The organism is Peribacillus simplex (assembly GCF_030123325.1).
Lineage (GTDB): Bacteria > Bacillota > Bacilli > Bacillales > DSM-1321 > Peribacillus > Peribacillus simplex_D.
Genome location: NZ_CP126106.1, coordinates 257,501 through 372,843 on the forward strand (window position 1 = coordinate 257,501; position 115,343 = coordinate 372,843).

The 115,343-nt window shown below is 40.3% G+C and carries 86 protein-coding genes, 12 tRNA genes, 5 rRNA genes, 3 pseudogenes and 1 riboswitch (2 of these 107 running past the window's edge); of the genes and pseudogenes, 89 read left to right on the forward strand and 17 right to left on the reverse strand.

What is annotated here, in order from left to right:
• The 3 genes from QNH43_RS01360 to QNH43_RS01370 all read left to right on the forward strand — a co-directional run.
• Positions 1 to 502: ribosomal RNA gene (locus tag QNH43_RS01360) — 23S ribosomal RNA — on the forward strand (it extends 2,430 nt beyond the left edge of the window).
• A 64-nt stretch (positions 503 to 566) separates the two neighbouring features.
• A 5S ribosomal RNA gene (gene rrf / locus QNH43_RS01365) occupies positions 567 to 682 on the forward strand.
• 281 nt (positions 683 to 963) lie between these two features.
• Positions 964 to 1,803: a tyrosine-type recombinase/integrase gene (locus tag QNH43_RS01370; protein ID WP_283916548.1), complete on the forward strand. Its 840-nt coding sequence runs from the start codon at positions 964 to 966 to the stop codon at positions 1,801 to 1,803.
• Between the two features lie 259 nt (positions 1,804 to 2,062).
• Here QNH43_RS01370 and QNH43_RS01375 read toward each other — a convergent pair whose 3' ends face one another.
• A complete protein-coding gene (locus tag QNH43_RS01375) occupies positions 2,063 to 5,191 on the reverse strand; it encodes an efflux RND transporter permease subunit (protein WP_283916549.1) in 3,129 nt (1,042 codons plus the stop codon).
• Positions 5,192 to 5,379: 188 nt separating this feature from the next.
• On the opposite strand from QNH43_RS01375, the gene QNH43_RS01380 reads away from it, so the two are divergent.
• The 7 genes from QNH43_RS01380 to QNH43_RS01410 all read left to right on the forward strand — a co-directional run bounded on the left by QNH43_RS01380 (position 5,380) and on the right by QNH43_RS01410 (position 14,668).
• A complete protein-coding gene (locus tag QNH43_RS01380; protein ID WP_283916550.1) occupies positions 5,380 to 6,258 on the forward strand; it encodes a TetR/AcrR family transcriptional regulator in 879 nt (292 codons plus the stop codon).
• Positions 6,259 to 6,497: 239 nt separating this feature from the next.
• Positions 6,498 to 7,160 (forward strand): hypothetical protein, encoded by a 663-nt coding sequence (locus QNH43_RS01385; protein WP_283916551.1) that lies wholly within the window; start codon positions 6,498 to 6,500, stop codon positions 7,158 to 7,160.
• A gap of 14 nt (positions 7,161 to 7,174) precedes the next feature.
• Complete coding sequence (locus QNH43_RS01390) at positions 7,175 to 8,437, forward strand: efflux RND transporter periplasmic adaptor subunit (protein WP_283916552.1); 1,263 nt, start codon at positions 7,175 to 7,177, stop codon at positions 8,435 to 8,437.
• Between the two features lie 197 nt (positions 8,438 to 8,634).
• A riboswitch (cyclic di-AMP (ydaO/yuaA leader) is annotated at positions 8,635 to 8,781 on the forward strand.
• Positions 8,782 to 8,953: 172 nt separating this feature from the next.
• Entirely contained in the window at positions 8,954 to 10,213 is a 1,260-nt protein-coding gene (locus tag QNH43_RS01395; RefSeq protein ID WP_283916553.1) for a cation:dicarboxylate symporter family transporter, read from the forward strand.
• Between the two features lie 458 nt (positions 10,214 to 10,671).
• Entirely contained in the window at positions 10,672 to 11,454 is a 783-nt protein-coding gene (locus QNH43_RS01400) for a hypothetical protein (RefSeq protein WP_283916554.1), read from the forward strand.
• A 590-nt stretch (positions 11,455 to 12,044) separates the two neighbouring features.
• On the forward strand, positions 12,045 to 13,127 hold the full coding sequence (locus QNH43_RS01405) for a D-alanine--D-alanine ligase (RefSeq protein WP_283916555.1): 1,083 nt from the start codon (positions 12,045 to 12,047) through the stop codon (positions 13,125 to 13,127).
• Between the two features lie 158 nt (positions 13,128 to 13,285).
• Positions 13,286 to 14,668: a UDP-N-acetylmuramoyl-tripeptide--D-alanyl-D-alanine ligase gene (locus QNH43_RS01410; RefSeq protein ID WP_283916556.1), complete on the forward strand. Its 1,383-nt coding sequence runs from the start codon at positions 13,286 to 13,288 to the stop codon at positions 14,666 to 14,668.
• A 50-nt stretch (positions 14,669 to 14,718) separates the two neighbouring features.
• Here the strand turns inward: QNH43_RS01410 and QNH43_RS01415 are convergent, their stop codons facing one another.
• Positions 14,719 to 15,870, reverse strand: coding sequence for a PP2C family protein-serine/threonine phosphatase (locus QNH43_RS01415; RefSeq protein WP_283916557.1), 1,152 nt, complete (start codon positions 15,868 to 15,870; stop codon positions 14,719 to 14,721).
• A 1,236-nt stretch (positions 15,871 to 17,106) separates the two neighbouring features.
• Between QNH43_RS01415 and QNH43_RS01420 the strand changes: the two genes are divergently transcribed.
• The 3 genes from QNH43_RS01420 to QNH43_RS01430 all read left to right on the forward strand — a co-directional run bounded on the left by QNH43_RS01420 (position 17,107) and on the right by QNH43_RS01430 (position 20,745).
• A complete protein-coding gene (locus QNH43_RS01420) occupies positions 17,107 to 18,606 on the forward strand; it encodes a degradosome RNA helicase CshA (RefSeq protein WP_076373130.1) in 1,500 nt (499 codons plus the stop codon).
• A gap of 209 nt (positions 18,607 to 18,815) precedes the next feature.
• Entirely contained in the window at positions 18,816 to 19,289 is a 474-nt protein-coding gene (locus tag QNH43_RS01425; protein ID WP_076373132.1) for a PH domain-containing protein, read from the forward strand.
• Positions 19,282 to 20,745: a PH domain-containing protein gene (locus QNH43_RS01430; protein ID WP_283916558.1), complete on the forward strand. Its 1,464-nt coding sequence runs from the start codon at positions 19,282 to 19,284 to the stop codon at positions 20,743 to 20,745. Before QNH43_RS01425 ends, QNH43_RS01430 begins: the two co-directional genes overlap by 8 nt.
• 26 nt (positions 20,746 to 20,771) lie before the next feature.
• Here the strand turns inward: QNH43_RS01430 and QNH43_RS01435 are convergent, their stop codons facing one another.
• The gene (locus QNH43_RS01435) at positions 20,772 to 21,362 is read right to left on the reverse strand and encodes a rhomboid family intramembrane serine protease (RefSeq protein WP_076373136.1); all 591 of its coding nucleotides are present in this window, start codon (positions 21,360 to 21,362) and stop codon (positions 20,772 to 20,774) included.
• Between the two features lie 108 nt (positions 21,363 to 21,470).
• Here QNH43_RS01435 and acpS point away from each other — a divergent pair, with 108 nt between their 5' ends.
• The 14 genes from acpS to QNH43_RS01505 all read left to right on the forward strand — a co-directional run bounded on the left by acpS (position 21,471) and on the right by QNH43_RS01505 (position 32,813).
• Positions 21,471 to 21,821 (forward strand): holo-ACP synthase, encoded by a 351-nt coding sequence (gene acpS, locus QNH43_RS01440; protein WP_053537119.1) that lies wholly within the window; start codon positions 21,471 to 21,473, stop codon positions 21,819 to 21,821.
• 244 nt (positions 21,822 to 22,065) lie between these two features.
• Positions 22,066 to 23,070 carry a LolA family protein gene (locus QNH43_RS01445; RefSeq protein WP_076373138.1) on the forward strand — a complete coding sequence of 335 codons (1,005 nt, stop codon included), beginning with the start codon at positions 22,066 to 22,068 and terminating at the stop codon, positions 23,068 to 23,070.
• Positions 23,071 to 23,291: 221 nt separating this feature from the next.
• Entirely contained in the window at positions 23,292 to 24,476 is a 1,185-nt protein-coding gene (alr, locus tag QNH43_RS01450) for an alanine racemase (RefSeq protein WP_283916559.1), read from the forward strand.
• Between the two features lie 160 nt (positions 24,477 to 24,636).
• Positions 24,637 to 24,918, forward strand: a complete 282-nt coding sequence (locus QNH43_RS01455) for a CopG family ribbon-helix-helix protein (RefSeq protein WP_034306380.1) — start codon at positions 24,637 to 24,639, stop codon at positions 24,916 to 24,918.
• Positions 24,919 to 24,925: 7 nt separating this feature from the next.
• Entirely contained in the window at positions 24,926 to 25,276 is a 351-nt protein-coding gene (locus tag QNH43_RS01460; RefSeq protein WP_034306610.1) for a type II toxin-antitoxin system PemK/MazF family toxin, read from the forward strand.
• A 413-nt stretch (positions 25,277 to 25,689) separates the two neighbouring features.
• Positions 25,690 to 26,517 carry an RsbT co-antagonist protein RsbRA gene (locus QNH43_RS01465; RefSeq protein ID WP_283916560.1) on the forward strand — a complete coding sequence of 276 codons (828 nt, stop codon included), beginning with the start codon at positions 25,690 to 25,692 and terminating at the stop codon, positions 26,515 to 26,517.
• Positions 26,518 to 26,519: 2 nt separating this feature from the next.
• Positions 26,520 to 26,876 (forward strand): STAS domain-containing protein, encoded by a 357-nt coding sequence (locus QNH43_RS01470; RefSeq protein WP_283916561.1) that lies wholly within the window; start codon positions 26,520 to 26,522, stop codon positions 26,874 to 26,876.
• Positions 26,877 to 26,879: 3 nt separating this feature from the next.
• Complete coding sequence (locus QNH43_RS01475) at positions 26,880 to 27,281, forward strand: anti-sigma regulatory factor (protein ID WP_048682056.1); 402 nt, start codon at positions 26,880 to 26,882, stop codon at positions 27,279 to 27,281.
• 9 nt (positions 27,282 to 27,290) lie between these two features.
• Positions 27,291 to 28,301: a PP2C family protein-serine/threonine phosphatase gene (locus QNH43_RS01480; RefSeq protein ID WP_283916562.1), complete on the forward strand. Its 1,011-nt coding sequence runs from the start codon at positions 27,291 to 27,293 to the stop codon at positions 28,299 to 28,301.
• 59 nt (positions 28,302 to 28,360) lie between these two features.
• Positions 28,361 to 28,693 carry an anti-sigma factor antagonist gene (locus QNH43_RS01485; protein ID WP_098372176.1) on the forward strand — a complete coding sequence of 111 codons (333 nt, stop codon included), beginning with the start codon at positions 28,361 to 28,363 and terminating at the stop codon, positions 28,691 to 28,693.
• The gene (gene rsbW / locus QNH43_RS01490) at positions 28,690 to 29,163 is read left to right on the forward strand and encodes an anti-sigma B factor RsbW (RefSeq protein ID WP_076373148.1); all 474 of its coding nucleotides are present in this window, start codon (positions 28,690 to 28,692) and stop codon (positions 29,161 to 29,163) included. The genes QNH43_RS01485 and rsbW overlap by 4 nt, the downstream gene beginning before the upstream one ends.
• A complete protein-coding gene (gene sigB, locus QNH43_RS01495) occupies positions 29,141 to 29,929 on the forward strand; it encodes an RNA polymerase sigma factor SigB (protein ID WP_034306363.1) in 789 nt (262 codons plus the stop codon). The genes rsbW and sigB overlap by 23 nt, the downstream gene beginning before the upstream one ends.
• Complete coding sequence (locus QNH43_RS01500) at positions 29,926 to 30,537, forward strand: PP2C family serine/threonine-protein phosphatase (protein WP_283916563.1); 612 nt, start codon at positions 29,926 to 29,928, stop codon at positions 30,535 to 30,537. Before sigB ends, QNH43_RS01500 begins: the two co-directional genes overlap by 4 nt.
• 92 nt (positions 30,538 to 30,629) lie before the next feature.
• Positions 30,630 to 32,813, forward strand: a complete 2,184-nt coding sequence (locus QNH43_RS01505; RefSeq protein ID WP_283916564.1) for a Tex family protein — start codon at positions 30,630 to 30,632, stop codon at positions 32,811 to 32,813.
• A 73-nt stretch (positions 32,814 to 32,886) separates the two neighbouring features.
• On the opposite strand, the gene cmpA is transcribed toward QNH43_RS01505, so the two are convergent.
• Positions 32,887 to 33,006 (reverse strand): cortex morphogenetic protein CmpA, encoded by a 120-nt coding sequence (cmpA, locus tag QNH43_RS01510; protein ID WP_098372179.1) that lies wholly within the window; start codon positions 33,004 to 33,006, stop codon positions 32,887 to 32,889.
• Between the two features lie 83 nt (positions 33,007 to 33,089).
• Between cmpA and QNH43_RS01515 the strand changes: the two genes are divergently transcribed.
• From QNH43_RS01515 to QNH43_RS01615, 21 genes are all read left to right on the forward strand, one after another.
• Positions 33,090 to 33,554: a SprT family protein gene (locus tag QNH43_RS01515; protein WP_283916565.1), complete on the forward strand. Its 465-nt coding sequence runs from the start codon at positions 33,090 to 33,092 to the stop codon at positions 33,552 to 33,554.
• A 147-nt stretch (positions 33,555 to 33,701) separates the two neighbouring features.
• Positions 33,702 to 33,776 (forward strand) — tRNA-Asn (locus QNH43_RS01520).
• 6 nt (positions 33,777 to 33,782) lie between these two features.
• Positions 33,783 to 33,873 (forward strand) — tRNA-Ser (locus tag QNH43_RS01525).
• A 17-nt stretch (positions 33,874 to 33,890) separates the two neighbouring features.
• Positions 33,891 to 33,962: transfer RNA gene (locus QNH43_RS01530), tRNA-Glu, on the forward strand.
• A gap of 25 nt (positions 33,963 to 33,987) precedes the next feature.
• Positions 33,988 to 34,063, forward strand: a tRNA-Asp gene (locus QNH43_RS01535).
• Positions 34,064 to 34,161: 98 nt separating this feature from the next.
• Positions 34,162 to 34,236: transfer RNA gene (locus QNH43_RS01540), tRNA-Gln, on the forward strand.
• A gap of 9 nt (positions 34,237 to 34,245) precedes the next feature.
• Positions 34,246 to 34,321 (forward strand) — tRNA-Lys (locus tag QNH43_RS01545).
• A gap of 9 nt (positions 34,322 to 34,330) precedes the next feature.
• Positions 34,331 to 34,412 (forward strand) — tRNA-Leu (locus QNH43_RS01550).
• Positions 34,413 to 34,471: 59 nt separating this feature from the next.
• Positions 34,472 to 34,557: transfer RNA gene (locus QNH43_RS01555), tRNA-Leu, on the forward strand.
• 18 nt (positions 34,558 to 34,575) lie between these two features.
• A tRNA-Arg gene (locus QNH43_RS01560) sits at positions 34,576 to 34,652 on the forward strand.
• 7 nt (positions 34,653 to 34,659) lie between these two features.
• A tRNA-Pro gene (locus QNH43_RS01565) sits at positions 34,660 to 34,736 on the forward strand.
• 31 nt (positions 34,737 to 34,767) lie between these two features.
• Positions 34,768 to 34,841 (forward strand) — tRNA-Gly (locus QNH43_RS01570).
• A gap of 95 nt (positions 34,842 to 34,936) precedes the next feature.
• Positions 34,937 to 36,487: ribosomal RNA gene (locus QNH43_RS01575) — 16S ribosomal RNA — on the forward strand.
• A gap of 178 nt (positions 36,488 to 36,665) precedes the next feature.
• A 23S ribosomal RNA gene (locus QNH43_RS01580) occupies positions 36,666 to 39,597 on the forward strand.
• Between the two features lie 119 nt (positions 39,598 to 39,716).
• Positions 39,717 to 39,832: ribosomal RNA gene (gene rrf / locus QNH43_RS01585) — 5S ribosomal RNA — on the forward strand.
• Together the 16S, 23S and 5S rRNA genes with 12 tRNA genes alongside form the textbook arrangement of a ribosomal RNA operon.
• Positions 39,833 to 39,898: 66 nt before the next feature.
• Positions 39,899 to 39,972, forward strand: a tRNA-Met gene (locus QNH43_RS01590).
• A 197-nt stretch (positions 39,973 to 40,169) separates the two neighbouring features.
• Complete coding sequence (tsaE, locus tag QNH43_RS01595; RefSeq protein WP_283916566.1) at positions 40,170 to 40,622, forward strand: tRNA (adenosine(37)-N6)-threonylcarbamoyltransferase complex ATPase subunit type 1 TsaE; 453 nt, start codon at positions 40,170 to 40,172, stop codon at positions 40,620 to 40,622.
• Positions 40,622 to 41,314, forward strand: coding sequence for a tRNA (adenosine(37)-N6)-threonylcarbamoyltransferase complex dimerization subunit type 1 TsaB (tsaB, locus tag QNH43_RS01600; protein ID WP_283916567.1), 693 nt, complete (start codon positions 40,622 to 40,624; stop codon positions 41,312 to 41,314). The genes tsaE and tsaB overlap by 1 nt, the downstream gene beginning before the upstream one ends.
• 22 nt (positions 41,315 to 41,336) lie before the next feature.
• Positions 41,337 to 41,789: a ribosomal protein S18-alanine N-acetyltransferase gene (gene rimI, locus QNH43_RS01605; protein WP_076372379.1), complete on the forward strand. Its 453-nt coding sequence runs from the start codon at positions 41,337 to 41,339 to the stop codon at positions 41,787 to 41,789.
• The gene (gene tsaD, locus QNH43_RS01610) at positions 41,786 to 42,799 is read left to right on the forward strand and encodes a tRNA (adenosine(37)-N6)-threonylcarbamoyltransferase complex transferase subunit TsaD (protein WP_076372381.1); all 1,014 of its coding nucleotides are present in this window, start codon (positions 41,786 to 41,788) and stop codon (positions 42,797 to 42,799) included. The genes rimI and tsaD overlap by 4 nt, the downstream gene beginning before the upstream one ends.
• 318 nt (positions 42,800 to 43,117) lie before the next feature.
• A protein-coding gene (locus QNH43_RS01615; protein WP_283916568.1) for an IS3 family transposase occupies positions 43,118 to 44,460 on the forward strand; the annotation gives its coding sequence in 2 pieces (ribosomal slippage) (positions 43,118 to 43,559 and positions 43,559 to 44,460; 1,344 coding nt in all).
• A gap of 53 nt (positions 44,461 to 44,513) precedes the next feature.
• Here QNH43_RS01615 and QNH43_RS01620 read toward each other — a convergent pair.
• Positions 44,514 to 46,433 (reverse strand): ABC transporter ATP-binding protein, encoded by a 1,920-nt coding sequence (locus tag QNH43_RS01620; RefSeq protein ID WP_283916569.1) that lies wholly within the window; start codon positions 46,431 to 46,433, stop codon positions 44,514 to 44,516.
• A 133-nt stretch (positions 46,434 to 46,566) separates the two neighbouring features.
• On the opposite strand from QNH43_RS01620, the gene moaC reads away from it, so the two are divergent.
• Both moaC and QNH43_RS01630 read left to right on the forward strand, forming a co-directional pair.
• A complete protein-coding gene (moaC, locus tag QNH43_RS01625; protein ID WP_283916570.1) occupies positions 46,567 to 47,073 on the forward strand; it encodes a cyclic pyranopterin monophosphate synthase MoaC in 507 nt (168 codons plus the stop codon).
• 33 nt (positions 47,074 to 47,106) lie between these two features.
• Complete coding sequence (locus QNH43_RS01630) at positions 47,107 to 47,766, forward strand: redox-sensing transcriptional repressor Rex (protein ID WP_034306345.1); 660 nt, start codon at positions 47,107 to 47,109, stop codon at positions 47,764 to 47,766.
• Positions 47,767 to 47,805: 39 nt separating this feature from the next.
• On the opposite strand, the gene QNH43_RS01635 is transcribed toward QNH43_RS01630, so the two are convergent.
• Together QNH43_RS01635 and QNH43_RS01640 are read right to left on the reverse strand one after the other, a co-directional pair.
• The gene (locus QNH43_RS01635; RefSeq protein WP_034306342.1) at positions 47,806 to 48,018 is read right to left on the reverse strand and encodes a YdiK family protein; all 213 of its coding nucleotides are present in this window, start codon (positions 48,016 to 48,018) and stop codon (positions 47,806 to 47,808) included.
• Complete coding sequence (locus tag QNH43_RS01640) at positions 48,015 to 48,740, reverse strand: CPBP family intramembrane glutamic endopeptidase (protein WP_283916571.1); 726 nt, start codon at positions 48,738 to 48,740, stop codon at positions 48,015 to 48,017. Before QNH43_RS01640 ends, QNH43_RS01635 begins: the two co-directional genes overlap by 4 nt.
• Before the next feature lie 334 nt (positions 48,741 to 49,074).
• Between QNH43_RS01640 and groES the strand changes: the two genes are divergently transcribed.
• The 3 genes from groES to QNH43_RS01655 all read left to right on the forward strand — a co-directional run bounded on the left by groES (position 49,075) and on the right by QNH43_RS01655 (position 52,392).
• Positions 49,075 to 49,359 (forward strand): co-chaperone GroES, encoded by a 285-nt coding sequence (groES, locus tag QNH43_RS01645; protein WP_034306337.1) that lies wholly within the window; start codon positions 49,075 to 49,077, stop codon positions 49,357 to 49,359.
• Between the two features lie 59 nt (positions 49,360 to 49,418).
• Positions 49,419 to 51,056, forward strand: a complete 1,638-nt coding sequence (groL, locus tag QNH43_RS01650; RefSeq protein WP_283916572.1) for a chaperonin GroEL — start codon at positions 49,419 to 49,421, stop codon at positions 51,054 to 51,056.
• Between the two features lie 772 nt (positions 51,057 to 51,828).
• Entirely contained in the window at positions 51,829 to 52,392 is a 564-nt protein-coding gene (locus tag QNH43_RS01655; RefSeq protein WP_434060180.1) for an RraA family protein, read from the forward strand.
• Between the two features lie 73 nt (positions 52,393 to 52,465).
• Here the strand turns inward: QNH43_RS01655 and QNH43_RS01660 are convergent, their stop codons facing one another.
• Entirely contained in the window at positions 52,466 to 53,335 is an 870-nt protein-coding gene (locus QNH43_RS01660) for a LysR family transcriptional regulator (RefSeq protein WP_283916574.1), read from the reverse strand.
• Positions 53,336 to 53,553: 218 nt separating this feature from the next.
• On the opposite strand from QNH43_RS01660, the gene acnA reads away from it, so the two are divergent.
• Together acnA and QNH43_RS01670 are read left to right on the forward strand one after the other, a co-directional pair.
• Positions 53,554 to 56,307 (forward strand): aconitate hydratase AcnA, encoded by a 2,754-nt coding sequence (acnA, locus tag QNH43_RS01665; RefSeq protein ID WP_283916575.1) that lies wholly within the window; start codon positions 53,554 to 53,556, stop codon positions 56,305 to 56,307.
• A 134-nt stretch (positions 56,308 to 56,441) separates the two neighbouring features.
• A complete protein-coding gene (locus tag QNH43_RS01670) occupies positions 56,442 to 57,743 on the forward strand; it encodes a CitMHS family transporter (protein ID WP_283916576.1) in 1,302 nt (433 codons plus the stop codon).
• A 668-nt stretch (positions 57,744 to 58,411) separates the two neighbouring features.
• On the opposite strand, the gene QNH43_RS01675 is transcribed toward QNH43_RS01670, so the two are convergent.
• On the reverse strand, positions 58,412 to 58,825 hold the full coding sequence (locus tag QNH43_RS01675) for a hypothetical protein (RefSeq protein WP_283916577.1): 414 nt from the start codon (positions 58,823 to 58,825) through the stop codon (positions 58,412 to 58,414).
• A 181-nt stretch (positions 58,826 to 59,006) separates the two neighbouring features.
• Positions 59,007 to 59,968: pseudogene (locus QNH43_RS01680) on the reverse strand (IS3 family transposase); the annotation flags it as partial.
• Here QNH43_RS01680 and QNH43_RS01685 point away from each other — a divergent pair.
• Both QNH43_RS01685 and QNH43_RS01690 read left to right on the forward strand, forming a co-directional pair.
• Positions 59,960 to 60,676, forward strand: coding sequence for a MurR/RpiR family transcriptional regulator (locus QNH43_RS01685; protein WP_283916578.1), 717 nt, complete (start codon positions 59,960 to 59,962; stop codon positions 60,674 to 60,676). The pseudogene QNH43_RS01680 and the gene QNH43_RS01685 overlap by 9 nt on opposite strands.
• A 996-nt stretch (positions 60,677 to 61,672) precedes the next feature.
• The gene (locus tag QNH43_RS01690) at positions 61,673 to 62,392 is read left to right on the forward strand and encodes an SH3 domain-containing protein (protein ID WP_283916579.1); all 720 of its coding nucleotides are present in this window, start codon (positions 61,673 to 61,675) and stop codon (positions 62,390 to 62,392) included.
• Positions 62,393 to 64,424: 2,032 nt separating this feature from the next.
• On the opposite strand, the pseudogene QNH43_RS27685 reads toward QNH43_RS01690, so the two are convergent.
• Positions 64,425 to 64,515, reverse strand: a pseudogene (locus QNH43_RS27685) (IS6 family transposase); the annotation flags it as partial.
• Between the two features lie 160 nt (positions 64,516 to 64,675).
• Between QNH43_RS27685 and QNH43_RS01695 the strand changes: the two are divergent.
• From QNH43_RS01695 to gnd, 8 genes are all read left to right on the forward strand, one after another.
• On the forward strand, positions 64,676 to 66,016 hold the full coding sequence (locus QNH43_RS01695) for a sensor histidine kinase (RefSeq protein ID WP_283916580.1): 1,341 nt from the start codon (positions 64,676 to 64,678) through the stop codon (positions 66,014 to 66,016).
• A complete protein-coding gene (locus tag QNH43_RS01700; RefSeq protein WP_283916581.1) occupies positions 66,013 to 66,648 on the forward strand; it encodes a response regulator in 636 nt (211 codons plus the stop codon). The genes QNH43_RS01695 and QNH43_RS01700 overlap by 4 nt, the downstream gene beginning before the upstream one ends.
• 516 nt (positions 66,649 to 67,164) lie before the next feature.
• The gene (locus QNH43_RS01705) at positions 67,165 to 68,496 is read left to right on the forward strand and encodes a peptide MFS transporter (RefSeq protein WP_076372437.1); all 1,332 of its coding nucleotides are present in this window, start codon (positions 67,165 to 67,167) and stop codon (positions 68,494 to 68,496) included.
• A gap of 303 nt (positions 68,497 to 68,799) precedes the next feature.
• Positions 68,800 to 69,333, forward strand: coding sequence for a DinB family protein (locus tag QNH43_RS01710; protein WP_283916582.1), 534 nt, complete (start codon positions 68,800 to 68,802; stop codon positions 69,331 to 69,333).
• An 806-nt stretch (positions 69,334 to 70,139) separates the two neighbouring features.
• The gene (locus QNH43_RS01715) at positions 70,140 to 70,871 is read left to right on the forward strand and encodes a GntR family transcriptional regulator (RefSeq protein WP_283916583.1); all 732 of its coding nucleotides are present in this window, start codon (positions 70,140 to 70,142) and stop codon (positions 70,869 to 70,871) included.
• A complete protein-coding gene (gene gntK / locus QNH43_RS01720; protein WP_283916584.1) occupies positions 70,864 to 72,408 on the forward strand; it encodes a gluconokinase in 1,545 nt (514 codons plus the stop codon). The genes QNH43_RS01715 and gntK overlap by 8 nt, the downstream gene beginning before the upstream one ends.
• Positions 72,409 to 72,426: 18 nt before the next feature.
• Entirely contained in the window at positions 72,427 to 73,773 is a 1,347-nt protein-coding gene (locus QNH43_RS01725) for a GntP family permease (RefSeq protein ID WP_076372451.1), read from the forward strand.
• Between the two features lie 79 nt (positions 73,774 to 73,852).
• Entirely contained in the window at positions 73,853 to 75,256 is a 1,404-nt protein-coding gene (gene gnd, locus QNH43_RS01730; protein ID WP_283916585.1) for a decarboxylating NADP(+)-dependent phosphogluconate dehydrogenase, read from the forward strand.
• Between the two features lie 210 nt (positions 75,257 to 75,466).
• Here the strand turns inward: gnd and QNH43_RS01735 are convergent, their stop codons facing one another.
• Positions 75,467 to 75,814: a hypothetical protein gene (locus tag QNH43_RS01735; RefSeq protein WP_283916586.1), complete on the reverse strand. Its 348-nt coding sequence runs from the start codon at positions 75,812 to 75,814 to the stop codon at positions 75,467 to 75,469.
• Positions 75,815 to 76,146: 332 nt separating this feature from the next.
• Here QNH43_RS01735 and QNH43_RS01740 point away from each other — a divergent pair, with 332 nt between their 5' ends.
• The 3 genes from QNH43_RS01740 to QNH43_RS01750 all read left to right on the forward strand — a co-directional run bounded on the left by QNH43_RS01740 (position 76,147) and on the right by QNH43_RS01750 (position 81,452).
• Positions 76,147 to 76,341: a hypothetical protein gene (locus tag QNH43_RS01740; RefSeq protein ID WP_283916587.1), complete on the forward strand. Its 195-nt coding sequence runs from the start codon at positions 76,147 to 76,149 to the stop codon at positions 76,339 to 76,341.
• 1,194 nt (positions 76,342 to 77,535) lie between these two features.
• Positions 77,536 to 78,228, forward strand: a complete 693-nt coding sequence (locus tag QNH43_RS01745; RefSeq protein ID WP_283916588.1) for a coiled-coil domain-containing protein — start codon at positions 77,536 to 77,538, stop codon at positions 78,226 to 78,228.
• Between the two features lie 38 nt (positions 78,229 to 78,266).
• Complete coding sequence (locus tag QNH43_RS01750) at positions 78,267 to 81,452, forward strand: biotin/lipoyl-containing protein (RefSeq protein WP_283916589.1); 3,186 nt, start codon at positions 78,267 to 78,269, stop codon at positions 81,450 to 81,452.
• Positions 81,453 to 81,740: 288 nt separating this feature from the next.
• On the opposite strand, the gene QNH43_RS01755 is transcribed toward QNH43_RS01750, so the two are convergent.
• Genes QNH43_RS01755 through QNH43_RS01770 form a run of 4 tightly spaced genes read right to left on the reverse strand, consistent with a single transcriptional unit; the run spans position 81,741 to position 85,768 of the window.
• Positions 81,741 to 82,955: a Ger(x)C family spore germination protein gene (locus tag QNH43_RS01755; RefSeq protein ID WP_283916590.1), complete on the reverse strand. Its 1,215-nt coding sequence runs from the start codon at positions 82,953 to 82,955 to the stop codon at positions 81,741 to 81,743.
• Positions 82,939 to 84,042: a spore germination protein gene (locus tag QNH43_RS01760; RefSeq protein WP_283916591.1), complete on the reverse strand. Its 1,104-nt coding sequence runs from the start codon at positions 84,040 to 84,042 to the stop codon at positions 82,939 to 82,941. The genes QNH43_RS01755 and QNH43_RS01760 overlap by 17 nt, the downstream gene beginning before the upstream one ends.
• A 26-nt stretch (positions 84,043 to 84,068) precedes the next feature.
• A complete protein-coding gene (locus QNH43_RS01765; RefSeq protein ID WP_434060181.1) occupies positions 84,069 to 85,637 on the reverse strand; it encodes a spore germination protein in 1,569 nt (522 codons plus the stop codon).
• Between the two features lie 5 nt (positions 85,638 to 85,642).
• Complete coding sequence (locus QNH43_RS01770) at positions 85,643 to 85,768, reverse strand: hypothetical protein (RefSeq protein ID WP_283916593.1); 126 nt, start codon at positions 85,766 to 85,768, stop codon at positions 85,643 to 85,645.
• A gap of 793 nt (positions 85,769 to 86,561) precedes the next feature.
• Between QNH43_RS01770 and pbp4b the strand changes: the two genes are divergently transcribed.
• The 16 genes and pseudogenes from pbp4b to QNH43_RS01850 all read left to right on the forward strand — a co-directional run bounded on the left by pbp4b (position 86,562) and on the right by QNH43_RS01850 (position 106,987).
• On the forward strand, positions 86,562 to 87,935 hold the full coding sequence (gene pbp4b, locus QNH43_RS01775; protein WP_434060182.1) for a penicillin binding protein PBP4B: 1,374 nt from the start codon (positions 86,562 to 86,564) through the stop codon (positions 87,933 to 87,935).
• Between the two features lie 190 nt (positions 87,936 to 88,125).
• Positions 88,126 to 88,488, forward strand: a complete 363-nt coding sequence (locus QNH43_RS27690; RefSeq protein WP_434060219.1) for a hypothetical protein — start codon at positions 88,126 to 88,128, stop codon at positions 88,486 to 88,488.
• 115 nt (positions 88,489 to 88,603) lie between these two features.
• Positions 88,604 to 89,053: a histidine utilization transcription antiterminator HutP gene (gene hutP, locus QNH43_RS01785; RefSeq protein ID WP_076372477.1), complete on the forward strand. Its 450-nt coding sequence runs from the start codon at positions 88,604 to 88,606 to the stop codon at positions 89,051 to 89,053.
• Positions 89,054 to 89,167: 114 nt separating this feature from the next.
• A complete protein-coding gene (gene hutH, locus QNH43_RS01790; RefSeq protein WP_283916595.1) occupies positions 89,168 to 90,685 on the forward strand; it encodes a histidine ammonia-lyase in 1,518 nt (505 codons plus the stop codon).
• Between the two features lie 326 nt (positions 90,686 to 91,011).
• Positions 91,012 to 92,409 carry an amino acid permease gene (locus tag QNH43_RS01795; protein WP_283918266.1) on the forward strand — a complete coding sequence of 466 codons (1,398 nt, stop codon included), beginning with the start codon at positions 91,012 to 91,014 and terminating at the stop codon, positions 92,407 to 92,409.
• A gap of 1,023 nt (positions 92,410 to 93,432) precedes the next feature.
• Entirely contained in the window at positions 93,433 to 94,638 is a 1,206-nt protein-coding gene (locus tag QNH43_RS01800) for a quaternary amine ABC transporter ATP-binding protein (RefSeq protein WP_283916596.1), read from the forward strand.
• 4 nt (positions 94,639 to 94,642) lie between these two features.
• Complete coding sequence (locus tag QNH43_RS01805; RefSeq protein ID WP_283916597.1) at positions 94,643 to 96,370, forward strand: glycine betaine ABC transporter substrate-binding protein; 1,728 nt, start codon at positions 94,643 to 94,645, stop codon at positions 96,368 to 96,370.
• An 835-nt stretch (positions 96,371 to 97,205) separates the two neighbouring features.
• Positions 97,206 to 97,360: pseudogene (locus QNH43_RS01810) on the forward strand (thioredoxin-disulfide reductase); the annotation flags it as partial.
• 58 nt (positions 97,361 to 97,418) lie between these two features.
• Positions 97,419 to 97,763 carry a thioredoxin family protein gene (locus QNH43_RS01815; protein WP_283916598.1) on the forward strand — a complete coding sequence of 115 codons (345 nt, stop codon included), beginning with the start codon at positions 97,419 to 97,421 and terminating at the stop codon, positions 97,761 to 97,763.
• A gap of 377 nt (positions 97,764 to 98,140) precedes the next feature.
• Positions 98,141 to 99,340 (forward strand): FAD/NAD(P)-binding oxidoreductase, encoded by a 1,200-nt coding sequence (locus tag QNH43_RS01820; protein ID WP_283918267.1) that lies wholly within the window; start codon positions 98,141 to 98,143, stop codon positions 99,338 to 99,340.
• Between the two features lie 59 nt (positions 99,341 to 99,399).
• Positions 99,400 to 100,833 carry an MBL fold metallo-hydrolase gene (locus tag QNH43_RS01825; protein WP_283916599.1) on the forward strand — a complete coding sequence of 478 codons (1,434 nt, stop codon included), beginning with the start codon at positions 99,400 to 99,402 and terminating at the stop codon, positions 100,831 to 100,833.
• A gap of 220 nt (positions 100,834 to 101,053) precedes the next feature.
• Complete coding sequence (locus QNH43_RS01830) at positions 101,054 to 102,229, forward strand: MalY/PatB family protein (RefSeq protein WP_076372491.1); 1,176 nt, start codon at positions 101,054 to 101,056, stop codon at positions 102,227 to 102,229.
• A 62-nt stretch (positions 102,230 to 102,291) separates the two neighbouring features.
• Entirely contained in the window at positions 102,292 to 103,737 is a 1,446-nt protein-coding gene (locus QNH43_RS01835) for a sigma-54 interaction domain-containing protein (RefSeq protein WP_283916600.1), read from the forward strand.
• Between the two features lie 203 nt (positions 103,738 to 103,940).
• Entirely contained in the window at positions 103,941 to 105,419 is a 1,479-nt protein-coding gene (locus QNH43_RS01840; protein WP_283916601.1) for an amino acid permease, read from the forward strand.
• Positions 105,420 to 105,518: 99 nt separating this feature from the next.
• Positions 105,519 to 105,896, forward strand: a complete 378-nt coding sequence (locus QNH43_RS01845; RefSeq protein WP_076372497.1) for a RidA family protein — start codon at positions 105,519 to 105,521, stop codon at positions 105,894 to 105,896.
• A gap of 98 nt (positions 105,897 to 105,994) precedes the next feature.
• Positions 105,995 to 106,987, forward strand: a complete 993-nt coding sequence (locus QNH43_RS01850; protein WP_283916602.1) for a D-cysteate sulfo-lyase — start codon at positions 105,995 to 105,997, stop codon at positions 106,985 to 106,987.
• A gap of 446 nt (positions 106,988 to 107,433) precedes the next feature.
• On the opposite strand, the gene QNH43_RS01855 is transcribed toward QNH43_RS01850, so the two are convergent.
• On the reverse strand, positions 107,434 to 107,616 hold the full coding sequence (locus QNH43_RS01855) for a hypothetical protein (protein ID WP_076372505.1): 183 nt from the start codon (positions 107,614 to 107,616) through the stop codon (positions 107,434 to 107,436).
• A 357-nt stretch (positions 107,617 to 107,973) separates the two neighbouring features.
• Between QNH43_RS01855 and QNH43_RS01860 the strand changes: the two genes are divergently transcribed.
• The 5 genes from QNH43_RS01860 to essC all read left to right on the forward strand — a co-directional run.
• A complete protein-coding gene (locus QNH43_RS01860; RefSeq protein ID WP_283916603.1) occupies positions 107,974 to 108,888 on the forward strand; it encodes a nucleoside hydrolase in 915 nt (304 codons plus the stop codon).
• 612 nt (positions 108,889 to 109,500) lie between these two features.
• Entirely contained in the window at positions 109,501 to 109,791 is a 291-nt protein-coding gene (locus tag QNH43_RS01865; protein WP_034306171.1) for a WXG100 family type VII secretion target, read from the forward strand.
• Positions 109,792 to 109,887: 96 nt separating this feature from the next.
• Positions 109,888 to 110,127 (forward strand): ESX secretion system protein YukD, encoded by a 240-nt coding sequence (locus QNH43_RS01870; protein WP_076372547.1) that lies wholly within the window; start codon positions 109,888 to 109,890, stop codon positions 110,125 to 110,127.
• Between the two features lie 71 nt (positions 110,128 to 110,198).
• Positions 110,199 to 111,530 (forward strand): type VII secretion protein EssB, encoded by a 1,332-nt coding sequence (gene essB / locus QNH43_RS01875; protein ID WP_283916604.1) that lies wholly within the window; start codon positions 110,199 to 110,201, stop codon positions 111,528 to 111,530.
• A 30-nt stretch (positions 111,531 to 111,560) separates the two neighbouring features.
• A protein-coding gene (gene essC, locus QNH43_RS01880) for a type VII secretion protein EssC (RefSeq protein ID WP_283916605.1) crosses the window boundary here: on the forward strand, positions 111,561 to 115,343 show its 5' portion. 699 nt of this gene lie beyond the right edge of the window; the window shows 3,783 of its 4,482 coding nt (coding positions 1–3,783); the start codon lies at positions 111,561 to 111,563; its stop codon lies beyond the right edge, outside the window.

The following is a 115,343-nucleotide window of genomic DNA, read 5'->3' on the forward strand; positions in this document are numbered from 1 at the left end:
TGGTTCCGCATGGAAGGGCCATCGCTCAACGGATAAAAGCTACCCCGGGGATAACAGGCTTATCTCCCCCAAGAGTCCACATCGACGGGGAGGTTTGGCACCTCGATGTCGGCTCATCGCATCCTGGGGCTGTAGTCGGTCCCAAGGGTTGGGCTGTTCGCCCATTAAAGCGGTACGCGAGCTGGGTTCAGAACGTCGTGAGACAGTTCGGTCCCTATCCGTCGCGGGCGCAGGAAATTTGAGAGGAGCTGTCCTTAGTACGAGAGGACCGGGATGGACGCACCGCTGGTGTACCAGTTGTCTTGCCAAAGGCATAGCTGGGTAGCTACGTGCGGACGGGATAAGTGCTGAAAGCATCTAAGCATGAAGCCCCCCTCAAGATGAGATTTCCCATGGCGCAAGCTAGTAAGATCCCTGAAAGATGATCAGGTTGATAGGTCAGAGGTGGAAGCATGGTGACATGTGGAGCTGACTGATACTAATAGATCGAGGACTTAACCAACGCTTTTTAAAAAATGAAATACCTTCTTATTATCTAGTTTTGAAGGAACAACGTTCCTTACATGTTTGGTGGCGATAGCGAAGAGGTCACACCCGTTCCCATTCCGAACACGGCAGTTAAGCTCTTCAGCGCCGATGGTAGTTGGGGGTTTCCCCCTGTGAGAGTAGGACGCCGCCAAGCCATTTAGAAAGATCAGCCATCCTGGCTGGTCTTTTTTTGAGGTTGATATTCCTTCCATATCTTTTTATTTAAACCGGTTAAAAAAAGTAGTGACTTAAAAAGGACCATAAAGAAAGTTATATGCTGTATAAATGGTAGGACATACTATAAATGTATCTGAATTTCTACAGCTATCTGTATTATCCGTATCTGTTTAAGACAAAGGGACAGAATTCTTCGTTTCTGTAGGGATATATGTTAAACTTAACGTAGTTCTGAAACTGTCATTGGGGGAATGGCCGATGGATACCTCTGCTAAAGATGAAATGATTTTTTCGTTTGCTGAATGGTTGAGAGACCAAGGTAAATCAGCTAATACGATTAAAACGTATACTGGTGTCCTTTCACAGTTTTGTGACCAGACACAAAAGATATTGATGGAGATTCATTCTGAAGATGTTCAGGGTTATCTTGATTATTTAGAAAATTGCAAGAAAAGCCCAGGAACAATCGAAAAACACTACATCGCCCTAAATGTCTTCTTTAAATTTTTAGGCAAACCGCAAGTAATGCTTTCTGTGGAACGTAAGGTTAAGGAGCACAAGCTTGAGGTACCTGAAACTTTAAGCATCAATGAGCAGCAGATCCTGTTAAGGGATATAGAAGCAGAAGGAAATCTAAGGAACATCGCCATCGTCTACCTTTTGTTACATACTGGAATTCGTGTTTCAGAATTATGTGACTTAAATGGCCGTGACGTCATTATGGAAACAGAGCGAAATTATATACTTGTCAGGAACGCAAAAGGTGAAATCGATAGATCCGTTCCCCTTACACTATCGGCTATACAACATGTAAAAAATTATCTTTATTCTTTAAAAGAAAAAGCGGATCCATTATTCATCTCAAGTTACAATCAAAGGATCACTCCAAGGTCAGTTCAATATATATTAAAAAGATACAACGTGCATCCACATAAACTGCGACATACCTTTTGCCAAAGGTTAGTGGATAATGGAATAGATATACAAACGATTTCAAAGCTTGCCGGTCATAAAGATTTAAACGTAACGAAGCGTTATCTAAAAGAAGAATCGCTGGATCTGGCAAATGCGATAGATCAAACTTTCACCAAACACTAATCTATAGAAATTAAAAGGGAAAGGGGTTCTTTCCCTTTTTTTGTTTAAATAAGGTTTTTAAAAACAAACAAATTCCCTTGGAAATGACGAATGGGACGTTTTGTCTTATGAGACGGGGAAGGTTAAAAGTAGAGAGAATATAGTTTGGTCAAAATTGGCTGGAAGTACGAAGGGCTAATATATTAAGAGGATATTGATCAATCATTGAATCAAGAAAGAGGGGATTCCTAATATAAGGAATCCCCTCTTTCTTGATTTTTTACTTAACTGTTTTTTTCTTCTTTTTACCTATTTTCATTATAACTTCATATACTACCGGCACTATTACAAGTGTTAGCATTGTAGAACTCACAAGTCCGCCGATAACGGTAATTCCCAAACCTTGTGATATTAATCCACTGCCTTCCGCACCGATTGCCAAAGGTATTAAAGCGCCAATTGTGGCAAGGGCAGTCATCAGGATCGGGCGTAGTCGGGTCGATCCTGCTTCGAGTAAAGCTTCCCTGGTAGATAGCCCGGATTCTTCATTCTTGATAACACGGTCCACTAATACGATGGCATTGGTTACGACGATACCAATAAGCATCAGGACACCCATCATTGCTGAAACGCTGATGGTCTCACCTGCAATGAATAGCCCTGCCAATGCCCCGATTACCGTAAATGGTAAGGAGAAGAGAATGGCTATTGGCGCTAAACCACCATGGAAAGTAACGACTAGCACAAAGTATACGATAGCAACGGCCGCTAGCATAGCGATACCAAGTTGTGTGAATGATTCCTGGATATCTTCCGTCACTCCGCCATAGTCTATAGAGACGCTTGCGGGAAGGTCTAATTTATCAACTTCCTTTTGTACCTCAGCTGTTACTGCTGCCACATCATCCGTTTTGATTGTTGCAGACACGTCGGCATAAATTTTTCCATCGCGGCGGCTGATTGTATCGGAAGCTTTGCCTTCTTCGATTTTCACAAGCTCTTTCAATGGGATTTCCATTCCCATTGGAGAAGGAATTTTCGTATTCTCAAGATCTTTTTTGTCTTCGAAAGTCGTTTCTTCTGTCTCGACATATACTTTGACTTCTTCTCCATCTTTCTTAATCGTAGTTATAGCATCATCTTTATTTGTATTGGCAATGGACATACCAATTTGTGCAGCTGTCAGTCCAAGATCGCTTAGCTTTTCCTGGTCTGCAACTAGTGTATATTGCTCATAAGCATCGGAAAGGCTTGTATCAACATCTTTTAAATCTTTATTTTTCTTCATGATATTTTGAATATCGTCAATTACCGGTTCAATGTCTTTTTGTGTATTTCCGTAAACAAATAGAGTGGTTTCGTTGCTAGATGTTGACGTGAATTCTTGTTGTTTCCAAGTTCCAGGTGAATCAAGTTCAGTTAAATCCTTTATGACCGTTTCTTTTTTGTCCCCGAAATTTTCGGTGTCTTTATCATAGAGTACATAGAAGAGAGCCGAGTTACTCGAGCCGCCCATCATGCCGCCCATCATGCTTTCACCAAGTGTGTATTGAACGGTCTCCACGTCGTCTTTATCCATGAAGTATTTTTCTACTTTTTCTGTTTGTTTAACAATATCCTCTTTTAACTCTCCAGGTGCGGGAGTGTAAGTGACGATAATCGTTTTTTCTTCATCTGCAGGCATGAAGCTGACACCGATGCTTGGGATTAGGAATAAGCTGCCTACCAATAATACAATGGCTGTACCGAAAGTGATCAACTTATGGTTTAACGACCAATCCAATGCTTTTCTATAGAATGCAGATAGTTTACTTGGTTTTTCTTCATGTGATTTTAATTCTTTTTTAGATAGTCCCTTTTTAAATAAAGAGTCTGCCATTGCCGGAACAAGAGTGATGGCAATTATTAATGAAGCGACTAATGCAAACACCATTGTTAAGGCGAATGGCATGAACAGTTCTCCGACAGGTCCTGTAACGCTTGCTAAGGGCAGGTATACGGCCACAGTAACGATTGTTGATGAAAGGATAGGGATGAACATTTCCTTAGTGGCTGATCGTATTAATTCGCCGCCTTTTAATTGTTCGCCTTTTAAAGCCATTCTCCTATAAATATTTTCAATGACGACAATGGAGTCATCGACGACTCGGCCAATGGCAACTGTCATGGCCCCCAGTGTCATGACATTCAACGAAATATCCATTTGTTTGAGCACCAAAAGGGCTGCTAACAGGGATAATGGAATCGAAATGACGGAAATGAGAGTCGTTTTAAAGTTCCTTAGGAATAGCATGATAACAATGACGGCAAACAGACAGCCGAAAAGTGCCTTGCTGATCATGGTTTCAACAGAATCTTTAATCGGTTGGGCTTGATCAAGCGTAGTGTGTACACTAACGCCTTTAAAATCTTCTTTGAAATTCGTTACTTCTTCGTTTACTTCGTCCACGATTGCAACTGTATCGGCATCGGGAGATCTTGTAACCTGAATCCCAATCGATTCGCTGCCGTTTGTTCTTGAAATCGATTCAGCTTTACCAGTAATTTTAACATCGGCAATGTCTGATAATTTGACGTTTTGCAGTTGGGCAGGACCTGTTGCCATTTCAGGAGATAATTGATTGTTTTCCTGTCCGGTTTGTGCTGGCGTACCTGTTTGAGAGCCGCCGGTTAAAGGTATCTTTATATTTTTCAGGTCTTTTAAAGTGGAGATGTTTCCATCCACAACGATCGTTTTTTCTTTATCATCAAAGTTATATATCCCAAGGGGCATGTTGACGTTTGCGGCCTGGATAACCTTCTTTACGGTATCTTCATCAAGCCCGTATTGAGCCATTTTTTCCTCGTCGAATACAAGGCTGCCTTCATTTACTTGCTGTCCGGAAATTGATACGGATGTCACGCCATCGATTCCTTCAAGTTTAGGCACTAACACCTCTTCAACATTTTTTGTAAGAGCTGGTAAATCAGAACCCTTATCTGTTACACTGAGTGCGACGACCGGAAAAGCGTTTAATTCTAATTTTGATACGCTCGGGGCATCCACTCCCTCGGGAAGTTCTAATTTCTCTAAAGCCTCTTTCACTTCTTTTACAGCGTCGTCCATATCCGTATCATAATCATATTGTAATTGAACGGAAGAGGCATTAGCCATGGACGAAGAACTGACTAATTCGACTCCTGGCAAATTTGTTACTTTCTGCTCTATCTGGTCTGTGAGTTTATCTGCTACTTCTTCAGGTGCAGCTCCAGGATATACAGTGGAGATGCTTATTAAAGGAGTCGAGATGCTAGGAATGGTTTCTTGCTTCATGTTTAAACCGGAGTATAAACCAGCTGCGACGATGATGATCGTAAGCAACCAGATTGCCAATTTATTCTTTAATGAAAATTTAATTATTGAATTCAAGCTTGTACCCTCCATACATAAATTGTGACTAGTCGGTCACAAACTCAAATATATAGTATATGGATTATGATTGCAACAGATAATATCTTGTAGTGTTAATGTTGTGATTCCAAGGGTTTTGGGATACAATTTGAAAGAATTGACCCAGTGGTCACTGACGGAGAATTTTAAGAGATAGGATGAATTTGATGAAAGAAAAAAATAAGATGATCATAGATAAATCTGTAGAGCTTTTCGCGGAGAAGGGCTATCATGCGACTTCCGTTCAGGAAATAGCTGAAAAATGTGGGATAGCAAAGGGGTCTTTTTATAATCATTTTAAATCGAAGGAAGAATTACTGGTCTCCATTTTCAAATTTTATTATGAAGCCTTGACGGACTCATTGCTTGATCTTGAACTGGATGCTTCATTGTCCAGTAAAGACAAATTCATGAGGCAGATCACTGTTCACATTGAGCATATGACGGGAAATACCAACTTGATTCAAATGATGATGCAGGAACAAATGGTTCATATCAGCAAAGAATTGGATAGATTTTTACATTATATCCATGAAGAGGGCTTGATTTGGTTCAAGCGAAAAATCATTGAGTTATACCCGGGGCTTCCTGCTGATCTTTTGCCGGATTGCACCATAATTTTGGATTCTCTTTTCAAAGGATATATCGGAATATTGATCAGGAAACAAAATGCATTCGATGTGGAATTGTTACCTAGCTTCATATTGAACCGGATGGATTCCATCATCGCAAGCCTGCAGAGCAAGGAAGATCCATTATTGAAACAATTTCCCCTGCCAGGATGCTCGATGCAGGATATGAGCCCAAAAGAGGAAATCCATTCGATCATCGTCAGGATGCTGGAAGTGGAAACACGTAAGGAAGAGGGAATGGAAACAAATAAGAACACGGAGGCCTTAAAGGCGATCCAGGAAGAGTTTTCAAAAGTTAGGCCAAGCCCCATCATCTTGGAAAGTCTTTTGTTATTTTTGGAAAAAAATGAAAAAAGAAGTCCGTTGAGTTCAAAGCTTATCTTAATGATGAAGGATTATTTGTTGAATATATGAAGGCTTTACCGAAAGGGGCGTATAGCCTCCTTTTTCATTTTTAAATGAATTTCAAAAGCGGGTGTTAGGGAAGACAATTCTTTCTATTGTCAGCATAAACACCAAATTGGTGTGGGGGATTATATTGGATGGGAAAGGCTAATGTGTTTTTTTTGTATATTCATCCCTTATTTCTGCAATTGTTTCCAAAATAAGATAAAATATATGATGAAATATCATTTTTTGCAGGAGGACCACATATGGTGTACCAGGTCGGATTGTTAAAAGGCATTTTAGAGCCTTATCGGAGTCGTTATCAGCTGCAAAATGCAGAGGCAGTCACAAAGCTTGGATTGAAATTATTATTTTTATATTTTCTTAGTCTTATAGTATTCGCCATTGGGGGATATTTTGGCATTGGTTCAGAATCATTTTCCAAAGAAATCACGACGATGAGTGCCAATGAATTCGAAGCAGCAAAATTGCTGATTTTGAGCGGCAATATAATAACAGGCATACTCGACCCTTCCATATACATATTTTTAGCAGCTCTATACTTTTGGATCGTTACTGATATCCCATATATAAAATTAGTCATCGTTCAAATGATTGTTTTTGGTTTGCAATTAGTGGAAAAAACATTGCTGATTCCTCTATTCGTTTTAATGGATATAGGCAGCGATGCCAATCCTTTTTCATTGGGGATCATCAGTCAGTATTTTCTCAGAAGTGATTATTTCATTCACTTTTTCAGCGAAATCACCATTTTTCAATTTCTTATCATTGCCCTGCAATATTTTTATTTAAAGGAGTTTTCAGAACGAAATAATTATTTGGTCCTTTTAATGATTGTTCTATTCTATCTGGCCACATGGTTTGTTAAAGCCTTTTTAGCATACATCCAAGTAGGCGTATTTGTATAAGGCGGGTGAAAAGAATGAGCGGAAAATGGAAAATAACAGCGGTCTCGATTGCGTCGATAGTCTTAATAACCGTTAACATTTACCTTCTTGAAAAAAAAGAAAGCAAAGTGGAACGAACTGTTTTAGTTGAAAACTGGATAAAGGTGAAAAAGGATACAATTACGGATACTATTCAAACAAATGGGGTAATAAAACCTGTAGAAGAGTATGATATCTATTTCGATACCAAGAAAAATGATTTTAAGAAATTCCTTGTAAAAGAAGGCGATGCGATTACGGCTGGCTCCTCGCTGTTTGAGTATACGACGACCGAACTTGATGCGCAAAAAGTGGATTTAGAAGCGGAGAAAACGGCAGCTGGGGGAGAAATTGCAGGGATTGAAGAATACATAGACAAGTTGAGGTCATATCAAGCGACCCTGACCAGTGATTCTGGAATAGCGGCTATTGATGAATCGGTGGAAAAAAACTTGAGTATTGATTTAACAACAAGCTCGACGGATCTTATTAAAAGTAGCATTGAGCAAGAAATATACAAGCAGGAACTGGAAAAAAACAGTTTGAATGAAAAAGTGAAAATGCTTGACGCTAAATTAAGTTCAATTGAGGAGCAGTCCAATTCGATCGTGACGACGAGCGAGGCTGATGGTGTAGTTAAAAATATCAATAAAAACCTGAATAACCCCATTATATCCATTGTTTCTATAAATATGGGAATTGCAGGCGAATTCTCCGAAGAGGAAATGAAAAAAGCCAAAGTGGGCATGACTATAAAAGCAAGTTCCTCTGATTCAATAAAGGCATTGAAAGGAACGATAGGCCGTATCCATTCCTATCCAGCTGAAGAGCCGTCGTTAAAAAAAGATAACAAATTTCCATTTCAGGCTTTAATCGAACCGGAAGGCGAAGAAACGGAACCTTTGTTGGTGGGGTCCAAAGTGGATCTTACCGTAATAACCAATGAGAAAGCCGGTGTACCCTCCGTTCCTATTGAGGCGGTACATTACCAAAAACAGCCTTACATTTACAAATTGACTAAAAAAGGATATGTGGATAAACATTACATTAAGAAAGGGCTTAAAGCAGAAGGAAAGCAAGAAATCATAGAAGGACCGTCGGTAGGTGACGTCATCCTGCTGAAGCCGAATGTGGCAGTGAAGAACCATTCCAATTTTATAACTCCAATTCAATTTGAAAAATTGAAAGTTGCAACTTATAAAAAATTCACCTCTAGGGAAAAAGTAAGGTATCTGTTACTTGGCATTTTGGAAAAATAACCGTTTCTTCAACAAGAGAGGTGATGTCAAAATATTCATTAATTATATCAATATAACTTTTGTGGTTAAAAATTGGGAAGAGTAATTATAGATACAATAGCTATTAATACAGAATATTCAGACATATTTAAAGATTTTTTCTAGAACGATGCGAATAAATATTTACAGATTATCATTTTTAGTATAATATTTTATTATAAGTTAACTCGCTTAATCTTATTCCAAGAACGGGGGACCCATTTTTGTGGATTTTATCCGCTAGGGGTGAATTCAGAAATGAAAGGGCTTTGTGTTTCCAATTCCTAACCCGACAGCTAACCTCGTCAGCGTCTTTAAGGGAACATGTGTGAATATTCACGCCAATAAGAAATCGACACATGAAGTGTCTTTTTTTTCGGCGTAAAGACAGAGTTTTTCAAAAAAAGAAAAATTACTTTCTTTTATTAGTATCTTGTTTCCCTTACCGAGACAAAAATGTTTTTGCATCAAAGACTTTATGGAAGGTGAGGAAAGTAAATGAAGAAATTCAAACTAAGTTTAGCTAGCCAAATTTTCATTGGTTTAATTCTAGGGATTATCGTTGGTGCCATTTTTTATGGTAGTGAGACGGCCCAAAACTTTTTACAGCCATTCGGAGATATTTTCCTACGAATGATTAAAATGATTGTAGTGCCAATCATCGTTTCAAGCCTTATCGTTGCAGTTGCTGGTGTAGGTGATTTGAAAGCGGTAGGTAAACTTGGAGCTAAATCAATATCATACTTTGTTGTGGTAACTATGGTAGCGATTGCTGTTGGTTTAATTTCAGCGAATATCATCCAGCCTGGTGCTGGTGTGAATATGGACAAGCTAGAACAAACTGATATTTCTACCTATGTTGATACTGCCGAAACTAAGCAGCATGAATCGTTCGTAGATACAATTGTTCACATTGTGCCATCCAATCCAGTTAAAGCCATGGTAGAAGGCGATATGCTAGCGATCATTTTCTTCTCCGTGTTGTTTGGACTTAGTATTGCGGCCATCGGAGAAAAGGGTAAACCAGTATTCCGTTTCTTCCAAGGTGTAGCTGAAGGAATGTTCTACCTAACTAACATGGTCATGAAGTTCGCTCCTATCGGTGTATTTGCACTAATCGGTGTGACTATTTCCAAATTCGGTTTGGAATCTTTAATTCCGTTAGGAAAGTTAGCGCTTTCTGTTTACGGAACAATGATTTTCTTTGTAATAGTCATTCTTGGTCTTATTGCGAAATTTGTCGGATTCAATATCTTTACGTTGATTAAACTTCTAAAAGAAGAATTGATCCTTGCTTTCTCTACTGCAAGTTCAGAAGCGGTTCTTCCGAAAATCATGGAAAAAATGGAGAAAGCGGGATGTCCGAAACATATTGCTACATTTGTTATTCCGACTGGATACTCCTTTAACCTTGATGGTTCTACATTATACCAAGCGTTAGCAGCTATCTTCATCGCTCAAATGTACGGAATCGATTTAAGCATGTATGAGCAAATTACGCTAATGCTAGTGTTAATGATCACGTCCAAGGGGATTGCGGGTGTACCGGGTGTATCTTTCGTAGTTCTTTTAGCGACTTTGGGAACTGTCGGTATTCCTATTGAAGGTCTAGCATTTATTGCCGGTATCGACCGTATTCTTGATATGGGACGTACAGTAGTAAACGTTATCGGTAATTCACTTGCAGCAATCGTCATCTCTAAATGGGAAGGTCAATTCAACCCTCCTTCCAAAAAAGAATTAGAGCAAGTTTCTTAATGAAAAAATCCAGAGTGAAATGTCACTCTGGATTTTTTTTGAATTAAAATGCACTTCCTGATTTTTTGACGATCCAGAAGCGGCATTCGGAAGAGAAGGCGTGGACATCAACGTTTTCATGGAATAATTCACTTAGGCAGAAGCTCCCGATGACTGTAAACCCTGTTTCCTTCAGGCAATCAAGTACTTCAAGTTGAGTTGGGATATGGGGTAAGCAGTTTCTTGGAGCGTCTTTCCAGTTATTAATATATCCCCAAACTCATAAAGCCTTTCATCTTGTTTACCTCCACACCAAATCACTTCCTCCAATGTATTTATTACTATAATGTGGATTTCACGTTTCGCACTATTTACACGTTGCTGATGATGATTAATATTGGGAGCTATATAACTTATGTGAAAACCCAAAAGTTTGATAAAATAACATTATTGATTGAGAGCTCGGAGGGGATCAGGTTATGAAGAATGATAGCAATGATATCTTATATATGCATATGCAGGCTTCCGAACGGTTTGTCCTTTTTAATGGACTCAATTTTCGAGAATTCGTCTATTCGCTGCCAAATTCCTTGGATTCCATCTTATTATTGAAGCATCAATTCGATGGTGGGGAATACAATTTGAATGTTCTGCTTGAGAGCGCTTCATCTGAAGATATTGCGAAGCTCGTTAAAGAAAATGTTCGGGCATATGGAGATTTCTGTTGGGTCGATTTTGAAGAGGCGGAAGGGCTGGATGAATTGAATGGAAGGGAAATAGCGGAACTCTTATATTTAGGACACGCTAAAACCCATCTGAGTCCCCCGTTTTTCCGTAAATTGAATAATCAATTAGTGTACCTTGCGCAGGATGATGGCTGGTTCAATAAAATTTATTTTCGTTCTCTTTCGACGTATTATATGATGTTAGGAAGCCTGATTCCGCTAAAGCTGGAGCCGTTAAAAGTAGAGAGGACATGGCTTGGAATCAGAAAGAAAAAAGAGCTGACGGCGATTCCGGCAGAAATCATTTCTTCCTTGGCTCATATTCTGGCAGAGGGGCTCGCTTTTTCCTTTCGGGATGTTAAGTATACAAGAACGAAAATTGAGATACCTGCATGGGTCGTAGGGGATTATTTAAACATGGATGAGATGCATGATGACTTTTCGGATAGAGATATCAATGAGCCCGATGCTTTCATTATCTTCAATCGAAAAGAAAAGGTATGGGAAAGCGTTATTAAAAATACATCATCCTCCTGATGATCTCAATTTCGTGGAATGGGTTATTTGAAATCCTCGAATTTTTCAGGTGTAAGACTTACCATCTCATGCATAAAAGATAAGAGAGGGCGATGCACAGGATGTGGCGGTTTTATCCTGCGTTAACAGGCTGTAAGGGAAGCGATGGCAAATGTAATGAAAAAGAAATGTGGTGGGCCAACTGCCTGTAAATGCCCGATTGGCTCAACTAACCATCATTGGAAAAGCCCCAATGATGGAAGTTTCGCTTTCCCCCGCATTAACAGGCTGTAGATCAAGTGGATAGAAGATGTAACAAAAAAGAAATGTAGTGGGCCAACTGCCTGTAAATGCCCGATTGGCTCAACTAACCATCATTGGAAAAGCCCCAATGATGGAAGTTTCGCTTTCCCCCGCATTAACAGGCTGTAGATCAAGTGGGTAGAAGATGTAACAAAAAAGAAATGTAGTGGGCCGACAGCCTGTAAATGCCCGATTGGCTCAACTAACCATCATTGGAAAAGCCCCAATGATGGAAGTTTCGCTTTATCCGTTTTAGTGTAAAGTGATACAATGAACATGGTTAAAAGAATATTGGAGGGTAATAACTCATGAAAACTAAACTTGGTTTGCTTTATGGTGGAAAATCTGCGGAGCATGAGGTTTCTATGCAGACGGCTTTAGCGGTCATTAAAGCTCTCGATTTAGCAAAGTTTGATATATATCCGATTTACATAACAAAAGAGGGTTCATGGATTAATGGACCAAAGTTAACAGGACCTGCTGAGAATGTGGAGGCATTGACATTTTCACCGGAAAAATCGGGCTCGCCGCTTGCCTTGCAGGCACATTCAACTGATGAAAATAGTGAATCAACAGGCTATGACGTGATTTTCCCATTGCTTCACGGACCAAATGGAGAAGATGGGACCGTACAAGGGATGCTGGAACTATTGAACCTTCCTTATGTAGGAAATGGCGTTTTAGCTTCATCAGCAGGAATGGATAAGGTCATCATGAAAAACATTTTTGCCCAGGCGGGACTTCCGCAAGTGAAATACACTTGGTTCATTCGTTCCGAATGGGAGAAGAATAAAGAAAGTGCCATTAAAAAGGTAGCGGATGAATTGGGGTACCCTTGTTTTGTCAAACCTGCCAATTTAGGCTCGAGTGTCGGTATCAGCAAATGTAACGATGCTGATGAACTGGAAAAAGCGGTAGCGGAAGCTTTTCAATTCGATCGGAAGATCATCATTGAAGAAGGGGTCGTTGCTCGTGAACTCGAGTTTGGTATTCTCGGTAATGATGAACCGTCTTGTTCAGTGGCAGGCGAAATCATCCCTAAGAAGGACTTTGCCTTCTATGATTATTCAGCAAAATATGTAGATGGTAATTCAGCGATGGTCATTCCAGCGGAGATTTCGGAAAACGAGTATGCAACTTTATCCGAAATGGCCATTACTGCCTTTAAGTCATTGGATTGCTCTGGATTGGTTCGCGCTGATTTCTTCTTAACTAATGAAGGGCAAATCTATATTAATGAAGTGAATACAATGCCTGGGTTTACTCCTTTCAGCATGTTTCCGTTATTGTGGAAGCACACAGGTGTCGATTATCCAGCGCTAATTGAAGAGCTCGTGAAACTTGCCTTGGAACGTCATAAGGAAAAACAACAAATCAAATACACAGTTTGATCATGCAAGTAATGTAGCAGTAAACTTCACAATCCATCCAACGTTGATTTGATGGATTCCAATCAGCAGGAACCGGTGCGATTTAAACTGGTTTCTGCTTCGTTTGGTTATTGGAAGTAGAGAGCGATTAACGGTTCGATGAATGTAGGAGGAGCAAAATGATAAAGAGAACGTTAAAACAAGTACATGAAATGGCAGAGGGATTGAATGATATCAGCGCATTCCAGTCCAAAGGAATTAATGGGGTTACCATCGATTCAAGAACGGTTAAGGAAGGATGTTTGTTCATTCCGCTTAAGGGTGGGCAGGTTGACGGCCATCAGTATGTCAAGCAAGCTTTAGTGCAAGGAGCTGCTGCTTCTTTTTGGCAAAGGGATGTTCCGAATCCTCCTAATGATTTACCGATAATCATTGTCGAAAATACCGAGAAAGCACTTCAGCAATTGGCTCGTGCTTACCGTCGGCAGTTGAATATAAAAGTCATTGGGATAACAGGCAGCAACGGAAAGACGACTACGAAAGATATGACGGCTGCGTTGCTGGCCACTACTTATAAAGTTCATAAAACCAATGGAAACTTCAATAATCATTTAGGTTTACCACTAACGGTGCTTTCTATGGAAGAGGATACTGAGGCGGCCGTTTTGGAAATGGGAATGAGCAGCCGCGGTGAAATTGAGTTCTTATCCAAAATGGCAAAGCCTGATGTAGCGATCATTACCAATATCGGTGAATCACACTTATTGGATTTAGGATCACGCGAGGAAATCGCGAATGCAAAGTTGGAAATTATCGAAGGTTTGGCGAAGGATGGAACGCTGATATATCATGGTGATGAACCATTGCTTCGCAATCGGATCAAAAAGGATTTTCCTGATTTACACGTAATATCTTTTGGACGTACGGAACAAAATGATTTATATCCACAGACCATAAGCCAAGGGGCGGACAGTACAACGTTCACAATCTCAAGTGGTGAAAAGGAAGTCAATTATGAGATACCAGTATTAGGCAATCATAATGTTCTTAATGCACTGGCTGCCATCTTGGTTGCTAAAGAATTCAATGTGGATGATTCAGCGATCCGTAAAGGTCTGTCAACCATTCAATTAACTAATATGAGGATGGAATTGGTCGAAGGCGCAAAAGGGCAGAAGATCATCAATGATGCGTATAATGCCAGTCCAACTTCAGTTAAGGCAGCAGTGGAGTTGGTTGAGGGATTATCTGGATTCGAGAAAAAGATCCTTGTATTGGGAGATATGTTGGAGTTAGGGCCACAGGAAAAAGACTTTCATTTGAAAATTGGTGAATTGATTTCCAATGAGCGAATTGATAAGATCTTCACGTTTGGTCCTTTAGCCGAGTTTATTGCCAAGGGAGCGAGCAAGTCTTTTTCATCGGAGCGGGTTCGTCCTTTTCAAGATAAGCAGGAGCTTATAGAGGAACTTAAGTCTTCTACACAGGGAAATGACATCATTCTCGTTAAAGCATCCAGGGGCATGAAGCTGGAGGAAGTCGTTCAAGCTCTACAAAAATAAAAAAGAGTAGAAAGGGCCGTTTCTTTTTGAAACGGCCTTTTTTATCGTACCTAAAAAAGTGTCCCTGCAATAATGCAGATGTCATCGTTAATCACTGAATGCCTCATCCTTGAGACCAAAAGCTCCTGAAGAAGCTCATTTGTATCAAGATGGATATTTTCAATGAATTCCTTCTTGATATTGTCAGACCGGTTAAAGGCTGAAGGGGTGGGCGTTTTAGAGAGTCCATCTGTATAGATGATGAAACGGCTTCCTGGTTCATAATGAAAGACTATTTTTTTTATGGGCAATTCGGGAATCAGTCCGCTTGGGGTGGCCCCTTCGTTTAAATTGAGAATTTTGTTGGTGCTTGGGGAATACAAGAAGGCTGAAGGAAATCCGTAGTTCACATATTCGATGTGTCGATCCTTTGTATTCACGTATGCTATGAATGCTGTAAAGCGAGCAAGGCTTTTGTTTTCCAGATTAACTCCTTGAAATAGATCCCGCATATGTTTGTCCAGTTCCTCTGTTATGAAAATGGGGTCTTTTACACGTTTGAATAGGCCGGGCATCAAAGTCCGTATGGACATGTTTATAAGTGCTGTATGGATGCCCTTTCCGCATACATCGATCATTATGAAGCCGTATATCCTGTCATCAACCTCCGTCCAGTAAAATAAATCCCCTGAAAGTTCACTCGAAGGCAGGGAAAGACCTTTGACCTCTATATCTTCATTATTGATCGACAAAGGTAAATTTGAAAGCTGTATGCCCTTTGCAATTCGTAGGCTCCTTGCTGATTTTTGGTGTATCTTTTCAAGTTCTTGCCCTTTCATTTTTGCCGAAAACAGTTGCATGCTGATGTTTTTGAGTGAATTTAATTTAATCCTGACTTCTGCTGAATCGGCAGGGACCGCCATGGTTTCATAAAAGGTCTTTTCTGGTAATGCCGGAGGTGTCTCCATTCCTAAAGCGCGTTTGTAAATGAATAAGATAGGGATTTCGTGAGATTCAGCTAAGGCAAACAAAGAAGTTTCCTGCCAAGAATCTTTTGATATGTGTAAAGGTAAAATAAATAATGACTTCATTAATTCTGTTGAATCCTTGAATAGATGACTTTGATTGAGTGGATCCTCCAAAAAGGTGACATTCTTGTTCATTTTCTTTAAGATTCGACCAAAATCCTTACATAAAGGAACATCTATTGTGAATATATTCATATAACCCCCCCAGTTGTTTTGTTGATAGGTCAATCATACTGCATTTAGACTTATTTACTATCATTTTTGGGTAAAAAGATGGGATTTCAAAAAAATAAATGATTCCATATACCTGGAAATTCAAATTGGATTCACAATAAGTCCTTTCTTTTTCCAATGGGGTGAATAATCCTTCCTGAAAAAGGTTTATTGAAACTATTTGATTTAAACACATATCATATAAATAAATAGATGTTCGTTTTTGCAAAACATTTAAATGGATACAATAAGTGGTTTGGAATGGTCTCATTATAGAAAAGGACAAAGTCACTGGAACAGATTCTCCCTTAGAAAACGTTCCAGTCGGTTTCAGAAATCTCGCTTTCTTCCGAATGTCTGCAGTCTGAATTCACTTAGGCATGAATGGATATCGTAACTAAGGTAATCCTAGTATGAGTAAATCAGGCTGCACTATTATCAGGCGGGACTATCCAATTTCCTCGTTTTTGAAACGATCTAAAGTTTTTAGAACTCTGAATGAGGCGATATCCTTTATTGCATTAACAGTTTGAAAATGGTAATATGAGTATGAGTTTAAATGTCTTATCATTGATGATTATTTAAAATTAATCAGGTTGAGGCAACAAAATTGTATGTTCTTACATGTTTCATGAGTTCATTCTTGAGATTATTTTAGATTAAATAGGCCGCGCGTCTGGTCATATATAAAAGCTGCATCTCTTGGCGGCTTTAGTAGCTATTGGGAATCAAGCCGCATTTTAGCGCTTTTCCACTTCTGCAAATCCTCAACGCACCGGGCCTGTTTTGTATAAGAATCTTGGCGCTCGTCAAGTTTTGTTCATACAGCCTTTTTAAGTCTGATGAATAATAGGTGCAGCAGCCCTCACCTGAATAAAACGGTGAAACACCCGTTTATGCTACTTTTAATTTTCCATATTGAATTTAATTTTGGTTACATGTACTTTTAAAAAGATGAGCGTATGTGAATGATAAGTCTACACGTGCGCGAAGTTAAAAATGCCAGTGAATGTCCGTACTGGTATATTTCCTTTTTAAAAAATCATATTGAGTTCATTTGAACTAAAAGGCAGACATACTTTTAGGTGATAATGATAAACTTTTTTATAAGAGATTAAGTAGAACATCCGTCATGATGATGAGGATTTGAACTAAACATCTGTGCATGATCCATGAATGCACGTGTAAATTTACGATATAAAAAGGAGTACGAAAACATTGACATTGTTTAGCGAATTAGGATTAGATAGAACGTCCATGAAATCTATAGAAAAAATGGGATTTGAAGAAGCGAGCCCGATTCAATCCCAAACGATACCTCTAGCGCTTGAAGGTAAAGATATCATTGGTCAAGCACAAACAGGTACAGGTAAAACGGCGGCCTTCGGTATTCCATTGATGGAAAACATCGATATCAATAACGAAAACGTGCAAGGAATCGTCATCGCACCTACACGTGAGCTTGCCATTCAAGTTTCCGAGGAACTTTTCAAGCTTGGTTACGGAAAACGCGCTCGTGTGCTTGCGGTTTATGGTGGACAAGATATCGACCGTCAAATCCGTGCTTTAAAGAAAAAACCACATATTATCGTTGGTACGCCTGGTCGTCTTTTAGACCATATCAAACGTAAAAACATTAAATTAGGCGGAGTTCACACAGTAGTTCTTGATGAAGCGGATGAAATGCTTAACATGGGATTCATTGAGGATATCGAATCGATCCTTTCAACAGTCCCTGATGAAAGGCAAACATTGCTATTCTCAGCTACAATGCCTGAACCAATCCGTAAAATTGCTGAAACGTTCATGCAGGATCCCGTTCTTGTACGTGTAAAAGCAAAAGAAATGACAGTGGATCGTATCGAACAATATTACTTGGAGTTAAAAGAAAGTGAAAAATTCGATACACTTGCACGTCTTTTCGATATTCAAACACCGGATCTTGCCATCGTCTTCGGACGTACGAAACGCCGTGTGGATGAATTGGCATCAGCATTGAATATCCGCGGTTATATGGCTGAGGGCATTCATGGTGACCTTAGTCAGGCAAAACGCCTTTCTGTATTGAAAAAGTTTAAAGACCGCAGCATCGATGTTCTCGTTGCTACTGATGTGGCTGCACGTGGACTTGATATCTCCGGCGTTACTCACGTATACAACTTTGATATCCCACAAGATCCGGAAAGCTACGTTCACCGTATTGGGCGTACAGGACGTGCAGGTAAACATGGTATTGCCATTACTTTTGTAACACCAAGAGAAAGAGGACAACTGCATGCGGTTGAGCATACAACGAAAAAACGTATGGTGAAACTTAAGACTCCTACGTTAACTGAAGCGTTGGAAGGTCAACAAAAAGCAGTAACGGAAAAAATCCTTAATACAATCGAGAATGATGATTTAACATTATACCTTGGTCAAGCGGAAGAATTATTACAAAAACATAGCGCAGCGGACTTAGTTGCAGCGATGCTTAAGTCAATGACAAAAGAACCGGATCAAACTCCTATCAAGTTAACGGAAGAATCTCCATCTCCAATGCGTCGCAATCGCGGTGGCAGCAGTTCTTCAGGTAACAGACAGCGCAATGGCCGCAGTTCTTCAGGCAGAAAAGATTACGGTAGCGGATCAAGTAAACGCCCTGGCGCGAACCGTAAGTCGAATGGTTACGGAAACCGCAGCACGAGCCAAAAAAGGGAAAAAACAAATAAAATTTAATTGAATTGGAAATGCCGCTCATTTGAGCGGCATTTTTTGTGTGCATCTCCATTATGGTATCCGAAAGGCAGGCGGTTTTGGGATGGACTGCTCAAAGTCTTTGTTTAAAAGGGGTTAATTCCCAGCTTTTAATTATAGTATAATGGATGAAAGCGAAGGATGGATGATGAAGGTTCATTAAAATTACCTGTCCGGAAGAGGAGAAGCACATGGAACCTGAAAATCGTATATCGAATAAGGCCTTGACCGTATGGAAAATCAGTGGTCTCATAAGCTGTTCAATAACTTGGATTATAAGCATCGCCGTACTCGTGCTTACAATCATATTTGATTGGACATATTGGGTATTTGGAGCGTTGATCATGATTTCGATAATCCAATCCTATCTGGCCATTATTCTGATTCCATCGGTGAAATGGAAGAGATGGCGTTACGAAGTGAGAAATACCGAAATTGATATCCAAAGTGGTATTTTCGTCATTAAAAGAACACTCATACCCATGATTAGGGTTCAACATGTTGAAACGAAGCAAGGGCCATTATTAAGGAAATACGATTTAGCCTCCGTTGAAATTTCGACTGCAGCGACCCTGCATGTTATCCCTGCCCTGGATCTAACAGAGGCAGATGAATTGCGGCACTATATTTCCAGGATGGCAAGTGTGGAGGAAGAAGATGTCTGAACCTAAAAGGCTGCACCCCATAGCTGTATTGCTTAACATCATTAAATCGATTAAGGAGTTAGTCATCCCTTTTTTATTAGTGGTCGTCATTCCTGGGAAGAATGAAGGAATTCCTGGATGGATACAACCGCTGGTCATAGCCATTATTATACTTTTAATCATAGGTAATGCATTCCTTCAATGGTTACGCTTTACATATCGCATGGAAGAGGGAGAATTCAGAATTGAGTCGGGGGTTTTCGTAAGGAAGAAAAGGTATATAAAGTTTGATCGGATTCATAGCATAGATATTTCAGAGGGCATCATCCAGCGGATATTCAGCCTGGTGAAGTTGAATATTGAAACGGCAGGCGGGTCTCAGGCCGATGCCGTATTATCAGCCATAAGCAAAAGTGATGCAGATCGAATCAATGCTTTTATTAGTGAGGAAAAAAATGCGAATAATCCTTTTGATAAAGATAAAGATGAAGTAGCGGATAATGAACATGAAGCAAAATCGTCTTCCGTTTTTAAGCAGACGCTGCCGCAACTATTCGTTATGGCTGCCACTTCGGGAGCGGTGGGTGTCTTCCTATCTGGAGCAATCGCATTTATTTCACAGTTCGATGAAATGATACCTTTTGAGAGGATATTTAAGGATTATGAAGATTTTATTGAAATGGGAACCATCATTCTGACCTTGTTTGCCCTAGTGGCTTTATTGGTGGTATATGTACTGGCCACATTAAGCATGGTAATTAAATATGCTTCCTTTACCGTGATAAAAACGGATGAGGAAATCATCATTTCCAGAGGGCTTCTCGAGAAAAGACAGCTGACAATCCCTACCCATAAAATACAGGGTATCCGGATCATGGAGAATTTGATTCGAAAGCCATTGGGATTGGCGACGGTTTATATTGAGTATGCGGGAGGCAGTATGGAAGATAAAGAAAGTCTATCGATCATGCTGTTCCCTTTAATCAGGAAGAAGCATTTACATGAAAAATTGCTGGAAATTTTACCGGTTTATGAAACAACCACTGAGATGACACCGATACCTAAGCGTGCACTTTCCCGCTATGTGTTTCGTAAGTTTCTATACCTCATCCCGATCATATGTGCCTTGGTATGGTTTTTCAGACCTTGGGGTTATCTTTCCCTTTTGCTTGTACCGTTGGCGATTTTTTGGGCTTACATGCAATATAGGGATGCAGGATGGAGCATAGAAGGGAATTTGTTGCTACTGAGCAGCCGTTTTTTCTCAAAGCAAACATTAATCATGCAGAGAAGCAGAATTCAATCAATCACATATAAAAAAAGTTGGTTTCAGAATCGAAAGGAATTAGCTACGATTTCAGCATCGATTAAATCAGGAATCACCTCCCGGGTCGGCGTGGTTGCTGATGTGGAAGAAAAGGATTGCCTAATAATTAAATCATGGTATTTACCTCAAAAAACAGTCGACTCCCAATGATTTAAAGGAAGAGTCGGCTGTTTGTCCTACCATTTTTTTCTTAAGTATAATGGAGCTGTTAAAAAGCCGGTTGCCAGTCCAGCCAAATGACCGACAACGTTGATCTGCGGTTGAATGAAAGTCATGATAACGGCAATTCCGGTCAGTGTATATACTGTATTTCTTTCGTTGTTCGTAAAATTGGTTTTATTGAACAGGACAAGATATAGAAAGAATCCGAGTAAACCAAAAATTGCTCCGCTAGCACCTACGTGGTTATATGTCAGTGGGTTAATTAAGAAGGTTGCGATATTGGCAAGGAGCCCTGTCGATAAAAAGAAGATTGAAAACTTGACGGTGCCAAGTAATTTCTCTAGGAATGGACCAAAGATGGCAAGGGAGAATCCATTAAACAGTAAATGTGTAAACGTGCTATGTAGAAAGATGGGGGTGATTAAACGCCACCATTGTCCATCAGCAATGTATAAGTTAACACCTGTGCCGTAATAGAAGAGTACATTGCCGGGAAAAATGGGGAAAAGGACGAGAACGAATACAATCATCATAATGAGTATTAGCCCTGTTACAGCTCGATATGAATTTGCGTATTCGCGGAAGCCTTCTGTTCTTGTAAACATAAATTCCTCCTTAATATCGTTTTTAATTAGATACAATATTATCATTTTCAGGTAAAAGAGTCCTCCTAATAATATGCAACTTATTAAATTAATAGAAGAGGTGTAAAAGTGATTAAAGGTATAGGCGTGGACATTACTGAGTTGGATAGAATGGAAACATTGATTAATCGGCAGCCCCGTTTAAAGGAGCGTATATTAACAGAAAGTGAAATCTTGATTTTCGAAAAGTTAAATGGAAGAAGGAAGGTCGAGTATTTTGCTGGGCGTTTTGCAGCAAAGGAGGCTTTTTCAAAAGCAAACGGTACAGGGATCGGTAAGCACTTATCCTTTTTGGATATTGAAATCATCTCGGATGATAAAGGGAAGCCGGTGATTTCGAAGCCGTTTTCTGAAGGGGTCCATCTTTCGATTAGCCACAGCAGGGATTATGCGGTTGCGCAAGTCGTAATTGAAGGGTGAGTGGAGTTTTGTCCAATCGGGTCATAAACCTTAAGGTTGTCTCATATACATTTAGTGCTATAGGGAGACAAGGCCCGGTAAAAGGTACATGGCAGAGTAGGTGCTCTCGAAAAGTTTTTAGCCGGATCTTAGAATTGGTCCGTGTCTAAAATACCGAGGAATCTAAGACATCAGTCGAGCCAATGTCCGGATCCTGCCTTTTCCTCTCCCTTTTACGTTCAAATGACAAAAAGGGGTTGAAAAGATGAAGAAGATGGTAATGCTTTTTGCAGGGATCATGCTCTTGCTTGCTCTTTCTGCTTGCGGCCAAAAATCACAGAGTGACGTAGTGAGTGAATTGAATGAGAAGCTTGGCGAAATGAAAGGATATAAAGCTAACGCGAAGATGACATTAAAGATGGGGACGGAACCTCAAGTGTATAATGTGGAGATTTGGCATAAGGACCCTTCTTTTTACCGCGTGAATCTGAAAAATGAAGAGAAGGATCAAAGCCAGATGATATTGAAAAATGATGATGGTGTATATGTTTTGACGCCAGCTTTGAATAAAAGTTTTAAATTTCAAAGCGAGTGGCCGGAGAACAGCAGTCAGGCCTATTTGTTCGAGTCGTTGGTGAAAGACATTACGGAAGATAAAAGTGCGACATATAAAGAAACGGATAAACATTATGTCTTTGAAACGAAAACGCGCTACCAAAACAATAAAATGTTGCCATATCAAGAGATTACTATAAACAAAAAGGATTTATCCCCAGTCAGTGTAAAAGTCATGGACCCCGATAAGACTGCATTGGTTCTCGTTGAATTCTCAAAAGTTAAATTCGATACGACTTTTGATAAAGATTCGTTTGATATGAAGAAAAACATGACAAGTGCACAACTTGAAGCGCCTGTTATGGCAGAAGTCCAAAATGAGGGGTTTGCGGTGAAATACCCTGAAAATATTGGTGATATGAATTTAACGGAAGAAAAAGAAATTACGACGGAAAAAGGAGAACGTGTCGTTTTGACCTATGAGGGTACAAAAAGTTTTACATTGGTCCAGGAAAAAGCTGAGGTAGTTCAAACATCCGTTTCGACGAATGTGAATGGAGAACCGGTTGATTTGGGTTATACTGTCGGAGCCATGACAGGGAATACGATTGCATGGACTTTTGAAGGTGTCGATTATATGCTTGCATCAAAGGATTTGACACAGGAAGAAATGATAGAAGTCGCCCGTTCGGTTGGGGAAGATCCAGTCAAATAGGATTACATAACAAGCTGATGTTTCCCGTCTCCTTATGAAGGTTTCTTCTAGGTAGGATAGGCGGGAAGTCAGCTTGTTGACATTTTTAATCCTTCATTTGATTTAGGCTGGCAGCTGGGTAAATTGGAATCAAGGTGAAAAAGCACTTTATATTTCTAGCGGTTGGTTATAGAATGGTCCTATAATGAAACGTAAACTTCGCTACTGGGAAGAATCTTATTGTGAGTGTAGGAAAGAAGGAAAAGGTCTTGGAAACGAAAACATATCATCGAGATACATGGGCAGAAGTAAATTTGGATAATATTTTTGAAAATATTTCTTCAATGAAAAAAAGTTTAAGAAAAGGTGTTAGCCTTTTCGCTGTCGTTAAAGCGAATGCTTATGGACACGGGGACTACGAAGTGGCTAAAACGGCGCTTGAAGCGGGGGCGGATTTTTTAAGTGTCGCTTTTTTGGATGAGGCTCTCGCCTTGCGGAAAAAGGGGATATTGGCTCCGATTCTTGTACTTGGGGCATCAAGGCCTGAAAGTGCAGCGCTTGCTGCCGAGCATGGGATTTCCTTGACGGTTTTCGATGTAGCATGGTTGGAGAAGGCGAAGGATTTGTTGAAACCGGGACAAGTCTTGCAAATCCATGTAAAAGTGGATAGCGGCATGGGGAGAATCGGCATTCGAGATAAAGGCCAACTCATGAAATTGGAAAATTTGCTTGAGAGGGAAGCTTGTTTCAATTTCCAAGGGATATTCACTCATTTCGCGACGGCGGATGAAATAAATACCGACTTTTATGAAACCCAGCTTGCTTTCTTTAAAGGGATGCTTTCCGAATTGACCAGAAAGCCGGAATATGTTCATGCAGCCAATAGTGCAGCTTCTTTAAGGTTCACCGATCCTGAATGGAATGCAATAAGAATGGGGATTTCCATGTATGGTTTGAGTCCTTCCATGGAAATGAAGCCGATATTGCCATTTCCATTAAAACAGTCTATATCGTTGAGAACGAAGATGGTTGCGGTTAAAAAGCTTGCCAAGGGTGAAAGCGTTAGTTATGGGGCGACTTATACGGCTGAAGGTGATGAATGGATTGGGACTTTGCCAATCGGTTATGCTGACGGCTGGATCCGTAAGCTGCAAGGTCAGGAAGTTCTTGTTGATGGAAAAAGAGTGCCCATAGTCGGGAGGATTTGCATGGATCAATGCATGATCAAGCTTCCTGGACCATACCCTGTAGGAACAGAGGTTACATTAATGGGGAATGATGGGGATGAATCGGTTACTGTCGATGAGATAGCGGCAAAACTGGAGACGATCAACTATGAGGTAACATGTATGATAGGAGCAAGAGTGCCCCGCATATATATTAAAGACAATCAGTTGAATCATGTACGCAACTTCATTTTGGAATGACGGGATTGTAAAAAAATCCTAAGATTGTGAATAAGATTTCCTTTATTATGCTGATAATAAGATTTAGAATAGAATATACTCTTTGCAGATAGGCAATTTAATGGTAATATTGAAAAGGATATATAATAAAGGTGTGTAGTGATGGTGGAGGTGTATGTTTGTGTCTGAATCCAGCGCAACGAGAGAGATATTAATTCGATTACCTCAAAATTTTTTAACAGAGTTAGATGGGTATGCGAGTGAGGAAAATGTGAATCGCAGTGAATTTATTTATCGTGCCACAAAAATGTATCTTCGCGAACGTAAAAAGAAAGAGTTTCGTGAATCGATGAAACGCGGTTATATTGAAATGGCGGCCATTAATTTAACGATTGCTTCTGAAGCCTTCCAGGCTGAATTCGAGGCTGGTCATTGCGTTGAACGATTAGTTAGCGGAGGCTGAGCCATTGATTGTTGTTAAGCGTGGTGACGTATACTTCGCAGACCTTTCCCCGGTGGTTGGTTCAGAGCAGGGTGGGACCCGTCCGGTACTAATTTTACAAAACGATATTGGTAATCGCTTTAGTCCGACTGTGATCGTGGCAGCCATTACAGCTCAAATTCAAAAAGCGAAATTGCCTACACATGTTGAGATTAATGCAAAAAAATACGGATTCGAGCGAGATTCCGTCATTTTATTAGAACAGATCCGGACAATTGATAAGCAGCGTTTAACTGATAAAATTACGCATCTTGACGAACCGATGATGCAAAAAGTCAATGAAGCTTTGCAAATTAGTTTAGGCCTCATTGAGTTTTAAAGAAAATTTTTCCCGTTAAACCGGGCGTTATTATAATACAAATCATTCTTGATGCTATTTAGATGTCACGATTCCTGCAAATGCGGGAATCGTGTTTTTTTTTGTGGAATAATGTGGACATATGTCCAAAAAGTATCAGCAGGAAATATGAAAAAATTGACGAATAAAAACATTATACAGTTAGATATTGAATAGAACGTTCATTGTTTTTATGGTATCTCCCTAACTTTTCTTTCATTGATGTTTTTCTTACCTGATTTTTGGGTATGTAGTTATGTTGTAAATACCTAAAAAAGCAAAAGTGTAGTGGGGAAACCCGAAGAAAATCCAGATGGGAATAAGATTACAGTTAGTTAACATCCTTGTGACGAGGACGGGGAAACATAGCGATTGTGTTAGAATGGGAGGATATTATGAATCAATTGGTTTACGATTTTATTAAGCAAAATCAAGATTACATCCTTGCTGAGTGGATGGGCATCATGAAGGAAAGTACGGACGAAAGATTAATTAAAGTCGTCTCAGATCGAATGTTCACGCAAACGAGCAGTGAATTTATAGATATGATCATCACGAACGTTGATAGTAAAAACAAGGAGTTCACATTGAAGCTTTCTGATTTTGCCGAGAAAGTCGTCCAATTGGGATGGCCTCTTACTTTCGTCAATGAAGGACTTCATAAATTCACTTTAATTGTCATTAATGGAATGGTGGAAAAGGGTCTGGTTACTCCTGATAATCAAGTCAATCTTGTTAACCATTTGGATAAATGGGCCACACCGATAAATAATGAAATAGTCAATATATATACTCAAACTTGGGAAAGAACGGTTTCCATGCAAAAAATAGCGTTGCAGGAACTTTCCGCTCCGCTCATTCCTGTATTGGAAGGCATTACGGTAATGCCGCTGATTGGTACGATTGATACGGAACGTGCCAAACAAATAATGGAAAACTTGTTGACTGGCGTGGTTAAGCATAGATCTGAAGTTGTTCTTATTGATATAACGGGCGTGCCGGTCGTGGATACCATGGTTGCCCATCATATCATTCAAGCATCGGAAGCGGTCCGGTTGGTGGGCGCCAAATGTATACTCTGCGGCATCCGCCCTGAAATAGCCCAAACCATAGTTAATCTTGGGATTAATTTAAATGAAGTGATTACAAAAAATACGTTGAAAAAAGGGATAGAAGTTGCGTTGGAATTAACGAGCCGGAAGATCGTAAAGGTGGAGGGATAAGTATGAGGATTCCGATATTAAAGCTTTATGACTGCTTGTTAGTCTCTATACAGTGGGAATTGGATGATGGGACAGCCCTTCAATTTCAAGAGGATTTACTGCATAAGATTCATGAAACAAGCGCGAATGGCGTTGTTATAGATATTACCTCAATAGATTTTATTGATTCTTTTATCGCAAAGGTATTAGGCGATGTCTTTAGCATGTCTAAGCTTATGGGGGCCAAAGTTGTAATTACGGGGATCCAGCCTGCTGTTGCAATAACATTAATTGAACTGGGAATTAGTCTCGAAGATGTTCTGACAGCATTAGACTTAGAGAAAGGCCTGGAGAAATTACAACAGGAATTGGGGGATTAAAGAATGGAGTTCCAATCCTGCGTAAAAATCATAAATGAATGGGACATCGTAGCTGCAAGGCAGCTCGGAAGAAATGTCGCTAAAGAGTTGGGTTTCGGTACTGTAGACCAGGCCAGGATCACAACGGCCATTAGCGAATTGGCCCGAAACATATACCTATATGCTGGACAAGGCAGTGTTAGCATAGAAAAGTTAAATATAAATGGAAAGTCAGGATTGAAAATCATTGCAGAGGACCAAGGGCCAGGAATTGAGGATATCCGCAGAGTCATGGAAGATGGATATACCACCTCAGGGGGACTGGGCGCTGGCCTTCCAGGAGCCAAACGTTTAATGGATGACTTTGATATCGAATCGATACCAGGTGAAGGGACTAAGATTATCGCTACGAAATGGCTCCGTTAGGGGGGGACTATGGACATTAGGGAGAACATGGAGAAAAAGTATCATGAGGCGCTTTCTACGTATCTTAAAGACCAAAATGAGCAGGCACTCTACCAAGGGCAAAAGATTAGCCGCCTACATATCAAATACAATATATCTCCAGAAGAAATCATCAGTATGCATAAAAATAACTTGATGGAACTTTACCCGGAATTACCGGGAAAAGTATTGGATTCTTTCGATTTTCTGCTAGAAGTCATGATGGGCTACGGCATTGCATACCGTGAACATCAAAGCCTTAGACATCAGCAGCAGGAACTGAAAACGGAAATCGAGATAGCGGCAAACGTTCAACATACTCTTTTGGAGACGGAAATTCCTGATATCAAAGCTCTTGAAATTGGAGCGATCAGTGTTCCGGCGAGGCAGATGAACGGGGATTACTATCACTTCGTCCAAGATGAAAATGAGCGGATAGGGGTAGGGATAGCCGATGTCATTGGAAAAGGTATCCCCGCTGCATTGTGCATGTCGATGATCAAATATGCGATGGACAGTCTTCCGGAGCATCGTCATGAACCGAAAAGTGTGCTTGAGAGTTTGAACCGTGTTGTGGAGCATAATGTGGATCCGAGCATGTTCATAACCATGTTCTATGGCTTATATGATCCGCATGACAGGCAATTTTCCTATGCTTCAGCCGGACATGAACCTGGTTTTTACTATGACGCCGCAACGGACACTTTTAGCGATTTGGATGCAAAGGGCTTGTTGCTTGGAGTTGATAAAAAAACAAGGTATCGGCAATATGAAAAAACGGTGAATCGTGGAGACATGATCATTTTATTATCTGACGGAGTAACGGAGTGCCGGACGAATGATGGGTTCATAGAAAGGGAAACACTTATTGGTTTCATTAAAAAGAATATGCATTTGCAAGCCCAGGAAATGGTGAATAATATATATAAACAATTGGAGAAAATGCAGAACTTCCAACTGAGGGACGATTTTACGTTAATAATTTTAAAATCAAATGTTTAGTATTTTTTCTGCTGGGTATATATAGAGGAATGAAGAGGATTTGAAGAGGTGGGTCATTGATGAATATAACTGTAGATGTTAATGAATTAAATTCTGAATTTATTGTAAAACTGAAAGGTGAAATCGATGCATATACTGCACCGAAATTAAGAGAATCACTATTTCCGATTTCGGAGCAGGATAATGTTTCGATCACTATTGATTTAACTGAAGTTTCTTATATGGATAGTACGGGGCTTGGGGTTTTTGTCGGTGCTTTCAAAAGCGTAAGGGCACATAATGGCGAATTCACTTTAGTTGGCTTATCAGAAAGGTTACGACGTTTATTTGATATAACAGGTCTTGCAGATATCATTGATATAAAAAGTGGTACAGAGGGTGGGTTAGAATGAGTCAAGTATATGATTACATCGAAATGAAAATACCTGCAAAACCAGAATTCATCGGTGTCATTCGTTTAACGCTTTCTGGGATAGGAAGCCGGATGGGATTTGCGTATGATGAAATTGAGGATTTGAAAATCGCTACCAGTGAGGCTTGTACAAATGCGGTACAGCATGCATATAAAGATTCTGAAAAAGGTGAAGTGAAAGTAAGTTTCGGCCTTTATCCTGACCGCTTGGAGGTCATGGTTTCTGATAGTGGTAAGAGCTGTAATTTCGAAGAGGTTCGTCAAGGAATCGGTCCATACGAAAATGGACAAAAAGTCGAACTTATGAGAGAAGGAGGCTTGGGTCTTTACCTTATTGAAACTCTGATGGATGATGTGAAAATTCATCAGCATGATGGGGTTACAGTATTTATGACTAAGTTTTTAGAAGGAGAGCAGGTGGAGATGGATGCAAAAACAGTCTCAACCTAACCAGGCACAAAGAGAACAGGTAAATGAATGGATTAGAGCTTACCAGCAGAATCAAGATGAGGAAGCACAGAGCAATCTAGTCATCCATTATAAAAGTTTGGTTGAAACAATCTCCCGTAAGTATGCGAAAGGGAAATCATTTCAGGAGGATATCTCCCAAGTCGGCATGATTGGTTTGTTAGGTGCCATTCGACGATATGATGAATCTTTCGGTAAGAGCTTTGAGGCATTTGCTGTCCCTACTATAATCGGCGAAATCAAAAGGTTCCTGCGTGACAAAACATGGAGTGTCCATGTGCCAAGGAGAATTAAGGAACTTGGTCCGAAAATCAGGGTGACTGTCGAGGAATTAACTACAACCCTACATCGTTCACCAAGAATAGATGAAATAGCCGATAGTATAGGTGTGACTGAAGAAGAAGTTTTAGAGGCGATGGAAATGGGAAAAAGCTATCAAGCTTTATCCGTGGATCATTCTATTGAGGCGGATTCTGATGGCGGTACTGTCACATTGCTTGATATATTCGGGAATGTCGATGAAGGTTTTGAAAAGGTCAATCAGAGACTTGTCCTTGAAAAGGTGCTGCATGTGCTGAGTGACCGTGAAAAGATGATCATTCAACATACTTATTTAGAGAATTTAAGTCAGAAAGAAGCGGGCGATAAACTTGGGATTTCCCAAATGCATGTGTCTAGGCTCCAACGCCGCGCGATCAAGAAACTTCAAGAAGCCATTAATGCTGAAAACTCGGAGTTAATTCAGTGATCAAAGATATTCTTAGGGGAGAAAAAATAGAAGTCCTTGTCTCTCAATCGTCTAAAAACGGGATGGTTTATTGTGGTGATGATTACTTCTTCCTTCATACGAAAGAATACTTTGTCTGTGTACTGGCAGATGGTCTGGGTAGCGGGAAACATGCTTACGATTCCTCCCACGCAGTCATCGAGGAAGTTAAACGTAATCATGAGTTGGATGTCGAATCACTAATGGCAGTGTGCAATCAAGTTTTAATCGATAAGCGGGGAGCAGCCGTTTCCGTTTTGAAGATTTTTTATGACAAGAATGAATTTGTATACAGTTCGGTTGGTAACATCCGCTTTTTCCTGTATAATCCAAGTGATGATAAACTCGTTTACCCTTTACCTGTTACAGGGTATTTATCAGGAAGGAAACAAAAATACAGGACGCAGAGATTCAAATATGAACCAAATGCAAAATTCATTCTTCATTCCGATGGACTAGAACTTAAGGGAGCTAAATCTTTTTTGAAAAGGCTGGTCCCCATCGATAAGAACGCCCAATGCATATTAAAAAGCAGTCCATTAACTGCAGATGATACAACTTTCATTTTAGGAAGCTTACTTTCGCCGTAATTCGGAAGTGAGCTTTTTTGTATTGGATTCGCAACTTCATCTCTCATTTGCTAGACTATACATATTAGATCAAAACGTTGGAGGTAAACATAATGATCGTTGTAGAAGATACATTAAAAGATTTGATTAAACAAATATCCAATGAGCTAACTTTGAAAAATCATCAAGTCCAAAACGTCATCCAGATGCTTCAAGAGGGTAATACTGTCCCCTTCATTGCGCGGTATAGGAAAGAAATGACGGGTTCACTTGATGAAGTGCAGATTCGTTCCATTATGGAAAGATGGAACTATCTAGAAAATCTTGGCCAGAGGAAAGCGGAAGTTACCCGTTCGATTGGTGAACAGGGGAAATTGACGGAAGAATTAACAAGACAAATCGCGAAAGCGACAAAACTGCAGGAAGTCGAGGATTTATACAGGCCATTCAAACAAAAAAGGAGAACGAAAGCAACAGTCGCTAAAGAAAAGGGTCTTGAACCATTGGCTAATTGGCTTTTGGATTGTCAAATGGATGCCCGGGTTAGCGAAAAAGCTGCAGAATTCATATCGGAAGAAAAAGAGGTTTATTCTATTGAAGAGGCTATTACGGGAGCGCAGGATATCATAGCTGAACATATTTCCGATGATGCAGAATTAAGGAAGTGGATAAGGGCTGAAATTTTCAAAGCTGGAAAAGTGGTTTCAACTGTAAAAAATGAAGAGAAGGACGAGAAAAAAATCTTCGAGATGTACTATGAATATGAGGAGCCGGTTCAAAGAATCGTACCACATCGGGTGTTGGCACTGAATAGAGGCGAAAAGGAAGAGGTTTTACGAATCTCCATTCATCCTCGGACTGAAATCATCATTGGTCATCTGGAACGGAAAATCATTAAAAATAACAAATCCGAGGCCCAAGTTGTTCTTAAATCTGCGATTGAGGATGGACTCAAACGTTTGATCATGCCTTCTGTAGAACGGGAAATCAGAAAAGAGCTGACTGAAAAAGCTGAGGATCAAGCTATCCATATTTTCTCTGAAAACCTCCGGAACCTGCTCTTGCAGCCCCCGCTTAAAGGGAAAGTGGTCCTAGCCTTGGATCCGGCATATCGGACTGGCTGTAAGTTGGCTGTCATTGATGAAACAGGAAAGGTACTTGATATAAGTGTAATCTATCCGCATCCTCCTGCTGCGAAGCTTAATGCTGCCCGTGAAAAAACGATTGAAATACTTCAGCGGTTCTCGGTTGAGATCGTGGCAATCGGCAATGGTACGGCATCGCGTGAATCAGAGCAATTCATCGCAGATATTATAAAAGAAGTGCAAGGGAATATTTCTTATATAATTGTTAATGAAGCGGGAGCCAGCGTGTATTCAGCCTCGGATATAGCCCGTGAAGAGTTTCCAGATCTTCAAGTAGAACAGAGAAGCGCAGTTTCGATAGGCAGAAGACTTCAAGATCCCCTTGCCGAACTTGTTAAAATTGACCCCCAATCCGTGGGGGTAGGGCAGTATCAACATGATGTGTCCCAGAAAAAGTTAACGGAATCCCTCACCTTTGTAGTGGAAACAGCTGTTAACCAAGTGGGAGTGAATGTCAATACCGCTTCATCGTCTCTATTACAATATGTAGCTGGTTTATCAAAATCAGTCGCTCAAAATATTGTGAAGAAAAGGGAAGAGGAAGGGAAGTTTTCAAGCAGGAAGGAATTAAAGAAAATTCCCCGGCTTGGTGCCAAAACATATGAACAATGTATAGGGTTCTTACGTATCATTAATGGAGATGAACCTTTGGATCAAACCGCGATACACCCTGAGAACTATAGTGCCGTGAATAAATTATTAAAGAAAATGGGATTTACATCTGAAGATCTAGGCAGTGATGCATTGAATGAAGAGTTAGGTAAACTAAATCCGGCTGATTTGGTCGATGAATTGGAAATTGGGGAAATTACGATTAAAGATATCATAGATGATTTGATGAAACCGGGAAGAGATCCTCGCGATGAATTATCAAAACCACTGCTTAAGCAGGATGTGCTAAAAATGGAGGATCTGCAAACTGGGATGGAATTACAAGGTACAGTGAGGAATGTTGTGGATTTTGGTGCGTTTGTGGACATCGGTGTCAAACAGGATGGACTGGTGCATATTTCTAAACTGAGCAACCGGTTTGTAAAACACCCATTGGATGTAGTTGCCGTTGGGGATGTTGTGACGGTTTGGGTCGAACTGGTTGACCCTAAAAAGCAAAGGGTATCTTTAACGATGCTCGAGCCAAAGAATCAAAACTAGCCTATGGTAAGCTCCTTCTATATTAGAAGGGGTTTTTTGAAGCGATGTATTTAGACTTGGAGCAAAGTTGAATCTATACCCTGAGACTTTCTTTCTTTTGATAAAAAAACCAACATTGATTCAACATCTTCACTTGATAATAATCCTTTTCATAAAAGGCTTTGCGGATTTGATTTTGGAACCAATTAGGCATAGCTTTTCCTCCCTTAGTTTCCTATTGTATTATTAGTCTATGTTATAATGGGTTGTCATGTTACCAAAGAAAGGGAGGGGGAAATGGATAATCGGCAATTGCAAAAACTAGTAGAAGAAATTTCGATGAAAGACTTTAAAAAGGCCTTTAAACACCAAGCCAGTTTTAATCCGCGTCTCCGAACAACGGGAGGACGATACTTGCTCCGTTCACACAATATAGAAATCAATAAGAAATATCTTGATGAACGCGGTATGGAAGAAATGATTGGGATCATTAAGCATGAATTGTGTCATTATCATTTGCATATCGAGAAGAAAGGGTACCAGCATCGTGATGCGGACTTTAGGCATTTACTGAAAAAAGTGGGGGCGCCAAGATTTTGCGAGCCGCTGCCATCTAACCAATTAAAGAAAAAGATGAATACTATTCAATATAAATGTGAAGACTGTCAGCAGGTATATATAAGAAAAAAACGAATCGACACTACCCGTTCCGTGTGTGGTAAATGTCGAGGATCATTGAGTTACCAAGGGTTTAAGGAATGAATAACAAAAATATAAAAAAACATAAAAGAACTCTTGACTTTAAGTTGTAACCTCTTTATAATCATAAGAGTCGACAAGATAACAACTTGTCTTAACGACAAACACTAAGGTCCTTGAGCTTGAAAAAAGGAACCCAATTTTCATTATTCCGCAGTAGCTCAGTGGTAGAGCATTCGGCTGTTAACCGAACGGTCGTAGGTTCGAGTCCTACCTGCGGAGCCATTTTTTGGGGAAGTACTCAAGAGGCTGAAGAGGCGCCCCTGCTAAGGGTGTAGGTCGCGTAAGCGGCGCGAGGGTTCAAATCCCTCCTTCTCCGCCAGCTGCATATTTTATCAAGGCCCATTGGTCAAGCGGTTAAGACACCGCCCTTTCACGGCGGTAACACGGGTTCGAATCCCGTATGGGTCACTTTCTTATACATGATCATAATGTTGGTCCCGTGGTGTAGCGGTTAACATGCCTGCCTGTCACGCAGGAGATCGCGGGTTCGATTCCCGTCGGGACCGCCATTTTTTAAAAAAACACTTGCTAAAATAATATTATCGTGATATAATATTATCCTGGCTGTTAATTAGTAATTAGTAATTAGTAATTAGTAATTGTTTATTGGGCTATAGCCAAGCGGTAAGGCAACGGATTTTGATTCCGTCATGCGAAGGTTCGATCCCTTCTAGCCCAGCCATTTTATTTAGAGCCATTAGCTCAGTTGGTAGAGCATCTGACTTTTAATCAGAGGGTCGAAGGTTCGAATCCTTCATGGCTCACCATTTATTTTCGCGGGTGTGGCGGAATTGGCAGACGCACCAGACTTAGGATCTGGCGCCGCAAGGCGTGGGGGTTCAAGTCCCTTCACCCGCACTGATATTTTTCTTCTTGACATCAAGTTGAAAAGGTGTTAAACTTACAAAGTCGCTTTCGCGGTCGTGGCGGAATGGCAGACGCGCTAGGTTGAGGGCCTAGTGGGGGAAACCCCGTGGAGGTTCGACTCCTCTCGGCCGCACCAATAACATCATAGAAATTAGCGCCCGTAGCTCAATTGGATAGAGCATCTGACTACGAATCAGAAGGTTGTAGGTTCGACTCCCGCCGGGCGCACCATATTTTACGGGAAGTAGCTCAGCTTGGTAGAGCACTTGGTTTGGGACCAAGGGGTCGCAGGTTCGAATCCTGTCTTCCCGACCATTCTTTCTGAAAATATCTCATACAATTAAATGCGGGTGTAGTTTAGTGGTAAAACCTCAGCCTTCCAAGCTGATGATGAGAGTTCGATTCTCTTCACCCGCTCCATTATTGCTCTTTGAAAACTGAACAAAACAAAGCGCCAACGTTAAATTTTAAGTGAGCACACACTATTAAAAAAGCAAATGAGCAAGTCAAACATTTCTTCGGAGAGTTTGATCCTGGCTCAGGACGAACGCTGGCGGCGTGCCTAATACATGCAAGTCGAGCGAATCGATGGGAGCTTGCTCCCTGAGATTAGCGGCGGACGGGTGAGTAACACGTGGGCAACCTGCCTATAAGACTGGGATAACTTCGGGAAACCGGAGCTAATACCGGATACGTTCTTTTCTCGCATGAGAGAAGATGGAAAGACGGTTTACGCTGTCACTTATAGATGGGCCCGCGGCGCATTAGCTAGTTGGTGAGGTAATGGCTCACCAAGGCGACGATGCGTAGCCGACCTGAGAGGGTGATCGGCCACACTGGGACTGAGACACGGCCCAGACTCCTACGGGAGGCAGCAGTAGGGAATCTTCCGCAATGGACGAAAGTCTGACGGAGCAACGCCGCGTGAACGAAGAAGGCCTTCGGGTCGTAAAGTTCTGTTGTTAGGGAAGAACAAGTACCAGAGTAACTGCTGGTACCTTGACGGTACCTAACCAGAAAGCCACGGCTAACTACGTGCCAGCAGCCGCGGTAATACGTAGGTGGCAAGCGTTGTCCGGAATTATTGGGCGTAAAGCGCGCGCAGGTGGTTCCTTAAGTCTGATGTGAAAGCCCACGGCTCAACCGTGGAGGGTCATTGGAAACTGGGGAACTTGAGTGCAGAAGAGGAAAGTGGAATTCCAAGTGTAGCGGTGAAATGCGTAGAGATTTGGAGGAACACCAGTGGCGAAGGCGACTTTCTGGTCTGTAACTGACACTGAGGCGCGAAAGCGTGGGGAGCAAACAGGATTAGATACCCTGGTAGTCCACGCCGTAAACGATGAGTGCTAAGTGTTAGAGGGTTTCCGCCCTTTAGTGCTGCAGCTAACGCATTAAGCACTCCGCCTGGGGAGTACGGCCGCAAGGCTGAAACTCAAAGGAATTGACGGGGGCCCGCACAAGCGGTGGAGCATGTGGTTTAATTCGAAGCAACGCGAAGAACCTTACCAGGTCTTGACATCCTCTGACAACCCTAGAGATAGGGCTTTCCCCTTCGGGGGACAGAGTGACAGGTGGTGCATGGTTGTCGTCAGCTCGTGTCGTGAGATGTTGGGTTAAGTCCCGCAACGAGCGCAACCCTTGATCTTAGTTGCCAGCATTCAGTTGGGCACTCTAAGGTGACTGCCGGTGACAAACCGGAGGAAGGTGGGGATGACGTCAAATCATCATGCCCCTTATGACCTGGGCTACACACGTGCTACAATGGATGGTACAAAGGGCTGCAAACCTGCGAAGGTAAGCGAATCCCATAAAGCCATTCTCAGTTCGGATTGCAGGCTGCAACTCGCCTGCATGAAGCCGGAATCGCTAGTAATCGCGGATCAGCATGCCGCGGTGAATACGTTCCCGGGCCTTGTACACACCGCCCGTCACACCACGAGAGTTTGTAACACCCGAAGTCGGTGAGGTAACCTTCATGGAGCCAGCCGCCTAAGGTGGGACAGATGATTGGGGTGAAGTCGTAACAAGGTAGCCGTATCGGAAGGTGCGGCTGGATCACCTCCTTTCTAAGGATAATTACGAGAGCGCTTTTGTTTTGTTCAGTTTTGAATGAGTAATTCATTCAAATAGGAAAGAGATGCATCACGATGTGATGAAAATCCTTTCTGCTTTGTTCCTTGAAAACTAGATAATAGATAGAAGGCAATTAATTTTTTTCAAAGCATCTGTAAGATCTTTTTTAACGGTTAAGTTAGAAAGGGCGCACGGTGGATGCCTTGGCACTAGGAGCCGATGAAGGACGGGACTAACACCGATATGCTTCGGGGAGCTGTAAGTAAGCTTTGATCCGGAGATTTCCGAATGGGGAAACCCACTGTTCGTAATGGAACAGTATCTTTACCTGAATACATAGGGTACTGAAGGCAGACCCGGGGAACTGAAACATCTAAGTACCCGGAGGAAGAGAAAGCAAACGCGATTTCCTGAGTAGCGGCGAGCGAAACGGAATTAGCCCAAACCAAGAGGCTTGCCTCTTGGGGTTGTAGGACACTCAACATGGAGTTACAAAGGAACGGGGTAAATGAAGCGATCTGGAAAGGTCCGTCGAAGAAGGTAAAAACCCTGTAGTTGAAACTTCGTTCCCTCCTGAGTGGATCCTGAGTACGGCGGGACACGAGAAATCCCGTCGGAAGCAGGGAGGACCATCTCCCAAGGCTAAATACTCCCTAGTGACCGATAGTGAACCAGTACCGTGAGGGAAAGGTGAAAAGCACCCCGGAAGGGGAGTGAAATAGATCCTGAAACCGTGTGCCTACAAGTAGTCAAAGCCCGTTAATGGGTAATGGCGTGCCTTTTGTAGAATGAACCGGCGAGTTACGATTTCATGCGAGGTTAAGTTGATGAGACGGAGCCGCAGCGAAAGCGAGTCTGAATAGGGCGAATGAGTATGAGGTCGTAGACCCGAAACCAGGTGATCTACCCATGTCCAGGGTGAAGTTCAGGTAACACTGAATGGAGGCCCGAACCCACGCACGTTGAAAAGTGCGGGGATGAGGTGTGGGTAGCGGAGAAATTCCAATCGAACCTGGAGATAGCTGGTTCTCTCCGAAATAGCTTTAGGGCTAGCCTCAAGATGAGAGTATTGGAGGTAGAGCACTGATTGGACTAGGGGCCCCCAACGGGTTACCGAATTCAGTCAAACTCCGAATGCCAAATACTTATTCTTGGGAGTCAGACTGCGAGTGATAAGATCCGTAGTCGAAAGGGAAACAGCCCAGACCACCAGCTAAGGTCCCAAAGTATACGTTAAGTGGAAAAGGATGTGGAGTTGCTTAGACAACCAGGATGTTGGCTTAGAAGCAGCCACCATTTAAAGAGTGCGTAATAGCTCACTGGTCGAGTGACTCCGCGCCGAAAATGTACCGGGGCTAAACGTATCACCGAAGCTGTGGATTGACACCATTGGTGTCGATGGTAGGAGAGCGTTCTAAGGGCGTTGAAGTCAGACCGGAAGGACTGGTGGAGCGCTTAGAAGTGAGAATGCCGGTATGAGTAGCGAAAGAAGGGTGAGAATCCCTTCCACCGAATGCCTAAGGTTTCCTGAGGAAGGCTCGTCCGCTCAGGGTTAGTCGGGACCTAAGCCGAGGCCGAAAGGCGTAGGCGATGGACAACAGGTTGATATTCCTGTACCACCTATACATCGTTTGAACGATGGGGGGACGCAGAAGGATAGGGTAAGCGCGCTGTTGGATATGCGCGTCCAAGCAGTTAGGCCGGAAACGAGGCAAATCCCGTTTCCATTAAGGCGGAGCTGTGATGGCGAGGGAAATATAGTACCGAAGTTCCTGATTCCACGCTGCCAAGAAAAGCCTCTAGTGAGATGTAAGGTGCCCGTACCGCAAACCGACACAGGTAGGCGAGGAGAGAATCCTAAGGTGTGCGAGAGAACTCTCGTTAAGGAACTCGGCAAAATGACCCCGTAACTTCGGGAGAAGGGGTGCTTTTTAGGGTGAATAGCCCAGAAAAGCCGCAGTGAATAGGCCCAGGCGACTGTTTAGCAAAAACACAGGTCTCTGCGAAGCCGCAAGGCGAAGTATAGGGGCTGACACCTGCCCGGTGCTGGAAGGTTAAGGGGAGAGGTTAGCGCAAGCGAAGCTTTGAACCGAAGCCCCAGTAAACGGCGGCCGTAACTATAACGGTCCTAAGGTAGCGAAATTCCTTGTCGGGTAAGTTCCGACCCGCACGAAAGGTGTAACGATCTGGGCACTGTCTCAACGAGAGACTCGGTGAAATTATAGTACCTGTGAAGATGCAGGTTACCCGCGACAGGACGGAAAGACCCCGTGGAGCTTTACTGCAGCCTGATATTGAATTTTGGTACAGCTTGTACAGGATAGGTAGGAGCCTGAGAAGCCGGAGCGCCAGCTTCGGTGGAGGCGTTGGTGGGATACTACCCTGGCTGTATTGAAATTCTAACCCGCGCCCCTCATCGGGGTGGGAGACAGTGTCAGGTGGGCAGTTTGACTGGGGCGGTCGCCTCCTAAAGAGTAACGGAGGCGCCCAAAGGTTCCCTCAGAATGGTTGGAAATCATTCGTAGAGTGTAAAGGCACAAGGGAGCTTGACTGCGAGACCTACAAGTCGAGCAGGGACGAAAGTCGGGCTTAGTGATCCGGTGGTTCCGCATGGAAGGGCCATCGCTCAACGGATAAAAGCTACCCCGGGGATAACAGGCTTATCTCCCCCAAGAGTCCACATCGACGGGGAGGTTTGGCACCTCGATGTCGGCTCATCGCATCCTGGGGCTGTAGTCGGTCCCAAGGGTTGGGCTGTTCGCCCATTAAAGCGGTACGCGAGCTGGGTTCAGAACGTCGTGAGACAGTTCGGTCCCTATCCGTCGCGGGCGCAGGAAATTTGAGAGGAGCTGTCCTTAGTACGAGAGGACCGGGATGGACGCACCGCTGGTGTACCAGTTGTCTTGCCAAAGGCATAGCTGGGTAGCTACGTGCGGACGGGATAAGTGCTGAAAGCATCTAAGCATGAAGCCCCCCTCAAGATGAGATTTCCCATGGCGCAAGCTAGTAAGATCCCTGAAAGATGATCAGGTTGATAGGTCAGAGGTGGAAGCATGGTGACATGTGGAGCTGACTGATACTAATAGATCGAGGACTTAACCAACGCTTTTTAAAAAATGAAATACCTTCTTATTATCTAGTTTTGAAGGAATGAAAACTTCCTATTGCATTTTGGTTTCATACATGGTATGATAATAAATGTGCAAAAAAAAAGATTGAATGTTTGGTGGCGATAGCGAAGAGGTCACACCCGTTCCCATTCCGAACACGGCAGTTAAGCTCTTCAGCGCCGATGGTAGTTGGGGGTTTCCCCCTGTGAGAGTAGGACGCCGCCAAGCTATAATCTTTGTATTCTTTTTGAGTGATCGGGAATACTATGTTTATAAAAGAAGCATTTATACCGTCGCGGGGTGGAGCAGTCCGGTAGCTCGTCGGGCTCATAACCCGAAGGTCGCAGGTTCAAATCCTGTCCCCGCAATCATGAAAAAACGAAACTTAGGTTTCGTTTTTTTGTTTTATCCGAAATTCGAATAATTATGTCCCTAACTTATTTGTTTCTTCTTTTGAAACAAGGTAAACTGAATATAGAATGGTTTTTATTCCATAATATTGCGTTTATGGTTCTCGACATGAACTTTAGGACGTTTTCCTAATAATGATAAAGGTGATTGATATATGCAACAGGTTGAATGGATTTCTCAGAATGAGGAAGAAACAGCGCAATTTGCGCATGAATTGGCACAAAAGCTTTCAAGTGGCGATGTGCTGGCTTTAGAAGGTGACTTGGGTGCTGGGAAGACAGCATTCACAAAAGGGCTGGCTAAAGGATTAGGTGTTACCAGAATGGTGAATAGCCCTACCTTTACGATAATAAAGGAATATATGGGTCGATTGCCTTTATATCATATGGATGTATATCGGGTAAGTGAATCGGAAGAAGATTTAGGCTTTGAAGAATATTTTGATGGTGATGGTGTGACTGTCGTTGAATGGGCCCATTTAATAAAGGATCACCTTCCAAGGGAAATCTTGACCATCTATATTTATCGTCTGAGCGATACAAGCCGGCGTTTTGTTCTGGAAGCCAAAGGCGAACGATATGTAAAGTTATGTAAGGAGATTATTTGATGAAGGTTTTAGCTATAGATACATCGAATTTTACATTAGGGGTTGCCCTGGTGAACGGGAGTCAAGTAATTGGTGAGTATACGACGAACCTAAAGAAAAACCATTCGGTCCGGGTCATGCCAGCAATTGAAACACTGCTGAGGGATTGTGATACTGAACCGAAGGATTTGACTAAGATAGTGATTGCTCAAGGCCCAGGATCCTATACAGGCGTCAGGATTGGAGTGACGATTGCCAAAAGCTTGGCCTGGACGCTTCAGATTCCGTTATCGGGTGTTTCCAGCTTAGAGGTTTTAGCAGCTAATGGACGTTATTTTAACGGATTGATCTCTCCCTTGTTCGATGCAAGAAGAGGGCAGATTTATACTGGATTATATGAAATGGAAAATAACTCTTTAAAGACAGTCATTGAAGATTGTAATATTCTATCCTCTGAGTGGGCGAATCAATTGAAGGAATTAAATCGTCCTGTTTTATTCGTTGGTCAAGATGTGGACATCCACCGGGATGCAATTACGGAAGCATTAGGTGATTTAGCTGTATTTGCTCCGGTACAGTCATATAACTCAAGACCAAGCGAACTGGCCTTCATTGGTCTTGATAAGACTGAAGTCGATGTTCACCAGTTTGTACCGAATTATATCCGCATGGCTGAAGCAGAAGCTAAGTGGCTTGAACAGCAGGGGAAATAAACAAGGAAAGCGACCGATTATTATGAGTAAAACATTGACGTTCCGAAAGATGAATACGGAAGATATCGACCAAGTGCTTAATGTGGAAAAGCAGTCCTTTACTTTGCCTTGGAGCCGGGAAGCTTTTTTTAATGAACTGAATCATAATCAATATGCTGTATACATGGTGATAGAGGATGAAGGGAAAATTGCCGGTTATTGCGGTGCGTGGATCGTCATTGATGAATCGCACATTACCAATATAGCGATATTGCCAGAATACCGAGGGCAAAAACTTGGGGAAGCTTTGCTCAGGAAGATGATTGAAATCTCCATTTCGATGGGTGTGGTGAGGATGACGCTTGAGGTCCGTGTCAGTAATTCAGTAGCCATTTCGCTTTATGAAAAACTTGGTTTCCAAAAGGGTGGAATCCGAAAAAATTATTATACAGACAATCAAGAAGATGCTTATGTTATGTGGGTGAATTTTTCATGAAAAAAGATCAATTTATATTAGGAATTGAAACAAGCTGCGATGAAACTGCGGCAGCTGTCATAAAAAATGGAACGGAGATACTGAGTAATGTCGTGGCTTCACAAATTGAAAGCCATAAACGTTTTGGCGGTGTCGTCCCGGAAATAGCTTCCCGTCATCATGTAGAACAAATTACGATCGTTCTTGAAGAAGCACTGCTGCAAGCCGGTGTGACCTATGAAGACTTGGATGCCATTGCGGTTACAGAAGGTCCCGGACTTGTAGGGGCACTATTAATAGGCGTGAATGCGGCGAAGGCTGTAGCTTTCGCACATGGAATACCGATTGTCGGTACGCATCATATCGCGGGTCATATCTATGCAAATCGTCTTATTCAGGAGATCGAATATCCTGCGCTTTCTTTAGTCGTTTCGGGAGGACATACGGAATTGGTGCTTTTAGAAGAACCGGGTTCTTTCAAGGTGATAGGGGAGACGCGGGATGATGCAGCAGGTGAGGCGTATGATAAAGTGGCCCGAACCTTGGGGCTCCCTTATCCTGGCGGCCCTCATATCGATAGGCTTGCACAAGAAGGCTCACCAACTTTGAAACTGCCTCGGGCATGGTTGGATGGCAGCTATGACTTTTCTTTCAGCGGGTTGAAATCAGCGGTAATCAACACGTTGCATAATGCTGAACAGCGCGGGGAAAAAATTGAACCTAAAGATTTAGCGGCAAGTTTCCAAGCAAGCGTGATAGAAGTGCTTGTAATGAAAGCTGTAAAGGCTGCAAAGGAATATAATGTGAAACAGGTATTGCTTGCTGGAGGAGTTGCGGCAAATAAAGGCCTTAGGGAAGCATTAACGGAAGCTTTCAAGGATTTACCTATGGATATATCCATACCGCCCCTCTATCTTTGTACGGACAATGCCGCCATGATCGGTGCTGCTGGCAGTGTCATGTTTGAAAAGGGAAAACGATCTGGTTTGGATTTGAACGGAAATCCTGGATTGGATATTGAAGCATTTTAATTGACGAGCAGACAGGATCCCTCACTTCGGCATCCTGTCTTTTTATCGTGTTTATAAAAAAATAGAATATTCTGTGGATAAAGTTTTTTGGATAATCATACTGCATGTGTATAAAGCGGTGTTTTTGTGGATAAGTGGATATGTTTCTGTGGATAATGTGTATAACTCAAATTAATGGCTAGTGAACGGTAAGTGGTTTGTTAACAATTTAGTGGATAACTTTCAAGCGACGTTTTGATTGGAAAAAGAAAAAGACCGAGTCAATTGAACTGCACCCCAATTGTTAGACACCATCTAACAATTGGAGGTGCTTTTTTTATGACAAAATATTCATTAGAGTTGAAATTAAAAGCTGTCCTTGTTTATTTAGAAGGAATGGACTCATTTAGAACTGTAGCCAATCAATTTAATATCAGTTTGACTCCTTTAAAGCAATGGGTGGCGCATTATAAAGAACATGGGATAGATGGGCTAATGTCTACCTATACAAATTATGATATTAGCTTTAAGATGGATGTACTAAACTATATGAACGATTTTGGAGTGTCTAGTACCCATGCAGCTGCTGTGTATAACATTGCTTCTCCTTCTACCATTACTAATTGGCTAAAGCAATTGGAGGAGTACGGAGTTGACGCTCTTGAAACGAAGAAAAAGGGGCGTCCATCCATGAAAAAAGAAACGGAGAAAAAACCAGTAGAAGGGTCATTAGAGGCGTTACAGGCTGAAAATGAAAGATTACGTGCAGAGAATGCATATTTAAAAAAGTTGAGAGCCTTAGTTCAAGAAAGCGAAGCGTCCGAACGCAAAAAGCGAAAGTAGTACATGAGCTAAGGGGAGATTTTAATTTAAAGCTACTTCTGTCCGTCGCAAATCTGGCAAGGAGTACCTATTATTATTGGATAAACGCCTTCGGGCGTCAGGATAAATACGAAGAAATAAAGCCAGTTATTCAGGAGATATTTCATACGAATAAAGGGAGATATGGGTATCGACGCATTACATTGGAATTACGTAATAGAGGGATTTCAATGAACCATAAAACGGTCCTTCGATTGATGAAGGAGTTGGGACTAAAGTGTCTGGTCCGTATGAAGAAATACCGTTCATACAAAGGCAAGATTGGAAAGGTTGCGCCTAATATCCTCAATCGTAATTTTAAGGCAACAAAGCCAAATCAAAAATGGGTTACGGACGTAACTGAATTTCATTTACACGGTGAGAAGTTGTATTTATCGCCCATTCTAGATTTATTTAATGGAGAGATCATTGCTTACAATATCGAATCACGTCCTGTTTATCCCTTAGTCTCCAAGATGCTAGACCAAGCCTTTATGCGATTGGAATCGAAAGATTCCCCCGTTCTCCATTCAGATCAGGGCTGGCATTACCAGATGAAACAATACTCACATGATTTGAAAAGACATAACATTATACAAAGCATGTCCCGCAAAGGAAATTGTTTAGACAATGCCGTCATAGAAAACTTCTTTGGCTTACTGAAATCGGAATTACTTTATTTACAGAAGTTCGACAGCATGGAGCATTTCAAGAAAGAACTGGAAGATTATATCCATTATTACAATCACCGACGAATCAAAGTAAAACTAAAAGGCATGAGCCCAGTAGATTACCGGGTTCATGCCCTCAAGGTTGCCTAATTAAATAAAGTGTCTAACTTTTTGGGTTCACTTCAAATTGACTCGGTCTTTTGTCATTCTTCCAGTTCAGTCCAATCTTCGAGAAGCTGGTCCAAACTTTCCTGTGCATGATCAAGCTTTGTTTGGACCTCCATCACTTTTTCATGGTCCTGAAAAACACTTGGATCACAAAGGAGATCATTATATTCGTTTATTTCAATTTCAAGAAGCTCCATGGCTGCCTCGATTTCCTCAATGCGCCGTTTTCGCTGGCGTTCAGCTTTTTTTGCTTCTTTATCAATTTTGTAATTTGTTTTTTCTACAGCTGCATCTAAAGTCTTAGCCTGTTCCTGCTGTTCGAGTGCTTGGATTTCCGCCTGCTCCTGTTTCTTCTCTAAATAGTAATCATAATCACCGAGGAATTCTTCGTTGCCGTCTTTGGAGAGCTCGATCACTTTCGTTGCTATCCGATTTATGAAATAACGGTCATGTGAAACGAAAAGAATGGTTCCTGGATAATCGATCAAAGCATTTTCAAGCACCAATTTACTATCGAGGTCCAAATGGTTCGTTGGTTCATCAAGAATTAAAAAATTCCCTTTTTGCATCATCATTTTGGCTAGGGCAAGCCGGGCCTTTTCGCCCCCGCTTAGTGTGGAAACGGTTTTCAAAACATCGTCCCCGCTAAATAGGAAATTACCAAGTACGGTGCGAATGTCCTTTTCCGGTTTAAGGGGATAGTCGTCCCATAATTCATTGAGTACGCGTTTATTGGAAACAAGGTTAGCCTGTTCCTGATCGTAGTAGCTAACTTCCACGTTCGTTCCAAAACGGAAACCCCCAGAAAGTGCAGGCAGTTTAGAAATGATCGTTTTCAATAAAGTTGATTTTCCAACTCCATTTGGGCCAACGAGTGCTATGCTTTCACCTTTAGTCATCCGGGAATTTATATTCTTTGATACCGTTTCCCCTTCGTATCCAATAGCCAAGTCCTGGAGGTGAAGTACCTCATTTCCGCTTTGCCTTTCAATCTGGAAAGAGAAATTCGCGGATTTTTCATCACCTTGCGGCTTGTCCAATACATCCATCTTTTCGAGCTGTTTGCGTCTGCTTTGTGCTCTTTTCGTGGTGGAAGCCCTGGTGATATTACGTTGGACAAAGTCGCGAAGCTTCTCTATTTCCCCTTGTTGCTTCTCGAACAGTTTCATGTCCCGCTCATAATCCTCCGCTTTTCCCTCTAGGTAAGAACTATAATTACCATGGTATTTTTTCATGTTATTCCGGGAAATCTCATATACGAGGTTTACTACTTTATCTAAGAAATAACGGTCATGGGAAACAATAAGGACAGCTCCCTGGTAGCTTTGTAAATATTGTTCAAGCCAAGAGAGGGTTTCGATATCCAGATGGTTCGTCGGCTCATCCAGAATCAATATATCCGGTTTCCTTAAAAGCAGTTTCCCTAATGCAAGCCTTGTTTTTTGTCCACCGCTTAAAGTGGAAATTGGGGTAGAATAGTCAAAGTCAGCAAACTGAAGTCCATGCAATACGGAACGGATATCCGCTTCATATTGATAACCGCCCTTCTCTTTGAATGCCACCATCAAAGTGTCGTATTCATTCAGCACTTTTTGGTAAATTGTTTCGTTTTCAAAGATGTCAGGTCTGGCCATATCAGCCTCAAGGCGACGCAGTTCCTTTTCCTGTTCTATAAGGTCCGTGAATACAGTCAGCATCTCATCCCAAATGGTAAGTTCGGATTCCAATCCCGTATCCTGGGCCATATAGCCGATGGTGACGCCTTTTGGTTTGATTATTTCACCGCCATCATGGGAAAGCTGCCCAGCTATGATTTTAAGCAGAGTGGATTTACCGGCGCCATTTCGGCCGACAAGTGCAATTCGATCTTTATTTTGAACTTCGAGCTTCATATTTGATAAAATAAGTTCAGCTCCATAATATTTCGATAGTTGATTGATTTGTAATAAAATCATAGATTTCACCTCAATTGATTAATGTTAGTGTAACGTATTTTAGTTATTATCGGCAACAGCTTGGTTCCAAGCTTAAACAAAAGCTGTTACATAAAGTGGAATAATAGTGTATGATTTAGGAGGGGTTACTTAAATGGGAGACTTAACGCATTTTAATGAACAGGGCAGGGCCAAAATGGTCGATGTGAGTGCTAAGCCTGAAACAACCCGGACGGCAGTGGCTCAATCGAGCATTTTATTGAATGACGAAATATATGAATTGGTCACGAACCATAAAATGAAAAAAGGTGATGTACTGGCTGTTGCGCAAGTTGCAGGAATAATGGCCAGCAAAAATACATCCAATATAATTCCGATGTGCCATCCCATTGCTCTGCAAGGGGTCAATATAGCCTTTGATTGGGAAAAAGAAGATCAAGGATATAGGCTTAGGATTGAAACGGAAGCTAAGACAAAAGGGAGTACAGGTGTGGAAATGGAAGCGTTAACAGCTGCATCCGTGACTGCCTTGACTGTTTATGACATGTGTAAGGCCATTGATAAGGGAATGGTGATCGGGCCTACATTCTTAGTGGAGAAAACAGGCGGAGTGTCTAGTAGCGATTATAAGAGGCAAGTAAAACAAACAGATAGAGATTAAGATGAAAAGCATGTGTGAAAGCGGGGAAGAACAATGAACCATGACCCAAAGATACCGCAGGCGACAGCCAAAAGGTTGCCATTGTATTATCGATTTTTAAAGAACTTACATTCCTCAGGCAAACAAAGAGTTTCCTCGGCAGAGCTAAGTGAAGCTGTAAAAGTGGATTCCGCCACAATTCGCCGTGATTTTTCCTACTTTGGCGCGCTTGGGAAAAAAGGCTACGGCTATAATGTCAATTATTTATTATCCTTCTTCAGAAAAACACTAGATCAAGATGAATTGACCAAAGTCGCTTTAATCGGGGTAGGAAATTTAGGAACCGCTTTTTTAAATTATAATTTCATGAAAAATAATAATACAAAAATTGAAATGGCTTTCGAAGTTTCTGAAGAAAAGGTCGGCAAGCGAATAGCTGATGTGCCCATCTATCATATGGATCAAATCGATACACTATTGCAGGAAAATAATATTACTGCGGCTATATTGACAGTGCCTGCACAGGTAGCCCAGACGATAACCGATCGTCTAGTCAAAGCCGATATAAAAGGAATATTGAATTTCACACCTGCACGGCTGACAGTGCCCCCATCCATAAGGGTTCACCACATTGACCTGGCCGTGGAGCTTCAGTCGCTCATCTACTTCCTGAAACATTATCCTGTAGTGGAAGAAGCCGCATTGGAGGAATGAAAAAAACGCTGCATCATTGCAGCGTTTTTTTATTTTTTCTTATTTTTTCTTATTTTTTTGTGCAGCTTTAATCTTAAAGTGCAGCATGATCATGCGCAATCCCGATCCAAAATCAAGAGTTGCAATAAGGACAAGTATGTAGGCAAAGAGTCCCCATCCGGAAGAATTGACGGTTTGAATCGCGATGGCGGTAAAAAGAGCTCCTAAGCCTGCATAGATGATGCCCATGAATAATGGTGATTGACGTTTCATAATAAACCTCCGATGAAGGCCTGTGCAGTATCTAGCATCTTCTCAATATCCTCCCGATATACCACTTGAAGGATGATAACAAGCGTATTCATCGCAATATGAGCGCTCATTGAAACGAGAATGCGGCCTGTTTTCGCATAAAGGAAAGCAAAGGTGAAGCCCATTGCCGTATATAAAAGAAGATGTTCAAATTCACCATGCGCCAAGCCGAAAATAACTGAGCTGATTAAAGCTGAAATAAAGAAGTTAAAGCGTTTATGAAGTGATCCGAAAATGATTTTCCGGAAAATTAATTCTTCCAATATAGGTCCAATTACTGAAGTGACGAAAATGACCATGGGGACTTTGTAAATGAGTGAGATAAGTTGCTGCGTATTTTCAGATTCAGACTCCACCCCAAGCATTTGTTCAATGCTGCCGGCAAGGCTTTGTGCAAAAAGTGCCATGAACACTCCTGCAATTGCCCATAATATGGACATCTGGACGGAAGTTTGATTTCTCGTGTCCAGCTTTTCCCTCATATCTTTTCTCATTAAAAAAAGAATCAAGAATAAAGCAGCGAGAAAACTGAAAACTATCCAGTATGCTGCAGATTTCACTTCGAGTTCATCTGCCGGCATTCCGGTATAAGACCCGATCAGCATGAAAATGGGTACCCCAACAATACTGGATAATTGCATGGCAATATAAGTGATGATGACGAACCAATATTCTTTTTTCAAAAATGAAAACTCCTTTTATAGTCACCCATCCCGTTCGGAACGTTCCTGATATGGGGACAATCTATAAACGCATACTCCAAAATGGTATCAAATATTGAGGCAGAACACCACTTAAAGGTACCCCTAACATAACATTTCAAATACATTATTAAGGAAAACATTATGCTAAAGTAGTTTACCCGTAATTTATCAGAAATTAATAAAAAATTTTCAATAAGATACTTGCAAAAAAGGCTCGGTTTATTTAATATTATAAATGTGTTAGCACTCGATGATGAAGAGTGCTAATAATCATGAAACAAATTATCGAGAGAATATGAGGAGGTTGTTTCACTTGTTAAAACCATTAGGTGATCGCGTTATTATTGAACTAGTTCAAACTGAAGAAAAAACTGCAAGCGGTATTGTTCTTCCTGATACTGCTAAAGAAAAGCCACAAGAAGGTAAGGTAGTCGCAGTTGGTACTGGCCGTGTCCTTGAAAATGGCGAACGTGTTGCTTTAGAGGTTGCCCAAGGCGATCTAATTATCTTCTCAAAATATGCAGGTACTGAAGTTAAATACGAAGACACTGAATACTTAATTTTACGTGAAAGCGACATTCTAGCTGTTATCGGCTAATTATACATCATACTTAACTGAACGAAAATTTTCTTAAAATTTTAGGGAGGTACTTATAAATGGCTAAAGAAATTAAATTTAGTGAAGAAGCTCGCCGTTCCATGCTTCGTGGTGTGGACGCACTTGCAGATGCAGTTAAAGTAACGCTTGGACCAAAAGGTCGTAACGTGGTTCTTGAGAAAAAATTCGGTTCACCGCTTATCACAAATGACGGTGTGACAATTGCTAAAGAAATCGAATTGGAAGATGCATTCGAAAACATGGGTGCGAAATTGGTTGCTGAAGTAGCAAGCAAAACAAACGACGTAGCTGGTGACGGTACAACTACTGCAACGGTTCTTGCACAAGCGATGATCCGTGAAGGTCTTAAAAACGTAACAGCTGGCGCTAACCCAATGGGTATCCGTAAAGGAATCGAGAAAGCGGTCAATTCAGCAATTGCAGAATTGAAAGCCATTTCCAAACCTGTTGAAAACAAAGAATCAATCGCACAAGTTGCTGCCATCTCTTCAGCTGATGAAGAAGTGGGCCAACTGATTGCTGAAGCAATGGAGCGCGTTGGTAACGACGGCGTCATCACTATCGAAGAGTCTAAAGGTTTCACAACTGAATTGGACGTAGTAGAAGGTATGCAGTTCGATCGCGGATATGCATCTCCATACATGGTTACTGATTCAGATAAAATGGAAGCTGTCCTTGAGAATCCATATATCTTGATCACAGATAAAAAAATCACGAATATCCAAGAAATCCTTCCTGTCCTTGAACAAGTTGTTCAACAAGGGAAACCGCTATTATTGATTGCTGAAGATGTAGAAGGCGAAGCGCTTGCAACTCTTGTTGTGAACAAACTTCGTGGAACATTCAACGCTGTTGCGGTTAAGGCTCCTGGATTCGGTGACCGTCGTAAAGCAATGCTTGAAGACATCGCAGCTCTTACAGGCGGCGAAGTGATCACTGAAGAAATCGGACTTGATCTTAAATCTGCAACAATCGATTCATTAGGCCGTGCGTCTAAAGTGGTTGTTACAAAAGAAAATACAACAATCGTTGAAGGTTCTGGAGACACAGCTCAAATTCAAGCTCGTGTAAACCAAATCCGTGTTCAATTAGAAGAAACAACTTCTGAATTCGACCGTGAAAAATTACAAGAACGCCTTGCTAAATTAGCTGGTGGCGTAGCGGTAATCAAAGTTGGTGCAGCTACCGAAACAGAATTAAAAGAACGTAAACTACGTATTGAAGATGCATTGAACTCCACTCGTGCCGCTGTTGAAGAAGGTATCGTAGCCGGTGGTGGTACAGCACTTCTTAACGTATACAATAAAATCGCTGAAATTCAAGCGGAAGGCGACGTAGCAACAGGCGTGAAAATCGTTCTTCGTGCAATCGAAGAGCCTGTTCGTCAAATCGCTCACAATGCCGGTCTTGAAGGCTCTGTAATCGTAGAGCGCCTTAAAGGCGAAGCAGTAGGCACTGGCTACAATGCAGCTACTGGACAATGGGTGAACATGATCGAATCCGGTATCGTCGATCCTACTAAAGTAACTCGTTCAGCTCTACAAAACGCTGGTTCTGTAGCAGCTATGTTCTTAACGACAGAAGCTGTCGTTGCTGACAAACCAGAACCTGCTGGCGCTGGCGGCATGGGCATGCCTGACATGGGCGGAATGGGCGGAATGGGCGGCATGATGTAATAGGGTTTTAAATCCCTCGAAATATAGGGGTTTAAAGAGTATTTAGAAAAAAATGCTCACCTATTTGCTCACCTAACATGTAAATATCTTTTATAGTTGAAGGTCTTCCATCAGTTTACTGTGGGAGGCCTTTTCTTTGTATTTGAATTCTGTATGTCCTAATAGTTGTTGATTTTTTTAATTCCTACTACAGATTCAATCAGAAGTGTAAGTATGCCTAAAAGGCAAGCTGTTTCTTTTGAGAAAAAATTTCATGAGTCTTCACTATTAGGATAATTCAATCAATCTTTTGTCAAGGCGCTTTTCGTAAAGATTGTTGTTTTTAAAACGAAACGATTTAAGGTTGATTGGAGCGCAAGTGCGAGACTCCTGCGGGAGCAGCGGGACAGGTGAGACCCCACAGGCGTTTACGCCGAGGAGGCTCACCGCCCGCCCCGCGGAAAGCGAGCATCTGGAGTGGAAATCAACCACACCGCTTTACTTGGTAAATAGCAACAAAGTATGCGAAAACAGCCTTTGTCAATAAACTTGTAAATAAGGGTGAGATTTTATAAAGGTAACTAAATTGAAATAGGCAGGGTTAAATATGTCCATTCGAATTTAAAATAGATAGATATGAAAAATTTGAATTATCTATTTATATCTCCTTTTATTATAATGAAATTAAGTCATTTATATAAAAATCTTCCAATTAATTTGATAGAGAGGTGTGTTTGTATTGTGTATTATTGAAAGGTTTTCTGAAATTCCTACAACATGTATATCAGATACCATGAAAGGACTTAATAACTTATCTCCTACCATTAAGCCAGTTAAAGATGATTATCGGGTTGCAGGGAGAGCTTTTACAGTAAAAATGCCTGTAGGTGATAATCTTGTTGTCTTAAAAGCAATTCGTGAGGCTAAACAAGGTGATGTTTTGGTTATTGATGCAAAAGGAGATACGTATCGAGCGATAGCAGGTGATTTTATTGTTGGTATGGCTCAAACATTGGGAATTAATGGGATTATTGTAGATGGAGTAGTTCGCGACCTTGAAGGTATTAAGGCATTGAATTATCCAGTGTTTTGCAAGGGAACAACTATTGCTGCAAGTGGAAAGGCGGGCATGGGTGAAATTAATGTCCCCATTTCCTGCGGTGGGACAACGATACATCCAGGAGACATTGTTGTTGGTGATATTGATGGAGTAGTCGTAATTCCTAAACAGTTAGAAGAAAAAGTTTTAGATCAATCATTAGAAAAACTAGAAAAAGATAATGAGCGAGCAGAGAAAGTTTCAGGTAATCGAGAAGAAATAAGAAAATATCTAGATGAATTTATTTCAAATAAATAGTTTTTTTAAAAAAATGAACATTTGAAGGAATAGAAGGTAACACTCTATTCTTTCAAATGTTTTTTTATGAAATTTAAAGTGAATATACATTTAAGGTTTTTACAAAATCCACAAATGCCCGGACAACATTCATATCTACTGATTCTTTATAATATAACATCCATGTTTTTTGGGTTAAGCTATTCCCTTTCTTATCTTTTAAGTCAATTTTATGAATATCTTTAATGCCATCCAAAAAAAGAGAAGGCATAATAGCATAGCCCAACCCGTTCAAAACCATTTCCTTACAAGTATCACCTTGGTCAACTGACATCGCGATGTATGGAGGCTGGGAATAATGTTCTGCCCACCAATTTTCAATGATTTGCTTATAGAGTTGATCTGTTCGGTAGTCGATTCTAGGGAGATTGGGAAGATCAGATAGGTTTATTTCATTTCTAGACACAATACAAAGCTCTTCTTCAAATAGTAAATGCTTTTCATCCGGCCAACTATAATCTCCGCGGATAAATCCGACATGAGAAACTTGATTATAAACCAAATTGAAAATATCTTTGCTATAGCCTGTGTCTACTTGAAACTCAACATCCGGATATCGTTCTTTAAACAACTTTAATAAGAGTGGTAACTTATATTTACTGATAAAATTGGAAACACCCAATCTTAACGTTCCAGATACACTATGGTTAAAATTTTCTAAATCTTCTTTAATTTCGCGGAAAGAATTGAGCATTTCTTCGGCACGCTTAGCTAAATATTCCCCTTCTGGAGTGAACCGCACTCCTTTTATTCCCCTATCAACAATTTTAACCCCAAATTCCGTTTCAATTTGCTTAAGGCGTTTTGTTAGCGTTGGTTGGGCAATAAATAGGCTTTGTCCGGCCTTTGTAATACTTTTTTCATTAAATAATGTATGTAATATAAGCCAGTCACGATCATCCATTTGCTTTAACTCCCTTAATTTTATCTTTTTTTTAAAATTGTGTAACTATTCATGCAATTACACTTGAACAATAACATAAACAGTAAAATTTGAAAAATGACCGATGATTTAATATATAAAAGTTTCATGGCAGCCTATGAAATATTGATATTATTCGCGTAAGGAAATTTAAAATAAAATGAAGTTAATTAGTAATTACCAAAGGGGTTGAACGAAACTTGTTTAGTGGAATTGAAGAACGGTTTAATGTTCGGTCAGAGATTGTCATTTCTGGAAAGATATATAGTTATTATCGAATTAAAACATTAGAGGAAAATGGATTAGGTGATATTTCCCAATTACCTTACTCAATAAAAGTATTATTAGAGGCCGCAATCAGAAATTATGACGGTGTAAGTGTAACTGAAGGGCATGTGAGTACATTAGCAAATTGGTCAGTCAAACGAGAATCAAATCAGGAGGTTCCTTTTAAACCTGCACGTGTTCTTCTTCATGATACAACTGGATTACCAGCAATGGTTGACTTAGCCGCGATGCGTGAAACAATGAATCACATCGGCGGGAACGTAACGGATATTAATCCATTAATACCGGTAGATCTTGTAGTTGACCACTCCGTAACTGTTGACTATTTCGGCAGACAGGATGCGATGCAGCTAAATGAAAAGGTTAATTTTGAAAGAAACATGGAACGTTTTCGTTTTCTCCGCTGGGCTCAGGGCTCCTTTAATAATTTTTCTGTAGTTCCTCCAGCAACGGGAATCATGCATCAAATTAATATGGAGTATCTATCATCAGTCGCAGCCACAATGGAGGATTGTGGTACAACATTAGTGTATCCCGATTCACTTGTAGGAACCGATTCACATACAACAATGGTAAATGGACTAGGTGTAGTGGCTTGGGGAGTTGGCGGAATTGAAGCAGAAGCGGCGATGTTAGGTCAGCCAGTCTATTTTGTTATTCCTGAAGTAGTTGGATTCAAATTAACAGGATCACTCCAGGAAGGTGCAACTGCAACGGATGTTGCACTAACAGTTACAAGTCTCCTTAGAAGAAAAGGGGTTGTAGGTAAGTTCGTAGAATTTTTTGGACCTGGAGTGGGGGAAATGAGTATAGCTGACCGTGCAACTGTTGCCAACATGGCACCAGAGTATGGTGCGACAATGGGCTTCTTTCCTGTAGATCAGGAAACTTTGAACTACTTGAGGATAATTGGCCGCAGTGAAGAGCAAATAACGTTAGTTGAGACTTATTATAAAGCCCAAGGTATGTTTATGGAAAGAGAGAACTCTGAACCCGTTTATTCTGACTTAGTTGAACTCGATTTATCTACGATAAAACCATGCCTTGCAGGACCTAAACGCCCTCAGGATAAAGTGGAATTGACTGAGATGAAACAAAATTTTAATGAAGTCGCCCGTTCACCGATTGAAAAAGGTGGTTATGGATTGAATGAACTTGATTTAACAAAAGAGGTCCAAATTGAGCATGTTGTTAATGGAGAATCTGTAATTAAAAATGGATCAGTTGTGCTGGCAGCTATAACAAGCTGTACAAATACATCAAATCCGTCTGTTTTGATCATGGCAGGTCTTGTGGCCAAAAAAGCTGTTGAAAAGGGGCTGCAAATACCTGCTTATGTGAAAACCTCGTTGACACCAGGATCACGTGTTGTAACAGACTACTTAGCGGAATCAGGGCTTTTAAGACATCTTGAAACACTTGGCTTCCATATAGCGGGGTACGGTTGTGCAACTTGTATAGGTAATTCAGGACCGCTTATTCCTGAAGTCAGCAAAGCAATTGTGGATCACGATTTAGTTGTAGCCGGTGTACTATCGGGTAATAGAAACTTTGAAGGCCGCGTTCATCCTCAGATTAAAGCAAATTATTTGGCATCACCGCCATTAGTTATTGCATATGCACTTGCAGGAACGGTTGATATTGATTTTTCAAGTCAACCCATTGGTTATAATCAAGCAAACCAGCCTGTTTATTTGCGAGACATTTGGCCTTCTTCAATAGAAATTGGGGAATTGTTAAATAATTCCGTTCGACCTGAATTATTCAGAGAAAGATATAAACGGGTATACGATGGAAATGTAAATTGGAACTCGATTCATATTCCTGAAGGGAATTTATATGATTGGGATCAATCTTCAACATACATTCAAGAGCCGCCGTTCTTTAAAGATCTTCCAGTGCAGCCTGCAGATATAAAGGAAATTAAAGGTGCCCGTCTAATTGCAAAGCTTGGTGATTCAGTAACTACTGATCATTTATCTCCTTCTGGAGCAATTAAGCCGGATAGTGCTTCAGGAATCTATTTACAACAGCAAGGAGTGAAAATTAAAGATTTCAACTCTTATCCATCGCGACGTGGGAATCATGAGGTCATGATTCGTGCGGCATTAGCTAATATAAGAATCCGAAATCAATTAGTCCCTGGATCTGAGGGAGGCGTTACTAGATGCTTTCAAACGAATGAAATTACATCCATCTATGAAGCTTCCTTAAAGTATCAGGAAAATGGTACGCCATTATTTATAATTGCTGGTAAAGAATACGGTACTGGAAGTTCTCGAGACTGGGCTGCAAAAGGACCATACCTTCTTGGGGTAAAAGCAGTTATTGCAGAAAGTTTTGAGCGTATTCATCGAAATAACTTAGTTGGAATGGGTGTTCTTCCTCTTCAATTTTTAGAAGGCCAAAATGCCTCATCTCTTAATATTATTGGAAATGAAACGTTTGAGACTGTTGGTATGAGTAATGAAATTAAACCGGGTCAATTGATAAAAATAAAAGCGATTCGTGAAGATGGCAGTTCCTTTGAATTTGAAGTTATTGTTCGTCTTGATAGTTCGATAGATATTCTTTACTACCATAATGGAGGGATTATGCAAACTGTTATACGCCAATTGATTAAAAAAGAAGAAGGCAGTTTAGAACCAGAAGTCTTCCATGAATAATTAGGGGATTCATTTTTTAATGGAGATTCAAGCAGTCATTTAGTCTTGGATTTCCGATTTTTCTCATAAAAGTATTTTTATTAATCGTAGGTAAAGTGGATTGTAAGCGATTTCAATTGATCAGGGGGGATTTGGTGATTGCTTTATTAGGCTTTTTAATGATGATATGTTTTATCTTTTTTATAGTCACAAGAAGGATGTCTGCTTTGACAGCACTGATTGTTATTCCGCTACTCTTTGCTATAGTCGGAGGATTTGGAAAAGATTTAGGCCCCATGGTATTAGAAGGATTAATGGGTGTAGCTCCTACAGGAATTATGCTAATGTTTGCAGTCATGTATTTCGGGATAATGATTGAAGCTGGATTGTTTGAGCCACTTATATCTAAAATTCTTACTATTGTCAAAGGCGATCCTTTGAAAGTGGTGATCGGCACAGCTGTTCTTTCAAGTCTAGTTGCTTTAGATGGAGATGGTACAACAACCTATATAATAACGGTGTCAGCGATGTTGCCTCTTTATATCCGTTTAGGTATTAATCCACTCATCTTAACATGTGTATCAATGATGGCCTTTGGGGTGATGAACATCCTTCCATGGGGAGGACCTACTGCAAGAGCAATTAGTGCACTGAAACTTGATGCGAATGAAGTTTTTCTTCCTCTTGTACCAGTAATGTTAGGTGGTTTTCTATGGGTATTGTTCACGGCATATGTTTTGGGCAAAAAAGAACGTAAAAGATTAGGGATTCTTGATCTTGATTTGTCACAGCATTTTCTAGCAAATCAAGAGCAAGCCTCGGCGGCAGAAATAGATTTAAAACGGCCAAAATTTATATGGTTCAATCTATTGTTAACGCTTTCACTCATTGTTGCTCTTGTCTTAGGCGTCCTACCTCTACCGGTATTGTTTATCATGGCATTCTCACTGGCTTTATTAGTTAATTACCCTAATTTAGAAGTACAAAAGAAAGTGCTTTCTTCTCACGCTGACAGTGTAGTAATTGTTGTTGCTTTAATTTTTGCCTCGGGTGTTTTTACAGGAATTCTGTCGGGAACACACATGGTTGATGAAATGGCTAACAGTCTAATTTCCATAATACCTGAGCAACTGGGTTCGTCTTTTGCGCTCATTACAGCAATTACAAGTCTTCCTCTCACATACGTAATGGCAAATGATCCTTATTATTTTGGAGTATTACCTATTATAGCTAAAACCGCCGCGGCATACGGAGTGGATCCAGTTGAAATTGCACGAGCTTCTGTGCTGGGGCAACCGATTCATGCGATGAGTCCTTTAATTGCTTCGACTCATTTATTGGTAGGGATGGCAAAGGTGGATTTTGGTAAACATCAAAAGTTTATTTTAAAGTGGGCAGTAGGAACATGTGTAGTCATGATTCTTATTGCTTTAATCACAGGAGCTATTTCTTTATAAAGTTTATTCCAGGGAGCGATTCCTTACTCGTATGTAATAAAAGGGTGAATGAGGGCCAACCTACGATAGTACTGAAAGCAGTAAATCATTGCGAGTAGCAACCTATCACGCTCGGACAGCACAACAAGACTACAAGCAAGCCAAGGAGGACAGGGCTATGGTAGAGACAAAGAGAAAATCCCAGGATCAGGGATACTTATGTCTCGTAGCGAAGTCAAGACCAAGCAGGCCAAACACTTTATTTTACTCTGAAAACTGAACCTAAAACGCAACGGGCTCAAGAACAAAAAGCGGCATAATGTTTCGTGACATAAAAGAACTAAAAAGTGAATGAGGAGAAAATGAAAGAACGGCTTAAGTTTTAGGATGCTTTTCAATAAAGTCATTAAATCGATCTTCAACAATTGGGCGCTTTTCTTGATAAGAAGGCGTCTCATTGTAATGAGTAAGATTCTAGAACAATACATTTAAGGGATTGGATTTTGTTGACATGAAATATGAAATTGTGAAGGTTTCTACTTAAACTATGGGGGTCCGTTAGTTTAATAAGGATTGTGAAGAGGAAAAAGCCCCACTCAATTGAGCAGGGCTGAATACATAATTACATCTGAATGTGTCCTCTTTTGCCTACATCCCGGGTAAGGATGTAGGCTTTTATTGAATTAATATTATTGCATTACGTTAAATGTATAAGTTATTTTTGAAGAACTTGTATTTTCGAATTTAATACGGTATGTAGCGCCTTTAGTAACACCTGTCCAGTCCATGTTTGTATAGCCATTTTTAGCAGGATATTTTGTACGATAATTCTTCCAAACGCCATTAGTCTTTTTTTGCAGAATTGCTTTGAATGTTCCAGATGCAGAGCTCTTTGCATTTACAGCAGTCCAAATTTCGTCTGACACAGTAGTTGTCATAGTACGTTGGTAAACATAATTGGAGAATGAACCAGAATGATAATATGTAGTCCAGATACTTCCTTGTGTGGTCCAATCTGCTGCTTCTGCTTTTTGAGGACCACCTAAACTTGATAGACTAAGAACAAGTGCAAGTGCAAGCGAAGCAATGATGCTTTTCTTCATATGTATTCCCTACCTTCCTAATTTTACACATATAATTCTAACATATGGGGAAGCCCTGATGAGTATCAGATGGAAAATATGAGACTTTTAGATTACCTCAATTGTTATTGATCTGAATTAGTTGCATAAAGAAAGAGCTGTCTTTATGAAGTGAACCCAAAAAGTTAGACACTTTATTTAATTAGGCAGCCTTGAGGGCATGAACCCGGTAATCTACCGGGCTCATGCCTTTTAATTTTACCTTGATTCGTTGATGATTGTAGTAATGGATATATTCTTCTAGTTCTTGTTTGAAGTGCTCCATGCTTTCAAATTCTTGAAGATAGAGTAATTCGGATTTTAATAAGCCAAAGAAGTTTTCAATGACCGCATTATCGAGACAATTTCCTTTGCGGGACATGCTTTGTGTAATGTTATGTCTTTTCAAATCATGCGAGTATTGTTTCATCTGATAATGCCAGCCCTGATCTGAATGGAGAATGGGTGAATCTTTCGATTCCAAGCGATCAAAGGCTTTATCCAGCATTTTGGAAACGAGCGGATAAACAGGCCGAGATTCGATATTATAGGCGATGATTTCACCATTAAACAAATCAAGAATGGCCGATAAGTATAGTTTCTCCCCAGCTAGATGGAATTCGGTGACGTCTGTCACCCATTTTTCATTGGACTTTGCCGCCTTGAAATCACGTGCTAGAATGTTGGGCGCAATCTTGCCGATGTTCCCTTTGTACGAACGGTATTTCTTCATGCGAACCAATGACTTCAATCCTAGTTCATTCATCAATCGGAGAACTGTTTTATGATTGATGCGAGCACCTCGGTTACGTAATTCTAGGGTGATACGCCGATACCCATAACGCCCTTTATGCGTATGGAAAATCTCTTTGATAAGTGATTTAATTTCTGTGTATTTATCCTCACGCCCGAAGGCGTTTACCCAATAATAGTACGTACTCCGTGCCATTTTAGAAATGGATAGAAGCAGATTTAAATCAAATTGTTTCCTTAGTTCATGGACTACTTTCGCTTTTTCTTTCTTTGTAAGGCTTCCTTTTCTTGAACTAAGGCATTCAACTTTTTTAGATAGGCATTCTCTGCACGTAAGTATTCTAATTCGGCAAGAAGTGCTTCTTGAGAGCCATTAGCTGGCGATGTACGATAGAAGCCTTAGGATATGAACATTTTAATGATTTACGAAAAGATATCTATGATGAATCGGTGCCTTCCGTCTCAAAATGGACATTGAAGAAGTCTTTTACAGAAATAAAGAAGGAAGGGGGGAAGGGTCCAACTTTAGTGCAAGTTTGGAAAGAATCAGTCAATTTATTAGACAAATCATTAGATTCAACTTTAATGGAAAATTTCGAAAATGCAGTTGATTGCATTGAAAAATCAAGTTATATCAATGTTTTGGGTACTCGACCGTATAAAGCAACTGCATTATATTTCGAACTGTTGCTTGGGGAATTCTATCCTAAGATTAGGCAACTAGGACATGATACGGAAGTGATTTATGATAGGATCTTGCAATTTGAAAAGGATGAAACTCTAGTGGTTTTTGCATTCGAACCCTACACTAATCGAGTTATCGAAGCAGTTAAGCTGACCTATGAACTAGGCAATAAAATTATATTGATAACAGATCATATCTCATGTCCAATTATTTCATATGCGTCTGTTACGTTGAAAGTAGAGGTTAGTGACGAACAATTTTCAGTAATACCTATTATTGCATTGATAGATGCATTGGTAATTGAAATTGGTAAAAGGTCATCAGAAGAATCGATTAAAAAGTTGAAAAGACTTGAAAAAACACTTATAGAAAAGAATATAACGTTTACTTATTAAAACTAGAAAAATAATTATTTTATCCAATGTAATATGGGGTACAAGCTAAATTTAAACAGGCAACTGTCATCTATCGAACACCAATTGGCGGCTATTTGAATGTCATTCCATTCTATAAGCAATTAAATATTAAAGGTTAAATGATTATGATAGCTAGTCTTATGAAGTCTTGGACAAACAAAAAAACGGCAAGCATTAACTTATTTCCCGATTCTTCATCTTTTCTTAATGAAATAAGCAAATCAGTAAGGCCAATCCACTTATTGTTATTCCTCTCGACTATATCGTGATAAATGCATGCTTTTTATTCTTTAACATACTCATTTAGCGCATATGCGTTGTTATTATGGATTTGGCCAAGGATCGCTTTCAAAGGAAATAAAAGATATAGCAGTTCAAATTGGATTTGAGCAATCTTTAACATTGTACAGTTTAACTTTGTGCTTAATTTTTGTTATAAATGCTGTTATTTTAGCTGTGTATTTTTCATTAGCTGAACAAAAGTGAGGATAAAACAAGAGCTTCATTATGCGCAATTAGAAGCAATGCAGTTAAGGTCAGGACGGGAAGCGCTATATCTGGTCCATGATTTAAAAACCCCTCTCACAGCAATTGAGGGGCTAAATTTTATATAATACGGACTATAGTAAGTATCGAAAATAATAGAAGAAACTGATCTCAATTTAGCCTTTGCTCAACAGGATCAAAGGCTATGGATGCTAAGGACATCCATTCTTTTTTGCCCGAAAAAACATTTCACTACGGGATCAGGCGCCAGGTCCAACCAGATGTAACACTCCACAATGGATAAGGATAGATAGAGGCTATGCAAGAGAAGGAGGGAAGCGAATAGATGATCTAATCCTAGATGGAAACAGAAGAAAGGAAATCTTATCGGTATCCCTAACAACTTCTTGATAGGCTATACTTATCTAGACAGAAAATTTAAGGTCAGGTAGACTACAGATACAACTAGTTAAAGAAAAGAGGTCCGATATGAGACGTGATATACAACTGAATGAACGAGCTTTCTCATCCAAGGAAGTGGCAGAAGAAGTGGGGATTGCAACTCCAACTGTTCGAAAGTATGGTCAAATCTTAGAGCGTAATGGATATGAGTTTTTGAAAGATGGAGATCGACGTATCTTTGTTCAATCTGACATCATAGCGCTTGTAGCGCTACGCGATACGGACAAGCCCCTAGACGATACAGCTAAAGACCTTGTATCTCAACAAAAAGAAAGATTAGAAGCAGCCAATGAAACACAGATAGCGATACCCGATACATATGAAAATTTACCCCACGACCCCAATCAATTAAACGAGGCCCTAATGTTTTTAGTCAATGAACTCGCAGCCACACGTGAAATGAATGTCCAACTGACAAACGATATGTCAGAGCTTAAAACAAAGGTTTCCCGGCTCCAGCAGGATCATCATGTTATAAGTTCTAGTATTGGAAATTCAGCGCAAAGAACTAATGCTAAAATTGACCAATTAACTGACCAATTAACTGAACAACAAAATACCCATTACGAAACATTGCTGGAACAAGAAAAACAAAAAAGTGAACTCTTACAAAAAGAAATACAAAATATGCGGGACGAACAGAAAAAAGAATGGAATTCACAAAATGAATTTAATAAACGTTTAGAAGTGACTATACAAAAACGTTCCGAAAAATGGCGGGGGCTTTTCTCCATATTCAAAAAATAGGGTGACTGTTAAGTTTTTGCCTAGCTGTGTATTGATTTGTGGAAGCAAATTATTGATGAAGAAACATTTGATGAATAAAAGCATTGAGATGCGAATCCTCAAAACTTAAAAAAATTCATAGTGTGATATACGATTCGCGTAGCTTAAAAACAGGATTAAGAAGAAATATTCCAACTTTACAGGATTTGGCACTTGTAAGAGGTCGGCGATACCGATGTATCGGACGTTCTACCGAAGGCAAACGAAGGCTCAATTGAAATTCATTGGAGATTTGTTTAAGCGATATGCATCTAAAACAAGATTCATCCTTACTAGGGTGAATCCAGACAGGGATTGATCAGCTTCTTTTTGTGGTTCATATCGCTGGGCGATAAAACTTGCAAATAAATTCGAAACATTTAGGTTTAATAGAAAAGCGGCGTTCGATATACAAACAGGATATACATCCGAATGAACGAGTATTCTTTTCTAAGGAAGTGGGGATGCAACACCCACGTTCAAAAGTATGGTCAAAACTTAGAACGAAACGGATATGAGTTTTTAAGATGGCGGTTGCCTATCTTTATTCAATCTGACATCGAATCGCACATAGCGTTACGCGATACGGACAAGTCCCTAGAGGATACAGCTAACTCCAAAAAGATAGATTAGATGAATAAATAAAACAGAGATAGCGATACTCGATAATATGACAATTTAACCCATAATTTCAAGCGAATAAAAGAGATTTTAATTGTTTTAACCAATGAACTCCAGCTACGCGTGAAATGAACGTACACAGACAAAGGATATTTCTCAGCTTAAAACAACGGTTTCGAAGCTCCAGCAAGATCCATGTCCCTAATAGTGTTCCTCAAGAAAGGGGCTTATCGGTTCTTTTGTGTGTTGCGTATCGCTGGGCGATATAACATGAAAATAAAACAACAGAATCTTTATCCTTAATAGAAATGGAGGTCCGATATGCGACAAGATATACTCCGAATGAATGAGCATCCTCTTCAAGGAAGTGGCAAAGAAGTGGAGATGCAAAATCAATGTTCGAAAGTAAGTTTAATACTTAGAGCGAAATGGATAATTATTGTTAAAATATGGAAAACAACTCCCCTTCGTTCAATCCGATATCGAAACGCTTAAAGCGTTACGCGATACGGACACCCCCCCTAAACGATAAAGCAAGAGACGCTTATATCAAGAAAAAGAAAGATTAGATGAATCCAAAGAAACAGAGATAGCGATATCCGATACATATGAAATTTAAACCCATGTTCGCATTCAATTAATAGAGAGCTTAATTTTTTAACCAATGAACTCGCAGCTACGCATGAAATGAACATCTCACTGACAAACAATATGTCATAGCTTAAAAATGAACAACAAAAACACCCATTACGAAACCTTACTTCAATAAGAAAAAGGTTTCATTACTTTTCAGTCTCTTTTACGATATTGGGGTGTTAATAACTTTTTAAATCTAAGGCAATCAAATCAAAAGTGTAAATTCTTTTGCTCCAACTATTCAGAACCACTATTTTCAAATTTCAACAATTTCCCGAGAAATATCTACAAATTCTGAGTAGATATCGACAAAGTTAGAAGCTTCTAAAAGATGTAGTAAAACATAAGAAAAAGTAAAATGACGAAATTCTTAGCCAGGCACACTTATTGGGTGAAATTGATATTCTATGCAGTAATTATGATAACGCTTTTTTACTTATATACAAGTTGCAAAAGAGAGCTTCTTTATCGAGCATAACGAAGAGTTTAATATTAATGAAGTTAATACATTGGTGAAAATCATGACCAAATGAGCTGTTACTTTATTAAAACTGCGGGATAATGGCTGCAGAAATGGAAAAAAATGTTTTTCACTAATGGCTTGTTTAAAAAAGAGCCATCAATATCCTTTTCATCTATGAATTCAATCTCTCTTTGGACAGACTTCACGCCTTGTTGAAGTTTGTCACTTTCAGCCCAAACAGATCATCTCCACTCCATAGATGATCTGTTGGGCTGTTCGAAATGTTTTTAATCCTAGCATAGAACGGACTCTCTTATCCAACTCAGGAACAATATTGATGGACGTAACGCAAAATGGTTGTTTGAGCTATGGGTAAGCCTCGTTCAATTTTTACATCATAACCCATTTTTTGTAATTTTAATAATTACGTCGAATTGCGTATAATGGGATAGTGGAAGGGGATACATACATTTAAATAATACGAAATGAAAGAATGGTTATCATTCTATTCTATAAGCAAATAATCTATTAAAGGTGAAATGATTATGATAGCTAGTCTTTTGAAGTCTTGGACAATATGGATGAAAATTGGAGTAATGTTATTCGGAGTATTCTTATTATCGTGGCTGGGTCCTGACGAAATTGGCCTTACTGATTTGCTTATTTCATTAAGAGAAGATGAAGAAACAGGAAATAAGTTAATGCTTGCCGTTTTTTTATTAGTGTCTTTAAATACAGTTTTAGCTTTGTTTCATTATATTGGTGCACTGCTGTTGGGAGACGAAATCGGTGATCGTTTAAACCGTCCATGGTTAAAGATCATCATTCCTCTTATTGTGATTCCTCTCGACTATATCGTGATAAATGCTTATTATTCTTTAACATACTCTTTTAGCGCATATGCGTTGTTATTGTTGTTAGCAATCTTATTATTGCAAGCCTTTGAAAAGGATAGGTTAAAGCCAATTATTAAAACGATTATTTGTTCTCAATTAATCTTCGGGATTGAATGGCTGAATGAGATTCCTTCTTTATCCCAATATGGATTTGGCCAAGGGTCGCTTTCAAAGGAAATAAAAGATATAGCAGTTCAAATTGGATTTGAGCAATCTTTAACATTGTACAGTTTAACTTTGTGTTTAATTTTTGTTATAAATGCTGTTATTTTAGCTGTGTATTTTTCATTAGCTGAACAAAAGTGGAGGATAAAACAAGAGCTTCATTATGCGCAATTAGAAGCAATGCAGTCTAGATCAGGACGGGAAGCACTATATCTGGTCCACGATTTAAAGACACCTCTCACAGCAATTGAAGGGCTTAATTCTTTAATTAGTTTGAAAGTGGACGATTCTAAAATTAAAGAATATTGTCAAAAGATTTCATCATCGATTCAGTCCGTCAGCGACATGATTTCCGAGATTTTATATGATGATAAAAGACATTGGTGCCGTATAAAAGATTTAGTTGAATACGTGAAAGCAAGCAGACTGAGCGGGACAAACCTTAATTTGAAAGTAGACTTTCAAACAGATCCTGAAATTAAAATTTTTATTAATAAAATCCGAATGACAAGGGCATTAGTGAATTTAATTGACAATGCTTACGATGCAGTGAATGGAATGGAAGATGGCAAGATTTTGCTTAAGATAAAGACCTGTGAAAATGAACTTTGGCTGGGCGTATCAGATAATGGGAAAGGGATTACACCTAAAGAGCAGGAGAAAATATGGAAAGCTGGGTTTAGTACAAAATCGCATCCAGGGATGGGGTTAGCTTTCGTACGACAAGTTGCTAAAGGACATGGTGCATCATTGGAAATTGACAGCAAGCTTGGACACGGTACAATAATTTGGATAAAACTAGCTGAGAGGAGTGTGTCAAGATGAACATTTTAGTCATTGATGATGACGCATCAATTCAATATATGCTAAGTGAAATTTGTGAATTTGCCGGCTGGAATGTAGATACGGCTAACAACGGAAAAGAAGGATTAATTGTGTTTGCAGAAAAAGGAGCGGATGTTGTTTTAGTTGATTATCATATGCCGGAAATGGACGGAATAAAAACAGTGGTTGGGCTTCGTAACCTTAATGCTGATGTTCCGATTCTTGTATTAACCGTCGATGAACGACAGGAAATTGCTGATCGCTTTCTTGAAGCAGGCGCAACAGATTTTGCATTAAAGCCTGTAAAAGCGCCTGATCTGATTTCAAGAATTCAACTGCATGAACGCCTTGCAAAATTAACTCAATCAGCTACGCAGCAAAAACCCAGTGAAGAAAATGATGTATTTGTAACAAAGGGAATTAGTAAAAGAACACTTTGTCACGTTAGTGATTTTTTACATTCTAATCGTGAACCTTTTTCTGTTGATACAATTTCTAAAGAAGTTGGTTTGGCTTATCCGACCGTCTATCGCTATATTATGCATTTACTTGATGAAGGAAAAGTAGAAATTATTGTGAGTTATCAAAAAATAGGAAGACCGAAAAATTTATATCAATGGATTGTTGACTAAAAACTGCCTTAATACAAGGCAGTTTTTTATTATAATGGGCTTCTCCGTTGCTACACAGATCGCTAATGCAGCTGACTTTTTTTCTTTTTTTTCTGTATTTTTATATTTTCTGATAATATAAAATTATTTTACAACACTAAAGATTCTTGAAAATTTACATGCTTTCATTGAACGTCATTATTTAAGCAATAAGAATTATTCATTTAAAGTGATTGATTACACAGAAGGGTGACATTGTTAGTGGACTAAGAACGTTGACTCGGTTCAGGTGTAACCTTGAATGTTGTCAAAATAATCACGAAAATATAGTGTAAACACCGCAAATTATTGATGTTTGCCATCTGATTCTTATTGCATCAGAGTCAAAATAAAAAAATGTAAACGCTTACCATTGGTGGGTTGGATGGCATGCGTGGCCATCATCGAATTAGACCTAATAAAAAAAGGCAATTATTTTGTGAATGTAAACGATTGGTGGAGGGTTTAATATTTAACCATATTTAGGGGGACTTTATTATGCAAGCAATTTTAAAAAATGATGTTCAGCAGCCAAACGAGTCCAGGAAAAAGCATCCCGCTGGACTGTATATGCTGTTTGCGACTGAGGCATGGGAGCGCTTCAGTTATTACGGAATGAGAGCAATTCTTGTTCTTTACTTAACAGCAACAGTTGTAAACGGAGGGCTTGGAGTCGACAAATCTACGGCTATGGGCATATACGGATTCTTTACTGGTGCCGTTTATATTACGCCAATGATTGGCGGATACTTAACTGACCGTTTCATAGGCAGAAGATTGGCGATCACGATTGGCGGCATTTTAATGGCGCTTGGTAACTTTTCGCTATTCGCGAGTCAGAGTTTGACAGCGCTATACATTGGTCTGGGTTTATTGATTATCGGCAATGGTTTCTTCAAGCCAAACATCTCGACAATTGTTGGTGATCTTTATGAAGACAACGATCCGCGTCGTGATGGAGCTTTCACCATCTTCTATATGGGTATTAACGTTGGGGCTTTCTTCGCACCATTGGTAGTTGGACTTATGAGCTATAAATATGGGTTCTTGACAGCAGCACTTGGTATGATTGTAGGGCAGTTGGTTTTCAACTTATTAGGAAATCGCTATTTAGGTGATATCGGTAAAGAACCTACTGGTAAACCGGAAGTTACAGCTGGTCAAAAATCAGCTGCACCGTTGACGAAAAGAGAACAAAAACGTACAGCGGCTATCGTGATTTTGGCAGTATTCGTTATTGCGTTCTGGGCCGCTTTCGAGCAGGCAGGAAGTTCATTGACATTGTATGCTAATGACCAAATTGATCGGAATGTATTTGGTTTTGAGGTTCCAACTGCCTGGTTCCAATCATTGAACCCATTATTCATCGTGATTTTAGCGCCAATTATGTCTGCTTTATGGTACAAGCTTGGCAGCTCAAAACGCGGTGACTTAAAAACTCCAACGAAGATGGCTCTTGGTTTAGTCACAGTTGGTTTAGGTTTCTTAGTATTGCTTCCTGCAGTTATGTATACAGGAAATGATACAGCGCTTAAAGTAAACATCCTGTTCATGATTGTAACGTATTTCCTTCATACATTAGCCGAATTAATGATTTCGCCAGTTGGTTTATCAATGGTAAGTAAAATTGCTCCAATCAAGCTTGCCTCTCTTCTAATGGGAGTATGGCTGGCAAGTTCGGCGGTGGCTAATATGGTGGCTGGCCAATTGGCTGCGTATACGCAGTCTTTAGGTTACCTGGAAATCTTCAGTGTAATTGGTTTTGTAACAATAGGTTTAGGTATTGTATTATTGCTTCTTTCGAAGCCAGTAGCAAAGCTGATGAAATAATGAGAATAGGAGCTGACCCAAAAGGTGCATAATGTGTCTTTTGGGTCAGCTTTTTTTGTTTATCGCTGTTGTCTATATCATCTTATACGCGACAATTTTCATGGACCAGGAACGTGAACTGGAATCCAGTGTTAGAGTGCTCTTTGACCTTTGTTCAGCAATTGACCATATTCTTGAATAAAATAGAAGGGATTATTTGTAAGTAAGTCGAAGTTAATGTCAGAAGATGTTATTTAGTTTAGCATTGGGACGTATTACTTAACATTAAGGAGAAAGAAAATTATAAAGAAAGTGGGAGATCTATTGGATTCAAAAGAGATATTGAAGCGATTTGAACAGGTGGCTACATACTATATTGAAGAGTTAAGTAAATATTCGCTAGATGAGTTTACAAGGAAGCCTTCTGAAGATGAATGGTCATTAGGACAAATGTACAATCATTTAATAAAGGCCACCCTTCATCTTCATTTGAAAGCCATTAAGCAATGTGTTAATGGCACTACTTCCGATAGCGGTAAAAAAACAGAAATAGGCGAATCGATTTTCAAAGAAGGAACGTTTCCTCCAATCAGGTTAAAAGGTCCGGATACACCGGATTTCACACCGCCAAATCCTACAGGAAAAGAAGAAGTAAAGGAAGGACTGCTTCAAATCATTGAGAAAATGCAAGAGATAGAGAGAAAGCTCTCTGACATTCCGACCAGCCAGAAAGTTCAGCACCGGAGAATGGGATATTTAAATGCAGAGGAATATTTTCAGCTAATCGAAATGCATTTCCGGCACCACTTACGGCAAAAAGAACGTATCGATCAGTTTCTTTTAAAAGTAAGTAAGTAATCTTTATTGCTGAAGCAGTTAATGACCGTCGGAATATCAGCAAGAGCCCAGTTGAGGGAGTTTAAAGAGCTGAGAGGGCATTCAAGTTAAACCAATAAGCAGTTTACAACGAAGGTTGATTATGAAACTGTTGAATGACGAATAGAATTGTTCCGTTAAAGATCCCTTTAATGGAGTAACGAAAAAAGCCCAATTTCTCAATTTTAATACTGAGAAATTGGGCTTTTTAGTATCGAAATTTCCTTAACGTTATAAATCCGCATTTTCCTGACGTTACATCATTACCGGAAATTTTAAAGGGGAAAGGCGTTCTTTTTGCGATACAAAAGGTGAAGAGGCCAAGCTGGATGGTCAGCAATTAGAAGTAACCTAAGAAGGAAATAAACTTATCGGAGCAGGAAGAAGCTAAGCCGATAAGGTTTTACCGGTGGACGAAACAGGTTTTGCTGGAATGAAGGAGATAGAAAAATAATGGGTATTATCAAATACAATGATCTGATAAATAATGAGGCGAATTCGATGTCGAATAAAAGAATAATCATGACAGGAACCTATTTATATGGACATGCTCCTCTTTCCATGTAAACGGATAGAATAGAAAAGTTGTTCGGAGTAGCTGGATGATCCTAAATTAAACAGGATAATGCCATTCCGTGTTTCCGTTTCATTTTTTCACCAGAGCCTTCTAACATTTTTTACTTATATTAACAAGATCTAGTTGCATTCAAAATGCTTGCATTATTCATTATTATTATTATAAAATACTTGTATACAAGTGTACTTGAACTCTATTGGAAGGTGAATTTATGGCTGAATCAAAGGAGTTTCTATATCCTGTAAAGTGGCTTTCAAAAGCTTCAGCAGGTGATCGTGTAACATCCGAGCTTAGAATGCGTATTATTTCGGGGATGATTGAAAGCGGTGCCATCCTATCTGAAAATAAAATAGCTGCCGATTTCGGTGTAAGTCGCTCACCAGTTCGTGAAGCGTTAAAAATATTGGCCTCTGAAAATATCATCCGATTGGAAAGAATGGGTGCGGTTGTCATTGGTTTAACAGAAAAAAAATATGCAGAAATTTATGATGTGCGTATTCTCATCGAAACGTTTGTATTTGAACGGCTAGTAAGGATGGAAACGAATGAATTAGTGATGGAACTCAGTAAAATATTGGAAATGATGGAAATTTCCATAAAATACCGAGATGCTGATGAGTTTTCCTATCAGGATGTCCTATTCCACGAAACGATTATTCGGTCCATCGATCATTCCTATATCCTCATGATCTGGGATAATTTAAAACCTGTGATGGAAAGTTTGATTCTTCTATCCATGCGCAGTCGTTTTAAAGAAAAGTATGAAGACTTTACACGGATCATAAATAACCATCAACTTTATATTGATGCAATCAGAACAAAAGATCGGGACCTCATGATTAAGTCGCTACATGAAAACTTTGATGATGTTCAAGAGAAAGTTGAAGACTTATGGATGGCCCAACAGATGCTTTCAAAAGGAGTCGAACAAGAAAATGACTAGCTATATGTTAGGTGTAGACATCGGTACAACAAGTACAAAAGCTGTATTATTCACGAAAAAAGGCGATGTCATCGAGCAGGAGAATATTGGTTATCCTCTTTACACACCGGATATGACAACAGCGGAACAAGACCCTGAAGAGATTTTTCAGGCCGTTTTGAAAGCCTTTACAAATATAACGAAACAGCATCCAGATAAAAAGATATCATTTATTTCATTTAGCAGTGCGATGCATAGTGTTATAGCCATGGATGAAAATGACCAGCCGCTGACCCGTTGTATCACTTGGGCAGATAATCGCAGTGAAGCTTGGGCGCATAAAATAAAAGATGAATTGGATGGGCATGAAGTTTACAAACGAACCGGAACACCGATACACCCGATGTCTCCACTATCCAAAATCACCTGGATCGTGAATGATCATCCAGAGATCGCAACCCATGTTAAAAAGTATATCGGGATTAAAGAATATATCTTTAAAAAGTTCTTTGATCAATATGTTGTCGATTATTCCCTTGCTTCATCTATGGGCATGATGAATCTCAAAAATTTGGATTGGGATGAAGAAGCCTTGAGAATTGCCGGAATAACGCGTGGACAATTATCTGAGCTCGTACCAACAACAAAGGTCTTTAACAACTGTGACCCGGATTTAGCAAAACAGATCGGGATTGATCCACAGACCCCCTTTGTCATTGGGGCAAGTGATGGTGTTCTTTCAAATCTAGGTGTAAACGCGATCCGGAAAGGTGAAATCGCTGTCACGATTGGGACAAGCGGTGCGATTCGGACGATTATAGACGAGCCGAAAACAGACGAAAAAGGAAGAATCTTTTGCTATGCCTTAACGGAAAAGCATTGGGTGATTGGCGGGCCGGTAAACAATGGCGGGATGGTCCTTCGCTGGATTCGCGATGAATTTGCTTCTTCCGAGGTAGAAACAGCTAAAAGGCTTGGCATCGATGCTTATGAAGTCTTGACCAAGATTGCCGAACGTGTAAGACCAGGCGCTGATGGATTGTTATTCCATCCATATCTTGCAGGTGAACGTGCACCATTATGGAATCCGGATGTACGGGGGTCATTTTTCGGATTAACACTGTCGCATAAGAAAGAACATATGATTCGGGCGGCTCTAGAAGGGGTCATTTACAATTTATATACAGTATTTTTAGCCTTAACTGAATGTATGGACGGTCCCGTTACCCGAATTCAAGCTACGGGAGGCTTCGCAAGGTCGGCTGTTTGGCGGCAAATGATGTCCGATATTTTCGAATCGGAAGTCGTGGTTCCAGAAAGCTACGAAAGTTCGTGCCTGGGTGCTTGTATATTGGGGTTATATGCAACCGGGGAAATTGATTCCTTCGAAGTGGTTTCCGAAATGATAGGCAATACCCACAAGCACACACCGAAGGATGATTCTGTAAAAGAATATAGGCAACTACTGCCGATTTTTATTAACCTATCAAGGGTATTGGAAAACGAATATACACAGATTGCGAATTATCAAAGAAACTTAATAAATGCTACAAAGTAAAGACATGGAGGAATTACAATGCCATTAGTTATTGTCGCTTTAGGAATTGTCGCTTTATTAATTTTAATAATGGGCTTAAAATTAAACACCTTTATTTCCTTGATCATTGTATCGTTTGGAGTGGCTTTAGCACTTGGGATGCCACTTGATGGAATTGTCAAAACCATTGAAGCTGGATTAGGCGGAACACTTGGTCACTTAGCGTTAATCTTTGGACTTGGAGCGATGTTGGGTAAGTTGATCGCAGATTCAGGCGGCGCGCAGCGCATTGCCATGACCCTTGTTAAAAAATTCGGTGAAAAGAATATTCAATGGGCAGTCGTGGCAGCATCATTTATTATCGGTGTCGCATTGTTTTTTGAAGTGGGATTAGTATTATTAATTCCAATCGTATTTGCAATTTCAAGGGAATTGAAAGTTTCGATATTGTATCTTGGTATTCCAATGGTAGCGGCATTATCAGTAACGCACGGTTTCTTACCGCCGCATCCAGGGCCAACCGTCATCGCTGGTGAATATGGTGCAGACATTGGTCAGGTTTTACTTTACGGTTTCATTATTGCGGTTCCAACCGTTATTTTAGCTGGACCAGTATTTACGAAGATAGCTAAAAGATTAGTACCTGAATCATTTACGAAAACAGGCAGCATTGCCTCTTTAGGAGAACAAAAATCTTTTAAACTTGAAGAAACACCTGGATTTGGAATCAGTGTATTTACGGCTTTACTTCCGGTTATATTAATGTCAATTGCTACGATTATCACTTTGATGCAAAAAACAATGGGATTTGAAGATAATGGTCTACTAGCAGCTATCCGTTTTATTGGTGAAGCCGGTACTTCCATGTTGCTTTCCTTGTTATTTGCGGTCTATTCAATGGGATTAGCAAGAAAGATTCCAATGAAAGATATTATGGAATCTTGTACATCAGCAATCTTGCATATCGGAATGATGCTTTTGATCATAGGGGGCGGAGGAGCCTTCAAGCAAGTATTGATCGACGGCGGTGTAGGTGATTATGTAGCTGAATTATTCAAAGGAACATCATTATCACCAATCTTGCTTGCCTGGATCATCGCGGCAATCCTGCGTATTTCCTTAGGATCAGCTACCGTTGCTGCCTTAACGACAGCTGGTTTAGTAATTCCGATGTTAGGTCAAACGGACGTTAACCTTGCTCTAGTTGTGCTTGCTACTGGAGCGGGAAGTTTAATTGCTTCACACGTTAACGATGCTGGTTTCTGGATGTTTAAAGAATATTTTGGTTTAAGCATGAAAGAAACATTTGCAACATGGACCTTGCTTGAGACGATCATTTCAGTAGCTGGATTAGGATTCATTCTATTGCTGAGCTTATTTGTATAAGCCTTTCCCGGCAGTAAATCCCTCACTTATGGCAGGGATTTACTGCCTATTATTCTTAACATAGAAGGAGCAGAAATATATGTACAATACAATTGGTGTCATTGGTTTAGGGGTAATGGGCAGTAATATCGCTTTAAATATGGCTAGTAAAGGGGAACAAGTAGCTGTCTATAACTACACACGAGATTTAACGGACCAGCTTGTTGCTGAATTGGACAGTCAGTTGCTCCATCCGTATTACGAAATTCAAGACTTTGTTCAGTCTCTGGAAACTCCAAGAAAGATTTTTCTAATGGTAACTGCGGGTAAGCCGATCGACTCGGTTATCCATTCATTGCTTCCTCATCTTGAATCAGGCGATATTATCATGGACGGCGGCAACTCCCATTACGAAGACACTGAACGCAGATATGATGAATTGATATCCAAAGGAATCAGTTATTTGGGAATCGGTATTTCTGGTGGGGAAGTAGGGGCGCTAAAGGGACCTTCAATCATGCCGGGTGGAGATAAAGAGGCCTATGAAAAAGTCGCTCCGATTCTGACAAAAATCGCAGCACAAGTAAATGATGACCCTTGCTGTACCTACATCGGTCCTAAAGGAGCAGGTCATTTTGTGAAAATGGTACATAACGGGATTGAGTATGCAGATATGCAATTAATTGCCGAAACCTATACGTTTTTGAGAGAAAAGCTGCATTTGGAAGTTAATGAAATTGCTGACATCTTTGAAACATGGAATCAAGGTGAACTGAAAAGTTATTTAATCGAAATCACTGCTGAAATCTTAAGGAAAAAAGATGAAGTAACGGGCTTACCCTTGATCGATGTGATCCTTGATAAAGCAGGACAAAAAGGCACAGGCAAATGGACCAGCATGCAAGCAATTGATAACGGAATCCCAGCATCGATTATTACAGAGTCTTTGTTTGCTCGTTACATTTCTGCTTTAAAAGAAGAACGGGTTAATGCAGAAAATATTCTAACAGGCCCTGAGAACAATCAGCAAAATTTAGATAAAAATGAGTGGATTGACTATATTAGACAAGCATTATATATGGGAAAAGTTTGTGCATACGCGCAAGGTTTCACTCAATATAAAATGACTTCTGAACTTAACGGATGGGATTTGCCTTTAAAAGATATTGCGCTGATTTTCCGCGGTGGCTGCATCATTCGTGCAGAATTTTTAAATGTCATTAGCGAAGCCTATCAAAAGCAGCCGGATCTGGCGAATTTATTGATCTCACCATATTTTGCCGAAAAGGTTACAGATTATCAGGTAGGATTGCGAAAGGTTGTCTGTGAGGGAATAAACTCCGGTATCTCGTTCCCATGCTTAAGCGCTTCACTTTCTTATTACGATAGTTATCGAACAGGCATTTCAAATGCTAGTCTTTTGCAGGCACAACGTGATTATTTTGGTGCACATACCTATGAACGACGTGATTTGGCAGGAGTCTTTCACACAAACTGGCAGTGATGGAAAGTGACAAAGAAACAGTCATTTTTCAATAACCGTTCATGAATTTAAGACAAGTACTTTACTTCAATAAGAGAGTTGCTTTGGCAGCTCTTTTTATTATGTAACAAAAGGGGGTTTTTAAATTGGAGGGGGTGTGCGGGACTCCTGCGGGAAAAGCGTGTCCAGGGGAGATCCCGCAGGCTTTAATTAAGAGGCTGGAAATTTTAGTTATGGCATTTTAATTGGTGCATTTAATTGATGATAATCCCTATATGATCGATAAGATACAATTTTTTTATCCTGATAATGTCCATCCAACTGCAAAATTTTAGATTTATTGGTTTCTAAATAATAATTATACCCTTCTGTTTCTAAACTATGGAAGGCATAGGAAATTCCAAGCATTTGTTTCTTGGTGACTTTTGCATCAGGGTGATGTTGTATGAAATCAGCTAATTGTTGTACAGATGTTGATGGAGTGTCTGCGATATTAAATAATGTTTCCTTAATATTAGTCTTTACTTTATTCAAAGTAGTTTTTGCTTTATGTTTGATTTTGTTGGAACGCCTTGTCATAAATATCACTCCCACTCTGATTATAGTTAAAAGATTTATTATCTTATTTCCAATCAGCAAACGGAGTAAACACAAAATTGAAACCTGGGAGAACTTCTACTAAAAGAGAAAAAGTCTTGGTGTAAAAGATAATGTTTTTTGGGAGGTTTAATACTCAGTATAAGTGGTATATAAAGGATATCGGTTTATAGCAGTTTATTCCCACTGCTACCTTCATTATGTTAGGGGTCCTTTACGAAATAGTATCGTTTCCTGAATAATGTCGACTAGTAGCTCATATTCTTCTTTTGATTATTACTAATTATTTTCAAATAATAAAGGAGTGATAGATCATGAGGCAAATGTGTATTTACTGTTTTAAATGGGCTGACATGGATACGATGACACCAATTTTTGAACAAGGCAGGGAGTTCGTCAATTATTATTGCGAAGATTGTGTTACTGCTGTTATGGATAATTTGTTTAAGCTTCCATACAAACATGGTCGTTCCTATTCCGATGTATGCGAACAATCAAGAACCCACTAGCATCAAGCCAAGCCTTTTAATAGTTAAGCGATCGCTCATAGTCCATCTCAAAAGAGAAGGGCTTTTTTTGTTCGGGTTCTTCCTTTTCTTAATAATATTGCATTTTGCTCAAATGCCTTAATATAGGGGGAAACGGGGATTCAGAAATGAGTGCTCACCTAACATATGAATATCTTTAAAGTCGAAGGTCTCCCACAGTTTATTGATGGGTGGCCTTTTGTTGGATTCTTTTCAATCCTACTCCTACATTAAAGAACTGCCTGCCTGGCTGAAATGAAATGTACCGTCACATTTAAAAGCAATGTAACTGCAAGTAATTCCTCACGTAATTTGTCAGGAGGTTTAAAGCCTAGTTATTTCAACCCACTTAAACAATATGATCATGCCGAATATTATTAAGTGGTACTCATGAGGTAGTATATCGAATTGAGGAAAAATAAAATAGGATGTACATGATTTGATCCTGAAAATTTTGAATTTGGATTAGATATTAAACAAAATGTTCTTATATACAACAGATGGGTATCTAAATAAAGTTATCGTAATTTGTCTCTAGCTTTAACAATATTGCTCTTTATTTATTGGATAAGAATTTTATCAAAAAAAACAGTTAAGAAACTAAAGCATTTAAGGGGAAGATTAACCTGTTAAAGGAATTCTATGTTTGTTATACTCTTGACGCTGATGTTAAGTGGGAGAAAATAAAAAAAGGAATGAGCAGTAAAAAAGAGGATGTTTTACAAGAAGTCCTAAAAAGCATGGAACTCTGTGAGTATTTTATTGTAAAAAGTGAAAGTAAACATCATATTATCAATACATCTTTAATCCGTTATATACGTATTTTTGATGAAAAAAAGTAATCTCACTCCTGCTTTCTTATAATATAAGTTATGGTTGTATTCTCCTAACAGTCTATCTGGGAGGGGATTTTTCTTTGGGAAAAAAGGGGCAAACCTTTCATGCATATACAGAATAATAAAGCGTAAAGTTGCAAAAAAGTGATGTGCAAATAGCTAATTGGGTAAAGAAAGTCCAAAATAATGAGCCATTTAAGACCAGCGTGGTATATCGAATCAGTAAATATTGAAGAAGAAAATTTTTATCTGAAAGCGCAGGTGGACTATTTGTACAAAAACAGCTGAGCAAGCTTAAGTTGTATTCATGGTCGGTTAACACTTTGAAAGGAATGTAAAGATGAATAAAGAACTAGAGGATGATTTTATTGAGGCATTAATGGTTTCCCTTCAAGACGAAAGGGTCATTGAAAAGATAAAAACAATAGCAGAATCGGGCTCGTTTAGTCAAATGGGGGTACCTAAAGAGCTGCTGAGAGAAAAAGAAAAAGAAATTGCAAAGCTCCAGCAAGAGATTGAGTCGAAAAAAGAGGAAATTAGTGAGTACCGAATAATGATTGACCTACTAAATGAGAAAATGGACTCCTATTTTAATGAATTGCAAAAGAGAAGAGCAGACTACCGGGAAGCAGAAGAACTTTTCGAAGCTGTTCAACAATTATCAGAAACCACTAAAAATTCCTTGAAAGGAATCTTCAAGGGCGGTTCAGTGCAGGAATTTATTGTCTGTGGTGTGCAATATGAAAACATTTCATCTTTGTGGGATTTTATAAAAAACGAGATTATGGAAGGGAGGGAGCAGGAAAGAGTTATTTTGCTTGCCCTTTTTCAGTATTTCTTTCAACAATACAGTAAAACATACGATACTCCTTTATATAATTTACAGGAAGTGAAAATGAATGAGGTCTTCAGAGAAGACTTGTACATAAGAGCCCTCAATAGCAAAATATCCGGGAACATTACGGACATCCTGCTGCCAGGGTATATGAGCATTAATGGTAAAACCATTAAAAAATCCGTTGTGAGAATTTAGCAGGCGAAAAAGAGAATGAAAATAAAGGAGAAATAACAATGACATCGATTATTATCCCAGAGATTGAAGAAGGCATTGAAAAAATCCTTCTTATGCAATGGTATAAACAGCCGGGCGATTATATTACGGTGGGCGAAAGCTTAGCCAAATTCAGCTGTGAGGGCATCGAATTTGACCTTTTTTCAGAAAAAGAAGGTACCCTTAAAGAATTGAATGTAGCGGAGGACACTATAGTCAAGATTGGTGATCTGATATGTTATCTGGATTCTGGTGAAGCTCTTTCAGAAGAATTAATAATAGAAGTTGAAAAGCAAGAAATGATAGAAGATGAAGAGCCCCTTGAGAACGTTACAAGTTTAGCTGAAAAAAATAACATAGACAGTTCTATATACTTAATGAATAAGAACGAAGAGCAGGTTCTATTCTCACCTGAGTCCCAAACCGTTCCGGTCTCAACCATTTCAATGACTTATAAAGAAGTGAGATCTTTAATCAGCCATTTATATCAGAGTGCAGAAGAAACCTTTTTTAAAGATGAAGCGAGCTTCTTTCAAGATATTAAAAAAATGCTCCGTTCCAGATGGGTTTACATGAATAACGGGAATGTTATATATGATCACAACATTGCAGCTTTATTTCCTTATAGAAAATACTATGAATTAATGGACGAAGATTTTGACTACAAAGAGCATCTGGACGTTTCCGGTTTTAAAGGTGATGCCATGACACGAGAAGAAGCTGCCAAAAGTTTCAATACAACCGATCACCCTATATATAAGAAAATAATAGCTTTAGAGGATTACTCCACGAGTAAAAATCCTTCCATTTCAAGGATATTTGCCAATCAGACGGCTAACTCTTCTAAATCAATAGCGTTTAAATTCAACGGGTACGACATTCAAAGTTTCGATGTTGTAAATCAAAAAAACAATTTGCTGGGCAAAGGATTTTTCGTTCCCGTTTTCCGTTTAAATGGGGAAAATGCCTTTGGAATCAATGATCAAGTGGCTCTCCATCTCTGGCTGGAAAACCGTTTAGTACCAAGTGGATTAAGTGCAGAACGCCAGAAGGAGTATGATTATTTGCTGGCATTGTATCAATTAAAGGGTTTAGATCATGAAAGTTTTCTAAAAGAATTGCCATCAATAGCTATCGATTCCAAGACGTTTTATGAGAAGCTTTTAAACTCTGAAAAAGTAAGAGCTGATATTGATACATATGATGAAAAGATGCTAACAGATCCAAACCGAGGACATTGGGATTTATGGCCTGTCCTCTCTGATGAAAAACCTTTAACGATAAAACTGAATGAAGAAATAATGGCCAGAAACCCCAAAATGGATATTAGGGAGGACGGCATAGTTGGCATTGATTTTGGAACCAAAAGTACAGTGGTCGTTCATCAAGAGGAAAGTGATTTTACTCTTCCCATGCGTATTGGGGTTGGCTACCTTAACACGGAAGTACAAGATTGGCATTATGAAAATCCAACCGTGATTGAATTTATTGATTTAGAACATTTCCTGGAGCTTTATCAAGAAAAGGAAGGAAGGCCAGATACAAGGTGGCAGGATGTGACGGTTTCCCACAATGCTCTTAACAATTTGATGAATGGAAAGAGTGACCATTATTATTCCATATTGAATAATCTAAAGCAGTGGGCTGGAGAAAAGAGAAACGAGCTCCGATTAAAAGACAAGAGGGGATATGCCGTTGTACTGCGTTCCTTTCTGGACTTAGCCGACCAGGAAATCAACCCAATTGAGTTATACGCTTACTATCTCGGTTTGTATATCAATAACCAGAACAATGGGATATACCTGGACTACACCTTGTCTTTTCCAGTGACGTATGAAAAAGAGGTAAGAGAAAAAATTCTAAAGTGTTTTGAGTGTGGGTTAAAAAAGACGCTTCCTATGCCGATTCAGCAAGATGAAGAATTAATGAAAAAGTTTCGTGTCACCGCTGGGGCGAGCGAACCTGCTGCCTATGCCGTTTGTGCGTTACAGGAATACGGGTTTGAACCGGAAGATGATGAAAAGACGTACTATGGTGTGTTTGATTTTGGCGGAGGAACGACAGATTTTGATTTTGGTATTTGGCGTGAAGCGGGCTTGAAAGAAAGCAGATATGATTATGTCATCGAGCATTTTGCAGCGGGCGGGGACCGTTATTTAGGTGGAGAGAACATGCTAGAGCTTTTGGCGTTCCAAGTGTTTAAAAACAACCAAAGAACAATGCGTGAGCTAAATATTCCTTTTACTCTCCCAGCAGAATGTGTCAAATTTCCAGGAAGTGAAACGCTGATTAATGAGTCGCAAGAATCCTATTTAAATACGAAACAATTGGTAGAAAAATTAAGGCCGCTTTGGGAAAGGCATGAACGGTATGAAGAACAGTTTGGAAAAGGCATGATTCGGGCAGACTTGTTTGACAAAGCCGGACACGCAAAACTAAATGTGGAACTTTTGATCGATCAAGATGAAATGGAACAACTGATTGAGGAAAGAATTGAAAAAGGCATTAAAAATTTCTTTGAGTCATTAAGGCGTGCTTTTGCCCGATCAGAACCTAGTAAAATTAATAAAGTAAATATACTGCTTGCGGGTAATTCAAGTAAATCCCCGGTCGTTATGAATCTATTTAATAAATGGATTGAAAGGGAAGTGCAGAACACTCAAAATTGGGGAGAAGTGTCTGATAATCTTTTTGAGATTCTTCCACCACTGGGGACGGAAGGCGCTTATTTAAAGCAAGAAGAGAGAAACAGAGTGGTTAACCGAGATATTTTAACAGCCCCTACAGGAAAAACAGGCGTTGCCTTTGGGCTTGTACAAAGCAGAAAAGGCGGAAGTATAAAAGTTATTGACCGTGATATGATCAACGGTGAATCAAAGTTCAAGTATTTTCTTGGCATCGGGAGAAAAGGGAAATTAAAAACAGTGATTGATCAAGAAGAAGAGTATAGCAAATGGCATCTTTTCATTGATGCGTCAGAAGAAGATTTTGAAATTTATTACACAAGCCTGCCGGAAGCTAGTACCAACCAGCTTGATATTAAGCAGGCACAGAGGAAAAAGCTTCGAATTGGGCATGTAGATGATTCAGCTTTTGTTTATATTCGAACCATAAGCCCGACTGTTATTGAATATGTTGTTGCAGACGAAGACTCGATTTTAAATGGGGTATATTTATCTGAAATTACTAAAGTAGAATTAAGCTAATTTATCGCTTGAGAAATTCAGGAAGAAATGTAGACGGAAAATATTTTCGTGAACACACAACAGATAATTCAATTGTATGGGCATTTGTGTGGTATAAATGGAATAAGTCTCACTTGGTGCTTCGGTTAAGGTTTTATGTATGAGTGGAAAACAACTCAATTTAAGGGTAAAGGCCTCCACAGTTTACTGTGTGAGGCCTTTTCATGCTCGTCGTATTTGTATTCCTAAGAAAAAGTTTTCATTTTCAACATTTAATGCTAGAAGCTCATATGTGTTTATCCTGAGGGTTCACTTCCTTAATCCTCCTGATGTTCCATAATCGTTAATCGTTAATTGTATATTGTAGTTGATCGGGGTTTCACTGAATGTTTGGTCCCAATCCTTTTTGACCTTCTTCCAAACTTTGGGGTTCTCGATTCTCAATCGATTTCCGAAGCCGGCAACGTCCACTTGGTATTCTCTTTGCATTTTTTCCACTACATTTCTCACCAAGCGATTCACTTCTTTTTCAGCTAATTTTTCAGCTTTTTTTAGGAATTCATTTTTAAAAGCATTTCCTGGAACTACCCAGTTTTCAGACAGTCTTCCCACAGATTCAATGTTTACTTCAAAAGAGATGTTGTCTCCTTTAACTCGTGGTATGATCCTGCTTTTCATGGACTCTATCTCATACACAATCAGCTGACCTGTCTCTTCATCAAAGCTTTTCACTACACCGCCTTTTCCCTTACCTGTTATCCATGTTACGCCCTCCAGTTCTTCCTCATTTAAAAAACCAGTCATTTTGTGTGTCTTACCATCGATCACTGCAGCACCAGCAAATTTGACTTGCCCATTCACTGATAGTACATTTTGCAACAGAAAACTAGATTCTGATTTGATCTTACTTTCTATTTTAATTAGCGACATAGGAGGCAAAATCCTCGTTGTTCGATAGGCATTTTCCACAATGCCAACCAGGCGAAATGCTGGAATCTCTCCTGCTGTCTTTGTTTCCAGTGTGTTGCTTGCTCTTCCTTTACTGATGAGCAAAAGACAGCTTGGTCTAAAATCATTATCACGAAAATTAAGATCAAGTAATTGTTCCAAACCATGTGATTTTGCAAGACTTTCACTGATAACAATCACTTTCATATGGTTAGCGGTTAAAGGTTGTTCGTTTCTCAATGCTAATTCACGAGTCATCTGAAGGATGGAATCTCCCGTTTGAGAAACATTCAAATAAGCTTTTTGTTGTGGTCCGGCTTGTTTCGTTGTTGAACTTGCTACTTGTGGAGTGATAAGTTGATAGGTTGAAGTAATCAGGTCTTTTCTCAAATATCCTTCCCCTTGTTCATTTAACTCTTTCTCAATGAAGGTCTTCCTTCCTTTATCAAATGCCATACCTATTCCTAAACTTTGTTCTTCAATTTCATGACTGCTCCAACATCCTGTAAGAAATAAGAGCAAAAGAACGGAGAGGGAAACGAAGAGAGGCCGAATATTTTTATGTGTTTGTTTCATATTTTCCTCCCTTTACTCTTGAGATAATAAGCAGGAGAAGCGGAAGTAAACCAAATAAGAACAGTGCGACATTGCCGACAAGATCTCCAAGTTTAAAGAGGTCATTGATATTCTTCGGAACCATGGCAATGATGTAGAGAATTGGAAGCAGCCCAAACATAAATGGGTGAATGCTCTTCTTGGAAAGTTGAGCCAGCCCTAAAGCAGCTGCATAAAATGTTATCGTGAATGTGGAGAAAATTTGCATGATCCATACCACGAGCAATAAAGATTCAAACCGTTCAAAGATTAAACCGGCGACTTCAAAACTTCGAATAAGATCAAGTGTCGGCCATGTTCTCGTGACCACTCCATCAATAGATAATGCCCCGATAACCAATACGACCGTTATCACGTAAAAAATCAATGGAATGGAAACCCCGACAAGAACCGCTTTTACCGCTTTTTTTGGCTGATTCATAAACGGAAGAAGCAGTAACATGATTTCAGCCCCTGTAAAAGCGAGAGACGTTGTTTTTACTCCTTTAAGTACAGGTATAATTCCTTCTCCTAATACCGGACGCAGATTATCGATTTCAAATATTTTAAAGCTCATAAAGGTAACAACTAAAAAAAGGATAACTGTCAAAGGTAATATAATTTCAAAAAGGCGGGCAATCGGGTTAATGCCGCCGATGATCAGATAGAGACCCACCCACATAAACAACATAATGATTGCCCAGGTAGGGGTACCTTCAAGAAGTAAAAACCTTATAACCTCCGCCATCGAACGGATCTGAAACCCGGAAGTCGTAAGGAAATAACAGATTATAACTAAACTGATTACCCCACCCGCCCATTTTCCAACAATATCATTAATGTATTGATAAAAGGTTTTGTCGGGAAACTGTTGGCTTAACTTGACCATGATCACCCCAGTGATTAACGCGATAACTCCGCCTATAATAACGCTTATCCATACATCTGGTGTATGTACCTTCTCCGTAGATGATCTGGGTAGGGTGAGTAATCCGGTACCGAGTATAAAGTTGATGACAATGACAGCTGCTTGAGGAGTTGTAATTTTGTCTTTCGGACTGAGAATCATTCTTTAACCACCCTTTCACCGATAGGTTATCCTTTACGCATGGGGTTTTTTGTATGCATCATCTTTGGACGGCGTTTCATCATCATAAGTGGCATGCGAACCATCAGGTCTTTCCACTCACCTAAGCGATAAGGAACGGCTGGACTCAAATAAGGCACGCCAAAGCTTTTTAATTTCACTAAATGGCTGCTCATTAAAAGAAAAAAGAGAATGACCCCGTACAATCCAAATGTGGCAGCACACAGCATGGCGGGAAAACGAAGAATCCGTAATGTAAACCCAGCACTATATTGCGGAATGGAGAATGATGAAATAGCGGTTAACGCTACTACAATGACCAAAACAGGGCTAATGATCCCTGCCTGTACAGCAGCTTCCCCTATGATTAAACCGCCGACAATTCCCATTGCGGGACCGATCGGCTTAGGCAATCGCAGTCCTGCTTCCCGCAAAATTTCGATGGATATTTCCATGAATAATGCTTCGATAAGTGCCGGAAACGGTACCCCGGACCTGGTTCCGATAATGGAGATGGCCAGTTTGGTCGGAATCAGCCCTGAATGAAAGGAGATAAAGGCTATATACAAAGACGGTGTAAAAAGTGCCAGAATAGCTGCGAGGTAACGAAGCATACGTATGAATGTGCCAGGAATCCACCTTTCATAATAATCTTCCGGTGATTGTAACATCATGCTTAAGGTAACCGGAACAATCAAAGCGAATGGTGTCCCATCTAATAAGATGGCTACCCGACCTTCCATCAAAGCAGCGATTACGCGATCAGGACGTTCTGTATTTTGTACCTGTGGAAAAGGACTAAGGTAATTATCTTCAATAAGTTGCTCTACATAACCTGATTCCGGCACACTATCAAGATCAATTTTCTTAATTCGGTTTTCCACCTCTTGAACTAATTCGGGATCCACAATATCTTTTATGTAAGCGACGACCAAGTCTTTTTTTGAACGCTTTCCTACCTGGAATTTCACTAAGGATAAATTCTCGATTTCACCACTGCCCCTTAAAAAAGAGGTATTATCACTCAATGATTCAGTGAAACCGACCCGTGGGCCTCTGACTAATGCCTCTGAGACAGGCTCTTCGATCGTCCTTGTTTTAAGTTTTGTAGTTCCAAGGATCAGCGCATCCATTGATCCATCAATTAAAAGAGCGGTAGAACCTTTGAGTACTTTAGATGCTAAATCTTTAATGGAACGAACTGCTTCAATTTCACTAATGGATAACACTTCATTTTTTATAAATTCTTTTGAAATGCTTCCTTTGAGGTAGGGAAGGTCCTGGTTATATTCTGCTGAAAAATCAACCATCAACGAAGGCATAATATGCTTATCAATGAGATCTTTATCCGATAGTCCATCCGCAAAAATGATAACTGACCGTATACCGGTACGCCCTAGATTAAATTCCCGAAAATGCACATCCCAATTATGGCCAATTTCTTGCTTAACACATTCAAGGTTAAAATTAAAATTATCCGTAAACTGACACGTTGCATCTTGGGAGGTAGTTGCTTCTTGTTTGTCTTTATCGGTACCTTTTTCTTTTTTACCAATCCTTGATATCCACTCTTTCATCATCATCACTCATCCTTTGAGGTACGAAGCCATTTAAACAATTCGCTGATTACAAACGGAATAACGAACGCAATAAAAGCTTGTATAAAAACCTGCCATTCTGGAAGGTAGGAAACAATCGTTTTCCACATTTTCATCACCCTATACTTGTCTCAGATAGCAACTGAAATCTGTAAAATTCCTTTATTTCTCAAATAGTATTAATATCTTCTGCGTTTCTTATGCAATGAAGTTAAAAGCTCTTAGCGTATTCGCATCACTTTATACTTGTACTAGCTATGTGGAAAAAGTGATTTAGAATATGGTGGAGGAGAGAAAGAAATGAAATCGATTTCTGGGACATATCCGAATGATTATAGTGAGATTTAATAAACAATTGGTTGAGATGTTGAGTGAAGCTTTAGAAAGTAAAAAAGAGGGTTTTTTCTTATCGGTGCTTTTACTGGGTATTTTAATTAATGATTTATAATAATCGGCTTTTCCTCTTGAAATGGAGAAGACTTATGCTCATGATTTGAAATATAATTTTAAAGGCTGTTTTCGCATACTTTGTTGCTATTCACCAAGTAATGCGGTGTGGTTGATTTCCCCTCCAATGCTCGCTTTCCGCTCCAATCAACCTTAAATCGTTTCGTTTTAAAAACAACAATCTTTACGAAAAGATCCATTTTAAAAATATATATATCAAATTGAAATGATGTTCAAAAACATATATACTAAAAATTGAGAATTATTTGTAAGTTTTATCTACTTTTGGGAAATTTGCGCATTTATCAACTTGAGAACAAGATACCCGATCGCTACCCGGAACGGAAAAGGATACACGATTATCACAAAATAGATCGGAATGAATCTTTCGATATGGGTCAAAAGGCAAGTTGTTTCTTAGTTATTAAGGTGCGATTTTAAAGGGGTGAAAAAATGGTGAATATATGGACAAGCTGCACACTTAGTTCAATTCTGGCTCTTTCCTTACTAGCACCATCCGTGTCTTTCGCTAATGAAAATTCGAATCAGGAAGCCGCTGTGAGTAAGGAAACTGCCAGCCAGTATCCCATGTTAAAGAAAGCAAAAAAACCTGAAGAAGCGGGATTTTCGTCTGAAAAGCTGGAAAAGGTGGATCAGCTTATTGAAATGGAAGTGGCTGCCGGTTTCCCTGGTGCTGCGCTGATTGTCATAAAGGACGGAAAAATCGTTAAAAGTGAAAGCTACGGGTACAAACAGAAATATAATGAACATACACCTCTTAAGAAGTTTCGGAAAATGGAAAATGAAACGTTATTTGACCTTGCTTCAAACACGAAGATGTATGCAACCAATTTTGCCATTCAGAAATTGGTCAGCGAAGGAAAGCTTAATATCCAGGCAAGAGTCCAGCAATACATTCCAGAATTCAAAGACACGGAGGAGGATGTGATCAAAGGAAAGGACAATCTGAGGGTTATTGATGTTCTTCATCATACTGCAGGTTTTAGACCTGATCCGCAATATCATAATCCAAAAGTTTCGAAAGAACTCTACTCCCAGGAACGGGATAAAACCATCGAGTTCATTTCCAAAACACCGCTCACATATGTACCCGGAACACAGAATGTATACAGTGATGTCGATTATATGCTGCTTGGCACCATTGTTGAAGAAATAACGGGGATGCGGCTTGACACCTATGTTGAAAATGAATTGTACAAGCCGCTTGGCTTGAAGAATACAAAGTTCAATCCTCTTCAAAAGGGCTCTAAGCCAATGGATTTTGCTGCAACTGAATTGCTTGGTAACACCCGGGACGGCGTGATAGATTTCCCTAACATTCGCACATACACACTTCAAGGGGAAGTACATGATGAAAAAGCCTTTTATTCGATGGGGGGAGTTTCAGGGCATGCAGGTCTTTTCTCCAATACGAAAGATATGGCCATCCTCCTGCAGGTGATGCTGAATGGCGGGGGATACGGTAAACATATGTTATTTGATCAAGAAACCATCGCTGAATTCGTCGCACCGTCCGCGATGAATCCTACATATGGACTTGGGTGGAGACGAAATGGCGATGCTAGCATGGAGTGGATGTTCAGCCCTTATGCGAGCGACAGTGCCTACGGTCATACTGGATGGACTGGGACGGTCACGATCATTGATCCGGAGAAGGATTTAGGGATTGTGCTACTAACTAATAAAAAGCACTCTCCGCTCGTTAACCCTGTAGCCAATTCCAATCAGTTTTTTGGTGACCTCTTCAAAACAGGAAGCTATGGAAGTGTTGTGACTGCGATTTATGAAGCATTGGAAACGAATGAATGAATATATATATCCATAAAGTTAAAGTCCTCCGATTAAAGTCGGGAGGCCTTTATTCTTGTTACATGAATGTCTGGATTTCTTTTAGCCACATTTTAGTGAATCGATTGCCATTGGAGTTGGAGTACAGATAGAAAAGGAACGCAGGCTTTTATTGCTGATTTCTGTCGCATTGGCAGGTGTATGCGTTTGGGTGGGCGGGGGCATTACGTTTTTAGGCCTGATCGCACCGCATATAGAAGTGGGGGCGAGATGCAAAACTACTGCCACTGACTGCAATCTTAGGTTCCTTATTGCTGCTATCTGCCGATACTTTAGGAGGAGTCATCATGGCCCCAATGGAATCGCCAGTGGGGATTATCGTTTCGATTTTAGGAGCGCCGTATTTTATCTACTTGCTCTTGAAAAACATTTAGAATATATGGAGATGTACATAAAAGTTTCAGAAAAAAAGCCCATTTTCCAGGACGTTAATGAGAAGGGCTTTTTTGCATTCACGGGTTTTCAAAGAATATCGATGAGAGCTGTACGGGTAGAAAGCGGCATTGGGGAGTGATGGATCATCCCCTAAAAGATTTATTTTTTAAAAATATATTGACTGAATGGCTTGTATCCGCTTACAATAATATTAGTTATTAGTGTATTTAGAAAATTGTAAAAGAGGTACCTGCATGACAAAGGAATTCGACAGAAGAATCGGGCGCCATGCAATCATGTACGCGTTTGCGGACGAAGAGGAAGAAGTCATATTGACGAATAATCTAAAGCGGATGGATTGGCTTTATGGAAAAGGTAAAGTCGGTTCAATGGAGCTGCAGAAAATAGTTGCGGCCATTGAGACATCAGCGAAAAGACTTGGATTAGTCAATCCCGATATGTATCGTGAAATGCATGCGCTGTATCATGCGATCATCGAAGCACTCCAAGGAGTGACACGCGGCCAAGTCGAGCTTGGCGGTCTTTTGAGGACTGCGGGCCTTCGGTTTGCAATCGTTCGGGGCAGGCCGTTTGAAAACGGGGACGAAGGTGAATGGATTGCTGTCGCCGTGTATGGAACGATTGGAGCACCGGTTCGGGGATTTGAACATGAAGCCGTTGGCTTGGGAATTAACCACATTTGAATAATTAAAAGCCTATAGTTATTTAGTGAAATAGGGGGCTGTATTGAAGGACTGGATAAGTCTGTCAATATGGCCTCCTTTTGTGTGTTTAAAAAAAGAATAGGGGTGCTGGAAATGATTATGTTAACGGGTCAAACTTTAACGATTGAAGAAGCGAAAAAAGTATTGTATGGAGAGGCATTTGTCACGGCTTCTGCCGAGAGTGTTAAGAAAGTGGAAAAAAGCCGGGAAGCCGTTGAAAATATCGTGAAACAAAAGAAGGTCGTCTATGGCATCACAACAGGTTTTGGTAAGTTCAGCGATGTTTTGATTGATGCGGAGGACGCAGAGCAGCTACAGTGGAATTTGATTCACTCCCATGCGTGCGGAGTCGGGGAACCATTTCCAGAAGTGGTTTCGAGAGCTATGGTCCTTCTCCGTGCCAATGCGCTATTAAAAGGGTTTTCAGGCGTCCGTCCTATCGTCATTGAACGTTTGATCGATCTTTTGAATGCTCATATCCACCCGGTCATCCCTCAGCAAGGTTCTCTTGGAGCAAGTGGGGACTTGGCGCCGCTTTCCCATTTAGCGCTAGTATTGATGGGAGAAGGGGAAGTGTTTTATAAAGGAGAGCGAATGGAGGCCATCGTAGCTTTATCGAAGGAAGGCATTCTTCCAGTGACACTTAAAGCAAAAGAAGGTCTTGCATTAATTAACGGAACACAGGCCATGACAGGGATGGGCCTAGTAAATTACATTGAAGCTGAACAGCTGGCACATCAAACTGAAGCAATTGCTTCACTGACTTTAGAGGGATTACGCGGCATTGAAGATGCCTTTGATCCGGATGTTCATCTAGCACGCGGTTACCGCCAGCAAACAGAGGTCGCGGAACGGATCCTTCGCATGATCAGCGGCAGCCAGCTCATCACCAAGCAAGGAGAACTGCGGGTACAGGATGCTTATTCGCTCCGCTGCATCCCACAAGTGCATGGTGCATCATGGCAAACTCTTGATTATGTAAAAGAGAAATTGGAGATCGAAATGAATGCTGCGACGGATAATCCGCTTATTTTTGACGATGGGGAAAAGGTTATCTCAGGGGGTAACTTCCATGGCCAGCCGATTGCATTTGCGATGGACTTCATGAAAATCGCCGTTGCCGAGCTTGCGAACATTTCAGAGCGCCGCATTGAGCGACTCGTCAATCCTCAGCTGAATGATTTACCGCCATTCTTAAGTCCGTCGCCTGGCTTGCAGTCGGGAGCGATGATCATGCAATATTGTGCAGCTTCACTCGTCTCTGAGAATAAAACACTCGCACATCCTGCAAGTGTTGATTCCATTCCATCTTCAGCGAACCAGGAAGACCATGTAAGCATGGGAACGATTGGCTCCCGACACGCACATCAAATCATTCAAAACGTTCGCCGCGTTTTGTCGATCGAGCTCATTTGTGCCTTGCAAGCGGTGGAATACCGTGGAATAGAAAAGATGGCTCCGTTTACAAAAGAGTTTTATACGGAAGCAAGAAAGCTCATTCCGAGCATTACACAAGATCGTATCTTTTCAAAAGATATCGAAGCAACGGCAAGCTGGTTACATCAAATCGATTGGAATTCATTTATTCATAGGAGTTTACCTACAACATAATATGAAGTGCGGAATATCCGAATAAACGTTAGGCTTATAGCCCATTGACTTGGGTTTTAAGCCTAATATCGTTATGTAAATGCTACTAGTTCCCAGAAATCCAAAAAAAGGTCCCAGCAATAGAGAAAATGACCTTGAAATAGTAAGAAATGCAGGAAATGACCATTTGATGGAATGATCGACTTTACCTATTCGTGCTAGATTAAATATGCATTTTTGGAGGGGAATCTAATTTGGAAAATCGGCAATTGCAACCACCTGTCATAAATGAACAAAACCAGCCGTCAAATTCTTTACAAAGGAAGCTGAAAGCGCGCCATCTTACGATGATTTCGCTGGGCGGTGCGATTGGAACAGGACTGTTTCTCGGAAGCGGGCCGGCCATTCATTCTGCAGGTCCTGGCGGTGCTTTGGTCGCTTACGCCGTAATTGGCATAATGGTTTATTTTATTATGACAAGCCTCGGGGAACTGGCATCATTTATGCCAGTCAGCGGAGCTTTCAGTACCTATGCTTCACGTTTCATTGACCCGGCATTAGGATTTGCGCTTGGTTGGAACTATTGGTTCACTTGGGCGATGACCCTTGCTGCAGAACTATCTGCCGCTACGATGGTAATGAAGTTTTGGTTTCCTGACAGCTCGTCTTTTTTATGGAGTTCTTTGTTCCTAGTTTTGATATTCTTATTAAATTACGTATCTGTTAAAGGGTATGGCGAAGGGGAATATTGGTTTTCCCTCATCAAAGTCGCAACCATCATCATTTTTATCGTTGTCGGAATATTGATGATATTCGGAATCATGAATGGGGATGCGATTGGTTTTAAAAACTTCACAGTTGGTGACGCTCCGTTTGCCGGTGGTTTTTTGGCAACATTGGGTATCTTCATTGCTGCTGGATTTTCTTTTCAAGGTACAGAAATAGTCGGTGTTGCAGCCGGTGAAAGTGAAGACCCGGCAAAAAATGTACCTCGTGCAGTTCGCAGCATTTTTTGGAGAATCTTCCTCTTTTACATCCTGGCCATAGTTGTTATTGGATTGATCGTTCCCTATACGAATGGCAATCTGCAGGGACACACGATCATGGTTAGCCCATTTACGATGGTGTTTGAAAAAGTGGGACTGGCATTTGCTGCTTCCGTGATGAATGCCATCATTTTGACAGCCGTATTATCCGCTGGTAATTCAAGTCTTTACGTGACAAGCCGAATGTTATACTCAATGGCAAAAGATGGGCTGGCACCGCGTATTTTCGGGAAGCTTAACAAACGCGGCGTTCCCATTTGGGGACTGGTTGTCACTTCACTTGTAGGGATGTTGGCTTTTTTTGCTTCCATTTTCGGTGATGGAGTTATTTATATTTGGCTTATGAATGCGGTTGGAGTCACTGGATTTATATTTTGGCTGGGTATAGCGGCTAGTCATTACCGGTTTAGAAAGGCTTACATTGCCCAAGGGTATTCACTGGACGATCTTCCCTATAAATCTAAATGGTTTCCTTTCGGACCGATATTTTCCTTTGTTCTTTGCTTTTTCGTTTTATTGGCGCAAAACTATCAAGCCTTTCTCGGTGATGGCATAAACTGGGCAAGTGTAATCGCTGCCTATCTTGGCATCCCATTCTTTCTGATAATGTGGCTTGGTTATAAGTTCATTAAGAAAACAAAAGTAATACCGCTAGAGGAATGCCAAATCGATTTTGATGAACATAGGAATGCCAATTAGTATGTATTGATGATATGGATCAGCCTTGAAATGAAATTGTTGTTTCAAGGCTTTTTTCTTTTAATGAAACACATTTCCACGTGTGTCTGCATTAAAATATACCGTAGAAAAAAATAGGATATTCCAATCTTGCCAGTTCCAGAACCGCTAAATATTTACCCATTTTTTATGACTGAAAATCGCTTCTTCCGTTTTTTGGATCATTATAGTTTTAAAAAAAATTGAAAAAAATTTGCGGCGGATGATGGGCGTTTATGATTATAGGAAGCCAAAGTGTTGGTATATCAAGGTTTTTAGAGTCTTTTGGAACCTTTGGAATCGATGGTGAAAATGGGCTTTTTAGGCAAGAATTCCGTCCCACATCATTTGAACTTATATTCATTCTTTGTTAAGGTAATGAAGTACTTTAGGGATACAGGTTCATTCTGAGTGCTTTGACTGAACAAAACTCTAAAATAAAAAACCATTATATTTCAGTTGGTATATGCTGTGCCTGTTAGTTTCCTCAGTTGTATTGCACCTCTTTTCCCTGCAAAGCTCAAATTAAACACATTGGGAATCCCATAATCATATTTCTATGCGTTTTGGTGTTATACTGCACTGCAAGTATCATTCCACCTGGTAAAGGAAATGAAGTACTTTAGAGGGTAGTCGTAAGTCCGTCATCCGGACAAAACTCTAAGTGGAAATCGTTTATATTACAGTTGGTATATGTTGTGCCTGCTAGTTTCCTCAGTTGTGATTGCACCTCTTTTTCCCTACTTGAAATGCTCAATTAATCACACATAATATAATCCAAGTAAAGAACTGCTTCTTGGGAATAATAAATATAGATTATTTTTTCTATGCACGTTATGCCCTGTGCCACTGAATAAGTGTCACTTCCACTTTTTTTTGAAAAAGATTGGGGTAGAATTTCGTTATTTCAAGGTACTTGTGCATTAATAATCATCACTCGCATAAAACGGGGGAATTCAGCAAAACTGAATATCATATGGGCAACTATTAGAATGAGGTGAATTGATGAAGCCGTATGTAGAAGTCAGAAATGTCTCGAAAATTTTTGGCAAATCTCCAAAAGCAGCAACAGACTTATTGAAGCAAGGCAAAACGAAAAAGGAAATCTTGAAAGAAACAGGACAAACGGTCGGAGTGAATAATGTTAATTTCGAGATTTATCCCGGCGAGATTTTTGTCATCATGGGCCTATCCGGAAGCGGGAAATCCACTTTGATCCGCATGTTCAACCGTTTGATCGATCCGACATTGGGTGAAATTTTAATTGATGATGAAGATATCGTGAAGATGAACGCGGCCCGCTTAAGGGAAGTCAGACAAAAGAAGATAAGCATGGTCTTTCAGAACTTTGCTTTATTTCCACATAAAACGATATTGGAAAACGCTGAATTCGGGCTCGAAATTCAAAAAGTAGATCCAGCAAAACGTCATGAAAATGCGATGAAGGCTCTTGAGGCCGTTGGATTGAAAGGCTACGAAAATCAGCTGCCATCCCAGCTTAGCGGCGGTATGCAGCAAAGGGTTGGGTTAGCCCGGGCACTCGCAAGTGATACGGATATCCTATTGATGGATGAAGCCTTCAGTGCCCTTGATCCATTGATTCGTAAGGATATGCAGGATGAGCTGATTCAAATCCAAGATCAGTACAAAAAAACGATCATTTTCATTACACATGACCTTGATGAAGCATTAAGGATAGGGGATAGAATTGCCCTCATGAAAGATGGAAGTGTAATTCAATTGGGAACCCCTGAACAAATCATGATGAATCCAGCCAATGAATTCGTCGAGAAGTTTGTGGAAGATGTTGATCTGTCAAAAGTATTGACAGCGTCTCATGTGATGATACGCCCAGAGAAGATCGCGGTGGACAGAGGTCCGAGGGTTGCCTTGGAAATCATGCGTAAACAAGGGTATTCCAGCATTTTTGTTGTGGATAGAAAGCAGAAGTTATTGGGGGCCGTGACTGCTGAACAGGCTCGTCAGGCAATGAGCAATGACCAATCGATCTCAGAGGTGATGTCAACCGATATCCCAACTGTAAAAGAGGATGAATTACTTGGAAACCTCATGGATGTGATGGCGACTTCAAGCTTGCCAATCTCAGTCATCGATGATCAGAACAGAATTAAAGGAATCCTTCTTCGCGGTGCCGTTATCGGTGCTTTGGCCGGCAATAAAGATTCCTTGAATGAAATGGAGAGTGAATAATTCAATGAATATGCCGAAAATCCCACTAGGAGCTTGGGTCGATTCTTTGGTGGATTGGATAACTATTGTATTTGCTGGATTATTTACATTTATTACAAATGTGATCGAGGGTCTATTGAATATCTTGGTCGATGTAATGAGTGCAGGACCTTCGATCGTTTTAATCATCGTCCTGACCCTTCTAGTTACTTATACAAGCAGATGGCCATTGGGAGTATTTGCATTCATCAGCTTACTATTGATCGATAATCTTGGTTATTGGGAATCAAGCATCCAAACTCTGGCAATCGTTATATTGTCAGGAGCTTTAACCATAGTGATCGGGATTCCGATCGGAATATGGTGTGCCCAAAATAAAACCGTGCGCAATATCGTAACCCCGATCTTGGATTTCATGCAAACGATGCCTGCATTCGTTTATTTGATTCCTTCGATATTATTCTTTGGAATAGGGGTAGTACCTGGGATCATTGCGTCATTCATTTTCGCTATCGCACCGACAATCCGAATGACCAATCTTGGGATTCAGGAAGTGCCTAATGATTTGATCGAGGCATCGGATGCTTTTGGTTCAACCAGCAGCCAAAAGTTATTCAAGGTACAAATACCATTGGCTACTCCAACGATTATGGCAGGAGTTAACCAAAGCATCATGCTCGCACTGTCAATGGTTGTTACAGCCTCATTGGTTGGGGCACCCGGACTTGGGGCTGATGTCTACAGGGCTGTCAGCCAAATTAATGTTGGGCAAGGATTTGAAGCAGGATTATCCATCGTAATCATTGCAATCATTTTAGATCGTATCACGCAAAACCTTCGTAAACCAGCTTACGAACATATCGTTAGCAGGAAAATCATTTTTACAATATTGGCTTTACTTGTTGTAGGTACTGCACTATTCGGTGCTTTTACAAAAGAAAAAGCTGTGAACGGGGATGAAAACAGTCTTGCTGCCAAGGCCAATTATGAAATCATCGGAATTGAACCTGGAGCAGGAATAATGAAGCTGACTAAAACGGCTATAGATGATTATAAGCTGGATGATTGGAACGTGGTTGAAGGGTCATCGGCAGCGATGGTTGCAGAATTGAAAAAAGCAATTGATAAAAAAGAACCAATCGTCGTTACAGGATGGTCACCGCATTGGATGTTCTCGAAATATGACTTGAAATATCTCGAAGATCCGAATGAATCATTCGGCAAGGCTGAAAATATCAATTCGATTGCCAGAAAAGGCCTCGAACAAGATGCACCTGGTGCTTATAAAATTCTTGATCAATTCTTCTGGGATACTAAAGATATGGAAGATGTAATGGTCAAAGTTACTGAAGGCATGTCTCCTTCAGAAGCAGCAGAAAAATGGATAAAGGAAAATCAGGACAAAGTATCCGCATGGACCAAAGGTGCTGAATCAGGAAATGGTGAAAAAATCAAACTGGTTTATGTTGCTTGGGACACGGAAATTGCCAGTACGAATGTGATTGGCAAGGTACTGGAGCAGAATGGCTATGATGTAACATTGAGTCAGGTCGAAGTGGGGCCAATGTTTGCTGGTGTAGCAAACGGAAGTGCGGACGCAATGGTAGCTGCATGGCTCCCGGGAACACATCTTGAATACTATAATAAGTATAAAGATGAAATGGTTGACCTTGGACCAAACTTAAAAGGAACAAAGCTTGGACTGGTCGTACCGGATTACGTCGATATTGATTCGATTGAAGACTTGAAATAAGAATTATCCCCTACAGGTAGACTGAGGAAAAAGAGAACATGAAAAAATGTTCTTAACAGTTTACCTGGGAGGGGATTTTTCTATGGCTAAAAGCAGCAAAGAATTAATGCGAGAGGACAAACGTTTGAAGTTGGATGAGGGTTAGTCATATCGTGAGCGACTTGGTTTAAAAAGTGATATGCAAAAGGCAGGTGTCCAATAAAGCCTTTTGAAGATAAACGTGATGTGTGGAAGAAAAAGTTAGCCACAAATTCTGTTCATGTAAGGCCTATCCAGTCTCTTTGAGCCTGGCTTAGGATTGAACTGAAGGACGACACATACATCCAGTTTTTAATTCTATAATACCAGTAACGTTAAATCGCCTAAATAAATTGAAGGCGATTTTTTTCTTTCATCAGAAGTAACACATTAACATTGTTTATGTATCCTATTTCAGTTAACCGATGCGGAAATGAAAGTTCTCGTTAACCGATATGTTAGAGAACCATTTTATACAAGTTGATTTTATTACAGGTGCAAAAGTAGTTCCCATTCCTAAGAAGGCATCAAGCTTGATGAGAAAGTCTTTTTAAGAGGAATGGTGGCAAAATTGAGAATTTATAAAGTGTGGGGTGTGCAAAACAAGCGGTTTTACAGGAGAAATTAGTTGGCATGGTTTTTGCATATATAAATAAGAGTAAATCAAGAAAGGAGGGAGAGCTGAATGGCCAAATATTCAGCTTTGTTGGTAAGAGTCTCAGGAGATAATGACGACTATTCAAGTACTCCTCTCCATTGTTTTTAGGAACTATTGTCGGATTCGTACTTGGTTTGCTCGGCAGATGTGGATCAATTTACGGACGATATGGAATATATCACCGTGAATCCTGGTGCAAACGAATATTCCTGATGTATTTACGTGCGGATAAATACGGCCAAGCAATTATTGCTGCAGGAAGTGGTTGTATGGCTGCTCTGGATTGCGAAAGATATCTTGATGCAAGAGCGATATCAAGTAATGGAGACAACAGTATAACATTGAGAACAAAATATAGGGAGGATTGTAATTATGAAAGAGATCAAAACCGAGCAAGAGTTTGACGAGGCGATTTTATCAACAAAACCGGTTGTTGCCAAATTTTATGTTGAATGGTGCCCAGACTGTCAGAGTACCAATTTATTCATGCCAATTGTAGAAGAAGCGTATAAAGAAAAAATAGATATGATCGCAGTAAATCGAGACCATTTTCCGGAACTATTAGAGAAGCTAGATGTGTATGGAATTCCAAGCTTTATTGCTTTTCAAGAAGGGAAGGAACTTAATCGCTTTGTAAGTAAAAGCGGAAAAAGCCAGGAAGAGGTTGAACAGTTTCTCAATCATATCGTAGAAGAAAGTGGAAAATTAAAAAGATAATCATTTTTTACTAGTATTTAATTGGGAGGGTGCCTATCCAAAAAGATTTCGGTGCCGCTTCCATCAAATCCAATACTGAAACTCAATTAGAGCTGCTCTACTTTGTAACGTTAATCAGAGACCCGCATTAATCTGAAGCCAATAAATATTCAAAATAACCGGTTTTATCAACCTATTTTTTGCATAGTAACAATACAGCGTTTAGTTCTGGAAGAGAAGAATATATAGCTTTTCAATATAACTTTTTTGCTTTAGGGGATTATGCTCGGACTTGTTGGAGGGGGAGCTGTCGGCGAAACAAGCTAATCATTATTGTTGAAGCGTTAGATTGGTGAGCTACTTTATAAATTGGAGATGAGGTGCTTGGAATGGCAAAGATGAAGAATGAAAAACATTACAAAATTTTGATTGTAGGAGGTGGCAGTGCCGGAATTACGGTTGCAGCCCGCCTTTTGCGTGAATCACGTACTCTTAGCGGAAACATTGCCATCATTGACCCTGCCACGAAACATTATTATCAGCCATTATGGACACTTGTAGGAGCTGGTGAAGCTGACAAAACTGTGACACAAAGGGAGGAAGCATCCGTTATTCCGAACGGAGCCGTGTGGGTACAGGATGCGGTTACCACATTTGAGCCCGATGAAAATGTTGTTGTAACAGCATCCGGAAAGAAACTGCACTACGAATACCTAGTTGTTGCAGCCGGGATTCAAATTGACTGGCATAAAATCAAAGGTTTAAAAGAGAGTATTGGAAAGAATGGAGTATGTAGTAATTACTCTTATGATCATGTTGATAGCACCTGGGAGGCGATCAGAAACTTCAAGGGGGGGACTTCCATTTTCACCAATCCGAACACGCCGGTAAAATGCGGTGGGGCTCCTCAAAAAATAATGTATATGGCAGAGGACTATTTCAAAAAATCAGGAGTTCGCCAGCAATCTTCGGTTATTTTTGTTTCAGGGAACCCATCCATATTCAATGTGAAAAAATATGAACAGGCACTAAATAAAATAATTGAACGAAAAGAAATAGAGACGTATTTTTTGCATCATCTTGTTGAAATTGATGGTGACAAGAAGCGAGCGACATTTGAAAACCTGAACACAGAAGAGCGCGTGAATATGCACTATGACATGATACATGTGGTACCACCCATGAGCGCTCCCGATTTTATCAAGAATAGTTCGCTCGCGGATAGTAATGGGTGGCTGAATGTGGACAAATATACACTTCAGCATCAACACTATGACAATGTATTCGGCATAGGGGATTGCACAAACCTGCCTACGTCGAAAACGGGGGCTGCAATTCGCAAACAAGCGCCAGTGCTTGTGCAAAATTTACTTCATCGGATGCGTGCCAAACTTATGGTTCATAAATATGACGGCTATACGTCATGTCCGCTTGTTACCGGATATGGGCGGCTTATACTGGCTGAGTTCAATTATGATTTACAGCCGCAAGAAACCTTTCCAATCGATCAATCCCGTGAGAGGCTCAGTATGTATTTATTGAAGAAAAACTTGCTTCCCATTATGTATTGGAACGGAATGCTTAAAGGAAAGATGTAAAAACGTTGATGGCCATAACAAAACAAAAGTATCCGAGGTGCCTGAAAGGAGAAGGATTTATGCTATTAAAGTATTTTTATGATGATAAACTGGCTCAAGCTTCATACCTTGTGGGATGTCAGGCTACTGGCGAAGCGATCATTGTTGATCCGTCACGTAATATAGAACCTTATATTAAAACGGCTGGAGCACATGGTGTGCGGATCGTGGGTGTAACGGAAACGCACATCCACGCGGATTTTTTATCTGGTTCACAGGAGCTAGCTTCAAGGCTTGGGGCCACATTGTATTTGTCTGATGAAGGAGGGGCGGACTGGAAATATGAGTACGCAACTGGGTATGAACACTGCCTTCTAAAAAATGGAGACGTATTTTCCATTGGGAATATCAATTTTGAGGTGGTACATACACCAGGACACACACCTGAACATATATCGCTGCTCGTAACAGATGGGGGTGCATCTACCAAGGATCCGCTCGGCATATTTACCGGAGATTTTGTATTTGTGGGTGATGTGGGGCGTCCCGACTTATTAGAAAAAGCCGCAGGGGTGCACGCTTCCTCGGGAAAAATGGCAAGCATGATGTATCGATCTCTGCAGCAGTTTAAAAACCTTCCTGACTATCTGCAAGTATGGCCAGGACATGGAGCGGGCAGTGCCTGTGGAAAAGCGCTAGGTGCAATCCCGTCGTCAACCATCGGATATGAAAAACGGACAAATTGGGCATTGCAATATGATAATGAGGATCGCTTTATAGAAGCGCTGTTGGCTGGACAGCCGGAGGCACCCCCTTATTTTTCAATGATGAAGTGGTTGAATAAAGAGGGAGCGCAGCAAATTAGAAGGATGGCAACACCACATCATATGGAGGTTTCAATAGATATTGTGCAGGAATGGACGGAACAGGGAATTGTCGTTGATACGCGTCCAGCCAGCGAATTTGCCACCAAGCATATACGAGGGGTAATGAATATCCCTTATAACAAATCATTTGTAACGTGGGCGGGATGGTTGTTGGATTATGACCAGCCTATATATCTTCTAGCATGCAATGCTGATGTTGCAGGTATTGTAAAAGATCTCCAGTCCATTGGGTTGGATCGCGTCATTGCAACAATGGATCCAAATATCATTGAGCAGGCAGGAGAATCCGATTCGCGTGTTATGAATTATGAAGAAGTGACAATGGACATGGTAGAAGACGCCATTCAGACAGAAAGCATATATGTGCTAGATGTCCGAAGCATGAACGAATGGAAGGAAGGCCATTTTCCACAAGCTAATCACGTCATGCTTGGTCATTTACAAGAACAGGCACCTAAACTTCCACATGATAAACCAATTTTGGTTTATTGCAAAACCGGAGGAAGATCAGCCATCGCTGCAAGCCTTCTGCAAGTTCATGGTTTTAAGGAAGTAAAAAGTCTTGTAGGCGGTTATGAAGAATGGAGTAAACAGAAGAAGTTGCCACCCACTAGAGAAGTTAAATGAAATCTTTGAATTTTATCATCCATGCAAAAATTTTACCATGATTGCAAATGTGTAAATGCTTATGATCAGAGGGTTTTTAAAAATGACCGCGGTATAAGGGGATTCGACCAAGTAATTCTATAAAAATAAGGAGATTTTATAGGAGAAATGGGTTGGCATGACAATTGCATATATAAAAGAGGCAAGGTACACAAGCAAACATGAGAAGGAGAGATACTCGATGAAATATAATTTTGACCAAGAAATCCGTCGACTGAACACTGACTGCGAAAAGTGGGATGATCTTGAAAATCATTTTGGTGTAAAGGATGTTATACCGATGTGGGTGGCCGATATGGATTTTCAGTCTCCACAACCTATCATCGAAGCATTAAAACAACGTGTGGAGCACGGTGTTTATGGCTACACGCTTAGACCGGACTCGTACATGGAATCCATTGTTGGCTGGCTGAAAAGAAGACATCGATGGTCCATTGAGAAAGAATGGATTACCCACAGCCCAGGAGTGATTCCAGCTCTCTCGTTGGCGATTCAGTCCTTCACGCAGACAGGGGACAAAATAATTATCCAACCTCCTGTATACCATCATTTTGCCCGTGTGATCCAAGCGAATGGCCGTGAAATTGTAAACAACCCGCTTAAGCTTGAAAATGGGCGTTATTTAATAGATTTCGAAGACCTGGAGGCAAAGATAGATTCATCGGTAAAAATGTTGATTCTGTGCAGTCCACATAACCCGATCGGAAGGGTATGGAGCAAAGAAGAATTGACGAGACTGGGGCAGCTTTGTATGAAGCACAATATTCTCGTTGTCGCAGATGAAATTCATTTTGACTTTGTTTATAAGACACATACCCATATTCCTTTTGCTTCTATATCAGAAGAGTTTGCGAACCATTCTCTTACCTGCATTGCTCCAAGCAAAACTTTTAACCTAATGGGTGTGCAGACGTCAAGTATCATTATTCCAAATCAGCAACTGCGCGATAGGTATGAACGGGAACTTCATACATTATCCATTGGTTCGCCGAACATATTTGGCGTTGTTGCGTTAGAGGCTGCTTACCGACACGGAGAAGAATGGCTGGATCAGCTCCTTGAATATTTGCAGGGGAATTTGGAGTTCACCATGAATTACTTCAGCAAAAACATCCCGCAAATCAAAGTCATCCAGCCTGAAGGCTCCTACCTTGTATGGCTTGATTGCCGGGAATTGGGAGTTGAAGAAATGGATCAATTTATGTTGCACCGGGCAAGGGTTGCAATGAATGAAGGGCAGATTTTCGGTATGGAAGGTGAAGGGTTTATGCGGCTCAATATTGCTTGTCCACGTTCGATGTTGAAAAATGCTCTGGGTGGCATAGAAAAAGCTGTCTCCTCTTTGTGCAAAGCGTAGAAATTTATTTTATAATAAATTTATTTTATTATTCATAAAGCGCAATAGCAAAGGAGGATAATATGGCAGGCTTTATCGGCATGCAGCAGTTTATTCAAGATTACGCTGAGAACACAGCAGGAATCCTTGGACTGGATATAACCGTGCTTGATGAAAAGGGCGTTCGTATTAGCGGAACTGGCTACTATAAAGATCTCATTGGCAAAACGGCTCCGGAAGGCTCCTTTTTCAGAATGATATTGGAAACAGGGGAGCCTGGAGTGGTTTACGATGTGAAAAAAGATGAGTCGCAGTGTAGGAGTTGTAAATTCGTAAATCAATGCAAAGAACTCGCTACAATCGGGTTTCCAATTGTAAAGCAAGACAAACCGGTTGGCGTCATAGGCATGATTGGTTTTTCCCATGAACAAAAGGAGAAAATGATTATAGAATCAGAGAATCTGATACAGTTTCTCCGCAATGTTAGTACATTGTTAGTCAATAAATTAGCAATGCTGGACCCTGATAAAGAACCGGGTTGCAAAATTCAAGAAGAGATACCTATTCCCCAAAAAGCTATTTCTTTTGAAAACATTCTTGGGAAAGATTCCGGGCTTCAAGATGTTATTAAAAAAGCTAGACGGATTATAAACAGCCCATCCACTGTTTTGATAAGGGGAGATAGCGGTACGGGAAAGGAATTATTAGCCAAAGCGATTCATTTTGAAAGCAAGCGCCGAATGCATTCATTTGTGGCAGTAAATTGCGCAGCCATACCTGAGAGCTTATTGGAAAGTGAGTTGTTTGGTTACGAGGGCGGATCATTTACCGGCTCGAGTAGGAATGGGAAGATGGGGAAATTTGAATTAGCGCACAAAGGAACCATTTTTCTTGATGAAATTGGTGATATGCCGCTTTTCTTGCAGCCAAAGTTATTACGGGTTTTACAAGAAAGAGAGATTGAAAGAATCGGTGGAAAAAAAGCAATCGAGATTAATGTACGGGTGATTGCAGCCACTCACCGAAACTTAGAGGAAATGGTGCGAAACGGTACCTTTCGCGAAGATTTATATTATCGTCTCAATGTCCTCCCTCTCCATACCAAACCTTTGAGAGAACGGCGTGATGACATCACTTTGTATCTCGAACATTTCATTCATAAACATTGTATGATCATGCAAAGGAATCCAATGAGACTTGACCCCATGCTGGAGCGATGGCTTATTGGCTATGATTGGCCTGGTAATATACGGCAATTGGAAAACGCCGTAGAATATATGATCAATATGGCCGAATCGGATATTGTGGGCTTTCAAGATTTACCTGACTATCTCTTTCAACAGGACCATCTCTCTGTTGAGTGCAATGGATTAAGCTTAGAACAAATGATTTCAGAATATGAAAAAGAAGTAATCCAGAGCTATTTCCTGGCTGAAAAATATCGAAATGATAAAGAACAAATTGCCAGGGAACTACAGATTAGCCTATCTACCCTATATCGCAAGTTGGAAAAGTATAAATTATGTTAAATTCATCTATTTTACTAATTAAAATTAATGCGGGAGAGTGCTTATAGCATTTTCTCGGCTGAATTAAAAGCGGAGGGCAGAGGTATTTTGATAATTGACCGAAAATTATAAAAATGTTTCAATAAAGACATTTTTTAAAAGAACAACAAGATGAACCTGCATACCAATTGTATTTGAACTATGAGTAGACAGGGGGATACACTATGGGAAAATTAGAAGCAGAGATAAGTAACACCCTAGAAGAGCGAAATTCAAAAGGATCATTACAAAGGAAGCTGCAATCCAGACATTTAACGATGATGGCCATTGGTGGTGCAATTGGAACTGGATTGTTTGTATCCAGCGGATCGACGATTAGCACTGCGGGGCCGGGAGGAGCGCTTGCTGCATATATTCTGGTAGGAATCATGGTCTATTTTGTCATGAATAGTTTAGGAGAACTGTCGGCCTTCTTACCGGTTCCGGGGGCTTTTGACATTTATGCCTCAAAGTATATTGATCCTGCGTTAGGCTTTGCGTTAGGTTGGAACTATTGGTATACAACCGCAATAACGGTTCCTGCAGATTTGGTGGCCTCTACTCTTATTATGAAGTATTGGTTCCCGGACTCACCTTCTATCTTGTGGAGCGCACTTTTTCTGGGTTTGTTGCTAATCTTAAATGTTTTATCAGTCAAGGCATATGGGGAAAGTGAATACTGGTTTGCCGGTATTAAGGTCATCTCGATCATCGTGTTTCTCGTTATTGGGGTTGCCATGATTTTTGGAATTATGGGAGGACATACGGTCGGGTTCAGTAACTTTACCCAAGGAGATGCTCCTTTCCATGGCGGGCTTGTATCTATCTTTAGTGTTGTGCTCATCGCGGGCTTTGCATTCCAGGGAACGGAGGTGATTGCGACGGCAGCCGGTGAAACCGAAAATCCATCGAAAAACGTACCGAAAGCGATTCGGTCAATCTTCTGGAGAATCCTTATTTTCTACGTGTTGACGATTTTTGTTATCGGTTTGATTATCCCTTATACGGATCCAAACCTGCTTAAATCCGGCGTTCAAAATGTATCTATCAGTCCTTTTACGCTCGTTCTTCAGAGAGCTGGGTTGGCATTTGCCGCTTCCGTCATGAATGCAGTGCTTCTTACCTCTGTATTATCAGCTGCAAATTCAGCAATGTATGCTTCTTCACGTATGCTATGGGCACTGGCGAAAGAAGGAAAGGCACCACGCATCTTTGCAAGTCTTAACAGGAAGGGAATTCCCATGTGGGCCCTTTGTACAACTGCTTTTATAGGGCTTGCCTCTTTTTTGGCTTCCCTTTTTGGAAATGGTTCCGTTTTTATTTGGTTGGTAAATGCTTCAGCCCTTACCGGATTTATCAAATGGTTCGGGATTGCCGTTAGTCATTACCGCTTTCGTAAGGCCTATGTAGCCCAAGGCAGAGATCTAAATGAATTGCCGTTTAAAGCCAAATGGTACCCTCTGGGTCCGGTTATCACACTATTATTTTTTGTGGTTTTCATTTTTGGACAGACTCTTTTTTTCGGACATCAGATTGGCTGGGCGGAAATACTGGCTACCTACATTGGTCTTCCTATTTTCTTGCTTCTCTGGCTTGGTTATAAAATCATTAAGAAAACAAAAATGGTTCCTCTGATGGAGTGTGATTTTGAGCGGAAAGAATAAGAGGGAAGGCTTGTGGTGAATGTAAGCGTTTTATTTAAATGGAAATTAAATTCTATTACGTATTAATAGGATTACACACAAAAAAAAGAGGTGGTTTATATGATAAAAGAAGCGATCATAACAAAAGAAGCCCCCAAGGCTATCGGACCTTATTCACAAGGTATTAAGGCAGGAAATACAGTTTACACTTCAGGGCAGCTGCCAATTGATCCTGAAACTGGAGAAATGCCTGATAATATTGAAGAGCAAACAAGGGTGTCATTGGAGAACCTTAAGAAGGTTTTAGAAGCGGCGGGATCAAGCTTACAGCAGGTAATAAAAACAACGGTTTTCTTAAGCGATATGAATCACTTTGCCGTGATGAATCATGTATATGGAGAGTTTTTCCCTGATAATTATCCGGCAAGAAGTGCGGTTGAAGTTGCTCGTTTACCTAAAGATGCTTTTATTGAAATAGAAGCGGTGGCTATTATTTAATGATATATAATTGAAAAGGGAAGGCAGATTGATATTCAATTTTCTTTAATGTAAATATGGCCAGTCTTAAACAAAAAATATCAGGAGGATTTTTAAAAATGAATTTAGCACAATTCCCCAGACAGCGATATACACCAACAGAAACACCCATTGAGAAGCTACACCATCTTTCTGAAGTTCTTGGTGGTCCTTCTATTTATCTTAAACGAGACGATATGCTTGGTCTGACGGCTGGGGGAAATAAAACAAGGAAACTGGAATTCCTTGTTGCAGATGCATTGGAAAAAGGTGCGGATACGTTGATTACATGTGGAGGCATTCAATCCAATCATTGCCGTTTAACATTAGCGGCAGCGGTTAAAGAAAAAATGAAGTGCATTCTTGTGTTGGAAGAAGGTCTTGAAAATGCTGAACCAGATTTTAACGGTAACTATTTTCTCTATCATTTATTGGGCGCTGAACAAATAAAAGTAGTGCCTAATGGAGCGGACTTAATGCAGGAAATGCAGAAAATAGCTAAAGGGGTAAAAGAGACTGGACATAGCCCGTACATCATTCCGGTTGGGGGATCGAATGTTATTGGTGCAACGGGATATGTTGCTTGCGCACAGGAGATCTTGGCACAGTCATTTGACCAAGGGATTGATTTGAAAGCAGTTATTTGTGTAAGCGGAAGCGGAGGAATGCATGCTGGTTTGGCGGCCGGATTTCATGGAAACCAAAGTGGAATATCGGTAATCGGAATAAATGTAAGCAGAGGAAAAGCTGAACAAGAAGAGAAAGTTTATCAGCTAGTTAACGAAACTTTAGCACACATCGGCATTCCAAATTCAATTCCTCGTGAGGCTGTTACGTGTTTTGATGAGTATGTCGGTCCTGGTTATGCTTTGCCTACACCTGAAATGGTGGAAGCAGTCAAGCTAATGGCAAGAACGGAAGGGATTTTGCTGGATCCGGTATATACGGGTAAAGCGGCAGCGGGACTCATCGATTTAATCCAAAAAGGCACCTTTAAACCTGAGGATAACATTCTATTTGTTCACTCTGGTGGAGCTTCATCGTTATACGCCAATACTTCACTATTTTATTGAAATTTGATTATTATATGGCATAGTGTGAATCAAAAAAACAATAAATATAGAAGGCAAAGGATCTTCTGGTTCTAAGATGCATTTATTCGAAAGAGGTATATAGAATCAGCCCCATGAAGCCATACCAAATAGTATATGAATGAATTTCATCTGATTTGGTATTGACTTTAACAATGCTTTCTCCTGCTGTGGGATGGAATATGAGTTATTCCGTAAATAGACTGTAAATAAGGGTTGGTATGTTGCATTCGTCAAAAATGAGGTGGATGAAAATTTCCGGCTCATTAGAATCATAGTTTTTAAGAAAACATTCACCATAATGTACATGTCCTTTCCTTCCACATATTCAGTTTTTTCCAAGTCGCTGGTTCAATCCCATCGACTTGGAAAGGAAAAGCTCCATTTGGCTAAGCAGCTTATAGCTTAACCAAATGGAGCTTTTTAAATCAATGGATGGAAATGAATTTACTCCTCAATTCCTCTTCCGTCACTTCGATCTTTCCTTTCAAATCTTCAGCCAGTAATACATAACTTTTCACGCCAATGAATTCTGAATGTGATATTAAAAAGAATTTTGTTCCTTTTTTATACGCAGAAGGAACATCTTCAATCAGCTTAAACATTTTCATCCTTTTTCCACCTTGGATATCATAAATTCGTAACGGTTGTATTCATAACTGCTTTTGTAGTAGACGAAATGGCATTGAACAAGCTGATGAGGATTAGGTCACTACTCAGATGCAACTTCTTCTTCTCACTTTTTATATCATTGATATTTATGAGCGGTCAACTATTATTACGGTAGATACAAGAAGCAGCTGGCATTGTCATTTGTTTGTGAATTAAGAGTATTCCTAACTTTCTGTGGAACTGCCTATCGTTGAATGTTAAAATTCAGTTGGAAAACAGTGTTTCATGATACATAAGGAAGAGAAAAGAGAGGGCAATCAATTTGTTATTTCTCTATTTTGGAAGGTGTGGAAATATTGAAACCAATCATATTTGATGTTGATACTGGGATTGATGATGCCATGGCAATGGCGTATGCTTTAAATTCCCCGGAATTGGAAGTGCTCGGATTCACCACTTGCTTTGGTAACGTGCCCGTTGTTGAATCGACCCGCAATACACTTGCCGTTTTGGAGAAATTAAATAGGCGCATTCCGGTTTTTGAAGGTGCTGACCAAACTTTGATGCGCGGAAGGAAGAAGAAATATCCGAAGCATGTTCATGGGGAAGACGGGTTAGGAAATACTCTTCAGTTTGAACCAACCATCAAAGCATCACAAGGAAATGCAGCAGATTTCATTATCGATCAAGTGAAAAGCCGACCGAATGAAATTACGATTATTGCAGTTGGACCACTGACTAACATCGCATTGGCGATTAAAAAAGCCCCAATGGTCATGCCCTTAGTAAAAGAGGTCGTTATTATGGGCGGTGCCGTAAACGTACCAGGAAATGTAACGCCCTATGCTGAAGCGAACATAATATCAGATCCTGAAGCAGCTGATCAGGTATTTGCTTCAGGACTGCCAATCACCCTAGTGGGGCTTGATGTTACACTCCAAACATATCTGTTGAAATCGAATCTTGATGGTTGGCGTGCCACTGGTAAGGAAAGCGCCAAATTTTTAGCGGAAATGACCGATTATTATATGAAAGCATATGAAAACTCCCATCCAGGCTTGGGCGGTTGCGCCCTTCATGATCCGCTTGCTGTCGGGGTTGCGGTTGATTCAAGTTTTGTGAATACAGAATGGATGAACGTCAAGGTGATGACAGAGGGTGAAGAAACAGGCAGGACAATTGGTCAAAAGGATGGCGAATCAAGAATAAAGGTCTGTACGAATGTGGAAAGTGATCGGTTTTTGAAACATTTTTTGGAACGGGTTATTTGACTAAGCAACGAAAGTGAATCATGTATTAAGTATATAGGTCATCACTTTTCCAAAAACCTTTGGGAAGAGATGGCCTGTTTCTGTTGGATATACAGATTCCCGTTATATGACGTATTTCTGCTTTAGCTGAGGTGAGTGGTTAGCCGAAATAATAGGCCGAAAAAAGCGGAACCAGTTCCAAATATCTTTGTAAAAAAGGACCCCCGTTCATTCGAGTGTCCATTTTTGAATGATTTGGGATTCCATCAATTATAAAATCGAACAGTATGGAAACGTTTGATTTTCAGGATTTAATCAAACGTTTGATTAATTTCCTGGAAAAGTAAGTCTAAAGTCCCTAATATTATGTTTGAAACCATATTATTGGATGATGGTTCAGAAATATTGGGTATAAGGAACTTTTTTTACCATAAAAAAGTAAAAAGTTAAAAATTAATGTAAAAAAGGGTTTAAATATTGGGGAAAACAGGTATATAGACTTTTATAATGCCATATTTAGGATTTTTTGCATAATCATAATTTACCATTTTTCGACTTTGCGTCTATTTATATGGCAGAAAATGTATGGTTCTATTAAAATGTACTATATAAGATAAAAGGAGGATTTTTTCTATGTCACAAATTCGTGTAACACCTTCAGAACTGAAAGATGTAGCTAGACAATATGATAATGAGAGCCAACAAGTAACGGATATGATTGGTCGTTTAGATAGAATGAGAGATCATTTAACTGGTATTTGGGAAGGTTCTTCCAGTGAGGCTTTCGTAGGTCAGTACGAAGAATTAAAGCCTTCATTCATGGATATGGCTCGTTTGTTGAATGAAGTTTCTCAACAATTGAATAAATCAGCTCAAATCCTTGAAGACACAGATAATCAGATTGCTAGTCAAATTCGCGGATAATCATTAGGTCAATGAGATAAAGAATTTTCTGGGAAAAAGCGCCGCGACTCTTTATGAAGATCGTGGTGTTTTTTTGCTTTAAAAGAGGTGGTTTCCATATATATTCAACTGACGATCGATTTAAACAGGTATACAGGGGAAGTGTTTGATTTGCAAGTGTCGAATTACCGCTCCATCAAGAAGGTTGTGGAAATAATATGGCAGGTAAAGGGTATTGCCAGTGCACCTAAAGAAGGTTATTGGGTGCGGGTCCAGAATAAAGAGTTCGTATGTTCAGGTTATGAAACCCTGCTTGATAGCGGAATTACGACGGGGGACCGCCTTGAGATCCTCTAATGGATTAAGTGTGGACTCTTTATAGGAAAAAAGTCTAAAGCCCTTTAGCAGGGGTAAAGGAGTTACATAAAATGGATGAGAAAAAATCCTCATATCTGGAGAAAAAAACAGAAGCTGCAATGATGAAGGATGATAAGGGGCTTTCGTTCGTTTTCCAACGGGCCAAACTATTAATGCAAGACCCACTGGAATTACAGCTTATTCATGAAGCGGATGATGCTATCCAGAAACATATAGAAGTGACAGAGGACGAGGTGAAGATCAGAGTAAATCCACCAGCCTCTTTTTTTGTTTTTTCCAAAGCTAAAGATAAAAATCCATTGAGTAGATGGTTATCTTCTTATCAAATCTTGAAGAAAATCAAGAATCATGAATTGAGTCGCCTGCAACTAGTCGTCTGTCCAGAAAATATCGTTTTTGATTCAAGCTTGGCCCCATATTTCCTGCATTATGGCGTAAAAGACAGTTTGCCTCCTTATGAGAATGATCAAGAAGAGCTATTTAAGGAAACGAAGGCAACGATTTCGGCGCTAGTGGATGGGCAGTATACATTCGAAGAGTACCTGCTATACCATAAAACACTGAAACTATCGAATGAAACACAAAGTATATTGGCATCGGGGACTTGGGATGAACTTTCCACGGTCATTCAAAATCGGATAGATGCTTTAGAGAAGGAAGAAAAAGCATTTGTGCATATCCCTGAAAAGAAATGGAAAACGGGCCGTTATACACTTTGGGGCACGGTGATCGTTCTAGTCCCGCTGCTGTTGTTCACGATTTACACACTATTTTTCTCCCACCCTAAGCAGGAAGCATATGTAGCAAGCGGTGAAAGCTTCTTAAAACAAAATTACAGTGAAGTCATTGACCGTTTGGAAAACTATGATCCGAAAAAAATGCCGTATGTCGTTCAGTATGAACTGGCGAAGTCCTATGTCACTTATGAGCCGCTGGATGATGTCAGGAAGAAGAATGTAGAAAATGCAATCACATTGCAGACCGATAGTCAGTATCTTCTATATTGGATTTATATAGGCAGGGGCATGAACGAGGACGCGATCGATTTGGGGAGAATCATGGAGGATCGAGAATTGATTACATATGGTCTTTTAAATCAGAAAGAACAAATCAAGTTGGACGATAACCTTTCTGGGGAAGAAAAGGAAACGCAAATTAAAGAAATCGATACTGAGTTGTCCGAATATGGAAAGGAACTAAAGGAATTGCAAAAGCAATTAGAGGAACAGCAAGATCAGAACCAGTCTTCAACAGAATCGAATATAGAGGATAAAGGCGCAGCGGAAACAAAACCTGCTGTAAAAGAAGAAGCGGAAAAGGAATCTGCTTCAAAGGATTCCTCCAATAAATCATCTGAAGAAAAAGAGAAAAGCAAAGAGTGAGCAATAGGCCTTTTGCGGAGGTGAGATTTAATGAGTTTATTATGGATTTATTCTAAGGAGACCTACCAATCCTATACGATCAAGGATGATCATAACGGTCCAATTACGATTGGGCCTTCAAAACAGGATACGATTATGGTTTATTCGATTCCCTTTGAACATGGTCCCATCAAGCTGAAAAAACATGAAGGACTTGATGGATATGAGGTGTTTAGAGAGGACAAGAAGCTTGGCGATGTAAAGCCATTCCAAAGCTTCACCTTTCGTGAAGGAGAAGAAACGGTCGAGATTTTTTATACAGCAGGGGAATTGGAAGAAAGCCTCTATTATATAGGCAATTTGAAAGAAATCACTTTATCGGCCAAGGTGGGAGCGACTATCCGTAAAGAAGGACCAGTTTCTGGCAATGGATTTTCCTTTTTGCTTCATAAAGGGCAGTGGCTTCTCATGCCAAAGGAAAATAGCACGATATTCCTGAATGGTGAAAGGGTGACGAAGGCCGTTCCCATTCAAAATGGTGATCTGATTTGCTGGCCGAATATGGCGCTGAGATTGGTTGAAGGCGACTTATTGAGGGTTCACTGTGCCGAGAGTTATGAAACATCTTTATCTAAAATGAAGAAGCCAATCTCTGAAATGAAAAAAAACTATCCACAATATCGCAGGACGCCAAGGATGATCTACGAATTGCCGGATGAGAAAGTGACAATATCTTTTCCGAGCCAGGAATCGGAAGATAATAATAGAGGGTTATGGCTAATCCTTATGCCGCCTTTAATGATGTTAATCGTCATGGGGGTCATCACGGTCATTCAGCCTCGGGGCATTTTCATCATCATATCGATTGTGATGTTCACAACGACTTTAGTTACCTCGACGGTACAATACTTTAAAGACAAAAAGAGGCAAAAATCCAGAGAAGAAAAACGTCAACGTGTATATACCAGGTATCTAGAGCAGAAGAGGGAAGAATTGCAAGAGCTGTCTGAAAAACAAAAGAATGTGCTGTTCTATCATTACCCTTCCTTTGAAAGGATGAAGCTTCTCACTGAAAGTATCAGCGACCGTATATGGGAGCGAACTTTGGAAAGTGAAGATGCCCTGCACTTTAAGATTGGAACGGCGACCATACCCTCAAGTTATGAGGTATCGGTAAATAGTAGCGATATGTCCAATCGGGATATCGATGATTTACTTGAGCAGTCGCAAGAACTTGTGGATGTATACAAAAACCTGGATGATCTTCCGTTATCCATCGATTTATCAAGCGGATCGATGGGCCTTGTCGGAAAGGAATCGATTGTTAAACGGGAGCTGCAACAATTGATTGGGCAACTGGCCTTTTTTCATAGTTATCATGATGTTCGATTTGTGGCCATTTTTCCGGAAAAGGATTACCAAGAATGGGAATGGATGAAATGGCTCCCTCATTTTCAATTGCCGCATGCCTATGCAAAAGGCTTTATATATAATGAGCAATCACGTGACCAGCTACTGACCTCGATTTATCAGCTATTGAGGGAAAGAGATTTGGATGAGAACAAAGGGAAAGTGAGATTCACTCCCCATTTTGTCTTTATTGTCACGGATCGTAATTTAATTGCGGAGCATGTCATTTTGGAATATTTAGAAGGTAAAACAGGCGATTTAGGTATCTCGACTATTTTTGCAGCGGATGCAAAAGAAAGTTTGACTGAAAATGTCCATACGCTTGTGAAGTATATAAATGATCTTGAAGGTGAAATTCTCATCCAGCAAACGAAGGCCGTTCATACTCCTTTTAAACTTGATGCCCATTCAAAAGAAGGGAATGAGCGTTATGCACGTACGCTGCGTTCACTAGATCATCAAAAAGGCATGAACAATTCCATACCGGAAACGGTATCATTTCTGGAATTATTGAAAGTTCGTGAAGTGGAAGATCTGCCTATTAGCCAAAACTGGCGGACCAATCAGTCTTCCAAATCCTTGGCAGTGCCCATTGGATTGAAAGGGAAAACGGATAGGGTTGAATTGAACTTGCATGAAAAGGCGCATGGCCCCCATGGATTGGTTGCTGGAACGACAGGGTCGGGGAAAAGTGAATTACTGCAAACCTACATCCTATCATTAGCCGTTCATTATCATCCGCATGAAGTTGCCTTTTTGCTCATTGATTATAAAGGTGGGGGAATGGCACAGCCATTCAGGCAGATTCCGCATCTGCTCGGAGTCATTACGAATATTGAGGGAAGCAAGAACTTCAGTGCCAGGGCATTAGCCTCCATTAATAGTGAATTGAAGAAACGCCAGCGCTTGTTCGATCGATATGAAGTCAATCATATCAACGATTACACGGACTTATACAAAGAAGGCAAAGCGGATGAACCGTTACCGCATTTATTTTTGATATCAGATGAGTTTGCGGAACTTAAAAACGAAGAACCGGATTTCATCCGTGAATTAGTGAGTACGGCGCGTATTGGACGGAGCTTGGGAGTTCATTTAATTCTTGCTACACAAAAGCCGGGCGGTGTAATTGATAACCAGATTTGGAGCAATGCCCGTTTTAAGATTTCCTTGAAAGTGCAGGATGCCAATGATAGTAAGGAAATTCTTAAAAATAGCGATGCGGCAAATATTACTGTCACGGGACGGGGATATTTGCAGGTAGGAAATAACGAGGTTTATGAATTGTTCCAGTCTGCGTGGAGCGGTGCACCATATTTAGAGGATACGGTTGGATCTGAGGATGAAGTGGCGCTTGTCACGGACCTCGGCCTTGTTCAAATCTCAAATGTATCGGAACAGATCACTAATAAGAGGAAAGAAAAGATTAGTGAAATTGAAGCCGTGGCGGATCGAATTGTGGCGGCACAGGAAAAAATGGAGATCAAGAAGCTGGCAAGCCCGTGGCTGCCGCCTCTTTCAAATCGTTTATCGAGAAACGCTGAAAGAAGCCTGACGAGCAATCAATTCCACTTGGGAATGAAGGATGAGCCCGAATTGCAGAGCCAGACAAATTATGTATATAACTGGATTGAGGATGGGAATATTGGGGTTTTTGGTTCTTCCGGATACGGCAAGTCAACCACCGTTTTGACACTTCTCTTTAGTTTTGCAGATCAATTCAGTCCAAAAGAGCTGCATTATTATATTTTCGATTTCGGGAATAGCGCTCTATTGCCAATGCGACAGCTGCCTCATACAGGGGAATACTTTAGGTTCGATGAGCTAAGGAAAATTGAAAAATTCATGTTATTCATGAAGACAGAAATGGAAAGGCGTAAGCAGCTCTTTTCAGATAAGGAGCTTAGTAACATAAAGCTTTATAATGCATTAGTGGAAGATAAATTGCCGATTATTTATATCGTGGTCGATAATTTTGACTTAGTGAAGGATGAGATGCAAGACCAGGAAGCGCAATTCGTTCAGTTTGCACGTGATGGACAATCACTTGGAATATTCATGATTTTAACGGCAACGAGAATCAATGCGGTTCGCCAGCCGTTAATGAATAGTCTTAAGACGAAGGTCGTCCATTACTTAATGGACAGTTCTGAACAATATTCGGTTTTGGGGAGAACCCCATATGAAAATGAACCTGTTCCGGGCAGGGCGTTGGTGAAAAAGGACCAAACCTATCTCACGCAGGTTTATCTACCAGCCGATGGTGCGGATGATATAGCCGTTTTGGAAGAAATGAAACAAGCCGTGGCAGAACATAAGGTTAAATATAAGGAAACGGCCAAACCGCCGGCGATTCCGATGTTACCGGCACGTCTTGATTCCAGTAGCTTCAAGAGTTATTGTTCACAAGCCATTAAGAAGGAT

What these genes read in the sequence shown, in the direction of transcription:
- QNH43_RS01620 (WP_283916569.1), bottom strand. Translation starts at nt 46,433, where the DNA reads ATGATTTTATTACAAATCAATCAACTATCGAAATATTATGGAGCTGAA.
- QNH43_RS01400 (WP_283916554.1), top strand. Translation starts at nt 10,672, where the DNA reads ATGAAGAATGATAGCAATGATATCTTATATATGCATATGCAGGCTTCC.
- QNH43_RS01755 (WP_283916590.1), bottom strand. Translation starts at nt 82,955, where the DNA reads ATGAAACAAACACATAAAAATATTCGGCCTCTCTTCGTTTCCCTCTCC.
- QNH43_RS01435 (WP_076373136.1), bottom strand. Translation starts at nt 21,362, where the DNA reads ATGTTTACAAGAACAGAAGGCTTCCGCGAATACGCAAATTCATATCGA.
- QNH43_RS01800 (WP_283916596.1), top strand. Translation starts at nt 93,433, where the DNA reads ATGAAGCCGTATGTAGAAGTCAGAAATGTCTCGAAAATTTTTGGCAAA.
- tsaB (WP_283916567.1), top strand. Translation starts at nt 40,622, where the DNA reads ATGAAGGTTTTAGCTATAGATACATCGAATTTTACATTAGGGGTTGCC.
- QNH43_RS01485 (WP_098372176.1), top strand. Translation starts at nt 28,361, where the DNA reads ATGAATATAACTGTAGATGTTAATGAATTAAATTCTGAATTTATTGTA.
- QNH43_RS01380 (WP_283916550.1), top strand. Translation starts at nt 5,380, where the DNA reads ATGAAAGAAAAAAATAAGATGATCATAGATAAATCTGTAGAGCTTTTC.
- tsaE (WP_283916566.1), top strand. Translation starts at nt 40,170, where the DNA reads ATGCAACAGGTTGAATGGATTTCTCAGAATGAGGAAGAAACAGCGCAA.
- QNH43_RS01630 (WP_034306345.1), top strand. Translation starts at nt 47,107, where the DNA reads ATGAACCATGACCCAAAGATACCGCAGGCGACAGCCAAAAGGTTGCCA.
- hutP (WP_076372477.1), top strand. Translation starts at nt 88,604, where the DNA reads ATGACAAAGGAATTCGACAGAAGAATCGGGCGCCATGCAATCATGTAC.
- QNH43_RS01795 (WP_283918266.1), top strand. Translation starts at nt 91,012, where the DNA reads ATGATTTCGCTGGGCGGTGCGATTGGAACAGGACTGTTTCTCGGAAGC.
- QNH43_RS01845 (WP_076372497.1), top strand. Translation starts at nt 105,519, where the DNA reads ATGATAAAAGAAGCGATCATAACAAAAGAAGCCCCCAAGGCTATCGGA.
- QNH43_RS01655 (WP_434060180.1), top strand. Translation starts at nt 51,829, where the DNA reads ATGAAAGGACTTAATAACTTATCTCCTACCATTAAGCCAGTTAAAGAT.
- QNH43_RS01740 (WP_283916587.1), top strand. Translation starts at nt 76,147, where the DNA reads ATGAGGCAAATGTGTATTTACTGTTTTAAATGGGCTGACATGGATACG.
- gnd (WP_283916585.1), top strand. Translation starts at nt 73,853, where the DNA reads ATGTACAATACAATTGGTGTCATTGGTTTAGGGGTAATGGGCAGTAAT.
- QNH43_RS01850 (WP_283916602.1), top strand. Translation starts at nt 105,995, where the DNA reads ATGAATTTAGCACAATTCCCCAGACAGCGATATACACCAACAGAAACA.
- QNH43_RS01745 (WP_283916588.1), top strand. Translation starts at nt 77,536, where the DNA reads ATGAATAAAGAACTAGAGGATGATTTTATTGAGGCATTAATGGTTTCC.
- sigB (WP_034306363.1), top strand. Translation starts at nt 29,141, where the DNA reads ATGCAAAAACAGTCTCAACCTAACCAGGCACAAAGAGAACAGGTAAAT.
- QNH43_RS01715 (WP_283916583.1), top strand. Translation starts at nt 70,140, where the DNA reads ATGGCTGAATCAAAGGAGTTTCTATATCCTGTAAAGTGGCTTTCAAAA.
- QNH43_RS01430 (WP_283916558.1), top strand. Translation starts at nt 19,282, where the DNA reads ATGTCTGAACCTAAAAGGCTGCACCCCATAGCTGTATTGCTTAACATC.
- QNH43_RS01470 (WP_283916561.1), top strand. Translation starts at nt 26,520, where the DNA reads ATGAGGATTCCGATATTAAAGCTTTATGACTGCTTGTTAGTCTCTATA.
- rsbW (WP_076373148.1), top strand. Translation starts at nt 28,690, where the DNA reads ATGAGTCAAGTATATGATTACATCGAAATGAAAATACCTGCAAAACCA.
- QNH43_RS01475 (WP_048682056.1), top strand. Translation starts at nt 26,880, where the DNA reads ATGGAGTTCCAATCCTGCGTAAAAATCATAAATGAATGGGACATCGTA.
- QNH43_RS01675 (WP_283916577.1), bottom strand. Translation starts at nt 58,825, where the DNA reads ATGAAGAAAAGCATCATTGCTTCGCTTGCACTTGCACTTGTTCTTAGT.
- QNH43_RS01425 (WP_076373132.1), top strand. Translation starts at nt 18,816, where the DNA reads ATGGAACCTGAAAATCGTATATCGAATAAGGCCTTGACCGTATGGAAA.
- tsaD (WP_076372381.1), top strand. Translation starts at nt 41,786, where the DNA reads ATGAAAAAAGATCAATTTATATTAGGAATTGAAACAAGCTGCGATGAA.
- QNH43_RS01480 (WP_283916562.1), top strand. Translation starts at nt 27,291, where the DNA reads ATGGACATTAGGGAGAACATGGAGAAAAAGTATCATGAGGCGCTTTCT.
- gntK (WP_283916584.1), top strand. Translation starts at nt 70,864, where the DNA reads ATGACTAGCTATATGTTAGGTGTAGACATCGGTACAACAAGTACAAAA.
- QNH43_RS01385 (WP_283916551.1), top strand. Translation starts at nt 6,498, where the DNA reads ATGGTGTACCAGGTCGGATTGTTAAAAGGCATTTTAGAGCCTTATCGG.
- QNH43_RS01410 (WP_283916556.1), top strand. Translation starts at nt 13,286, where the DNA reads ATGATAAAGAGAACGTTAAAACAAGTACATGAAATGGCAGAGGGATTG.
- QNH43_RS01725 (WP_076372451.1), top strand. Translation starts at nt 72,427, where the DNA reads ATGCCATTAGTTATTGTCGCTTTAGGAATTGTCGCTTTATTAATTTTA.
- QNH43_RS01835 (WP_283916600.1), top strand. Translation starts at nt 102,292, where the DNA reads ATGGCAGGCTTTATCGGCATGCAGCAGTTTATTCAAGATTACGCTGAG.
- QNH43_RS01705 (WP_076372437.1), top strand. Translation starts at nt 67,165, where the DNA reads ATGCAAGCAATTTTAAAAAATGATGTTCAGCAGCCAAACGAGTCCAGG.
- cmpA (WP_098372179.1), bottom strand. Translation starts at nt 33,006, where the DNA reads ATGCCTAATTGGTTCCAAAATCAAATCCGCAAAGCCTTTTATGAAAAG.
- QNH43_RS01750 (WP_283916589.1), top strand. Translation starts at nt 78,267, where the DNA reads ATGACATCGATTATTATCCCAGAGATTGAAGAAGGCATTGAAAAAATC.
- moaC (WP_283916570.1), top strand. Translation starts at nt 46,567, where the DNA reads ATGGGAGACTTAACGCATTTTAATGAACAGGGCAGGGCCAAAATGGTC.
- QNH43_RS01735 (WP_283916586.1), bottom strand. Translation starts at nt 75,814, where the DNA reads ATGACAAGGCGTTCCAACAAAATCAAACATAAAGCAAAAACTACTTTG.
- QNH43_RS01805 (WP_283916597.1), top strand. Translation starts at nt 94,643, where the DNA reads ATGAATATGCCGAAAATCCCACTAGGAGCTTGGGTCGATTCTTTGGTG.
- QNH43_RS01465 (WP_283916560.1), top strand. Translation starts at nt 25,690, where the DNA reads ATGAATCAATTGGTTTACGATTTTATTAAGCAAAATCAAGATTACATC.
- QNH43_RS01390 (WP_283916552.1), top strand. Translation starts at nt 7,175, where the DNA reads ATGAGCGGAAAATGGAAAATAACAGCGGTCTCGATTGCGTCGATAGTC.
- QNH43_RS01445 (WP_076373138.1), top strand. Translation starts at nt 22,066, where the DNA reads ATGAAGAAGATGGTAATGCTTTTTGCAGGGATCATGCTCTTGCTTGCT.
- essB (WP_283916604.1), top strand. Translation starts at nt 110,199, where the DNA reads ATGGATGAGAAAAAATCCTCATATCTGGAGAAAAAAACAGAAGCTGCA.
- QNH43_RS01700 (WP_283916581.1), top strand. Translation starts at nt 66,013, where the DNA reads ATGAACATTTTAGTCATTGATGATGACGCATCAATTCAATATATGCTA.
- QNH43_RS01820 (WP_283918267.1), top strand. Translation starts at nt 98,141, where the DNA reads ATGAAGAATGAAAAACATTACAAAATTTTGATTGTAGGAGGTGGCAGT.
- QNH43_RS01865 (WP_034306171.1), top strand. Translation starts at nt 109,501, where the DNA reads ATGTCACAAATTCGTGTAACACCTTCAGAACTGAAAGATGTAGCTAGA.
- QNH43_RS01695 (WP_283916580.1), top strand. Translation starts at nt 64,676, where the DNA reads ATGATAGCTAGTCTTTTGAAGTCTTGGACAATATGGATGAAAATTGGA.
- QNH43_RS01660 (WP_283916574.1), bottom strand. Translation starts at nt 53,335, where the DNA reads ATGGATGATCGTGACTGGCTTATATTACATACATTATTTAATGAAAAA.
- QNH43_RS01370 (WP_283916548.1), top strand. Translation starts at nt 964, where the DNA reads ATGGATACCTCTGCTAAAGATGAAATGATTTTTTCGTTTGCTGAATGG.
- rimI (WP_076372379.1), top strand. Translation starts at nt 41,337, where the DNA reads ATGAGTAAAACATTGACGTTCCGAAAGATGAATACGGAAGATATCGAC.
- QNH43_RS01765 (WP_434060181.1), bottom strand. Translation starts at nt 85,637, where the DNA reads ATGAAAGAGTGGATATCAAGGATTGGTAAAAAAGAAAAAGGTACCGAT.
- QNH43_RS01770 (WP_283916593.1), bottom strand. Translation starts at nt 85,768, where the DNA reads ATGTGGAAAACGATTGTTTCCTACCTTCCAGAATGGCAGGTTTTTATA.
- QNH43_RS01760 (WP_283916591.1), bottom strand. Translation starts at nt 84,042, where the DNA reads ATGATTCTCAGTCCGAAAGACAAAATTACAACTCCTCAAGCAGCTGTC.
- QNH43_RS01415 (WP_283916557.1), bottom strand. Translation starts at nt 15,870, where the DNA reads ATGAATATATTCACAATAGATGTTCCTTTATGTAAGGATTTTGGTCGA.
- QNH43_RS01815 (WP_283916598.1), top strand. Translation starts at nt 97,419, where the DNA reads ATGAAAGAGATCAAAACCGAGCAAGAGTTTGACGAGGCGATTTTATCA.
- QNH43_RS01505 (WP_283916564.1), top strand. Translation starts at nt 30,630, where the DNA reads ATGATCGTTGTAGAAGATACATTAAAAGATTTGATTAAACAAATATCC.
- QNH43_RS01515 (WP_283916565.1), top strand. Translation starts at nt 33,090, where the DNA reads ATGGATAATCGGCAATTGCAAAAACTAGTAGAAGAAATTTCGATGAAA.
- QNH43_RS01395 (WP_283916553.1), top strand. Translation starts at nt 8,954, where the DNA reads ATGAAGAAATTCAAACTAAGTTTAGCTAGCCAAATTTTCATTGGTTTA.
- hutH (WP_283916595.1), top strand. Translation starts at nt 89,168, where the DNA reads ATGATTATGTTAACGGGTCAAACTTTAACGATTGAAGAAGCGAAAAAA.
- QNH43_RS01855 (WP_076372505.1), bottom strand. Translation starts at nt 107,616, where the DNA reads ATGAAAATGTTTAAGCTGATTGAAGATGTTCCTTCTGCGTATAAAAAA.
- QNH43_RS01825 (WP_283916599.1), top strand. Translation starts at nt 99,400, where the DNA reads ATGCTATTAAAGTATTTTTATGATGATAAACTGGCTCAAGCTTCATAC.
- QNH43_RS01840 (WP_283916601.1), top strand. Translation starts at nt 103,941, where the DNA reads ATGGGAAAATTAGAAGCAGAGATAAGTAACACCCTAGAAGAGCGAAAT.
- QNH43_RS01405 (WP_283916555.1), top strand. Translation starts at nt 12,045, where the DNA reads ATGAAAACTAAACTTGGTTTGCTTTATGGTGGAAAATCTGCGGAGCAT.
- QNH43_RS01830 (WP_076372491.1), top strand. Translation starts at nt 101,054, where the DNA reads ATGAAATATAATTTTGACCAAGAAATCCGTCGACTGAACACTGACTGC.
- groL (WP_283916572.1), top strand. Translation starts at nt 49,419, where the DNA reads ATGGCTAAAGAAATTAAATTTAGTGAAGAAGCTCGCCGTTCCATGCTT.
- QNH43_RS01690 (WP_283916579.1), top strand. Translation starts at nt 61,673, where the DNA reads ATGAGACGTGATATACAACTGAATGAACGAGCTTTCTCATCCAAGGAA.
- QNH43_RS01635 (WP_034306342.1), bottom strand. Translation starts at nt 48,018, where the DNA reads ATGAAACGTCAATCACCATTATTCATGGGCATCATCTATGCAGGCTTA.